The sequence below is a fragment of the Oceanobacillus timonensis genome (assembly GCF_900166635.1).
GTDB classification, from domain to species: Bacteria; Bacillota; Bacilli; order Bacillales; family Amphibacillaceae; genus Oceanobacillus; species Oceanobacillus timonensis.
Genome location: NZ_LT800497.1, coordinates 4,194,197 through 4,309,539, shown reverse-complemented (window position 1 = coordinate 4,309,539; position 115,343 = coordinate 4,194,197). Strand labels below are relative to the sequence as shown.

Below are 115,343 nucleotides of genomic sequence, written 5' to 3'. Positions count from 1 at the left end.
GTCTGGGCTGCCGGGCGTGTGAAACGGTTTGTCCGACGAATGTCCGTTATGGGGATATCCTGATGTCGGCAGTCGAAGTGTTAAAAGATAATAAGAAGATGGGTGTGTTTGAAAAGGGTGTAAGAACCGTGGCATTTAAAGTGGTGCTTAAAAATAAGCGAGTTCAAAGACTGGTAAACAAAGGATTGTATGCGTATCAAATCACCGGCGTGAAGCGTGTGGTCAACCGTGGTAATCTGTTGAAGCCGGTGGAGAAATATCGTGATTTAAATAAAGCGTTACCAGAAGTCGAGCCAAGCAAACGATTGAAGAATCCGTCCAATCCATTTAGAACAACCAACATGCAGATTGGTTTCTTTCAAGGCTGTATTATGGACGTGTTTTTCAGCCGAATCAATGATTTAGCTATCAATATCTTAAGTGAACATGGCATGGAAGTGACGAATATTCCAACGCAAACATGCTGTGGTGCTCTGCAGCATCATGCCGGAGAACATGATCAGACGGTAGAGTTGGCCAAGAAAAATATTGCAGCTTATGAGGAATACAACTTTGATTATATTGTCAACACCATCGGCGGCTGTGGAGCGACATTAAAAGAATATCCAAAGCTGTTTCAAGAGGGAACGGAATGGCATCAACGGGCTATGAAGTTTACAGCAAAGGTCAGAGATATTTCGGAGCTGATGGCAATGGTGGATTTGCAGTTTCAATATGAGGTTCCGGCGAACGCTATATTCCAGCCGTCATGCCATTTGGAAAATGTTCAGCAGGTATTTGAGGATCCACTAAAAATTATTAAAAGCATCCCAGGATTGAATTATATGGAGCTAAAAGATAAATCACTTTGCTGTGGATCAGCAGGAGTTTATAATATTCTTCATTTCGAGGAATCGATGCTCATTTTAGATATGAAGATGAACAATGTTAAAACAGCAAGGCCGGATTTAATAATTACTTCCAACCCCGGCTGTCATATGCAAATGCAGTTAGGCGTAGAAAGGGAAGGGCTATCGGAGGAAATTTCTGTGAAGCATATTGTCGAAGTCGTTGCGGAAGCCTGCGGTATAGAAACAACTTGATGAGAATGGGAGGAAGTCATTGTGAAAGTAGATATACTCATTGTCGGAGCAGGAATCATCGGATTGAGTACGGCATATCAGCTGTCAAACATGCATCAAGATAAAAAGATTGTTGTCGTAGATAAAGAAGCAGAGGCAGCGAAACATCAGACAGGGCATAATAGTGGTGTGATTCATTCGGGTATTTATTATAAGCCGGGATCTTATAAAGCGCGATTTGCCCGAAACGGCTCGAAGTCCATGATGGCGTTTTGCGAAAGACATCATATCGCATACAATCAATGCGGAAAGGTTATTGTGGCGACAGACACGTCGCAACTTGCGAATATGAATAAGTTATACGAGCGAGGAATAGAAAATGGTCTGGATGTTCAACTTCTCAGTAAGGATGAAGTGACAGAGATTGAACCATTTGTGAATACAGTTGGCGGAATCTATGTTAAAAATACAGGAATTGTTGATTTTAAAAAGGTAACTGAAAAGTATGCGGAGCTCTTCATAGAGAATGGCGGGATGCTGCGGTTAGAGAACGAAGTAAGCGATATACAAGTTGACAAAGAAAACATAACTGTCGTGACAAATGAAGATGCGTATGAAGCGGATTATCTTATTAATTGTGCCGGCTTATATAGTGATGAGCTGGCACGGATGTCCGGCGTGAAGACAGATGTACGAATTATCCCGTTCCGTGGTGAATACTTCAAATTGGATAAGAAGGTGGAACATTACGTAAAGACGCTTATTTATCCGGTGCCGAATCCGGATTTGCCATTTTTAGGGGTGCATTTCACCAATATGATTGGCGGCGGAGTAGATGTAGGTCCGAATGCTGTGCTCGGGTTTAAGAAAGAAGCTTACCAGAAAATTGGTTTTAATCTAAAAGAAACATCGCAAATCATGACTTTCCCCGGCCTGTATCGAATGGGGTTGAAAAATATGAAAGAAGCTGTTGGTGAATATTATCGCTCATTCAGTAAAAAAGCATTTGTGAAGGAAGCACAAAAATTAATCCCTTCATTAAGCGCAGCGGACATCAAACCGATGGAAGCCGGGGTACGTGCACAAGCAATGAAACCGGACGGAACCATGTTGGATGATTTTTATTTTGAAGAAAATGCGTGCAGCCTCCATGTGTTGAATGCCCCATCTCCTGCTGCGACATGCTCCATTGAAATTGGTAAGGAAATAGCAGAACGTTTTAATCAAAAAATAAAAGCGGTTATATAGACGTTTTGGCTAATAACTCTCCTTTTTCTGATTGGAAATAAAAAGTACTTAAAAAGCTGTCTCTTTTGGTCCGGTAGGGAGACAGCTCATTATTCCGTATAAATAACACTTCTCCTATCGTACAGACATCCTGAATGAAGCAGGCGAATGATACCTTTGTAATCATTTTTCACATTTCGAGTTATTGTGTCCTCACGATGTCAAAGTGTGTGTTTATCTTTTTGGACGTGTACGGGACCAGGAAATAGCTATCATCACAATAAGAACAATGACAGAGCTAATAAAAACAGCCAAGCTAATATAACCTATAAGGGATTCTTGTCTTCCCTCAAAGAAATAACTGATAAATATAGCAATAAGGCTGAGCGTGCTGACAACCATTGGCGGGACAATCCGCTTCTCTTTCACAAATATGCTTATTAAAAATAGAATAACAGCCACGCCAATCATTATCGGTAAGTATCCTGTTAGAAATCCCATTTTTATCACTCCAGTAACGAATTAAAATTTAAGCTTCTTTGTATAAGATTCCCGATTGTTCACGGAATTAATCTGACACTTTTATCCTAATGGTGCCTTCTTTATAAACGTATCCTAAAAGGGATAGTCCTTTTTAGGATACAGGTTTGTAGCATGAGAAATGATGGCATATGGTTAGCAGAATTTTCCTGATTGGTTAAAGAGAAGGAAGGCATAACAGATTTCCATTTCCTTTGGCCGGGAATGAGGAAGAGGTCAAAAACGGAGGAAATGATGTTTAAATGGGAAGGAAAATAATATAGATTAGTGTTTTGTAAATGTTTGTGCGGTTATGTTTATGTCTCTAAACATAACCGCACTGCAGATTATTTATCCCGGATTTGTTTTAAGGTTTCGTATATTTTGAACATCACGATTAATAATTCACAATAAACCCGTGATAAAAGCGTTCCGATAACAATAATAAAAAGTCCTGATAAAACAGGAAGAAATTCTCCCTCGGATAATCCTGAAAAAATAGTAATTAGACCGGTTAAAGCTGCTGCTGCGACTCCTACCACAAATAATACTTTGATGATTAATGGTGTTATCATTTCTTCAAAGCTAAAAAATTTCTTCATAGAAACGACCTCCTCCCCTTTATTCTTGTTTTACAGTATACGCTACAGGTAGATGACCTTACAAGAAGTATGGGAAGAAAGATGTTCTTTTTTTATCCGGCAGTTTGCGCAATGTTGGGAAGCTTCATGAAAGTAGCTAAGATTAGAATCCAAGAGAAATTCCTGAAAAATAGGTTCTTATATCAAACCGACCAGGAGGCGTACACATAGTCTATAGAGAAAGATTAAAGAAATGGAAAGGAGGTCCTTTACGGTGAGAGGTAGTAAACATCATCAAGGACAATTTAATCAAGGCTGGGGGAACCAACAGGTACAAGGAGCTTCTATGAATGGAAATGGCAATCATATGTCTCAACAACAAATGCCAATGCAACAAATGCCGCAGCAGCAAATGAAACCAGAATATTGCCCGCCACAAGTATCACCGACACAACAAGGTCCAACACAAGTGTCTCCAACGAAGCAATACGTAAAAACAAATGTTTCCAATACAGAAATGAAGCATATGCATCCTAGTCACACAACCAATGTTAACAAGCATATGACAACACACAAACACTATTTTCCCCATACAGAATCGGTTGTAAATGATATTCAGGAACAACATGTTATGTGCGGAAAACCGCATCACCCTTGCCCTCCGCAAGGCCCTTGTGGATGTTAAGGGATTCTGATATGTAATAAAAATCATCAATCTGCAGCTGGATATCCAGTTGTGGATTGGTGATTTTTAATATGTCTCGTCCATGCTGTTCCGATAAAAAAATATCCATTTTCGTCTGAGTTATCATATTATTAAGAAAAAAAGGCGTGTTACTTGGTTTCTATAGGGGAAATCCGTTATAATAAATAAAGGTTTACTTCAAATTTTTAGGCAGAGAGGATCGAGTATATATGAAGCAAGAGATTGGCGTTATCGGTTTAGCCGTAATGGGAAAAAATATCGCATTAAATATAGAAAGCAGAGGTTTTGCGGTATCCGTTTTTAACCGTACTTATAAAAAGACAGAAGAATTTATGGAAAATGAAGCAAAAGGGAAAAACTTCTATGGTGCAGAGACGATTGAAGAATTCGTGAATTCCCTGGAGAAACCGCGCAGAATTATGCTTATGGTAAAAGCCGGCCCTGCGACAGATGCGACAATCGCGTCATTGCAACCGTACTTAGCGGATGGCGATGTCTTGATTGATGGAGGAAATACACTTTATGAAGATACGATGCGCCGAAATGCGGAATTAGATAAGACAGGTATTCATTTCATCGGAACTGGTGTATCCGGCGGAGAAGAGGGAGCGTTAAAAGGACCTTCCATGATGCCGGGAGGACAGAAAGAAGCGTATGATTTGGTTGCCCCGATCTTTGAAGCTATTTCTGCCAACGTAGATGGTGATCCATGCGTGACATACATTGGACCAAATGGTGCAGGACATTTTGTGAAAATGGTTCATAATGGGATTGAGTATGGAGACATGCAGTTAATTGCGGAAGCGTATGATTTAATGAAAAATGTGGCCGGGTTAGATGCCAAGGAGCTTCATGAAGTATTTAAAGAATGGAATAAAGGCGAGCTGGACAGCTTCCTGATTGAAATAACAGCAGATATCTTCACAAAAACAGATGAAGAAACTGGCAAGCCACTAGTCGAAGTCATTCTTGATAAAGCCGGTCAAAAAGGAACCGGGAAATGGACAAGCAAGAATGCATTGGACTTGGGTGTTCCATTACCGTTAATTACGGAGTCTGTATTTGCACGCTTTATTTCATCTTTAAAAGACGAGCGCGTCAAAGCAAGCAACGTATTTTCCGGCCCTGCTAAAACAGATATCTCAGAAAGCAAAGAAGATTTGATTGAAGCAATTCGTCAAGCACTTTATATGAGTAAAATTGTTTCTTACGCACAAGGTTTTGCACAAATGCGTGCAGCATCGGAAGAGAATGGATGGGACTTGAAATATGGAGATATCGCTATGATTTGGCGCGGTGGCTGCATTATCCGTGCAAACTTCCTGCAAAAAATTAAAGATGCTTACGACCGGGAACCAGATTTGCCAAACCTTATGCTTGATCCTTATTTCAAAGAGATTGTAGAGGGATATCAAGCATCCCTTCGTAAGGTTGTCTCTTTAGCCGTTCAACATGGTGTTGCTGTGCCGACATTTGCTAGTGCAATTTCTTATTATGATAGCTATCGTGCCGAGAATTTGCCAGCCAACTTAATTCAGGCACAACGTGATTATTTTGGAGCACATACGTATCAGCGTAAAGACAAAGACGGCGTTTTCCATTCGCAGTGGTTTTAATCGTCGCATCATGAAATAAATATAAGAGTAAAAAAATCTCAGAGTCTGAACGAATGATTCTGGGATTTTTTTGGACGCCATAATCAGCAAGATGATTAATCGTCTTTTACTCGCAATAATAAGGAGGACAGTTATGATTAAACAAATTCCAATTACGAATGATGAAATTTATGAGCTCTCTGCTTTTGCCTTTCAATTTACACCTACATCAGAAGAGATAGAAAAGAAGAAAAAGGAGAAAGAGAAACAAAATGAAATAGTTTGGGGCTGGATGGAAGGAGAAGAACTGGCGGCCAAGGTCCATTTGCTTCCATTAGAAACCCGCATTCATGGAAAGGTTATTAAAACAGGAGGCATCACAAATGTTTCTACATGGCCAGAACATCGCAGGAAAGGTGCTGTTCGAGAGCTTCTGATTCATGCTATTGCCGAGATGAAGAAAGAAGGCTATCTCATTTCTTATTTAGCACCATTTAGTGTTCCATTCTACCGGAAATTTGGCTGGGAAATGACCATCAATGAAATGAAATTTACGATTCCAATGGAGTATGTTCCCAAGTTTAAGAGTGCGCCAGGCTATGTGCGTCGCATGAAAAAAGGTGACGAAGCAGTGGTAAAGGAAGTGTATCAGGCTTATACAGAACAATATACAGGGATGCTTGTACGTGATGAACTTTGGTGGGAATATCATGTTTTTGGGAAAGAAGGATTTACCACAGCAATTAGCTATGATCATGAAGGGCATGCAGATGGATACATGCGGTATAAAGTGAAAGAGAATAAGATGGATATTGATGAATGGATTACGGTTACTCCGGATAGCAAAAAGCGCCTGCTGCAATTTATGGCAAATCATGATTCCATGGTAAAGGAAGTACATATGACGCTTCCAGACGACGATGTCCTTCCGCTTTTCATGGATGAGCCAAGAGCAAAGCAGGAACAAAAACCGTATTTCATGACGCGAATTGTGGATGTTGAATCTTTCTTAAAGGTATACCCGTTTCAGGTGTCCGCAGAAAAAGAAGAAACGTATACCATCAAAGTAGAAGATGCTGCATTTGAAGAGAATAGCGGCGTGTACCGTCTTCATTTTCAAGATGGGTTCCATTATGCTGAAAAAATAGAGCCTAGCGCCGGTCAAGATGTCACAACAACTTTGACTGTACAACAATTAGCGATGATTTTATTAGGTAAAAATACATTGGAACAGCTTGATGAACAAGAATTGATTACTGGTGATTTCGAGGAAATGAAAAAGCTGGATGCTTATCTTCCTGTGAAACGGCATCCGTATTTGGCGGACTTTTTCTAAATCAGATAGAGAAGAAGCCAAAGTCTGGCCTTTGTATATGATAAGGCCGGACTTTGGCTTCTGACATTACTCTTCTCTGGTACTGGCGGTCTCTTTTTTAGCTTCTCCAGATTCATCTACTTTTTTCTGGTGATACATACTGTTTAACAAGGCTCCTACAAGAAGGATAATACCTGTTAAGAAGAACCAGATCATTAGAACGATAATTCCTCCCAGACTTCCATACGTAGCGGAGTAATTTCCGAAGTTAGATACATAAATGGAAAAGGCAAAAGAACTCACTAACCATAAAATACTGGCAGTTAATGTACCTGGTAAAATATGTCGGAATGGTAACCGTTTATTTGGCGCAAAACGATACAAGCCGAGCAGAATAAGCGTTACAATCACGATGACCATAATTACTCGTGATATTTGCAAGATAGCTCCTGTCCCTGTACTGATGCCGACAAAGGAAATCAAGAAATTGATAATCATATCGCCAAAAACCAGAAGGATAATCGACGAAATAGCAGCTAATAGTAATCCGATTGTCAACAGGATTGCTATTCCGCGTGCTTTAAGAAATGATCTTGTCTCCTCTACTTCAAACGCTTGATTGGAAACCTTAATAAAAGCATTAATGCCGTTTGATGCTGACCAGATTGTCCCTAAAATCCCGACGGTTAACAATCCGCCGCGGGTTGTATCAACCAAGTTGATAATATTATCTTCAAAGGTTGATGCGAGTTCTTGCGGCATGATGGAACCGAGAAAACTGACAGCATCATCGGGGCTTATATTAAAATAAGGAATAATTGCAAAACCAACGATTAGAAGCGGAAAGACGGCTAATAGAAAATAATAAGCCAGTGCAGCTGCGAGTAATGTTGTGTTATTTTCAGAAAAACGCTTCATGAAATCTTTCCCGAATTGTTTCATAGCACTGGTCACCTCCAATGTAAATTTTAATACCTTTCTATTCTAGGGGTATTCCTTAAAAAATGGAATAAATATATCTATAACGTTGGGAAAAGATAAGGTATATGGATTCTATACCCGAAAAGAGAAGAATATAATCTTGGCAACTGGGAATTTAACTGATCGCCTGGTTTTTAAAATAGTGATTCGCTTCGGAACGTAGGAAGTGCGACATTTTTTGATAGGGCGAGTAAACGCAGTTCAAGACCTAACGAAGAGCTTATGAAGGCATTATCTGGCGCTTGTAAGACCAAGAAAACAACAGATGCTTTCGAGATTCTCTTTAACGAATGTCAAGTTTTCTGATATTATAGGAGGAGACGTTTTATTTATTTTCGCAGGTGGTATAATATTGTCTATAGAGGCTGTTCAAAAAGTCCGGTTAAAAATGGAGAAAGACACGTTCATCATGGAAAGAGTCGGTAAGTCCATTTTATCCTTTTGAACAAGCAATGAAAAAGGAGGGATTTTTACATATGCCTATTATATCCGTAGGGATTTTACTTGTTGCTATTGCATTCGCTGCTGTATGCTGCTATATAGCATTTACGCTAAATCGACTAACCGATAACATTCGTTCACTCGGCAAGTCCGTCGTAAAAATGGAAGAAGAAATGAATCATATAACACCTGAAATTTCGACATCGTTGCAGGAAGTGAATCATTTAATTGATGATACGCATGAGAAGCTGCAGGCAACAGATAGTGTTTTTGGATCTTTAGAAGATATGGGAACCTCTGTTCAGAGCTTGAACGAAGCTTATAAAGTGAAGCGGCAAGCATTGGATGATGCGAATTTGGAGGATAAATTAAATAAGACAATGAAAGGTATCACTTGGAGCGAAGCAGCGATACAAATTTATAAAAGTTATCGAGCAAGCAAAACAAATCAAGGCAACCGGAAGAAGGAGGAAGTAAAATGACATTAATCGGAGTCGGCGTCATCATCATTGGAGTCGCAAGTATTATTTTAGCTATTTTTATTGGTCATTTATTAAATAACTTGGCAAGTGTATTACGCGGCGTTGACAAGACAGTGCAGCAATTGCCGGAACAAATGGATGGCATTTTAAAAGAAACAACAAGTATCATGCAAGAAAGTAATCAAGCGTTATCGGATATAAATAATAAAATGGAACAGTTAAGTCCGCTATTTTATATTGTTGGAGATGTAGGAAACGCAACAAGGAAGTTGTCTTCTTCCCTGGTTGATGCTACGGATTCTGTGAAAACAAAAACGGAAGCAGGTCAGGAAGTGTCTGGCAAAAATAATTTAGGCGGTGTATATGGCGGCGTTGCGCTCGGTTATTACTGGTTAAAGAAAAAACGGGACTTAAAACGGGAAAAGAAGGCATATACACATGAACAATAAAGTATATCAAGCAGGTATCGTGGTTAGTTCAGCTGTTGGCGCCACGTTAGGATGGGCGGCCGCTTCTTATCTGGAAAAGAAACGAAATTTGGAAGAAAACCCGCCATTGTTAACCCGGCTGCGTGATTTGGAACAGCGTCTTTATCATGACGGTTTTCAAAAAGCGACAGAGCTTCAGGAGATACGACAGGAAGTTGAAAATCGAATTGCAGAAGAAAAGTAAAAAATCCGCTTGGAATCAAACAATATTCCAAGCGGATTTTTTAGTGGTTATTTTTTATTCATTTGTACAAGGAAATAGCCGATTGTTGCCAGACCGTAGATGCCTTGCAGATTTTTATTAGCGATTGTCATATTTGCTTCTTCCGTCGTCTCCTGCAACTGGTTTGCAGTTTTCAATACAGATGATGACATGTTGTGTGTCGCTCGGCCAGCATCACCGATTAAGTAGAACAAAGGAGATAATTCTTTGATTTGTTGATTCGCCTGCTGTAATGTTTCATTCCCTGTTTGAAGAACATCTGTTATTTGCGAAGTGATGCCTTCCATTTGCTCCGGCAGCTGATCTGTTGTTTTTTGCGCACTTGCGATAAGCTTGCCTGCTCCTCCTAATTTTAGAAAAAGAAAAGCTGCTACCCCGAGTAAACCAACGCCAATCAGAACAGCTCCAATACCTAGTACAATTAATATCCAATCTGCCATAATAATACCTCCGAATCATTATTCCTATAAATACAATATCACATGTGGTACAGTTTCAAACATTTATTTTTATTTTAGCATACTACAAAAGATAAGTCATAAACCGGGGACTCTTCCCATAAATTTTTAATAAGGGCTTTTGCTGTTTATATCTTTTAGAGTTTGTACATGCTGTTAGAAACAGCTGTGCGGTAAGAACCATTCAAATTGAAAAATACACCCCTGAATATGGGAACGAAAGGAACGAAGCCATATGTCAAAAAAGAAGAAGCTGTCCTTTTGGTTTCTTGGTTTATTTATACTTATTTTCTTATTACAGTATCCCACGAAGGAAGCAATTAATTCTTCTAATTCTACGTGGTCACTGCCGCTAAATGGGAAAGTGATTGTTATTGATCCTGGACATGGCGGCCCGGATGGCGGTGCAGTTGGTTCAGATGGGACAGAGGAAAAAGATATTGCACTGGCCGTCTCCAAAAGCCTTCAAACGTATTTGATGCAGCATGGGGCTATCGTTCATTTGACCCGTGAGGAGGATGTTGATTTAGCAGCGGAAGGGACAAGCGGTCTGGCTAATCGTAAATCCGAAGATATACGCAATCGATTAGCATTTATTCAAGAGAAAGAGGCCGACTTTTTTATTTCTATCCATTTGAATGCATTACCTGATTCGCAATGGCATGGCGCTCAGACATTTTATTATCCAAAATTTGAAGAGGGAGAGCATCTGGCGACGATGATTCAGGAAGAAATAACCCGAAATTTAGAAAACACGGACAGGCAGCCTCTTGCTATTGATCAAATGTATTTGCTAAAGCATGCAGAGACGCCGGGAGCATTAGTGGAGATTGGCTTCTTATCGAACGAGAGAGAGCGGGAGCTATTGAAGAATGACACGTACCAAAGGCAAATGGCTGCCAGTATTTATGAAGGAATTCTACGGTATGTTACGGAAGAACCTCAAGACAACGAGGAGGAGTAAGGAACGCTGCAATTTTAATCTTTATGAATGAGAGGGGTTTGGCTGAGGCCAGCCCTTTTCGTGTTTAAGTGATGATTTGGAAGCATAAACAAACCAACTGAATGAAGTTTCGTTTTACCGCAGTGCAACTGGCTGTAAGATACCTGCTTCAAGAAAAGAGGGGATTTAGGAATACTACGCAGTATATCAAACAGCCAGTAGCGGCCCGATTCGTTCAACTAATATTAAGAGGAGGGATGAAAAGAATCCCTCCTCTTAATAAAGTTTCACTTTACCACAGCATGAGTGTCCGTAATTTTCCCGATGCTTATATAAGGGTAATTGTAAAGAGAATGGGAAAAAACGGTCACTACATCTCCTGATTAACTCAACTACCATTCAGTTGGTTACAAAACAAACCAACTGAATGAAGTTTCGTTTTATGTTATACTAATCATTGGACAGATTCATAAAGGATGGTGGAAATATGTTAACACAAGAAGAGATTATAGAGTTACTTGGCTCTGTAAAAGATCCTTTTTTACATAGAACCTTGCAGGAATTGGATGCGATTTCTTCCGTTACGATTAAGGAAGACAAAAAACATGTCAGCGTGAAAGTCGGCATTTCCAAGATGAATACCGGCGAACAGATGGAGTTGCAACAAGAGATTGTTGGTATTTTAAAACGTAACGGTGCGAATACAGTCGGATTGCGTTTTGAACAGCTTCCGGAAGAGACGGTACAAAAATATCAGGCGGAAGCGGAAAAAGCGAAAGAAGAAACATTAATCAGTGGTGCTACCAATACACAATTTATCGCTGTTGCCAGCGGGAAAGGCGGTGTTGGCAAGTCCACTGTAACCGTTAACTTAGCGGTTTCTTTAATGCGCTTAGGTAAGAAAGTAGGCATTGTCGATGCGGATATTTACGGTTTTAGTGTCCCTGATATGATGGGGGTAGAAGAAAGACCGGTTGTTCGCGGAGAGAAGATTATTCCAGTAGAGCGATTCGGGATTAAGGTTGTTTCCATGGGATTCTTCGTAGAGGATAATTCACCGATTATTTGGCGCGGACCAATGCTCGGTAAAATGTTAAACAGCTTTTTTACAGAAGTAGAGTGGGGAGAATTAGATTATCTATTGCTTGATTTACCACCTGGAACAGGCGATATTGCAATGGATGTACATGAACTCTTGCCATCTTGTAAAGAAGTTATTGTGACCACTCCTCATCCGTCAGCAGCTTTCGTAGCAGCTCGTGCAGGCCAAATGGCTCTGAAGACAGAACATGAAATTCTTGGCGTTGTGGAGAACATGGCCTACTATGAGAGCAGGAAAACTGGTGAGAAGGAATATGTTTTCGGAAAAGGCGGCGGTCAAAAGCTTGCAGATGTATTGAAAACAAAGGTAATCGGTCAATTGCCACTGCAGCAGCCATATGAGGAAGAAGATGAGTTTGCTCCATCTGTTTATCAGGAGGACCATCCAAACGGAAAAGAGTATCATAAAATTGCTGCAAAAATTGTAGCGAAATTAGAGGAATAGAATGGCAAGCAAATGGGGTGTCTGTTGAAATGAACAGCACCCTGTTTGTTTACGTATAAGGACTCTCTATTCGGATGAGTCTGCTCCGTCATTTTCATTATTGCTATCCTGCGACTCCTCGTTATTTCCTTCGTTGCTGCCGGATGAACTTTTTTTAGCAGCTTCATTTAACGCTTTATCTATCTTTTCTTTAAATAACGGAGATTGGAGTGTTTCCTGAATGGTTTTTTCCAAGTGGGCACGGTATGCTTGACTCGTCATAACAGAAAGCATTTGCTCCTCCACTTCCGGATTTTTCAATATTTCAATCATTTGCTCTTGGAACTGACTGTCATGCATCAGATCTTTCATCAGTTTCTGTTGCTCTGTGGAGATTGATTTTGCGTAAGTTTGTATGAACTCCGGGTCTTGGAACATTTTTTTCCAATTTTCTTTGCTTTTGTCGGAGGATAATGCATTCGTTACAGCCTCTTTCACTTCGTCTGATTCGATAACCACGCTCTCCTGTAATTCGTTATCATTTAATATATCCTTTAACGCTGCTTTCCCTTCCTCTGTCTGTAAGATATCAACAACCATTCTTTTTGTAGTTTCGTACTCAGCTTCACGCGATTCTTCATTATTTCCACAGGCAGAGATAAAACATATGAATAGGAGTAAAAATATAATGGGCATGTGACGTTTCATAATATACGCTCCTTTCGTAAGCGGGATTAGAAAGTATCATTTTACTAAGAAATGTTAGAAGGTTTTCAAAAAGCACGAGATTGTATTGTTTTTAATATTATTTATGATGATAAGAATATGATCTGTACCCTTAATATGTTTGATAATTTAACAAAATATACACAGGCAATGAAGAAAAAAAGGACACTTCATGATAAAATACGGATGGCGACTTCTTTAGGGGGTGAAGAATTGAACACAAGAATATTGGTAAATTTCTTTTGGAAAACATTCTGGCTTGGAGGGCTTGCTGGGTTGATTGCAAGTTTCTTTATACGACCGGAAGAATATCTTACATATATGTCTCCGTTTAATGTGATGGAGTTACTCGGGGTATTTGTTTTCTTTTTAGGTTTGGGTCTAACCTTTGCGGCAGTCAGTATGACAGGGTTCTTTGCGTATTTGTTTGTGAATCGAATGGGACTGAATGTATTCAAAGGATACTGGACAATCGTACAAGTTGGTTTGATTATTTTTGTTTTATTTGATCTTATTTATTTCCCTTATCGTGCAGCAGACGGAGATACAGCAATATATTGGTTTATACTGATTGCTGCTGCAATGCTTTTAATTGGATGGATGGTAGCAAAGATCAAAACAAAAGAAACGAATTCGACAGCTTTTGTTCCAGCACTTTTTTTCATGGTCGTTTTTACAACAGCCGAATGGGTTCCCGGATTAATGGTAGATGGCACGGATTATGCTTGGTTAATGGTTGTTCCGCTATTGGTATGTAACATGTATCAAATCTTGACATTGCATAAACTGCCTTTTGTGGAGAAAAAATCGGACAAAGAGCAGAAAACGCAGCAGAAATCAAATAAAGAACAAAGGAAAGCATAAATCAATGATTAGAGAGCTCCTCTTTGTCATGGAAGCGCTATACAAGCTGGTTTGATGATCGCTATATTTGATACATGACACGGCATGGTGTTTTCTTTCTTCTATTACTATAAGGGTAAACAGTAAACAGGCAGCACCTCTCCGCATTAAGTAGGTGCTGCCTGTTGCATGTTCCCATGCGAATCTATATTGAAAAGACAGACTCCATTGAGTCTATACTTGGTATGGTTTAAAGAAGGCTTCACGATGGCCGGAAAAATCAATCAATCAGTTCGGTGTCTGCCTTTGCTTGATTGACCATTTCTGATATCGTAATCAATCCATACCCTTTATTTTTTAATCCGGGAAGGACTGTCTCTAAAGCTTCAGCAGTTTGCTTGGCACTATCAGAAGCGTGCAACAGAATAATATCCCCATTTTCTGTTTGTTCCATAACTTCATCAATGATGGTTTCTACTCCGGGATTCTCCCAATCATCCGGATTCACATTCCAATGGACAACTTGAAATTGCATGCTCTCTGCTAATTCAATAATTTCTTCGTTTAAATGTCCGTGTGGTGTCCGTAAAAGCTGAATATCTTCATATCCCAATTTGTCCATAACCTCTTGCGCTTTTACCAAATCTTTTCTTATTTGTTCTGGTTCCTGATCTAAATAACTCTTATAGCGATAACCAAGCAGTCCAATTTCATGCGTTCCTTCAGAAATTTCTTCTAATAAATCAGGATGTCGTTCAGCCCATTCACCACTGACAAAAAATGTAGCTTGTACATCTTCTTTTTCTAATACGTCCAGAATACTTTCTACTTTCTCCTCTCCCCAGCTAATATTGAAGGTAACAGCAACGTCTTCTACGTCTTCATTTCCTTTTGAAAGGGCAGCAGGTTCATCCTTTGTAAACATTGCCATAATAGAAGGTGTTTGCGTCCAGATAAGAAGGGCTGCTGTTAAAACGATAGCAGCAGTTAAGATTATTTTCTTCCGGTTTAAACGAATTGTATAGAAATGATTCAATTTTCTTCCTCCTTTTTTAGGTAGTGACATGTATGGTGGGCATCTGCAGTAGTGCGAAGTAATTCGTTCTAGTTAATATATATGCTATGTTTGGATGGATATGTACAAGCTTTTATGATTTTATGGAGAAAATAACTATTTCAGAGGAATGACTAATATATAAATCGCTGTAAGATATATTATGATAAGCGGGCGAGAAATGATTTCTTAATAAAAAATACTTTTATGTTTATTCATCGAGAATAATCGCCAGCTTTTGGATGCGCAGTATATATTACTTGTATATTAAGATGTTAAATAGGACATCAAAATGGGTATACTAAAGATAGGGATGAGATTAAGTTTATCGCAGTGTAACGGGACGCAGGATTCCTATGTTAAGAGATAGAAGAAATCTTTCATTTCTAAGTAGGAAATAGGGCGTCTGTAATCCGTTGTCTAGTTGAGTAAAGTAGTTTTCTAAGTGGAATATAAAAAAAGTAATACGTTCAGTAAATTTTTTGTAAAAAAGTATTGCCCTTCTGTTTTTTCTATGGTATATTAATTTTTGTTGTCATAAAGAAACGAAATAAAGCGAAACTACTTCGACAAAATACTTTAAAAAAGTTGTTGACAACAAAAACGAAACATGATAAATTATATCTTGTCGCTAAAAACGATAGATTAAATAATTGCTCTTTGAAAACTGAACAAAACAACCAGTACGAAAGAAGAAAGACAACCTCGTTTTTCTTAAAAAATAAGTCAGAAGTTGACTTCTGAAAGCTAACGTTTCAAACACTTTTATGGAGAGTTTGATCTTGGCTCAGGACGAACGCTGGCGGCGTGCCTAATACATGCAAGTCGAGCGCGGGAAGCGAACGGAACTCTTCGGAGGGAAGTTCGTGGAACGAGCGGCGGACGGGTGAGTAACACGTAGGCAACCTGCCTGTAAGACTGGGATAACTCGCGGAAACGCGAGCTAATACCGGATAACACTTCCCATCACCTGATGAGGAGTTAAAAGACGGCTTTTGCTGTCACTTACAGATGGGCCTGCGGCGCATTAGCTAGTTGGTAAGGTAATGGCTCACCAAGGCGACGATGCGTAGCCGACCTGAGAGGGTGATCGGCCACACTGGGACTGAGACACGGCCCAGACTCCTACGGGAGGCAGCAGTAGGGAATCTTCCGCAATGGACGAAAGTCTGACGGAGCAACGCCGCGTGAGTGATGAAGGTTTTCGGATCGTAAAACTCTGTTGTCGGGGAAGAACAAGTACGATAGTAACTGATCGTACCTTGACGGTACCCGACCAGAAAGCCACGGCTAACTACGTGCCAGCAGCCGCGGTAATACGTAGGTGGCAAGCGTTGTCCGGAATTATTGGGCGTAAAGCGCTCGCAGGCGGTTTTTTAAGTCTGATGTGAAATCTTGCAGCTCAACTGCAAACGTGCATTGGAAACTGGAGGACTTGAGTGCAGAAGAGGAGAGTGGAATTCCACGTGTAGCGGTGAAATGCGTAGAGATGTGGAGGAACACCAGTGGCGAAGGCGACTCTCTGGTCTGTAACTGACGCTGAGGAGCGAAAGCGTGGGGAGCGAACAGGATTAGATACCCTGGTAGTCCACGCCGTAAACGATGAGTGCTAGGTGTTAGGGGGTTTCCGCCCCTTAGTGCTGAAGTTAACGCATTAAGCACTCCGCCTGGGGAGTACGGCCGCAAGGCTGAAACTCAAAAGAATTGACGGGGACCCGCACAAGCGGTGGAGCATGTGGTTTAATTCGAAGCAACGCGAAGAACCTTACCAGGTCTTGACATCCTTTGACCGCTCTAGAGATAGAGTTTTCCCTTCGGGGACAAAGTGACAGGTGGTGCATGGTTGTCGTCAGCTCGTGTCGTGAGATGTTGGGTTAAGTCCCGCAACGAGCGCAACCCTTAATCTTAGTTGCCAGCATTTAGTTGGGCACTCTAAGGTGACTGCCGGTGACAAACCGGAGGAAGGTGGGGATGACGTCAAATCATCATGCCCCTTATGACCTGGGCTACACACGTGCTACAATGGACGGAACAAAGGGAAGCGAAGCGGTGACGTTTTAGCAAATCCCAGAAAACCGTTCTCAGTTCGGATTGCAGGCTGCAACTCGCCTGCATGAAGCCGGAATCGCTAGTAATCGCGGATCAGCATGCCGCGGTGAATACGTTCCCGGGTCTTGTACACACCGCCCGTCACACCACGAGAGTTCGTAACACCCGAAGTCGGTGGGGTAACCTTTTTAGGAGCCAGCCGCCGAAGGTGGGACGAATGATTGGGGTGAAGTCGTAACAAGGTAGCCGTATCGGAAGGTGCGGCTGGATCACCTCCTTTCTAAGGATATATTACGGAATTCGTACTTGGTTGTTTGGTTCAGTTTTGAGAGAGCAATTCTCTTCCACATTTAGATGGGCCTGTAGCTCAGCTGGTTAGAGCGCACGCCTGATAAGCGTGAGGTCGGTGGTTCGAGTCCACTCAGGCCCACCATCTAAACATATTATGATTACGGGGCCTTAGCTCAGCTGGGAGAGCGCCTGCCTTGCACGCAGGAGGTCAGCGGTTCGATCCCGCTAGGCTCCATTTTTGTACCTTGAAAACTAAATAAGAGTAACAACGACATCAAACTTTAGAAATAAGGCAAAAAGCTATGGATATAGCAACACAAATGATTACATTCAGTAATCAGCCATCTTATTCAAAAACTTTAGTTAAGTGAATAAGGGCGCACGGTGGATGCCTTGGCACTAGGAGCCGATGAAGGACGGGACTAACACCGATATGCCTCGGGGAGTTGTAAGTAAATGTTATTATCCGAGGATTTCCGAATGGGGGAACCCACTGTTCGTAATGGAACAGGACATCTATCTGAATACATAGGGTAGGTGAGGCATACCCGGGGAACTGAAACATCTCAGTACCTGGAGGAATAGAAAGAAACATCGATTTCCTGAGTAGCGGCGAGCGAAACGGAAAGAGCCCAAACCAAGGAGCTTGCTTCTTGGGGTTGTAGGACATTCCATTGGAGTTACAAAGAAATGCTTTAGATGAATCGACCTGGAAAGGTCAGCCAAAGAAGGTAACAGCCCTGTAATCGAAAAAGCGTTTCCTCCGGAGTGTATCCTGAGTACGGCGGAACACGTGGAATTCCGTCGGAATCCGGGAGGACCATCTCCCAAGGCTAAATACTCCCTAGTGACCGATAGTGAACCAGTACCGTGAGGGAAAGGTGAAAAGCACCCCGGGAGGGGAGTGAAATAGAACCTGAAACCGTGTGCCTACAAGTAGTCGAAGCCCGTTTATGGGTGACGGCGTACCTTTTGTAGAATGGACCGGCGAGTTACGATCGTATGCAAGGTTAAGTGGAAGACACGGAGCCGCAGCGAAAGCGAGTCTGAACAGGGCGAGTGAGTATACGGTCGTAGACCCGAAACTGTGTGATCTACCCATGTCCAGGGTGAAGGTCAGGTAACACTGACTGGAGGCCCGAACCCACGTATGTTGAAAAATGCGGGGATGAGGTGTGGGTAGCGGTGAAATTCCAATCGAACACAGAGATAGCTGGTTCTCTCCGAAATAGCTTTAGGGCTAGCCTCAAGCAATAGAGTACTGGAGGTAGAGCACTGATTGGACTAGGGGCCCCTACCGGGTTACCGAATTCAGTCAAACTCCGAATGCCAGTTACTTCCGCTTGGGAGTCAGACTATGGGTGATAAGGTTCATAGTCGAAAGGGAAACAGCCCAGACCGCCAGCTAAGGTCCCTAAGTATACGTTAAGTGGAAAAGGATGTGGCGTTGCACAGACAACCAGGATGTTGGCTTAGAAGCAGCCATCATTGAAAGAGTGCGTAATAGCTCACTGGTCGAGTGACGCTGCGCCGAAAATATACCGGGGCTAAACGTATCACCGAAGCTGCGGATTGTTCTTACGAACAATGGTAGGAGAGCGTTCAAAGGGCAGAGAAGTCAGACCGTGAGGACTGGTGGAGCGCTTTGAAGTGAGAATGCCGGTATGAGTAGCGAAAAAAGAGTGAGAATCTCTTTCACCGAAAGCCTAAGGTTTCCTGAGGAAGGCTCGTCCTCTCAGGGTTAGTCGGGACCTAAGCCGAGGCCGACAGGCGTAGGCGATGGATAACAGGTTGATATTCCTGTACCACCTCATGATTGTTTGAGCAATGGGGGGACGCAGGAGGATAAGGAGTGCGCACCGATGGATGTGCGTCCAAGCATGCGAGGAAGTCAGATAGGCAAATCCGTCTGACATATTTCTGAGCTGTGACGGGGAGGGAAATGAAGTACCGAAGTTCCGGATTTCACACTGCCAAGAAAAGCCTCTAGTTAGATCATAGGTGCCCGTACCGCAAACCGACACAGGTAGGCGAGGAGAGAATCCTAAGGTGAGCGGGAGAACTCTCGTTAAGGAACTCGGCAAAATGACCCCGTAACTTCGGGAGAAGGGGTGCTCAGGCTGAGTCTGAGCCGCAGTGAATAGGCCCAAGCGACTGTTTAGCAAAAACACAGGTCTCTGCGAAGCCGAAAGGCGAAGTATAGGGGCTGACACCTGCCCGGTGCTGGAAGGTTAAGAGGAAGAGTTAGCTTTCGGGCGAAGCTCTGAATCGAAGCCCCAGTAAACGGCGGCCGTAACTATAACGGTCCTAAGGTAGCGAAATTCCTTGTCGGGTAAGTTCCGACCCGCACGAAAGGTGCAACGACTTGGGCACTGTCTCAACGAGAGACCCGGTGAAATTATACTATGCGTGAAGATGCGCATTACCCGCGACAGGACGGAAAGACCCCGTGGAGCTTTACTGTAGCCTGATATGGAATGTTTGTGCAGTTTGTACAGGATAGGTGGGAGCCTTTGAAACGTGAGCGCTAGCTTACGTGGAGGCATCCGTGGGATACCACCCTAACTGTATGACCATTCTAACCCAGGACCGTAATCCGGTTCGGAGACAGTGTCAGGCGGGCAGTTTGACTGGGGCGGTCGCCTCCTAAAAGGTAACGGAGGCGCCCAAAGGTTCCCTCAGAATGGTTGGAAATCATTCGAAGAGTGTAAAGGCAGAAGGGAGCTTGACTGCGAGACCTACAAGTCGAGCAGGGACGAAAGTCGGGCTTAGTGATCCGGTGGTTCCGCATGGAAGGGCCATCGCTCAACGGATAAAAGCTACCCCGGGGATAACAGGCTTATCTCCCCCAAGAGTTCACATCGACGGGGAGGTTTGGCACCTCGATGTCGGCTCATCGCATCCTGGGGCTGTAGTCGGTCCCAAGGGTTGGGCTGTTCGCCCATTAAAGCGGTACGCGAGCTGGGTTCAGAACGTCGTGAGACAGTTCGGTCCCTATCCGTCGTGGGCGTCGGAAGTTTGAGAGGAGCTGTCCTTAGTACGAGAGGACCGGGATGGACACACCGCTGGTGTACCAGTTGTTCCGCCAGGAGCATAGCTGGGTAGCTACGTGTGGTAAGGATAAGTGCTGAAAGCATCTAAGCATGAAGCCCCCCTCAAGATGAAACTTCCCATCACTTCAAGTGAGTAAAATCCCTCAAAGACGATGAGGTTGATAGGTCCGAGGTGGAAGCGTGGCGACACGTGCAGCTGACGGATACTAATCGATTGAGGACTTATCTAAGTTTTTGTTTGTCACGTTACTCTTATTTAGTTTTCAGGGTGCAAATCCTAATTGAAAATATTGAAGGATGTTCGATTAAAAACGTTCACGTCCTTGTGGACAACATCGAACGACCTACATCGTGTAGGTCTGGTAGCGATAGCGAAGAGGTCACACCTGTTCTCATGCCGAACACAGAAGTTAAGTTCTTCAGCGCCGATGGTAGTTGGGGGCTTCCCCCTGCGAGAGTAGGACGTTGCCAGGCTTATTTTTTTATTTGGATTAAATCTATATTCCACAGTAGCTCAGTGGTAGAGCTATCGGCTGTTAACCGATCGGTCGTAGGTTCGAATCCTACCTGTGGAGCCAATTGCTTCCATAGCTCAGTTGGTAGAGCACCACCATGGTAAGGTGGGGGTCAGCGGTTCGAGTCCGCTTGGAAGCTTCCTATATAAATGTTCATATAAACAAAAAGTTTCCTTTGAGAATGAAGGAAACTTTTTTGTTTATATGATTAATATCACTTATTCGACGTGTTGAAGAAATATAAGAAGTGTAGCATATGGTTTCTGAAAGCAAGTGCACACTTTTTTGTATTGTGAAATCAAATTCGTTATTACTCAATGAATAACCTGATTACAAACGGATTTAATTTATATGTTTTTTCTTCGTTGAATGACTAGAAATACCCCGCCTAAAAGAAGTAATACAAATCCGGTGACCAAATAAACATTCATGGAGGTAGCTGTCTCAGGAAGCTCATTACCGGACGCTCCATCAAATTCATATCTTTCAGTTCTTTCATCCTGGATAACGCCATCCCAATTTAGGCCAAATGCAAAATCATAAGTGTTTCGTTCTGAATCGACATAAGCTACCATGTCATGAGCTACATCTTCATATTGTTCTTCTACCGTTCTCATATTAGCTGGCATTTGGAATGGAAGTAATCCGGAAGGTTCTTCCTTACCTGATAATATTTCTAATACTGCTTGATCTTGGACACCGAAATCTACCAAAATGGCATCTACTTCTTCTTCAAATTCTGCTAAAACGGCGGGATTGGTCATAGAAACGGAAGCAATTACTGGTTTGTCCCCCATTTTTTCTTTTGTTTCAAGTACTAAGTCAAGGTCTTTTGTATTGGATGCAGTGACAGTTTTATCTTTATAAGACCTGTTAGCAGATTCTTCTGTTGGATGCCCTCCAGCAATACTTTCTTCTCTAGCATATTCAGCTGTATATTCCCCATATTGCAGCGTAATTGGGAAATAACCATTTCCTCCGTTTTCAACATCTTCAGATGAATAACCGAGTCCGCCATCTGGACCTTCTATTCCAACTAACGCAAAGTCTGCTTCATCTGGATTAGTAGTAATATTAAAATAATCTTCAACAATATCCAGGTTAAGAGGGGAAGCCCATTCTCCTTCTGGGGTTTCACCGTCTCCTCCAAAGCTGCTTTCTTCAGTAGGGAACCATCTTTCGGGCACATATGCTGTCAGTTGTTCATTATCCTCTGTTTGAAGAGGCAATACGTTATCTTTATTTTTTAACATGATAATCGATTGAAGTTGTGCTTCGAATCCTGCTTCCATATATTCAGAGTTGCCGACAGTTTCCGTTGTTTCTTCAACTTTTAAATAAGGATTTTCAAATAAGCCAGTTTGAAAAATATTTGTTAATAAACGAACAGCAGATTCCTCGAAACGATTACGCATAAATTCTTCTCCGTGCTCATCGACACCAAGTTGATATGCTTCTAAAATTCCGTCTGCTTCATCTACTCCACCAAATTGATCGACGCCATTAATCAGAACTTTATAGAACCTTTCCGGATCAGAAAGTTCTTCTACTCCCCAAGATTTTCCGCCTGCAAATTGTTCGATATCTTCATTTGGATCTCCGATAATTCCCCAATCAGTTGTGACAACACCATCATAATCATATTTATCTCTGAGAAGGTCTTGAATAATATATTTACTATAGGAGTTACCAACATTTTCGTTATACTGCTCATCTTGGTTCCAAGGAATGGTATAATATGGCATTATAGCAGAGACGGAATCTGTGCCTCCCTCTAGATCAAATGCGCCATTTAAAAAAGGGAGAAGATGCTCATCAAAGTTATCGCCTGGGTAAACAGCATATTTTCCAAAAGCGTAATGTGCATCACGTCCTGCTTCACCTGTTCCACCGCCAGGCCAGTGTTTTGCCATTGTATTGACACTTGTATGTCCCCATCCATCAGCTATTTCATCTTGCTGACTGGAGGTTTGAAAACCGTCTCCATAGGCTTTTGCCATATCAGCTGCTAAATCGGAGTTTTCCCCGAATGTACCCGGAAATCGATACCATCGTGGGTCTGTTGCAATATCAATTTGTGGAGATAGAGCAGTAGCAATGCCAAGTGCACGATACTCTTCCGCAGCAATATGCCCAAATTGTTCCACAATATCAGGATTGAATGTTGCAGCTAAACCGATTGTCTCTGGCCACATAGATATTTCTCCATCGGCACCAGCGTTAAATTCTGCACTGGCGTCAATACCATGTCTCGGATCAGAGCTATTATTTAATGGAATACCTAACCCTAAGCTCTCAGCCAAAATCTGGGCATGATTATTCCATTGTGCTGCTGTTTCCGGGCTTTCCACATTCGTTATCAATACATGACGAAGGTTATCATTTGTTATATAGCTACTCTGTTCGTCTGTCAATTCAGCAGAATCAATACTTTGATGAGAACTGTATAGCATAAGCCCTGCAATTTCTTCTATTGACATTTTTGATGCAAGGTCTTCTGCTCTTTCTTCTGTAGATAACCTCCAATCTTCGTAGTCATCTAATTCACCATTCTGATTCAGGTCTTTAAATTGGTTGGCTCCTTCTTGAATTATCTCTACACCAGATGTAGAAGAGTACCCAAGTACAGGTCCGTTTTCTTGTTCAATGAATTCTATTTCACTTGCGCCTTCTTCCGTTGTGTTATTATCTGCTAGAGCAGGGCTTTGTATAGACAGGAAAAGAATAAATATAGCGAAACAACTCAGCCACCGTTTACCACGTTTTTGCATTTCTTTCACTCCTCATTGTTAAATTTTCTTTCAACGTATAAAGCGTTTTGATCAATAAGATTTGTTAACGTAAAATGTTTGCGCTTTCATTTTGAGGTCCCCTCCTCTTGTATTGTTAAAATTAATATTGCAAATTTTGTGCCATTTATATTAAATATTGATATAGCAGCTTTCTTTTGATGGTCAATATATGTGTGCAAACGTCATACACAGATTAGACACATGTATTTTTGGTTATCTACTGTTATGATAGAGTTATAGAGAACGTAAATAATATTATACAAATGAGGTTCATACGTATGAGTCGAATAACGGATATTTATCAATATTTAAGCCAATTGAAAGGAGAAGCAGTAACTGCTGTGGAAGTAGGAGAACAATTGAATATTGACCGTTCTACTGCAAGTAGATATTTGAATGATTTAGTAAAAAGAAATAAAGCTAACAAAATATCTGGTAAACCAGTACGCTATGCTTTAGAAACATCTGAATCCTCAGAGAGTGAACAAATGGATTTAATCGGTTCGGAGGAAGCGCTTCGTCCTATATTAGAAACTGGAATGGCAGCGTTTTCTTATCCATCTCGTCCTTTGCCAATACTCTTTACAGGGGAAACCGGAACTGGTAAATCCTATCTAGCTGAAAAACTTTCGCAATTGGCGGTTGAACAAGCAAGTATGCTAGATAACAATGCTTTTGTATCATTTAACTGCGCGGATTATGCCCAGAATCCAGAACTGTTAATCGGTCAGATTTTTGGAATTAAAAAAGGCGCCTTTACAGGAGCGGATGAGGATAAAAGAGGACTGGTCGATATGGCGCATAAAGGTATTCTTTTCCTAGATGAGATACACCGTCTTCCTCCATCCGGCCAAGAAATGCTATTTTATCTTATGGATAAAGGAACGTATCATCGTTTAGGCGATGCGACACACGAACGGACTGCAGAGGTAGCAATTATTGGTGCAACAACAGAGAATCCGGATGATGTCCTTCTTCCAACATTGCTGCGGCGTTTTTCGATCAAATTAAATATTCCGCCGTTGCGGGAAAGAACTTATAAGGAAAGAGAAAAGCTGATTGATTCTTTTCTTCAAGAAGAAGCTGCCAAAATGAGTACAACACTCTCTATAGAAGCAGATTGCCGCGAAGCTTTCCTTACTTACGACTGTCCAGGCAATATAGGGCAGCTGAAGAGCGATATTCAAATTGCTTGTGCACATGCTTATTATCGTTATTTAAATAGCGATAGGAAACATGTAGTTATCAAACTGGAAGATTTTCTTGGTTATAGTGAAAATAATACAGAGAATAAAAAGAAAAAAGTTCCGCTGGATATTGAGCACGATACAGGGAAGGATTCCGCTAATGTTCCAAACATCTATCAGTATTTTGATTCTACCAGCAAAAACTCGAAAAAATCGACTCAAGTTTTAGAAAAGGTAGTGATAGATTATATATCGGAATTGAATCAAAAATACAGACATCTTCAAAACCAAAGAGAAAGCTGGAACCAGTTAATTGATAAGGATCTTTTTGATACACTTCATTATGCAGGGGAAGCATTAAAAGAAACATTTGGTTTTCCAATACCTAAAAGGCAGCTTTTTGTACTCGGGTTACACCTGCAGAATTTTCGAAATCACCTTCGAAACGATATAAAGAAAACCCCTATTCCAGTTGTGGTTCATCCGAATGCTTCATACCGGCAAGCTGCTAATCAGATTGCCTATTATCTAAAGGAACAAATTGGAATGACTTTACCTGCTGAAGAAATTGAATTAATGACGCATTTTATAACACCAGAGAATGACACGGTCGAGACTGTGATGAACGATCAAAAAATAGCTGTTTTACTTGTGATGCACGGAAAGTCCACAGCATCTTCCATGTCAGAAGTAGTCAATTATTTGCTAGGAAACCGCGTTATTCATGCGATTGATATGCCATTACATATTACTGCTGAAGAAACGTATGAACAAGTAAAAACGCATATTCAGCAATTTAAAACAACACTTGAAAATATAGAAGGTGTTTTGCTGTTGGTAGATATTGGGTCGCTTATTACTATGGGTGACACGATAAAAAATGATGTTGATGTACCTTTAAAAACCATCTCAAGTGTGAATTTGTCTATGGTGATGGAAGCTGGGAGACAATCATTGGTATCGGAACAGACTTTGTCGGGAATTTACGAAGATACAAAAGCAGCAATGCTGAAGTTTGTTAAAGAAGAAGAGGAAACGAAACATGTACAGAAAAAGCGTCTTATCGCTACAGTTTGTTTTACTGGAGAAGGCGCAGCGCAGTTACTGGAAGATTGGATAAAAAAACAAATTTCACAATCAGATCAAGATGTATTAATACGGTCTGTCCGTGTGGACCCTTCAACGAATGATACTTCTGTTTTGCATGAGTTGCAGAATTATTATGAAGTCATTGCCATTATAGGGACAGTTCCGGTAACGATAGACGGAGTTCCGTATATACCTGCATGGGAGTTGCTGCAAGAAGAAGGGGTATCCAGAATGCATCGACTGCTGGAAATCACAAGGAAATCAATGGTGGCTTCGATGGAAAGTAATGCAGTGGAAAGAGAGGAAATCTATCATTTAATTATTGATGGATTGCAGGAAATTACTACTTATGGAAATCCAAAATCCATCGCAAATATTTTACAGAATAGTATTCCGCCGGTTCGTGATTACTATCAGTGGGACTCCGGAAGAGAGTTAGGTATGTGGATGCACATTGGCGGACTAGTCGATCGATTAATTGCCAGTCGCGTTCAGAGCAATCCGGACAAGCTGATGTTTTCTTTTCCACTGGATGATCAAGAAATCATTCCAACAGAAAAGGAAAAATCAATTTGGGAAATTTTTCACCGAAAATTAGAACAGGAACTCCATCTTACGGTTCCCGAGCATATAAAAAAAGAGCTTGTGAAGTTATCTCGTTAAAAGTGTGCATAATTATTGCACACTTTTTTTATGAGAAATTCCTTTAAAATGAAATATCTATGATGGGGCTTTTGTGTTCTTTACAGGCTGTGTTGGCATATTTTTTGCATGTAATAAAGTGAAGGTTATAAAAGTGGTAAATGCGACCTGCAAGAGAGCGCTTTGAGCAGAAAAGGAGGGGGTTGCTTGAAAAAATTTCTTTTTACGTATGCAGCTGTTTTATCGACAATTTGGATTGGATATGGCGTTTATGCACTTATCACGAACCAACCTTCAGCAGGAGTGATTCTTGGATTCGGAATTGCTTTTTCATTATGTCTATTTGTTGCCAGCTGGTTCTCCAGTTGGATTATGCGTCATTATAAGAGAATAGACAGCATGGCAAAAACAATGTTTACAAAAAATAAAAAATTAAGAGGTGTTAAAGATGGAAAATAACAAGCTAAAAATAATTATTCTTTGCAGCTGGGGAGCTACTTCAAGTCAATTAGCCAAAAAAGTGGAACAGGCAGCAGAGAAACGAGAGTTAGATGTGGAAGTATATGCAGGTGGAACTGGAGAATTTAAACAAAAAGCAAGTGAATATGATGTTGCATTATTAGAACCACAAGTACGTCATTTGAAAAAAGAAGTTACCAAAATTGGGGAGCAGAATGATGTCCCTGTAGAATTAGTAGATCAACGGGCGTTTGCATTAATGGATGGAGACAAGGTGTTGGATCAGGCGCTGGCTATGAAAAAATAAGATGCCCGTAGCGAAATGATATACAAGTAAGGAGGAGTATGCAATGAAACTCGATCAATGGCTTGAAGATCATCTCATGGGACCATTGGGAAAAATAGCGCAGAATATTTATTTGCAATCTATCCGTGATGCATTTGTTATCTTTGCATTGCCTGTTATTATTACAGGCGCGATTTTTCTTATCATAGCCAACCCGCCTGATTCCATTGAATGGGGGGTTGTACAGGCATGGGTAAATGCAGTAGAACCCATTCAAGCAGAACTTCTTTTCCCATTTAATCTGACCTTTGGGTTAATGGCACTAACCGTTGCGTTTGGTATTGGTTATAGTCTTGCCAGTCGCAGGGATATGGATGCTGTGATGGCAGGGATGCTATCTATGCTGGCATTCTTCATGACGGCATTTCCTGTTACGGATATCGAACAGGTGGCATTTGGAGATATTCTGCAATATTTAGGCGGTCAAGGCTTGTTTGTTGCCATTATATTAGGGATTCTTACGACAGAAGCCATGCGATTTTTAATTAAAAAAGGGGTTACATTCGAAATGCCTGACGGGGTTCCACCGTATGTGATGCGAACCTTTCGTGTGATTATTCCGTTTATGATTATTTTACCGGTTGTATGGATTATTTCTTGGATTGTCTGGGCTAATTTCGGTATCACGATACCTCAAGCTGTATTAGACATATTTAGCCCGTTGGTAACCGTTTCTAACTCTTATGGGGCAACACTTGGCATGATTCTGTTAATGCTTATTTTATGGGCCATGGGAATTCACGGAATGAACGTCGTATCATCTGTTGTGTATCCATTTTGGATGACCAACCTGGCAGATAACGCCGAAGCGGTCAGACAAGGGACGGAAGCGACAGGGATTGTTACAGAGCCATTCTTCCATATGTTCACGCATCTTGGAGGATCGGGAGCAACGATTGGTTTAGCTGTTTTCCTTTTATTTGCGGCATCCAAACAATTGAAACAGGTTGGAAAAACAGTTATTATACCTTCGTTATTCAATATCAATGAACCCCTTATTTTCGGGGTGCCGATTGTGCTGAATCCTATATTAATTATTCCATTTGTACTGGGGCCAGTTGTTATTGTAACGATTAACTATATCCTTTTTGCAACAGGGATTTTACCCCCTGTTATTGTGCAGCCGCCATTCACGGTACCTATTTTCTTAGGAGGATTTATTGCAACAGGTGGTTCCTGGCTAGCAGGAGTAGTACAAATTGTTAATGCGATTATTGCGGCGTTGATTTACTATCCATTCTTCCGTAAATATGATAAACAGCTACTGAACGAAGAAAAGAATAGTAATGAAGCGGAAACGAATTAATAAGGAGAGAGAATATGAACTACGAAGAAATTATGTCACAACTCATCTTGCATGGAGGAAACGCCCGTGGTGCAGCATACGAAGCACTGGATGAAGCGCAGTCCTTCGATTTTACGGAAGCTGAAAAGCTATTAGAAGAAGCAGATCAAGAATTTGTAAAAGGACATCAGTATCAAACAAAACTTATCCAAAATCAAGATGACCAGGCGAAACCGAGTTTTTTAATGATTCATGCACAAGATCACCTCATGACTGCACAGGCAGAACTGCAGTTAATCAAACGTATGATTGAACAATTAAGAACAACGGAAAACCTGGAAAAAAGAATTGAACAACTGGAGCAGTCCTAGGATTCGTGCTATATCTCTAGGGAAACTACAAATGTTATGACACCCTGGTACCGGTTTATTTACTGGTGTCGGGGTGTTATTGGTGCACATGTTTATTGCACAAAAAGACTGCACATGAAATGTCACGGGCAGTCTTCTAACATATTAATTTGTTGGTAAATCATCAATACTATCTATCTCCATATATTCTGGGACAACAAATCCTTGTTGAGCACCTTCCAAATTTGGACCCAAGTCTACGATTTCACCTTTGTACTCTTCATAATAGGAAGCTGCTCCCACGGGAAGCCAAGCAATTAACATGCCATCAACATCACCATTGGAAAGCGCTTCAAATGCGATTCCCATATCTACAGCGGTCAATGTGACATCGTAGCCTAATTCTTCAAGTAGAATTGCAACGACATTGGTTGATGAGATCTCTGTATCCCAATTCACATAGGCTAGTTCGATTTCCTCATTATCAACGGGTTCCACGTTCTCCATCCACGTGTCAACTTCATCCCGATTGTTTTCGATCCATTCGGAAGCTGCTTCGCGAGGTTCTATATCATCATCTCTAAAATTTGCCATAACCTCATTCATGTCTTCTACTTCCCAGTAAAAGTTATCCAATAACTGGTAAGCAGAAGTCTGTTCATCCTCAAGACCCTCTCTGACCATTGTATGTATATTTTCGGATTCACCTAGTGTTTCTTGTGGATCCTCTAAAAATTTCAAGTCATATTCTCGAAACGACCAGTGTGGTTCCCAGAGCGTGACGACAATTGGTTCCTCATTTTCTATCGCCCCCTGCAATTCCGATAACATGGCTGCTTCTGAACTTTCAATCAGGTCGACATCCAAATCGTAGCCTTCAATTGCATTTTCGGCGATATCCATTGTTCCTGATCCTGGCTCGATTCCGACAATTTCCTCGATTTCAGCTGCATCATTGTTTTCTTCTGCGACATTACTACTCGATTCTTCTTGGCAACCCATTAAAAGTAGTACAATACCAATACTTACGAGGATAAACCATTTCTTTGATAGTAAAATCATCATCATCCTTCCTGAAAAAGTTCTCTAATTATATGTGGCGCCACGATTTGCCGACTAACAAGTAGGATAAACCAGAAAAAAGAATCGTTCAATCTCGATAAATAACGTTCTCCGTCGATTTCACGTATTAAGCTTGCTCAGAGAAGCTCAGTGACGTTCAGTGAAAGAAATACTAACCGATTTGATTTAGGAAATGAATCGAGAGCCAGCATTGTATGTAAAAATATTTTCTCATGCAATTTTGGAGATATTGGCTCACTGAACGTCACTGAGGCTCACTGAGCTTCACTGAAGCCACTCAGTTTATGAAATCGGGTTTGTCAGTAATCAGAAGCTTTTGTAGACTGTGTATTAATTCATGCGCATGGATATACCAAATTCATTTGATGATTACTTAGGAAGAAAATGAGGAGTGATTATATGCCTAAAAAGCGACAAAAGCGTCGTATTATCGATACAGATGTTCATGAAAGAGTTATGTATTCGGATCTTCTCCCGTACTTGGATAATCCATGGAGACGATATATAGAAGATAATCATTGGCTGCAGGAAAAACATATGCCGTATACACAGCCAACAGTAGCAGGTGTTGATCGCGCTGATGCGGTAACACCAGACGGAGGAGCGGCAGGAACGGACCTAAAGTTTATGCAAGAACAATTACTTGATGCGGAAGGGCATGAATACGCCATTTTAAGTGGAGCCTTAGATCCCTCCCCATCGTCCATGCACGGCTGGTATGAAATGGGGGCTGCTTTAGCGACCGCATACAATGATTGGCAAATTGAAAATTGGCTGGAAAAGGACAGCCGCTTATATGGTTCGGTTCATATTGCAGCACAGGATCCGCAACAAGCGGTTCGTGAGATAGAACGGGTAGGTTCGCATCCCAAAATGGTGCAAGTATTACTGCCGATTGATACACGCTCGTGGGGAGACCCTTATTATCATCCAATTTATGAAGCGGCTCAGCGCTATCAATTATCCATTGGTATGCATCATAATGAACCGCCTACGCATTTCGGAGGCTGGCCGCGCTATTTTATTGAGTGGCACACCATGTTGCCAACAGCGCATATGATTGAAGTTTCCAACATGGTGTTTAATGGTGTTTTTGATAAATTCCCAGATTTGCATCTTATCATGATTGAGGGTGGGTTTACGCATGTCCCGCATCTTATGAAAAAGATGGACCAGCAGTACAAGGAACTTCGTCATGAGATCCCATGGGTAAAACGAATGCCTAGCCGCATTATTCAGGAACATGTTCGTTTTACCACGCAACCCGTGGAAGAATTAAACCAGAAAGAATTTATGCAGTATGTCGATCAAATGGGGTCGGAGGATATGATTTGTTTTGCCACCGATTATCCACATTGGGATTATGATTCCCCCTTAGAGGCGCTCCCGAAACTAGATGAGACGTTGGAGGAGAAGATTTATTCCGAAAATGCGCGGGCTGCTCTGCCTAAATTACCAAGACGGACAGGAGGTCTGGAATGATGAGAGAAGTTGTGTGTCATAAAGAAGAAATTGATCCGGGTAAGATGAAAAGTGCTTCGTTAGGAAAAATCCCGATTGTTGTTTGCCGTACCAAAGACGGAGAATTTTACGCATTTGTCAATAGGTGTCTGCATCAGGGCGCACCACTTTCAGAAGGTGTTTTATGTGGTGACACCAAACGTACGGATATTCATGGCAACTATGAATACATTAAAGATGGTGAAATCCTCCGTTGCCCATGGCATGCGCTTGAATATGACATTAAAAATGATGGTGCTATGCTTGCTGAACCTGACAAAAAATTACGTAGTTTCCAAGTTTCCATTGAAGATGATCAAGTGGTCGTATATAAATAAGATTTGGAAAGATGCATGAGGTGAACGTATGAAAAAAATATTTATCAACGGCGAATGGACAGAGGCCAAATCCAAAGAAACAAGAGAAATTATAAATCCTTATAATCAAGAAGTTATTGAGCCGGTTACAGAAGGCAATGAGCAGGATGCAAAATTAGCGATTGCAGCTGCTCGAGATGCGTTTGACAATAAGGAGTGGGCTGCTCTGCCTGCCGCAAAACGTAGTAAGTTTGTTCATGACATTGCCAATTTAATCGAACGTGACCACGCGCAGTTGGCCGAATTGGAATCACTCGACACAGGGAAAACCGTAGAAGAAAGCCGCGGAGATATGGATGATATTGCAGGTGTTTTTCGTTACTTTGCTGAAATAGCGGACAAGGACGGCGGCGATATCATCGATTCCCCTATTCCGCATTCAACCAGCAGGGTGGTTCATGAACCTGTCGGTGTCTGCGGCCAGATAACACCATGGAACTATCCATTGTTACAGGCATCATGGAAATTGGCACCGGCACTCGCAGCAGGTAATACACTTGTCATGAAGCCAAGTGAAATGACGCCGCTGACGTCGGTAAAGATTTTCGAATTAATGGAAGAAGCCGGGATTCCGGCCGGTGTTGTCAACTTGGTACTCGGAGCTGGTAATACCGTTGGTGCTGAACTTGCGGCAAATGATAATGTCGATTTGATTTCATTTACGGGCGGCATTGAAACAGGCAAGAAGATTATGCAAGCAGCAAGTTCCAATGTGAAAAAATTGGCGTTGGAACTTGGCGGGAAAAATCCGAATATTATTTTTGCCGATGCGGATTTTGAAACAGCTGTTGATCAGGCAATGAACGCAGTATTTTTCCATGCCGGGCAAATTTGTTCGGCAGGGACGCGGCTCATGGTGGAACAAAGCATTCATGATGATTTTGTTCATGCACTTGTAGAGCGCGTCAGTAATATAAAACTTGGCAGTGGTTTTGACCCATCCACTCAAATGGGCCCGTTGATTTCAGCGGAACATGTCAATAAAGTGTCTCATTATGTGGAAACCGGTAAGCGGGAAGGTGCAACCATTGCAGTTGGCGGCGGCCGTCCCGAAGACCCGCACTTACAAAATGGATTTTTCTACTTGCCGACGGTATTGACCAATTGTACGACGGATATGCATGTCGTGCAGGAAGAAGGTTTTGGACCGGTGATTACGGTAGAAAAATTTAGAGATGAAGAAGAGGCTATTTTCCTTGCTAACGATTCCATTTATGGACTTTCCGGCGGTGTCTTTACAAATAACATCGCGAAAGCTGAACGTTGTGTGAGGAAAATGCGAATGGGCACGGTCTGGATTAACGATGTGAATTTGTATTTCCCACATGCACCATGGGGAGGATATAAGCAGTCTGGAATCGGGCGTGAACTTGGCAAAACAGGGCTGGAAGAATATCAGGAAACCAAACATGTTTTTCAAAATCTGAAACCGGAGCCAGTTCATTGGTTTTAATCAATGGAAAGCTGCTTTTTCATAACAATCTAAACCACATAAATACTTGTTCAAAAAGTTCGATAAATAGGATCAAGTCGGCTAAGTTCGCGACATCCTTGTCGCAAAGCCGACACTAGCACGTCGTGTGCGTCGAAAGTTTAAGGCGGCGCCGCTTCGAGGAACGGAGCGTATGCTTTATAATACGTGAGTACCGGAGAAGCAAGCCAACGCAGAAATTCGCCGTGTCATTTTTATTGGACTTTTTGAACATCCTCTATAAATGATATAGAAACGAAAGTCAGGAGTGATTACAATGCCGTATTCTAAAGGGGAGAGTCCTGTCTTAGATGATTCTTATATGTATGTGTGCTCTAGTACAGAGCTTGAAGACGATGATCTAATGGAATGTGAAACAGAATCAGATACGATTGTGATTGGTCGTGCAGAAGGAAAGGTATATGCTGTGGATGGGATATGTTCCCATGCATATGCGGAGCTGGTCGATGGAGAGTTGGAAGGAACTTGTCTGACGTGTCCGTTACACTTTGCTTGTTTTGATATCCGGGATGGTTCTGTATTGGAAGGGCCAGCAGAGGATTCATTGAATGTTTACGAAGCGGTTGAATATGATGGATCCGTGTGGGTTAGCCGTGAAAGGAGGTGATGAGGTGCCTCACGTCAATACAACCATTATTATTGGAGCTGGTATTGCTGGTGTGCATGCCGCGGAGAGCTTACGAAACGAAGGCTATCAGGGACAGATTATGCTGATGGATCGTGACAGTCAACTGCCTTATGATCGTCCGCCGCTATCCAAGGAGTGGATGAAGGAGGAGAGTGATAATACAAATATTTTATTACGGGATCCTGCTATTTATGAAAAGTTGGATATCGATTTGAAGTTAGGGCTCGAGGTAACGGCCATCGATCCCCGGTGTAAAACTCTCGATACGAAAGATGGTTCTTCTTATGAATGGGAGAAACTCATCCTTGCGACTGGAACAAACTTACGAACATTGGCGCTGGCGGGAGATGATTTGAAAGGCATCTTTTATTTACGAAAAATGGATGATGCTTTAGCTATTAAAGCGTACATGCAACATGTGAAGCAGGCTGTTATTATTGGAGCCGGTTTTATCGGTGCCGAACTTGCCTCCACTTTGAGTGAAATGGGGGTTGACGTTACGATTGTAGAAAGATCTTCTTATCCGATGGAGAATATTGTAGGCCGGCAAGCATCGGCGTATTTTCTTGATTTGCATAAACGTAATGGTGTTCAAGTGATTACAGAAGACGCTGTTACGCAGTTTCATGGCGAAGGAAAAGTGGAAGAAGCAATCACAGCAGAAGGGCGGCGGATTCCCTGCCAAGCTGTGATGATAGGCGTAGGAGTAACTCCCAATACAGAAGTGTCGGTTTCGCAATTAGAGGTAGATCAAGGCTATGTTGTTAATGCATATGGCGAGACATCCGTCTCTGATATCTATGCGGCTGGAGATTGTACCTCATGGCCATATCAGGGTGCGCCCATTCACATTGAACATTGGGATCATGCGGTCAATCATGCCAAGACAGTTGCAAAAAATGTAATGCATCCGCAATCGGCACCTTATACGTATACGCCCTATTTCTGGTCGGACCAATACCATATGCAGTTCCAATATTTTGGTCACGCACAAGCGTGGTCCAAAACCGTAGTACGAGGATCGGCAGAAACGGACGCATTCACTATTTTTTATCTGGATGATCAGGACGTCGTTCAGGCTGCATTTCTTGCCAACCAGCCGAAACATGCTTTACCCGCAAGGCGGTTGATCCAGCAACAGAAGGTGATAGATACGCAAGCTTTGGCAGATGAAAATATAGCTTTAAAAAAAGTGCCTCGTTTACAGGATGAATCAAATACAAGTATATGACTTATTTGAAGGTGACATGAAAATGGGACGTGTGCTTGCTTACTTTATACTTTCGTAATAGAAGCATCAAATCAATCTGTTCTAATATATGGAATGGAATGGTTTGATGCTTCTGTTTTTGTGATTGGAATTTCGATGGATACTATCATCCAAATTGAATAGGCAAGGGGAAATTTTTCATGCAAGAATTGGCGGATTTGTGTAGAATTTAGTTATAGTGAAGGAGGAACAAGTAGATAAATTATTTGCCGCAGATATGATGATAGCGCAACTTGGATTATATTTTGAATAAACATGCAGTACTTTTCTTTTTAGACGAAAATGGGACGGGTTTGACATTCCCGGCCCCCAACCGAAAGAGGTGAGAGTTTGAAAAAATACATTGCGGTTTTTGATATTGGTACGACGGCTGTGAAAGGTGTCTTAATTGATCAGCAAGCTAGAATTACAGGGGAATATGGTGTGAATGTGGATACCTATTATGGTGAAAATGGAGAGGTAGAGCAAAATCCTGCTGACTGGTGGGAAGGAATGAAAGAGATTACACAAAAGTGGTGGTCTGAATTAAACATGGAGGCTGAGCAAGTTGCTGCGATTACGTTTACGGGGCAAATGGAGGATGTTATATTGATTTCACCAGCATACCCCAGTCAAAGAGCCATGCTATATTCCGATAACCGTTTTGAGCAAGAAGCGGCGTACATTATGGAAAGATTCCCAAATATCCAAGCGGAAACAGGAAATATCATTCGTCCATCCACGCCATTGGCTAAGTTACTTTGGATGAAAAATAATAAGGAAAAAATGATGGAAAAAACACAGTGCTTTGTTTTTAGTTCCAAGGATTTTGGTATTTATAAATTGACGAATACATGTGTCACAGATCCAACAACTGCAGCAACGACTGGCATCATGAATCTACATACGCGTGCATGGATACCAGAAATGATGGAAACATTCGGATTTGATCCAAACAAGCTTCCGAAGCTGCGTGGTTCCGAGGAAATTGTTGGTTATGTATCAGCATCAGCTATGGAGGAAACTGGGTTCTTGCAAAATACACCTGTTTTGTGCGGGAGTGGTGATGCAGGAGCAACAGCGATGGGAGCAGCCGCAGTTCATCAAGGAGATACCTATTTTTATCTTGGAACAACTGGGTGGACAGCAATGGTGCAAGAAAACGTTAACTCAAATATACAAGGCATGTTTCACTTAGCCCATATCGTTCCTCATTTAACAATTAGCATCGCTCCACTACTTAATGCGGGAAATGTACATAAATGGGCTGTGGATACATTCGCAAGTGAGGACACAGATGATAAGAACAGTGCGTTTGAAGAATTAGTAAAAAACGCATCAGTAGGAAGCAATGGGATATTTTTTCTCCCCTATATACACGGGGAGCGGTTTCCGGTTCAGGATGCGGATGCAAAAGGTGCTTTTTGGGGCATTGGTCCGAAAACGTCAAAGAAAGATATGGCTAGAGCGGTGATGGAAGGGATATGTTTCTCCTATAAACAATTAATGGAACTTATCATCGATGCGGGGGACAAAGATTTTCTAACGTTAATGGGAGGAGGTTCCAAAAGCGCTACTTGGTGCCAAATCTTAGCGGACATCATTGGTGTTCAGGTGAGAGTACCGGCAGACAGTGAGTATATGCCTGCATTGGGTATCTCTGTACCTGCTTTTATACAACTTGGTTGGGCTGATCATTATCAGGCTGTTTTAGAACGTTTTTTCATAACTGCTGAGGCTAAAACGTATGAACCAAATATGCTTCATCATGAGCTTTATGAGGAAATCTATGAAACGTATTTGAAAATGTATCCTAGTTTGAAGAGGATATATGAAAGAAGGTAAAAATAGGAATTGTTGTTCCTAAATCATGATTTATAAGGAGAAGTGGACTGATAGTTGAGCGTACTGTAAAACTGAAGAAAATTATTTATGTAAGCTTAGTGCAGAAGCTTACATATTTTTTTGAAAAAAATAAAAAAAGGGGTTGCTTTTTTGAATGCGTTTACAATATAATAACTTTAAAGGTAATGATGTTTTTGTAAAGGTAACTATCTTATGCTGATGTAAATTAAAAATTAGAATAGATTATAAAGTGTATTCAGACATTCATTGATAACTTTAAAAAGAGATATTTTTCTAGTTAGATAGTTTACTGACAGGATCAAAAATATGGGTATGTCTGTTGAGTTGATTATTCTAATGGGGATGAAGTAGATAAATCAACTCCATCATAAGTGATGTTCTTTTATAGATTCTTATCATAAAATTTATTTAATTTTGGAGGTGTAACTATCATTTCTTTTGTACAATTAGAATCGATTAAGCAATTTAAAGTTAGACAGAAAGAAATACCTATACCGTCTATTGATGAAGTATTAGTAGAAATAAAGTATGTAGGTATCTGTGGTTCAGATTTACATGTCTATCATGGCTCTCATCCTAAAGTAAAACCTCCGGCAGTGCTCGGACATGAATGTACAGGTATTATTTATGATGGCAATGAACACTTTTTAGAAAATACACCAGTAGCTATTAATCCATTAATAGGATGTGGAGTTTGTAAACATTGTCAGGCTGGCGAACCAAATATCTGTGTATCCCGAACAGTGATAGGGTTTCAAAAAGAAGGAGGTTTATCTCAGGTAATCGCAGTTCCTAAAAATAATATTTTACCTTTAAGTGAAGAATTCCCATTAAGGACTGGTGTTTTATATGAGCCGCTCGCAGTTGTTATTCATGCTGCTAAGCAAGCTAATTTAAAGAAACAACAGGATGTAATAATTACTGGTGCAGGTACAATAGGATTATTATCAGGAATTTATATTCAAGATAACTTCGATGTAACTGTTTCATTTATAGAAAGAGATAGTAAAAGAATAGAGTTTGCTGAATCATTGGGTTTTCACGTTTATAAACAAATAGACGACGTTCCTATGAAAACAATTCAACGCCCTATATTTTTTGAATGTACAGGAAACCTTCCGTTATTTAAAAAGATTCTTGATTATAAGCCAGCAGCTGCAGAAATAATCATTGTTAGTACATTTGAAAAAGAGTTGGAGATTCCTATATTTGCTTTGCTTCCTAATGAAACGGTGATACAGGGAAGCCAAATGTATACAGAAAAAGACTTGAAACAAGCTTTAGAAATCCTAAGTACTTCGAAAAGATATTTATATGAAGAAATTGTCATCAAAAAAGATTACAGTTATCACGAAGTAAATACTGCTTATGAAACAGTAACAAATAACAATGAAAAAAGGGTAAAAGCTATTATTAACATGGAAAAAGGAGGAAGAATTATATGAGCAGTCAACAAACAGTTTCAATGAGAAAAGTTTCTATAGCAAGTTTTGTTGGGGCTTTAATGGAATGGTATGATTTCTTTTTATATGGTACTGCTGCCGCTGTAGTATTTAATGTTTTATTTTTTCCTAATAGTGATCCATTAGTCGGCACTATTGCATCGTTCGCTTCGTTTGCAATTGGATTTTTAGCCAGGCCAATAGGAGGCTTAGTTTTTGGTCATTATGGCGATAAAATTGGACGAAAAAAAATCCTTGTGATAACTATGATGATAATGGGAGGAGCAACATTTTTAATTGGTCTTATCCCCACATATGAAAGTATTGGTATTTGGGCTCCTATTCTATTAGTAGTTTTAAGACTATTACAAGGGTTTGGACTAGGGGGAGAGTACGGAGGAGCTGCACTTCTAGTTATTGAACACGCCCCTAGAGCAAAACGTGGTTTCTGGGGAGGTTTACTTCAATCTTCAACTTCTGCTGGGTTGTTACTTGCAACTGGTGTATTTTCTTTAGTGAGCATGTTGCCAGACGAGGCTTTTTATTCTTGGGGATGGAGAGTACCTTTTTTAATTAGTATTATTTTATTATTGGTTGGTACATTTATTCGATTCAATATTCAAGAGACTCCTGCATTTGAAGAAGTAAAAAGTAAAGGAAAACAAGCAAAATTACCAATAATTGATTTACTTAAAACTTATCCAAAAGCAATTTTTATTGCGTTAGGTGCTCGTTTAGGAGAAACGGTATCTTCGAATTTACTGAATGCTTTTGCAATTGCATATGTTACAACACAATTAGGGTTGCCGGAAAGTGTTGCACTAAATGCTATTTTTGTAGCTTCAGCCGTGGGAATATTTGCTTGTCCAATCTTTGGAGCCCTTTCTGATAAAATAGGGCGTAAACCTGTATATTTGATAAGTACCATTTTCCTAATAGTCTTTTCTGTACCGTACTTCTTAATGTTAAATACCGAAATCACTTTTGTTATCTGGTTAGCGGTAGTTTTAGGTTATGTGGTAGGACCAACAATGATGTTTGCTGTACAGTCTGTTTTCTTTACGGAAATGTTTGGAACCAATGTTCGGTATAGCGGACTATCAATGGCTTATCAGGTATCTGCTGCATTAGGAGGTTTTACACCTCTGATCGCAACAACTTTATTAGCTTGGAATAATGGTAACCCTTGGTATGTAGCAGCATTTTTAATTATTATTTGTATCATTTCAACAGTTGCTACGTTAATGGCCAGAGAAACATATAAGAAAGATATTTCAGAAATTGAGGCAGAAAAAAATGACGTCTTTACTTCAAATGAAATTTATAAAAAATCGTGATTTAAAATTAATGAAGCTTTAGAAGATAAATGATACTCTTTTTGTATTCGGATTAATAAACACAATTTCAAGAATAAATTTTCGAATTTTAAAATTAATTGATAGGAGAATGAATTTCATAATTCTTATCCCTTGTGCCCCAATGAGTTCAGGACATGAAAAAAGAAGTACCTCCCCAAATCTTGTATAATGGTAGTTGACAAGAAAACCATAAAAAGACTGGAGGAGTACTTCTTATGACCATTATACGACAACCGAGCCTATTTGGCATCCAAGAATTATATGACATGGAACCTACCCAAAAATATGAAGCGATTATTTCAGCGATTGATCTGGATCTTATTTATCATGCGATTAATAAGAAATCCCGGCTGGGAGCGCCTGTTGAGCTAAATTATGCAGGGATGATTATTTCCTTTTTTATTCGCTACATCGAACGCATCCCAACGATCAAAGACTTAATCAAGCGTCTCAATGATGACTTTATCTTTAAAATGAACTGCGGATTTCTGGTTTCCGACGCTATTCCATCAGAAGCTGCGTATTCTCGTCTCGTAACGAAACTGAGTGAATCAGATATTTTAGAAAAATCCTTCGAAAGCGTAACGCTGGCAGCTGTCACAGAAGGGTTTATTGCCGATGAAGTCATTGCCATTGATGCCACCCATTTTGAAGCACGAGATAAGGCACCCGTTCAAAAAGAAGAAAAACCGGAAGCTGCGCCCAAAAAGCGTGGGCGTAAATCCAAAGAAGAACGCGAACAGTACCTTCAAGAACAAGCAGAAAAGGAAGCAAACCAGTATATTCTACAATCCTTGTTTTCATCTGGCAGCTTAAATGATGGAAAAGCCGCTATCGCCTTATTAAAGGGAACGGACCAGCGCCTTCCTCTTACCACTGTTCATTATAATACGCTAGATGCTGGTTACGATTTCGAGCCGATTTATGAACAGATTCATCGCATGGGACAACAGTCTGTCATTGCCTATAATAAGCGCAATGAAGGCGAAATGATTGGGTTTGATAAGAATTTTGCCCCAACCTGTTTTCGAGAACATTCCTATAAATATGATAGCTTTGATCCAAAATACGAAACATTGAAATATACCAGACCAAAGGAATGCAGCGACTGCCCACTTGCGAACGAAGGTATCTGTCAAAAAGTGTATAAAGTCAAGATAACTACGGATTTAAGACGTTATACTGCGCCTGCACGCGGATCAAGAGCTTGGAAAAAGATTTTTAAACAACGGACAGCAGTAGAACGTGTCAATGCTTATCTGAAAGAGTTCTATCAGCTAAACAATGTTCGTTATCGTACTGGAAAGCGTGCGAAAGTCCATTTTGATATGGTCGCTTTGATTTATAATGCTTCCAAATTAGCTGCGGATCGCATCCAAGCTGAGCTTATTCAACAACAACAAACTGCATAATTTTGTTTTTAAAAATACACTTTCGAAAATTCGGTTCGTCTTTGTATTTTTAAAAAGAGCAATTATGAAATTCATTCAGGAAATATATTTTATTAAAGCTAATTACATTCGAAAGATAATAATATTACTGATTTTTTAATTGTAATGTTTTATGCTTGAAAGGTGTTTATTAAACTGAAAGTATGTAATCATTCTTTCATTCATCAGTATTACACTGGTTTATCAAAAAGGGAAATATTATTCCAATTATTTTCTTTTCCAGTAAGGTTTCACAAACACAACTAGAGAATTAGGTGATACGAAAGAATTAAAAAAAGTCAGCGTCATCTAAAAGTTTTGGAAAGAAAGCAGGGTAGTAAATGGTAAATAAAATATTATACACATCCGAAGTAGAACTGAAAACCAACGTTACCGATACACTGTATGATCTAATGGACGAAGGTTTTGAACCGCATTACGCACTCGTTTATGCAGATGTTACGGAAGAATTAATAGAGTTAGGGAAACAGTTGCACATAGAAACCGTGGTATATAACAACAATTTGGAAGAAGTCAGCTTATGAAGAGGGTTGTGATAGCACAGGCTGGGGGTCCAACTTCTGTTATCAATGCAACGTTGGCAGCTTTTGTAGAAGAAGTGATGGATGAAAATAAACTTATTTTTTCAAAAAACGGCTATGAAGGCCTGACTTACGGTGATTTTTTGGATGGAACAGAAGAAATGAACAAATGGGTTATAGAAAATAAGCATGTACCTGGAGCATGTTTGGGATCTGGGCGTTTTCCTTTAGAGGATGACTCGATCATACAATGTGTAGACCAATTAAAAAAAATAGAGGCAGATGCACTGGTTGTCATTGGTGGCAATGGCACGATGGAAGCTTTGTGTAAAATAGAAGAAGAAGCCACGAATAGAGGATATGGTTTACAAGTCATCGGATTACCAAAAACAGTAGATAATGATTTGGGAGCCACAGACCATGCGCCCGGTTTTGGCAGTGCTGCCAGATATGTTGCGCAGACAACACTGGATATCAGCAGAGACCTTTACTCTATGAGAAATTTTGAGCAAGTCCGGATTTTAGAGACGATGGGAAGGAATGCAGGATGGCTCGCATTAGCATCCGGATTCCTTCGTCAATACGAGGAAGATGGTCCACATTTTATTTTAATTCCAGAACGGCCTGTCAAAAAAGAAGTCCTTCTACAAGAAGTAGACAATACGATTCAAAAATATGGGTATGCAGTCATTGTTGTCAGCGAGGGGGTGCAATGGGAAGAAAAAGGCACTTGGCAAATTGAAAAAGACATTGTTAATGGGAGAACGGTCCTTGGCGGCATTTCATCTGAAATGGAACTTTTTATAAAAGAAGAATTAAAAGTTATGGCCAGAGCAGAATTGTTGGGAATGAACCAGCGCAGTTCCTCCATGTTTATTTCACCGTCTGATTTTCAAGAAGCATTGCAAACAGGTGCTTGTGGAGGTAAATGGTTAAAAGAAGGAAAAAATAAAATCATGGTTTCCCTACAAAGAACGAATCAATTCGACTATAATATAAGTAAAATACCAGTCGATTTGAAGGATGTAGTTCAGGAAGGGGAACGAAAACTGCCGGATAATTTCATCCATGATCATAAGGCCTATTACCGGTGGTTGGCTCCATTAGTTGGGGAAGGCCTTCTAACTTATCCTTCACCGATTCCTAGGAGAGATAGTCATGTCAAGGAGCCGTATTGAACCTAATAAAGGTGAGGCATTATATTTACAAGTAAAAAATGAATTGTATAAACGCATTCAAAGTGGGCTATGGAAAGCGGATACGCTTATTCCAACCGAGCAGGATTTAATTTCTGAATTTGATGTCAGCCGTACGACCATCAGGCAAGCGATAAATCTGCTTGTTCAGGATAATTTGCTTGAAAAAAAACAAGGGAAGGGAACAGTAGTCCGTCCGCAAAACTTGGTAGGACATTTAGGCAAATTAAAAGGGTTTACAGAAGAAGCAAGAGAAAGAGGACAGATTCCGAAAGCAAAAGTATTGCGAAGTGAATTTAAATCAACGTTTTTTTTCGAAAAGGATATGTTGGATATTCCGGAAGAAGAACCTATTCTATTGGTCGAAAGAATCAGGTTGGCAGATGATGTTCCAATAGCGATAGAAAGGTCTTGCTGGCCTAAAGATATCGGGGAATTGCTACAGACACATAATTTGAATGAAGCGCATTATTATGAAATTTTAGAGCAGCATCATGTTTATTTGAAACGTGCAAAAGAAACTATCCGAGCAATTAACGCAACGATGGATGAAGCGGATTATTTAGGAATTCGCCCGGGGGAAGCACTATTGGAAATGACAAAAGTAAGTTACGGAATGGACGATCGTCCTATTGAGTATACGAAAACAAGATATCGCAGTGATAAATATCAATATAGTATTGAATTAAAAAGATAGGGAGTGGACAGTTAATGCCATTTATAAACGGAAAAGAAATGCTTCAGCATGCTTATGAGAACGGATATGGTGTAGGAGCTTTCAGTGCACATAATGCAGAAACGATTGTAGGGATTTTAGAAGCGGCAGAAGAAGAACAGGCACCAATCATGATTCAAGTTGGGCAAAAGGTGATTCAAACGTTGGGGATGGAATCGATGAAAGCATTAATCGATATCTATGCCAAACAGTTTACGATTCCGGTAGCGATCCATTTGGACCACAGCAGAAGTTTTGACCAGACGATGCAGGCGGTACAGTTGGGATTTCAGTCCGTTATGTTTGATGGTTCTGCAAGATCCTTTGAAGAAAACAGTCAAATAACGCGTGATGTGGTTCAGGTAGCCAGAGCGCTGAATATTGGATCTGAAGGAGAAATTGGTAAAATCGGTGGAACAGAAGATGATATTTCGGTAGATGAAAAAGATGCCCTTATTACAACAACAGAAGAGGCAGTTGCCTTTACCGAAGCAACCGATGTGGATTATTTAGCTGTTTCGATTGGCACGGCGCATGGTTTGTATAAACAAACGCCTAACTTACGATTTGAAAGATTAAATGCTATCTCTAAAGCAGTTCAACGTCCAGTAGTTCTGCACGGCGGGTCAGATGTACCGGATGAACAAGTTCAAAAGGCGATTCAATTAGGTGTTGCCAAAATTAATGTAGATACCGAATTACGTCAGGCGTTTACGAATGGGGTGAAAGACACATTCAAACAGGATCCGGATGAAATTGTTTTAGCAAATTCTTTAGGGAACGGAAAGGAATATTTAAAGAAAAAGGTACAGGAAAAGATTCGGGTGTTTGGCAGCAATGGAAAAGCACAGGAATTATTAAAAGACAAAAGGTAGTAACATCATATAATAAGGAGATGACGTTATGATGAATAATGTTTTAATAAAGAATACGTATGGCCTTTTTATTGGTGGGAAATGGACGGAAAAGAAGGAAAAACTGCCGGTATTAAATAAATATTCACAAGAAGTTATTGCGGACATTTCTGTCGCAGATGAGAATGACGTGAATAACAGTGTAGCAGCGGCTAAGAAGGCTTTAAATACACCGTTTTCACCATATGATCGTTTTACAGTTTTAAAGAAAGCTTCCGAAATGTTGCTGGAACAAAAAGAAACGATTGCTGATGTTCTTGTTCAAGAAGTAGGGAAACCTATTGCAGAGTCCATTGGAGAAGTAGAAAGGGCCGCTTTGACATTAGAGGTTTCGGCTGAAGAAGCCAAACGAATTCAGGGAGATGGTGTACCAATTGAGTCCGCGCCAGGATCGGAAAACAGAAAAGCAGTGACAATGAAAACACCTGTGGGAGTGGTAGCTGCTATTACACCATTTAATGTTCCTTTAAATTTGGTTTGTCATAAAATTGGTCCTGGCCTTGCCGCAGGAAATAGTGTGATATTGAAGCCGGCTGAAGAAACATCTCTATCCGCAATATTACTGGTAGAAATCTTTGCAGCGGCAGGTCTTCCTTCTGGGCGTTTAAATGTATTAACCGGAGAAGGAGCCGAAATTGGCGGCTATCTGATGGCAAACCAGGAAATAAACATGTACACTTTTACAGGTAGTCCGAGAGTGGGTCAAATTATCCGTGAGAATACAGGAATTCGAAAAGTAGCTTTAGAGCTTGGAAATAATTCTGCGACCATTATTCATCGAGATGCGGATATTGAAGGAAGCGCCGTGGCCGCAGCACAAAAAAGCTTTAATAATGCCGGGCAGGTCTGTATTTCTGTGCAGCGTGTCTTTGTCCATGAAGACATTTACGAAGTATTTTTGGAGAACATGATTGAAGCAACCAACGCGCTTAAAGTTGGTGATCCGGCAGATGCTTCGACCAATATCGGACCGATGATTGCTGAAAAAGAAGCGATTCGTGTGGAAGATTGGGTGAATGAAGCGGTACGCCAAGGTGCGAAATTACAAGCAGGCGGCAAACGAGAAGGTGTTTTCTATCAGCCAACCATCTTGACGAATGTCGACCGGGATATGAAAGTATGCAGAAATGAAGTCTTTGGACCGGTAGTTGCTGTAGATACGTATCAAGAAGAAGATGAAGTGATTGCCAAAGTTAATGATTCAGAGTATGGGCTGCAGGCGGGCCTTTTTACCAACGATTTGCGGTTTGCGATGAAAGCAGCGGAGAAGATTGAAGTGGGCGGATTGATTATTAATGATACTTCCGGTTATCGAGTGGATCATATGCCTTACGGTGGTGTGAAGAAGAGCGGAACTGGCAAAGAAGGTCCGAAGTACGCGATGGAAGAAATGACCGAAGAAAAATTAATTGTCTTTCAGTCATAACTATTCGATTGATGGTTGTGTAACAGGGTTATCCGCAGCAGGATAACCCTGTTATCAGTCCATAAAAAATGAAGTAAATAAGGTGATGACGTGTTTATTCTGTCCATTATGCTGCCCATTTTCTTTGTATTTGCAGTCGGCTATATTGGCCAATCTGTTTTAAAATTAAACACAGCAATGATATCCAAGCTGACGATTTACATCCTTGTTCCTTTTTTGGTTTTCCGAACATTTTATTCTCAGACAATAGATTGTTCTTTTGTGTATTTTATTATGTTTATACTGGGTCTTTGTTTTTTGAGTATCTGTATCATAACGTTATTTACAAAAATATTGAGGTATTCAGAATCAGAGCGTTGCGGATTAATATTATCCAGTGCTTTTATGAATAATGGTAATTATGGTACGCCACTGGTTCTTTTTTTATTTGGTGAAGAGGGGATGAAAGTAGCCATTGTATTAATGGTTTTACAACAATTGCTAATGAGTACGGTCGGGGTCTATTATGCTGCCAAAGGAAGTCCATTTAATGTAGGAAGTATAGACGCTGCAGGACAAGTGCTGCGGATGCCAATGATTTATGGAGCGGTACTTGGCATTTCCTTCAACTGGTTACATATTCCCTTGGGAAGTTTGAGGCATGGAATCGATTTTATAGCAGATGCTGCTATTCCGGTGATTATGATTGCTTTGGGGATGCAATTAGCGAATATGGCTATTAAAAAAGTGAATTGGACAGCTCTCTCTTTCAGCATTATTATGCGATTAGCACTGTCTCCTTTATTAGCATTTCTTCTTGTATGGCAATTGCCGCTGGATGATTTAACGAAACAGATAATGATTATCATTGCGGCCACACCAACCGCTGCCAATACAACCATGTATGCGATTCAATTTCGGGTGCAAGAAAACAATGTCTCCGCAGCTACTTTCCTATCAACTATGCTGAGTTTGATTACTGTTCCTGTTGTTATTTTTTTAACTGTTTAGACAAAGTTGGAGTCCTTGTAGAAGAAAGGTGTTAACCGGTCAGTCAATTATTTCTTATCTATAAAAAAGCAGACCTTAATATCAAGATTTGCTTTTTTTTATGGATTATTCATGTTAAAAAGGAAAAATCATAGTAGAGTTATTAAATAGAAAAATTAAGGTGCAACCAATTCTACTTTTATTCTATCTGGATCTTCAAAATAAACGGCATAATGAGTCTCGCCGCCGGCATATGGATATAAATCGGGGTAAAGCATGGTAGTCCCTCTCTGCTGTAACTTTTGAGTCATTTCATCTACAAACTCCCTAGATTCTGCATGAAAGGCTAAGTGGTTTAGACCAACTCTGCATCGATGATAAGGGATATCTAAAAAACGATCTTCCGCTTGCACAAATACGAGATAAGTTTCTTCTAATCTCCAGCTTTGTCCATTTTCCCAATTTTGATAAGAGGTATATCCGAGCTCATTTAAGAACCAGCCCCAGAAATGGGTGGTTTTATTTAAATCAGAAACATAGATTTCAATATGATGAATTAAACCTTGTGTCATAAAATTCCTCCTCGTATGATGTATTATTTCATTGTTCTTTTTGAATAAGTATCCCAAGGTTATATAATCCATTATGTAAAGTCAAAAAAGATAGTAAGAAATATGTATTTAAAAAATCATGGCATAAACACCCAAAGCTTTGAAAAGTTTACAAAGTACCAGATGAATGAGAAAATAAAGATAATTAGCACCAAGCTATGATAGAATGGTAGAAACATCCTGACAAAAGGATAAACATACACTATAGCAGTTGTCTTCAGAATGATTATAGAAGGAAATGCAACCAGATATATAAAGGAGGAGTTTGATGGTTGAGCGTTATGTGAGTTTAGAAAAGATTAATGATGTAAAGGATTTTGTGGAAATCGTATCTCGCTTTGATTATAAGGCGGAGATTGTATCAGACACGTATATTTTGAGTGCGAAATCCATTATGGGGATATATAGCCTGGATTTGACAGAACCGCTGAAGCTGCGTGTTCATGCAGACAATTGTGATGATTTATTAGCAGATATTGCCACGTATCTTCGTGATGAAAAAGTAAAATAGCAGCATGAATGGTAATCAACTATTTATCAGAATAATGGAAATGAGAAAACACACGTATATTCTTGAAAAAACGAATTGAAATAAAAACAAATAACAATATATGTGCAGATTTCGAAATAAAATGATATGATATAATTATCAAATAACTGTTCAAACAAGTGCATGTTAAGTTATGTTTAAGATGTGTTGAACAGAAAAAGTAAAAAGATAAACAGCACTTTGATAAAGGAGAATTATGATGGCAAACAACGTTCAATCATCCGTTGGTATTATTTTGGTATCACACAGTCAAAAAATTACAGAGGGTTTGAAGGATCTTATCCTTGAAATGAATGGTGATCAGGTAAACGTTCACGCTGCCGGAGGAACAGATGACGGACGCCTGGGAACAAGTGCTACCATCATCATGAATGAAATAGAAGAGCTCGGAAATTGTGAAAATATATTGATTTTTTATGATATGGGAAGTGCATTAATGAGTGCTGAGACGGCAATTGATTTGCTGGATGAGGATGTACAGACAAAATGTAAAATTGTAGAAGGCCCTCTTGTAGAAGGTGCTTTTGTTGCTTCTGTGCAGTCGACCATTACAAATGACGTGGATGTGATTCTTAAAGAAGTGTCCAAGCTGTAATAGCTGGACTTTTCAACCTCTATTTGAAAGGGCTTTCAAAATGGGGGAGCATATAAAATAAACCGATAATTGGAATAGGAGGAAGTAAAATGAAACGTTTAGTCAATGATGGTTATGATGTTGTTGAAGAACTCTTGGAAGGTTTTGCTGAAGCAAACAGTGATTATGTAGAGTTATTAGAACATGATCCCCGTGTTATTGTCAGCAAGAAACGTGGGGATAAGAGCAAAGTAGGGATTATCATTGGCGGTGGATCAGGTCATGAGCCGCTTTTCATTAACTATGTAGGTGAAAACTTTGCAGATGCATCCGTTGTCGGAAATGTTAATACATCCCCTTCTCCGGAGCCTTGTTATAATGCTGTAAAAGCAGTAGATACCGGGAAAGGCTGCCTTTATATGTATGGAAACTATGAGGGTGATGTGATGAACTTTGATATGGGTGCAGAAATGGCTGCGGATGATGGTATTCAAGTAGAAACGGTCATCGTAACAGATGATGTGTACTCTGCAAAAAATATAGAAAATCGTCGTGGTGTAGCTGGAGATATCTTTGTGTTTAAAGCGGCTGCTGCAGCGGCTGCAAAAGGATTCGAACTTCCAGAGGTAAAAGCGGCTGCTGAAAAAGCGAATCTTGCTACCAGATCCATGGGGGTCGCATTATCTTCCAGTACTTTACCTGCAACGGGGAAAAACATCTTTGCGATGGATGATGGTGATATGGAAATCGGTATGGGGATCCATGGGGAACCAGGGATAAGAAGAGATAAGATTCGATCCGCAGATGAAGTGGTAGATGAAATTTTAGGTTATATACTAGATGACCACAATTTAGAAAGCGGCGATGAAGCGTACGTCCTTGTCAATGGTCTTGGCGGTTTGCCATTGATGGATCAGTATATTGTATATCGTCGAGTGGAGCAGGTGTTAAGTGAAAAAGGAATTACCATTTATAAAAACTTAGTCGGAAACTATGCAACATCCATGGACATGATTGGGATGTCTATCACACTGGTGAAATTGGATGATGAATTAAAAGAATTCTTGGATTATCCAACTGATATTCCAAATATTAAATTCTAACAAAATATCAATTGGTATACGTTTGTATATGCAGGAATATAATGGAGGGGAAATCAATGGCAACACTTGTACTGGACAGAGAATATTTTGTAAATGTATTTCAGGAGATGCTCCCGTTTGTAGATGAACAATCGGAGCATCTGCAAAAGCTAGATTCCGAAATTGGGGATGGCGATCATGGGATTAATTTAACGATTGGATTTCGTGAAGTCACCAAGCAGTTGGATACGATTAATGAAGAGGCAGCAGATATTTCAAGCCTCTTTAAAAAAGTTGGAATGATTCTTTTAGGAAAAGTTGGAGGTTCGTCCGGTCCACTTTACGGCAGCTTTTTTATGAAGGCTGGGAAGGATGTAACTGGAAAAGAGGAAGTTACTTTTGATGAATTCTGCGGCATGATTATTCATGGTGTCGAAGCTATTCAGCATAGAGGAAAAGCGGAAATTGGTGATAAAACAATGATTGATGCTTTTCTGCCAGGGGTTGAGGTTCTAAAACAGGATACACCAGAAGATCCTGTTGTGAAATTCACTGCTTTTGTGGAAGCAATGCAAGAAGGTGCTGAATCAACTGTACCGCTTGTCGCCAACAAAGGACGTGCTATGCGTTTAGGTGAACGTGCGATAGGCCACAAGGATCCTGGTGCAGAATCAGCATGGATGATGATGGAAGTGTTTTTAAAACAATTGAAAAAGGTGGCATCTGCATGAGACAGCCAGTTGTTGGAATAAGCTATAAAACGTATGTCAATACAGTAGATAAAGCTACGGAATTAGTAAAGGCACTTGCAGAGGTCACAACCAATGAAAAAGAAGTAGAAAAATTTGTCTTCCCGTCTTTAGGTGTGGTGTATCCTGTAGCGCAGGCGCTAAAAGGGTCTGCCATTGCTTTTGGCGCACAAAATATTTCGCCATACGAAAATGGCGCTTATACAGGCGAAGTTTCTATTGAGTCTATTATTGATATGGGCGGAACCCATGTGGAAATCGGACATGCAGAGCGACAACATATTTTCCATGAAACATTGGATATGATTCATTTAAAAACAAAACTAACCCTGGAAAAAGGACTGACGCCTGTTTTATGTGTTGGTGAAGGGGAGCGTCTGGATAATGAAGAAGAACGGAAAAACGTATTAAAGGAACAAATTCTTACATCTTTTGGAGATGTAGATGAAGCACTGATTAAAAAAGTTATCTTAGCTTACGAACCGGTTTGGGCAATCGGGAAAGCAGAAGCAGCCGACGCGGCCTATGTGCACGGGACGCATGCAATGATCCGGGAAATTGTCAAAGAGGCATGCAGCACAGAATCAGCGGAAGCAGTCCGTATTATCTATGGCGGATCGGTAAGCAAGGATAATGTTTATAAAATTATTTCCCATAATGATGTAGATGGGGTGTTTATTGGACGGTTTGGCCATGATCCTGCCAATTATAAGCAAATTCTTAATACAGTAAAGCAAGTAAAGCTGAAGGAGTAATTACTCCATACCTTTATCTTCTAAGTGTATATGGAGAAAACATATAAGGAGTTGGTTCATAATGAGCAAGAAGTATATTCTATCCATTGATCAGGGTACAACCAGTTCGCGCGCAATTTTATTTGATCATGACGGTACGATTGTAGACGTTGCCCAAAAAGAATTTGAACAATTCTTCCCACACCCGGGTTGGGTCGAGCACGATGCGAATGAAATATGGACATCTGTATTAGCCTGTATAGCGGAAGTATTACGAAAAGCAGATATCGAACCAGACCAAGTAGAGGGTATTGGTATTACCAACCAAAGAGAAACAGCCGTTGTTTGGGATAAAAACACTGGTAGACCGGTTTATAAAGCGATTGTTTGGCAATCTCGTCAAACAGAAGGAATTTGTAAAGAATTAAGAGAAGCAGGACATAATGATTTATTCAGAGAAAAAACAGGTTTATTACTGGATCCTTATTTCTCTGGAACAAAAGTGAAATGGATTCTTGATAACGTAGAAGGCGCCAGGGAAAAAGCGGATAATGGAGACTTGTTATTTGGAACAATCGATACGTGGTTAGTGTATAGGCTGTCAGGCGGTAAAACGCATATTACAGATTACTCTAATGCATCCCGTACCCTTATGTTCAATATCTATGATTTAAAATGGGACGATGAACTGTTAAATATTTTAGGCGTTCCAAAAAGCATGCTTCCAGAAGTGAAGCAATCCTCTGAAGTATATGCACATACCGTAGACTACCATTTCTTTGGACAGGAAGTGCCGATTGCAGGAATTGCGGGTGACCAGCAGGCAGCGTTATTTGGTCAGGCATGCTTTGAAAGAGGAATGGCGAAAAATACGTATGGCACAGGCTGTTTCATGTTAATGAATACAGGCGAAAAAGGCGTTGCGTCGAAAAACGGTCTGTTAACCACACTGGCCTGGGGCATTGATGGCAAAGTAGAATATGCGCTGGAGGGAAGTATTTTCGTTGCCGGTTCTGCTATTCAATGGCTGCGAGATGGTTTGAAAATCATTGAAAGTGCTCCGGCAAGTGAGGATTTTGCTAAGAAAGTGGATTCTACAGATGGTGTGTATATGGTTCCTGCTTTTGTCGGACTAGGTACACCTTATTGGGATAGTGACGCACGAGGTGCCGTGTTTGGATTGACACGCGGCACCAGTAAAGAGCATTTCATCCGTGCGACATTAGAGTCCCTGGCTTATCAGTCCAAAGATGTACTGGACGCAATGATTTCAGATTCGGAAATCAATTTGAAAGCATTACGAGTGGACGGGGGAGCCGTAAAAAATGACTTCTTAATGCAATTTCAGAGTGATATTCTAAATGTTCCGGTTGAACGCCCTGTTGTACAAGAAACAACAGCACTTGGATCTGCTTATCTCGCAGGTTTGGCAGTAGGATACTGGAAGGATCGAGATGAAATTGCTAAACAATGGCAAAATGAAAAAACATTTGAAGCGGAAATGGATAAAGCAGAAAGCGATAAGCTGTATAGTGGCTGGCAAAAAGCTGTAGAAGCTGCCCGCGTGTTTAAATAATGCCGACATAACGAAAGAACCTTTCCTCCTGTAAATAAAAAGGGAAAGGTTTTTCGTTTATTATTGTTTCGATTGAAAATGAAAATAAAAGTTGATAAAAGAAAAAATAAGCGTTATAATAGAAATAGATAAAATAAAGGAGAGGAGTTTGCATTATGAAAATAGGTATTGGCGGAGACCATCATGGATATGGACTGAAAGAAACGTTAAAGAAATTTATTGATGAATCCACAGATCATGAGACAGTAGATTTTGGGGCTCATTCCAGCGATGCTGTTGATTATCCTGGTGTAGCTTTTGAAGTAGCGGAAGCAGTCAGTGAGAATAAGGTAGACCGTGGTGTTCTTATTTGCGGTACAGGACTCGGTGTAGCTATTGCAGCTAATAAATATCCGGGAATCCGGGCAGCAACCACACATGACACGTACTCTGCAGAGCGTGCTCAATTAAGTAATAATGCACAAATTATTACACTTGGCGCACAGATTATTGGACCGGAAGCAGCTAAAAAAGTAGTGGAAGCATACTTGAATGTAGAATGGTCCGGCGGTTCTCAGCGTAAAGTAGACCAAATTGTAGAGAAAGAAAGCCAATTCCTTGACCAAAACTTTAAAGACGCAGCGAAAAGCTCCTGTTAAGGCCTTTACGTGACTTAAAAAAGCACTGCATGGTTATTCATGCAGTGCTTTTTTATAAGTCTGGAAAAGTATCCTGACCCTAAAGAGAGGGTCAGGAAGTGGAAACTACTTGGACATGGTGTCCGTTGAGTATTTGCTCTGTATCAGAATCAATCGTACTATTCGTAATAAGCACATCGACTTGATCGGTTGTTGCAAATGGAGCGCTGGATGTCACTGCAAGCTTAGAGTGGTCAATAACAGCAATGATTTTCTGTGCTTTATGAACCATCCGTTTTTTTAATTCTACTTCATACAAATTAAAATCCGTCAGGCCGTTTTCTACAGAGAATCCACTTGCCGATGTGAAAAGAATATCAATATGAAGCTTTTCTAATAACTCAATTCCAAGCGTCCCTTCAATCGTCGATGAACCTTTTGTCACCACACCGCCAATCAAGATAACGGTGATATTCGGATTGTCTTTTAATTCCAAAGCTGTTTGGATGCCGCTTGTTACGACTGTTAACCGAATCATTTTTTCATTGAGGTAACGCGCTAATTCTAAAGCAGTGGAGCTGGCATCGAGTAAAATGCACTGTTTTTCCTCAATAAAATGAAATGCTTCTTTGGCAATCAGCGATTTTTCTGCGCGGTTTTGTTTTTCACGTACAGAGAAACTCGTATCATGGTCAGTAGGACTTTGCTGATTTAACATCGCTCCCCCATGGGTACGCGTCAAAAGACCATTTTGCTCCATCTTATTTAAATCCGTACGCAAAGTTGCTTCAGAGACACCGATTTGTGTTGACAATTCTTTTACAGTCAAACGTTGTTTCTCATGCAGCAGTTCCATTATTTTGTTTCTTCTTTCCGTTACAAACATTTTCATTATCCGTCATCCTCGTAAAATAAGCTTCTTCTATCCCTAATTTACCATAGTTATATATTGTATTGTACCATAAAGTGAATAAATAAAATAATAAATGAAAATGTTTGCCGCTTTATGGAGAGGGTATACTTAGAATAGAAGCATTTTAAATATATTTTCTAAATATAAATGATAAAGGAGTCGGTGTAAATGGATTTCCAAGGCTATGATAAGAATTTCAAAATTACAGACAAAGTAGCCATTATCACAGGTGGAGCAAGCGGAATTGGACGGGCAATTGCAGAGTTCTACATTGAAAAAGAAGCAAAAGTGGCGCTTTTTGATGTGAAGGATGATGTTACGGATGCAGCAAAAGAAATGAGCGCAGAGAATGCTATTGGTGTCAGAGTAGATATCACAGATGGCGACAGTATTCAGGGAGCCATTGATGAAACGGTGGCGCATTTTGGAAAAGTAGATATCCTGGTAAACTGTGCAGGCGTGGCTTTATTGGATGATGCAGAGAATCTTTCCGATGACTACTGGCAAAAAACAATTGATTTAAACTTAACAGGTACATTTAAGATGTCACAGCTTGTCGGCAGAAAGTTGATTGAACAAGGTCACGGTGGAAAAATTATTAATATGGCTTCTCAAGGAGCGATTATTGCACTGGATAATCACGTGGCGTATGGTGCAAGTAAAGCAGCTGTTGTGAATATGACGAAAGTGATGGCTGTAGAGTGGGCACAATTTGATATCACGGTCAATGCCATTTCACCAACTGTTGTTTTAACAGAACTCGGTAAGAAAGCTTGGGCTGGTGAAGTGGGAGAAAAAGCAAAACGCGAAATTCCGCTTGGCCGCTTCGGGTATCCGGAAGAAGTTGCAGGAATCGCCTTATTCTTGGCAAGTGATGCTGCAAACTTGATTACCGGTGAGAATATTGTGATGGACGGCGGAAATACCGTGAAATAATAATGAAAATAAGCCTGACCTTCCTTTTAGCAGAGAGGCCGGGCTTATTTTATATAAAAAAAGAACAATCCTCTTAGTTTGGAGGTTGTTCCTTTTCTGTCTTATTAAACAATGGTATATCCACCGTCAATGATAAAGTCAGAACCAGTAACATACGTGCTGGCTTCGCTAGCCAGGTACAATGCAAGACCTTGCAATTCTTCTGCTTTTCCTAAGCGTTTTTGCGGTGTTGCAGCTTCCCACTCTGCGATTAATGGTTTCAGTTTATCGTTTTTGTATAGTAAGTCCGTACCGATGTATCCCGGGCTGATTGTATTGACGCGAATGTTATGATCTGCCCATTCCATTGCCAATGATTTTGTTAAATGAATCACGCCTGCTTTAGAAGCGTTATAAGAGCTTTGCGGCTGTGGTGTATTTACAATGCTTCCTGACATCGACCCAGTGTTCACAATGACTCCGCCGTCACCTTGTTTAATCATTTGTTTTCCGGCTGCCTGGTCTGTGAGGAAGACACCGTTTAAATTGAGATTAATGACTTTGTTCCATTCGTCAAAGGTCATTTCTTCTGCTGGAATATTCATTGTAATCCCTGCATTGGCGAAAGCGATGTCGATACGGCCAAGTTCGTCCACGATAGAGTTTACCATCTTATTCACATCTTCTTCGCTTGTTACATCTGCTTGTACAGCTGTAACTTTTGGTCCGATAGATGAAAGTTCTTCCGCTGCTGCCTGTGCTGTTTCTAAATTAATATCAACAATGGCTACATCCGCACCAGCTTCCAATAACCCTGTCGTAATTGCTTTCCCAATTCCGCCGGCTCCGCCTGTAACAAAGGCTTTCTTACCATCTAACCGGAATTTATCAAGAATTCCCATGAATGCCATCTCCTTTTTAATGTGTTGAAATTATTTGACATATACTATTTTACTACTTTCCATGATACTGTCCAATTAAATTGCATTATTACCATTCCCAAAATGTATAACTTTATGTCTGATGATTTTTAGATTTTAGATAAATGGAGCAATAACCCCAAGTATAATAAAGCTCCAGAACGCGATTGTAATCGCTGGCATATCAACGTGTGTATCAACATGGGTATTGAATAGACGTTGTACATATTCTCCTGTAATAACAGCGAACAGGCCAAATAATGCTGCTAACCACGGACTGGCAAGCGCAATTGCTGCATGACCTGCCACCATGGATACGTGGTGAGATACAGGAAATTTCAAACCAAAATATAAGAAGATAAGAGATGTTGCGCTAATAGAGAATCCGATGTTGTCTACGCCTAATGTAATTGCCGTATAACCAACCAGTCCCGATAATGCAAATCCCCAAATAGCATTGAAAAGCAGCATTTTACCAGTAAACGGGAAACGTTTTTCGTTTTTAGGGAATATGCCGGTCAAACCAGAAGTACCAAATACATAACGTGTAATGATAGCGAAAACGACAACTGTTAAAGCAACCGTGTCAATTGGTATCTCCCAAATGGAACTGAATAAATATTCAACGAGTACACCGAGAATACCAAACACTCCGCCAACGATAAGTACCATTGGGTCTGTTGTTTTGAAAAGGGGAACAGTGGCATCGGCGCCGTCAATGTGTCTGTCATCTTCCGCAAATATTTTATCTTTATCCGAATGGTCTCCAAGAACCGTTTTCGCATTGACAGGGTTGGTTAGAAAGTCTGCGTTTTCTAAACGTTTTTTGCTGATTCTCCCTGCATATGCTGCCGCTGCTACTCCTCCGACAAAGGCTACATGCGGACCGAAGAAAGGACCGAAAGCGACGGAGTCCAGAATTAATGTGCTTCCTGAGGCAACTGCTGTAGCTGCTCCAGCTAACCCTAAAAATCCGGTAAATACAAAGGCAGTTGTTCCTCCGATGAGAGCTCCGAATACACCGCCGCCAAAAGCAGCTAAAATCATAACGAAAGACATTCTAATTCCTCCCAAAAATTCAAATTTTATCTTTCTTGATAAAAATAGACTGGTACTGGTTTTATATTGGATGAGATAAGTACCAGTAACTTTCTTTCAGGTACATGATGGGGACAATTATGGTAACGCTTACAATATGGTGAGTTAATTATAATATTTCATCCAAAATTTGTCTATGTTTCCTGCAAGGATTGCCTATTAGGATCCATCAAGATGGTTTTTTAATGCGTGATTTGTTTCAGAAAGTAATGGCTGCTTGGTATATATGATTAATAAAGGTCCTCTAAACAGTAGAATAACCAGCGCTTGTTTTTCGTATGCTTTTCCTTTTTCGATTCTTTTATTTTGCTTACTTGAAGTTTTAAAAAAGACTGCTTTAAAAAAGTTGTATTGTTTATATGATATTCGAAATTGGTATATTAATGATAAAAAATGATATTTACAATAATAATCGACAATAAAAAACATTAATAGGATGTAATTGACGTTATTTTTCACGAAAAAACAAAAATATTATTGACAAATCGAAAATAAATGATAATATTGATTTATAAAATTTGAAACCGATTGCAAATTTTATTCTTCATAAGAAAAGGAGGTTGCAAATGCGTATTAAATTTGGTTGTCATACATCGACTTGGGAATTAGATTACGATAAAGAGACAGATTATTTAGATAATGTGATGGATACAGTAAGCAATGCGGGGTTTAAAGGATTAGATGTTCAAGTTGCCATGCTGGGAAGGTATCAAAACAATCCAGAAAAATTAAAACAAGCATTAGATGAAAGAGGTATTTCTTTAGCAGCATTAACAGTTCCTTTTACTTGGGCTAATGATGAAGAAACGCAAGAGGAAAGAGAACGAGCCGATTATTATATTGATTATCTGACAAACTTTCCTGGGGCAGTGATGAATCTGCCATCGCGTGTCGGACCGAATAGAGATCATTTATTGGAACGTCAAAAGCAAATTATCGCTTGTGCAAATGCTGTCGGAAAAAGAGCATATGAAAAAGGCGTACAAGCATCTTTCCATCCGGCTTCTCCAAAAACATCCTATTTTAGAACAAAAGCCGATTACGATGTGTTGTTTGAACTGCTGGATACATCTTATATGAGTTATACACCGGATGCCGGACATATCAAGGCTGGCGGAATGCGTCCAGAAGATATTGTGAAAGATAATCTTTCTATTATCAAACATGTTCATTTTAAAGATCGTTCCAACAATAAAGAGTGGAAGGAAATGGGGACAGGAGATATTGATTTTCCTTATATCGTACAAACACTGAAAGATAGTGGTTATCAAGGGTGGATAATGATTGAAGAGGAAACCGAAGAAGCTGCGGAAGATCCGAATAAGGTTATTTTAAATGTTGGAAAATATGTTGAGGAAAAATTGAAACCGATTGCAAAATTAAAACATTAAAGTAAACGCTTTATTTAAAAATAAAAATGTAAGGAGTTAAAAGTTATGTCTAATAAAGAAAAACTATCAATAGCTGGATCAGGAATCATGGGACACTCTATCGCTTTAACTGCTGCTTGGGCAGGAATTGATGTAAAAGTATGGGGAACAGATGAAGAAGATATCAAGCGAGCTAAATCTGGAGTGGAAACTAAATTGAATGGTTTAGTAAGTTATGATGTTTTTGATGAGAAAGAAAAAGAGAGAATTACAAATGCTATTACATATACTGATTCATTAGAAGAATGTGTTTATAATGCTACATTTGTAATTGAAGCAGTACCAGAAGATTTAGAGCTCAAACAAAACTTCTTTAAACAATTAGATGAAATGTGCCCTGAAGATACAATATTAGCTAGTAATACTTCAGGTCTAAGTGCAACTGAAATTGCTACGTTGACGAGTAAACCTGAGCGTACTGTTATAACTCATTTTTGGCTCCCAGCTCATTTAATGCCATTAGTTGAAGTTGTACGCGGTAACTATACATCTGACGAAACAATTGACCGGGCTTTGACGTTACTTGAATCAATGAACAAAAAACCAGTTTTCGTTAAAAAAGATGTGTTAGGTCAAGTTGGCAACCGACTACAATATGCTATTTTTAGAGAAGCCCAATATCTTTTAGAGAATGACATTGCTTCAATGGAGGATATCGATGCTGCAATCCAATATAGCCTTGGTAGACGATTTGGAGTAACTGGGCCATTTATGACAATGGATATGGGAGGGTTAAATACTAATGCTTCTATTACATCCTATCTTTTTGAAGATTTAAGTGATAGAAAAGAAATTTTCCCTGCTATGAAAGAATTAGTGGATAACGGTCATTATGGACCGAAAACTGGTAAAGGCTACTATGAATGGACTACTGAATATATAAATCAAAAGGAATATGAACGTGAAGAAGAATTAATTAAATGGCTAAAGAAAGATATGAATGAAGCAAATGCGGTGAAAAAATAGTCAAATGATTAGAGTGAGTGAAGAAGTGACAGATAAAGAGTTAAGTATAGTCCCTCTTTATCACTTCTCACTCTTTTGAAATGTAAGCGTTGTTTTAAAGGAGATAGTTAAAAATTAAGGAGTGAATTATATGGGGGAGGCAACATGGCTAATTGTAGTTGCCGTTCTAGGGGTTATCGCATTATTATTTCTCGTAATGAGGACAAAGCTTCAAGCATTTTTGGCGCTTATATTGATAAGTTTTATTGTTGGTTTAGCTGTAGGGATGACACCAAATGAAATTATAGAAACTTTTGAGACAGGTATGGGTGAAACGGTGGCCTTTATTGCTATTGTGATTGGACTAGGCGCTATGTTTGGTGAAATCTTAAGAGTGTCAGGTGGTGCTGAACGCTTAGCATTAACAATGATAAATAAGTTCGGTGAAAAAAGATCATCATGGGCACTTGGTATAGCTGGTTTGATTATTTCCATCCCAATATTTCTAGATGTCGCATTAGTTATTCTTATGCCAATATTGTATACATTAGCGAACAAAACTAAAAAATCGTTGTTATACTTTGGAGTTCCCTTGTTGGCTGGGCTTCTTGTTGCACATGGTATGATTCCGCCAACACCAGGGCCAATTGCTGCATCATCTATTATAGGAGCTGACTTAGGTTGGGTTATCTTGTTTGGTGTTCTGGTTGGTGTTCCAGCAATGATTTTAGCTGGTCCGATGTTCGGTAGCTTTATCTCGAAAAAAATTCATGTACCTGTACCAGAAGCAATGAATGAACAGGCAGCGGCACTTGCAGATTTAGAAGAAAAGGCTGATGCGAAAGAAAACCAAAAGGAGCTACCTAGTTTTATCAGTGTTCTTTCTATTATACTATTACCTTTAATTTTAATGTTATTAAATACATTGGCACCGTTTATTTTAGAAGAGGGATCCGTTTTAAGAGGTATTTTAGTATTTATCGGTCATCCTTATGCTGCACTTACAATAACTACTTTATTAACATTTTATATTTTTGGTACAAAACGGGGATACTCAAAAGACGAAATTCAACAAATTACTACAAAATCACTTGAACCTGCAGGGATTATCATTCTAATTACAGGGGCTGGCGGAATATTCGGAGAAATGCTCGTTGCTTCCGGAGTGGGAGATGTGTTAGCAAGTGCGATGGAACAAGTACAGCTGCCATTAGTTGTATTTGCATTCCTAACGGCAGCCTTGTTAAGAATAGCAGTCGGATCAGTTACTGTTGCTATGGTTACCTCTTCTAGTATAGTTGCTCCAGTAATAAGTACAATGAGTATTAGTGACCCGATGATGGCGGTACTTGTTATTACTATTGCTTCAGGTGCTGTTATTGCACCGCATGTTAGTGATTCGGGGTTCTGGATGGTAAATCGTTATTTTGGTATGAGTGTAGGAGACACACTGAAATCTTGGACGGTTTTAGCCACTATTATTTCGTTAGTAGGTTTTGGATTAACTTTGATTCTTAGTCTATTTCTAATGTGACAATTACGAAAAATTGAAAATAAGAACTCTATATTTTTTATAGGGTTCTTTCAATAAAATATTATATAACAAGGGGGATTTTAAATGGTAATGGAATTTGGGTGCCAAGGATCAACTTGGGTATTGGATTATGATAAAGAGGCTGACATCATGGATCAGATTATGGATGATATTAAAAATAGCGGACTTACAGGGTTAGACATGCAGATTTCATTATTAGGCAAATATAAAAATGCTCCTGAAAAGTTTAAGGAAGAACTTGATAAAAGAGGACTAAAGTTGGCTGCTTTAACTATTCCACATGCTTTTGAAGGAGGGAAAGCCTCTCCAGAAGAAAGAGAATTGGAAGACTATTATTTCGAATACTTAAAACATTTTCCTGGTGCAATTATGAATGTTCCATCTAGAGTTGGAAAAAACCGTGATAATTTACTACAAAGACAAAAAGAAATTATTAAGGGGGCAAATGAGTTAGGAAAACGTGCAATTGAAGATCATGGCATTATTACTTCTCTTCACCCGATTTCATATGTAACTTCTTATTGGAGATTTAAAGAAGATTACGATGTTCTTTTTGATGGATTAGATCCTAGATACATGGGTTACACGCCAGATGCTGGCCATATTGAATTTGGTGGAATGGAAGCTGCTGATATTATAAAACAAGCATTACCTTTAATTAAGCATGTTCATTTTAAAGATGCTTCTAAAGATAATAAATGGAAAAAAATGGGTGAAGGAGATATAGATTTTGTAAAATGTATAAATGTACTTAAAAAAGGTGGCTATAATGGATGGGTCATTCTGGAGGAAGAAACAGGTTCGGAACAAGTAGATACAAGTAAGGTTATTGTAGAGCTTGGTGATTATGTAAAAAGAAATATTTATCCGATTGTTAAAGGAGAAAAATAACCATGAGTGTAAAATTTATCCCTTCTTTATTAATACCAGAAGTCTTTCATCCGTTTAAAAGGGAGAAAGGTTTTACTGCTGATGTAATTGAAAATATGGTAATGGATAACTTTTATAAATCTATTGAGTTAGGAGATGGATTTGATAAAACGGAGCGAAAACGTATTTTAGAGTTAACAGAAAAAAATAATCTAATAGTAACTCAATGGCTTACGTTTTTGATTGAAGAAAATAAACTTGATATTTCATCACTAGATTCAAATTTAAGATTAAAAACAGTAAATAAAATTAAAGATAGTTTATATACATCTGCAGAAATCGGTACAAAAAATATAGCGATTGTAACAGGAGAAGACCCCGGTGTTGAACATTGGGCTGATGGTATTGAAGGACTTTATGAAAGCTTATGTGAAATTGCTGAAACAGCAAAAGAGTATGAAATAAATCTCTTAATTGAACCGCTTGACCGTTTTGCACATAAAAAGCGAATTATTGGCACAACAGATGAAACAATTACACTACTAAATAGGGTGCGGGAAAAACATGATAATGTTGGTATTGCGTTTGACACCGCTCATGCAGCACTTAATGGTGAGGATATTTTAGAGTCTTTGGAAAAAGGGAGATCGCTTATCCATCAGATTCATTTTTCCAATGCTATTCTTGATTCAAATAGTAACTTATATGGTGATTTTCATATGGAAATAGGTACTCCTGGTTTTTTAACAATTGAAAAAATCAGTTCGATTTTGCGTAAAGTGGAAGAATTAAGGATACAAGAAAATGGTTTGCGTGTAGCTGTTGAAGTAAGGGGGAAAGGTGGTAAAGAAGCTTGCTATCTAAACGAAAAACAATTAAGAACAGTACTAAAAGAGGCGTTAGATACAGCGATGATTTAAAATTATAAAGGGTGGTAATACAGTGAAAGTGGTAATAACAGATCATGAATATAGAGATTTACGATATGAAGAAAAAATACTCAATAATAAAAATATCGAACTTGTGAAAACGCAATGTACAACAGAAGATGAGGTGATTGAAGCCTGTCACGATGCAGATGGGATTATTAACCTTTATGCACCAATTTCTAGCAGGGTTATTGGAGAATTAACAAATTGTAAAGTAATTACACGGTATGGCGTTGGCGTAGATACAATCGATTTAGGAGCAGCAACAGAAAAAGGGATTTGTATAGGTAATGTGCCAGACTATGGAATTGATGAAGTATCTGATCATTCCCTCGCTTTAATTATGAGTCTTTTACGAAAAATAAATTCTTCCAACCAAATTGTAAAGAACGGTACTTGGGACGTAAATCTTTCCAAACCAGTTTATAGGTTAAAAACGTTAACTATTGGATTAGTTGGATTTGGTAATATTCCTAGGAGACTAGCGATGAAATTACAAGCATTAGGAGTGAATGTTGTTGTATCAGATCCTTTTGTATCAGTAGAAATTGCTGAAGAGAGTAATGTAACTCTTGTATCATTAGAAGAATTATGTGAGAAGTCTGATGTAATTTCAGTACATGCGCCACTCAATGCAGGTACAAGAGGAATGATTGGAACAAAAGAATTTAAATTGATGAAAAAGGGTGTCTATCTTGTAAATACAGCGAGAGGACCTGTTATTGATGAAAATTCACTTATTGAAGCTTTAAAAAATGGAATCGTGGCTGGTGTTGGTCTTGATGTTTTGGAATCAGAACCAATTGAGTCTAACCATCCATTCTTAACAATGGATAATGTAATACTTACTCCTCATATGGCAGGTTATTCAGAAGAATCTGCTGAAGAAATGCGTTCAAAAACCGCTTTAGGAATAACCGATGTTTTATTGTATGGACAATACCCAAAGTACCTTGTAAATAAAGGTGTTAAAGAAAAGGTAGAACTAAAACCGTTCATTATGGATGAACGTTACCAATTTTAAATAACTTATTTATTATGTATAGGACAGTTTTATGATCGATTTAAATTATGTTTTGCTACTAATACACATGAATAGATTAGGAAAGACGAAAAATTTTACAAATTAGATATAATAAGGAGAAATTTATTTTAGTTTTAAAGAATTTCGTTAATTTTTTTCGAAAAAAAGATTTTTTAAATTCTATATAATCAATAGTATTGTAAGCATTTATATAAAGGGGGGACACACATGAGAGTTGGATTTATCGGATTAGGTATCATGGGAAAACCGATGGCAAAAAATATAATTAAGGACGGATTTGAAACCTATCTTTTTGATTTAAGCTCTGATGCTATTAATGAATTAGCAGAAATAGGCGGACATGCCTGCAACTCGACGAAAGAAGTTGCGGAAAATAGTGAGATTATTTTTACTATGTTGCCTACAGGTGAGCATGTATTTCAAGTAATATTCTCGAAGAACGGGCTTGCCGAAAACAGTAAACCTAAAACGATTATTATTGATATGAGTTCAGTAACATCTGAGGAATCAAAAGAATTAGCTAGTAAACTAAAATCTTATGATATTCACTTCATTGATGCTCCTGTTAGTGGTGGAGAACCAATGGCGATAGAAGGCAATCTATCAATAATGGCTGGTGGAGATGAAAAACAATTTAATAAAGCATTACCTGTACTAAAAACAATGGGAGAAAATATTGTACTATTTGGGGAGAATGGAACTGGATCTGCTGCAAAACTGGCTAACCAAATTATTGTAAGTACCAACCTTGTTGCATTGTCAGAGGCCTGTGTATATGCAAGTAAAGCTGGAATTGATTTAAATAAACTTTTTGAAGCAATTCGTGGAGGGTTGGCAGGTAGTGCTGTGATGGATGCTAAAATGCCATTTATTATTGAGAGAAATTTTGAGCCAGGGGGTCGATTAGAAACCAACTATAAGGATTTAAAAAATATACAATCATCTGCAACGGCAATTGGTGCACCACTTCCTGTTACAAACTTAGTAAAAGAAATATTCAGTTCTGAAATTGTACATGGAAATAGTGAAAAGGACCATTCTTATGTTATTAACTTCTTTGAAAGAATGGCAAACTATCAAACATCAAAAGGTAGTAAATAATAAAGTAGGCTGCTATAGGCAAGGATTAGTTATTACAAATTATTTCGTATCTTATTTATACCTCTAACTACAAATAAATATGCAAATAGAGATAGTATAAACGAATTATTGCTGTTTTGAAAAAATAAAAATTTAAGAGGTTTTTTGAATTTATTCTAATAGGGTTGATTGCACGTTTTTGAATATCTTCCAGATAGAAGTCTGGTATACAAAATTGGAAAATAAGTCGAAATAAAAAGTATCAACTTCACTAATTTAACAGCTATGTTAAATCTACATGTTTTATTTTATTCAGAATCATCTAAGTTGGATGTGAAGAGAAAGACAGCCCTAAATATTGCAGATGCATTAGAAGAGTTTTTCCCAAAATAGGTAGCCAATAAAGATTTGAAAACAGAGCTGATTTTTCAAGAAAGATAATGGAGGTTTACTATGACAACTAAATTCAAAGGAATCATCCCCCCAGTTTCAATAATCCTAAATAATCAAGGCGAGCTAGACACAAAAGGAATGGCGTTGGTAATAGATTATTTAATAGATTCTGGTGTTAACGGTCTATTCTTTTTAGGTAGTGGTGGAGAATTCACACAAATGTCTGTAGAAGAAAGAAAAGAAGTTGCGGAATTTACCACAAACTATGTGAATAAAAGAGTGCCAGTTCTTATAGGAACTGGAAGCTCGAATACAAGAGAAGCCATTTTATTGAGTGAACATGCAGAAGAAATTGGAGCAGATGGTATCGTTGTTATTAACCCATATTATTGGCAGTTAACGGAAGAAAATTTAATAAAACATTTTGGAGATATTGCTGAAGCTGTTGAGTTACCAATTCTTTTATATAATTTTCCGAATTTAACTGGGCAAGACCTGAGTCCAGAACTTGTTCTGGAATTGGCTAATCAATATGACAATATCATAGGGATTAAAGAAACGGTCGAATCCGTTTCACATATCCGCGACATTATCTTTACGGTAAAAGCAAAGCATAAAGATTTCTGTGTATTTTCAGGTTTTGATGACCATTTATTAAATACCCTTACTTTAGGCGGTGATGGAGCGATATGTGCAAGTGCGAATTTTGCTCCAGAGGTGTCAGTAGGAACATATAATGCATATATTGCAAAAGATTTTGAGAGAGCTATCGAACTACACCGAACCTTAGCATTACTTCCGACTATATATAAGTTGGACTCGCCATTTATAAATGTAGTTAAAGAAGCAATGAAATTAAGAGGATTAGATATTTCGACACATGTGCTTCCACCAACTAGAAAATTGAGTGAAGAAAAGGTGATAGAATTAGTGTCAATATTGAAATCTGTAAAGTTATTATAATTTGTGGATCTCTTTCTTTTAAAAAGCTAAAGAAAAGAGATTTACAACACAGTACATAAAAGATTACAAAGGAGGTTTTTCACTTGAAAAAAGTTATCAACAATCCAAGCGATGTTGTAGAAGAAATGTTAGAAGGAATCATGCGTGCACATCAAGATGATTTCCAAAAACTGGACGGAGTAAACGGACTTGTTAAGAAAGAATTAAAAGATAAAGTAGCTGTGGTTACTGGCGGTGGTAGTGGCCATGAGCCTCTTTTCTTCGGCGTCGTTGGCGATGGTCTCGCAGATGCAGTAGCGATAGGTAATGTTTTTGCTGCACCAACTCCAAATACTATTCAAGAAGTGGTGAAAGCAGCAGATGCTGGAAAAGGAGCTTTATTTATATACGGGAACTATGAGGGAGATGTTCTAAACTTTGATATGGCAGCAGAGTTGCTCGAATTTGAAGATGTGCAGACGACGACTGTTCGAGTAACAGACGATGTTGTCTCCGCTCCGATTGAAAGACAACAAGATCGCCGCGGGATTGCAGGAGATATTTTTGTTATTAAAGTAGCTGGGGCAGCAGCTGATAAAGGTCTTTCTTTGGAAGAAGTAACCGCTGCAGCACAAAAAGCAAATGAACATACTTACTCTATTGGGGTTGCCTTATCGCCAGGGACTATTCCTGATTCTGGAGAGCCTACGTTTACATTAGCAGATGACGAAATAGAGCTGGGTATGGGAATCCATGGCGAGCCGGGAATGGAACGGACAAAACTTATGCCAGCGGATGAGCTTACAAATCAATTAATGGAAAAGTTACTAGATGAAAGCAAATTGACAACAGGTGATGAAGTGAGTGTTTTAATCAATGGACTTGGTTCAACAACATTGATGGAATTATTTATTGTTAATCGTAAAGTAGCACAAATTTTGGATGAAAAAGGAATCCGCATGCATGATATGGATGTTAATAATTATTGTACAACGCAAGAAATGGGAGGTTTTTCAATTTCCTTATTAAAATTGGATGATGAATTAAAAACATATTATGATGCTCCGGCAAATGCACCTTATTATAAAAAATAATGAAGGCAGGAGGAAGTTAAAATGACAACAACAGGCATCAATAAATTAGACATTTCGCAAACAAAAGAGATGATTCTTTATGCAGGAGAAAAAATCAGAGAAAACAAGCCACTGTTAACAAAGGTGGATAGTGCGATTGGTGATGGAGACCATGGCATTGGCATGTCAGTGGGATTTGAAAAAGTAGAAGAGAATTTAAAAGATCAAGAGTTTACAACTATTAATGATATTTTTAAAACAACAGGCATGTCTATGGTGCAATCAATGGGAGGAGCCTCTGGTGTCATTTTCGGTTCCATGTTTCTTGGAGGAGTAAAAGGGCTGGAACCTAAGAGTGAGTTGGATGTACCTACAATTTCGGATATTTTCAGTGCATCTTTAGAAGCGATTAAACAACGGGGCAAAGCGAGTTTAGGAGATAAAACGATGATTGATGCTTTGGAGCCGGCTGTTGATGGTCTAAAAGAAAGTGTATCTGATTCTGCTACACTTTTAGAAGCTTTGAAAAAAGCAGAAGAAAAGGCTGCTGAAGGGGTGGAAAATTCTAAGAACTATATCGCAAAATTCGGAAGAGCGAAATCTTTAGGAGATAGAGCGCTGGGGAATCGGGATGCTGGTGCTACAAGTGTATGGATTATCTTTAAATCCATGAGAGAATGGGTAGAGCAATTAAATAAATAGGATCGTTTTCACATAGAGGCATTTTTAGTAAGTGCCTCTTATTATTAATGAAGTGACAAACATCAACTTATATAAAAAATGGAAAAGGTGATTTTAAATGACAAGTACAACAGCCGTATCAACAGAACAATTATCTATTGATGCTATCCGTACATTATCCATTGACGCGATTGAAAAAGCGAATTCCGGACATCCTGGTTTGCCTATGGGAGCAGCTCCGATGGCATACACACTATGGACGGAATTTATGACACACAACCCGAATAATTCCCAATGGTTTAACCGGGACCGGTTTGTACTTTCTGCAGGCCATGGCTCCATGTTGCTTTACAGTTTACTTCATTTATCCGGGTATGATCTTTCGATAGATGAGTTGAAAAATTTTCGTCAATGGGGATCTAAAACGCCAGGACATCCGGAAGTGCACCATACCGATGGTGTAGAAACAACAACAGGTCCGCTTGGACAAGGAGTTGCGACTGCTGTTGGAATGGCAATCGCTGAAACGCACTTGGCTGCTACGTATAATAAGGATGATTTTAATGTGGTTGACCATCATACATTTGCTCTTGTAGGTGATGGAGACTTAATGGAAGGGATTTCTCATGAAACCGCTTCTTTGGCCGGGCATCTTGGGCTGGGGAAACTGGTAGTCTTGTATGATTCGAATGATATTTCCCTGGATGGGGATTTGGACAGATCTTTTTCGGAGAATGTGCAGGAACGTTTTCAAAGCTACGGCTGGGAAGTTATTCGTGTGGAAGATGGCAATGATATACATACATTGAGAAAAGCAATGGAAGCTGCCAAACAAAATAGGGAACAGCCGACACTAATTGAAGTGAAAACAGTGATTGGATATGGATCGCCAAATAAATCAGGGTCTTCTTCTGCGCATGGGGCACCTCTGGGTGAAGAGGAAACAAAACGTACAAAAGAGAATTATAAATGGGAATATGATGCTTTTAACGTTCCGCAACAAGTATATGAAGATTTTAAAAATAAAGTAGCTGAACAAGGCGCTAAAGCAGAGAGTGATTGGAAAGCATTATTTCAAACTTATATAGAGAAGTATCCGGAAGAAGGGAAGCAATTTCAAGCAGCGATGGATGGAGCGTTACCAGATAATTGGACTGATTATCTTCCTGTCTATGAAACAGGCTCTTCTCTTGCGACACGAGCATCATCCGGTGAAGTTTTAAATGCGATTGCAAAGCATGTTCCTAATCTTATTGGAGGCAGTGCGGATTTAGCCGGATCGAATAAAACAACGATAAAGGATGTATCTGATTTTTCAAAGGTTGATTATGCGGGGAAAAATATTTGGTTTGGAGTGCGTGAATTTGCAATGGCAGCAGCACTGAATGGAATAGCGCTTCACGGTGGATTAAAAGTCTTTGGCGGCACCTTCTTTGTATTTAGTGATTATTTGCGTCCAGCAGTAAGACTGTCGTCTTTAATGAAACTGCCAGTGACATATGTTTGGACACATGATTCCATTGCGGTTGGAGAAGATGGGCCGACTCATGAACCGGTGGAGCATTTAGCTTCTTTCCGGGCAATGCCAGGGTTATCTCTTATCAGACCTGCAGATGGCAATGAAACGCAAGCAGCATGGAGACTTGCGCTGGAGTCAACGGAACAGCCGACAGCTCTAGTATTATCGAGACAAAACCTGCCGACTTTACCAGGAACACAAGAAAAAGCTTATGAAGGTGTAAAAAAGGGTGCTTATGTCGTTAGTGATTCTTCTAAGGAGACTCCTGATGCCATCATGATTGCTACTGGTTCTGAAGTTCAGTTAGCCGTAGAGGCACAAAACGTTTTGCGTGAGAAAAATATAGATGTTTCGGTGGTAAGTATGCCATCTTGGGATCGTTTTGAAGCTCAAACATCATCTTATAAGGAAAGTATTTTATTGCCTAATGTAAAAAAACGAGTTGCTATTGAAATGGCATCTTCATTCGGTTGGGACCGTTATGTGGGTGATAATGGAGTCATTGTTGGTATAGATACATTTGGAGCTTCTGGTAATGGTGATAAATTAATAGAAGCATATGGATTCAGTATTGAAAATATTGTGGCAAAGGTAGAGAACTTATTTGCTTAGGAACGAATCAGAAATAGATATTTTTTGCGAGGATGACAGAGGATGAAAATGTTTGTTATGGAAAGAAGAAACGAGATAATGAAGCTCTTACATGATAAATACCGGCTGACTGTAAGAGAATTATCGGAACAAGTCGGTGTGTCTGAAGCAACCTTGCGCGCGGATTTAAATAAAATGGAGAGGGAAGGTCTTTTAACTCGTACTCATGGCGGGGCGATGTTAAATCAACAGAGCGATGCCGATTATGATACCAGTTTTTACGTGCGTGAAAGGCAAAATCGTGAAGAAAAGTCTCTAATCGCTAAGGAAGCTTTCCAGCTCATTGAAGAAAAACAATGCATTTTGCTGGATGCCAGCTCAACGGCTCTCGAATTAGCACGTTACCTCAATGAAAAAATGATCCGGCTGACAGTCGTAACGAGCGGAATACAAACAGCAATAGAATTAAAAGATAACCCGAATGTTACTGTTATTTTAATTGGCGGTGTGGTAACAAAGGGATCTACGACAATGGAAGGTACACTTAGTGTGGAGATATTGGATAAATTGAATATTGATATTTTATTCACCTCTGCCAATGGTTTTTCAGTGGAGAACGGCCTGACTGATTTTAATTTGTATGAAGTGGAGTTAAAAAAGCATATGGTTCACAAAGCTCAGAAAATTGTAGCTGTTATTGATCATTCAAAGATTGGAGCTACATCCAGCGCGCCATTTGCTTGTACTGATCAAATAGATGTGCTTATCACGAATAATTTGATTGGTTCGGATACAGAGCAGATGCTTATTGACCATAATATTCAAGTGATTTCGGCTCTCTAAAGTTATTCATTTCATACATGTTTTAAAGTGAGCACTGTACAAAGCGTTTTTTATTGTACAGTGCTTTTATTCGCGATTATAGTAGTATTTTCAGCAGTTGTAACTTTTGGTAGAAAGGGGTTTTGGGAGACGTCTTCACTTATTTTAGCGTGTTTGTCCCGCGTTGTTCCTTCTGCTTTTTTTAAAAAGCAAGTAATCATAAACATCTTGAATATGTTCTGGAGGAAGGTTTGCCAAATCCCGAAACATGGCATCTGCTTCCGGAACTTTTTCCTGAATACGTTTGATAAATTCATTTTCCTGTTCTTGCATCGAATTTTTGGAAGTAGAGGATTCTCTGCCTAACAAGTAGTCCGTTGTAACCTCTAATGTATCTGCAATAGCAGTTAATTCATCCCCTTTGATTGGACGTTCGCCAGACTCAATCCGATTCATCACACTAACATTTATATTGACATGTTGCGCCAGCTCTTTCTGTGTCCAATTCCTTTGCGATCGTAATTGTATGATTCGTTGACCGGTATCCATTGCGCACCTCGTCATTTCTATTTTAGAAATTCATTATAACATAGTCGTTTAGTGAAAATAATTAATGGTAATAATAGAAAGTTCTATTTGTATGTTATTTGGCAAGAGAACAATTTGCCAAGCTAAAGATTATATGGGTAAATACCTCAATCTGCTTAGAAACAAGGAGGTTTCGTTCATAGTATATGACTTTTATCAAACAAGCGTATGTTGTGAACATGGATTATGAAATAAAATTAAGTATTTATTAAAAATAAAGCATTATAATTGTTTTTTTGAAATAGATGAATTATAGAAAAATAATAAAATATATCAATATTTATTAAAACCAATTTTTATTAAGGGGACATTTGGATTATTAAAAACCGATATCTCATTCATTATAGGGTCTAATTATGTGTTTTTGCTGGAAGGGAAGTCGATAGCTTTATTTTTTCTAGGAATAAAGTCTACTAATAAGCTTTAGAAATGGATGTGAAGTGCTCAATTTGGAGCAAGTAAAAAAATATCAGAAAAAATCCGCCATTATATTGGGATATAATGGAAATTAAGAGGTGGAAAAGTCCTCGGGTTTACAGGGGTAAATGACTTAGTTAGAATTGCCTTAACTGGTGAAAAGTTCAGTATACTTTTACTGGTAACAGATTTCCATTTGATAGTTCCGAAATTTATTTCATTTATTATTATTTTTATATTGAGAGTTAAAAGATTCTATTTTCTGTCTATCCATTAAAAATTTAATGTATTTGTAGATGATTGTTTCTGTGTTAATTGTTTTATATCTACTATCAATGGAATTTATCTGAAATTTTCTTTTTTAGCTAATATACTTAATATTTAGAGTTTAATTCAGTCACCTTAGAATTTAGCTAAATAATAAGGAGGCGTTTATGAAGAAGTAATACATATCATACTTTTGCTATTGTAAATTTTTGTCGTCGCATTAATATTTTGTAGATAAATCAATGGAAGGGTGAGTATTTGAGTAAAAAGAATTTTGATTATAAACGTAAAATGCAGGCTAAAAATGTGAGTCGATCGAAAAAAATGCGGAAAGTCTTCGCTTCTTCAGCAGCTGCTTCATTATTAGTATTTAATACATTGCCTGCAGCTGCAAGTGCATCAACACCTGGTGAAGCATTAACGAATCCCAAAATTGCTAGTACAGCAGCTAGTTCAAATGTTGCTCCGCTTGCTAGTTTGGCGGAAGTGCGCTTGCTGGAGAATGTAGATGTTACAGCGGATTTATCAGAACCAACATCTGGTGAAGATTATAATCTAAATCTTAATTTAGATGGTACAGGTGTCGCTAATGCGGAAGCGCTTAATCCGGACAGAGTTGTTGCATTTAGCATTCCGGAACTAGCTGGTCAAATGTATCAACAAGGTTCAGCTGATGTAAGTGTTGATCTTACAGCAATCACAATGGATGATCTTCCTGCAGTCGGCGGAGCTGTAGATACATTATCAGGAACATTAACAGGTGCTGTATCAGATGTGTTGGATGTTGTCGATGACTTGCAAACTAGTATTATTCCGGAAGATTTACTTACTATTAATGGGGTAGATGAATTAAGTAGTGCAGTAGATGCGCTAAATAATTTGGATGATGCTTTAGCGGATTTACTACAATACAATGATCAAGTTGACTATACAATTAATCCAGATGGTACGATCGTTGTCGAATTTACAGATGGCGTTGGCCAGCATCTTGAAACAGCTGTACAAGATGTAATTGTTGAAACGCTTCAAAACGTTGTTGATGCTGCTAATGGTTTAGAAATTGAAATTTTATCTGGAGCTGAAGATGTTCCAGGCGTTGGTCTGATAATCGATGGTTTGAATAATTCTATTAATGGAGCCCTAGGAGCAGTTACAGATGCAGCAGATGAAGCCAATGGACTTATCGATCAAATTACTGATGGAACAATTGATTTATCCAGTGATCTTGCAAGTGTACAAGCAATTGGTTCTATGACAGTGAACTTAGATGTAGGTGTGGAAAATCCTGCTGGTGTATCCGGTGAAGTTCCCGTAAATGGCGCCGGTGTTGCGACTACTGCTATTGATGTAGACTTGTTGAATGACTCAGAAGGTGAAGATACGATCGTCTTTGATGAAGAAGATGACTCTGACGCAGACAGTGATTCCGATGCGGACAGCGACTCTGACGCAGATAGTGACTCTGATGCGGACAGCGATTCTGATGCAGATAGTGATTCCGATGCGGACAGCGACTCTGACGCAGACAGTGATTCCGATGCGGACAGCGATTCTGACGCAGATAGTGATTCCGATGCGGACAGCGACTCTGACGCAGACAGTGATTCCGATGCGGACAGCGACTCTGACGCAGATAGTGATTCCGATGCGGACAGCGACTCTGACGCAGACAGTGATTCCGATGCGGACAGCGATTCTGACGCAGATAGTGACTCTGACGCAGACAGTGATTCCGATGCGGACAGCGACTCTGACGCAGATAGTGACTCTGACGCAGATAGTGACTCTGATGCAGACAGTGATTCCGATGCGGACAGCGATTCTGACGCAGATAGTGACTCTGATGCAGATAGTGATTCCGATGCAGACAGCGATTCTGACGCAGATAGTGATTCCGATGCAGACAGCGATTCTGACGCAGATAGTGACTCTGATGAAGAAGATGACTCTGATGCAGATAGTGATTCCGATGCGGATAGCGATTCTGACGCAGACAGTGATTCCGATGCGGACAGCGATTCTGACGCAGATAGTGACTCTGATGCAGATAGTGATTCCGATGCAGACAGCGATTCTGACGCAGATAGTGATTCCGATGCGGATAGCGATTCTGACGCAGACAGTGATTCCGATGCGGACAGCGATTCTGACGCAGATAGTGACTCTGACGCAGATAGTGATTCCGATGCGGATAGTGACGCTGATACGGAAGCCCCTAATTTAAGTGATGTAAATATTTCCGGGGATAGTTCATACGGCTATATCGTTTCCTTTGCATCAAATGAAAGCCTTGATGCGGTTAATCTAATCAACAATAGAACTGGTGAACTAGTCGATATTCAAGAAACTGTATCTAATCCATTCACTGATGAGTATCTCATTACAATTGATGGAGACTCTGTTGAACCAGGAGATATCCTGACGATTGAAGCAATAGACGAAGCAGGAAATGCGAATGATGAAAATCAGGTAACTGTGCCAGATGATGCAACAGATGAAGATAATGGTGCTATCATACCTGGTGAAAATACAGGTACTGGTTCAGACGAAGGGCAAGTAACAAGTACAGAAAGTAGCCAGAGTGATGAAACACTCCCGGATACCGCAACTTCCGTTTGGACAATTGGTCTTGTTGGTCTAGCCGCAGTAGCTATTGGGGCAGGAGTAACGTTATTTTCCAGAAGAAAAAATGCTGGTCAATAAAAATAAAAACGCAAAAGCAAATGTTGAAGGACATTTGCTTTTGTGTACATATGTACTATTTTATATTGGGAGGATCCTATGTTAGCAGTGGAAAAAATATCTTACCAAGATTTTGAAGAAAGTTTAGAACAGTTAAAGCGTTATATAATAGAAGATAAAGATATGGTCCAACAAATAAATAATCAATCCTCTGTAACTATATTTCTGTCTATAGGATTTGAAGATAAACGCGCAACCGTTTTTAGTTCAAAAAGTAAAAATTTCTCTCAAGCTTGGGCAAACCTACACAATCAAGGTCAATCTTATTTACGAGCAATAAAAGAGCAGTTCACATCATTAAAAATAGATATTGTAACAGATATCATACCTGTATCTATATATGAATTCATACAGCGGATTACAAAAACAAGGAAAAATTATTTTCGTCAAGGAGTCAGTTTTGATAAGAATTTTGAACACGCTTTTTTGGAACAGGAATTAAACGGAAATGCAGCCATTCAAATTGATTCAGAAACAAAAAGAGGTTTTATCAAAGAAAGAAATCTACAAAATTATATAAAAAAACATCGTCCTAAATTAAGCCCGGTAAATTTTAAGCAAGTAGAAAAAGTGTATCTTTTCGAGACAAAAGGGTATTTCTATGAAAATGAACAATGTTTTTCTTTGAAGCAAGGGGATTATGATAATGGAAGAAGAGATACGCCGTTGAATGCTGATGAAGTTCAGATGATGGTGGACGGGGCACAGCAATATTTAGCCAGTTTAAGTAAACCCAACGGAGAATTTGTTTATGGTTATTTTTCTTATTTTGATAAAGAAATAAAATTTTATAATATGTTACGTCATTGTAGTACGCTTTATGCCATGGTAGAGTCATATGAATTTATTCCGAATGAGAAAGTCTCTCAATCTATTACACAAGGGATAGTTCATTTAATAAAACGCAAAATATATTTTGATGAGGCCAATAATACTGCTTATGTGATTGATGGCGTTGAAGAAGATAAACAGGAAATAAAATTAGGCGCCAATGCTGCAGCTATTCTGGCATTAACAAAATATGCAGAAGTCTTTCATGATGATCAATATATTCCTGTTGCTCAAAAATTAGCGAGAGGCATTTTAAAACTTCAAAAAAAGAATGGCAGCTTTGTGCATGTCTTACACTATCCTTCGTTAGAAGTTCAACAGGATTTTCGAATTGTTTATTATGATGGAGAAGCAGCTTTTGCGCTCATGCGTTTATATAAAATAGACCAAGATAACCAATGGTTGCAAGCTGTAGAACATGCATTTGAATACTTTATTGAAAATAACCATTGGCAGCACCATGATCACTGGTTGAGCTATTGTACGAATGAGCTGACGTTATACAAGCCACTTCGTAAATACTACCAATTTGGCTTGCAAAATGTGCAAAATAAATTGGACTATATTTATAAAAGAATCACGACTTATCCTACTTTCTTGGAACTAACGATGGCTGCATATCACATGATTAATCGTATGAAAAAAGATGGCCAGGAAGACTTATTAACGGAATTGGATTTCGATGAATCGAAATTAGAAGCAACGATTCATAAACGAGCAGAGTACCAGCGTAATGGTTTTTTCTATCCAGAGCTTGCTATGTATTTTGAAAATCCGAAAAGGATAGCCGGCAGCTTTTTTATCAGGCATCATTCCTTCCGGACACGCATTGATGATGTGGAACATTATTTGTCTGGATACTGTGCGTATTATGATTTATTTTTGAAGGGAAACGAACAGTGAAATTTAACAATTTAAGTAAAGTTTTGCTCCATGAATAAGTCAACAGCGTTTTGCAGTTATTATTTTAGATAAGGAAAGGTACTTAACATTGGAGAAGAAAAAAGTTTATTTTTTACATTCAAATATTGGACAACATCTTACGGGTATTGAGAAATCAGCAATGAAACGCGGAAATATATTTGTGAAATACTTGAATATTGAACCAGTGTTTGTGACATTCAGTAAAAACGTGAATGTACATACAAATTGGGAACGTTATGTTGAAAACGGCGTTGTAGATGAAAATATATCAATGATTAATTTATTCGAGTATTTTCAACGCAGTGAAGAAGGGAAAAATCTCTCCTCTTATCAAGTAAAAAAGGAAAAAACATATAGCTATGAGGAAGAAGAGTCAGAAGGTGCAACGTATTGCCGTATGTATGATTCGAATGATAATCTTGTGAAATATATGATACGGAGTCCGAATAACCTTTTAAGCTATATTAACTATTTTCATGACGGGAAGAAAATTGTTCGTGATCGGTTTAACCGGTTCGGCCAATTATCTCATACAGAATATTTACGTGAGGATAACTCCGTATTCATGACAGAATATTTTGACGTCTGCGGTAAGCGCGTTATAATAAAATATGAGGATGGTCCTTATCTTATAAGTGAGAAAAATGCTGTATTTGATACAGTGCTGCCGGATGAACAAGCACTTATTCTTTATTTTTTGAAAAAAATCATCGGAGAAGAGGAGCCTGTTATCATTATTGACCGCAATAAAAGGTATAGCCCGCTTTTTACAGAGAGAAAGCAATTAAATGCAAAAGCAATCTCGGTATTCCATTCTACGTATTTTGCAAATACGAAATTTCGTTCGAAGTTAAATAAGAATTATAAAGATGTTCTAAATAGTCCGTACAGCTTTGATAATATTGTTGTGTTAACACATAACCAAAAAAGAGATATCGAAGCACAATTTGGTATTAATAATTTAGTTACGATTCCACATCCTTGTCAGACAGTTAAAAATCTGGATGAAATGGCACCTCGGACAAATAAATTAGTTTCAGTCGGCCGCTTATCTTCTGAAAAAAATGTAGATCATTTATTGGAAATCGTGTCTTTGGTAAAAAAACGCATTCCAGATGTGTTATTAGAGATTTATGGCACCGGGAAGGAAAAGAAGAATTTAACAAAATTAGTTCATAAGTTAAATTTAAAGGATAATGTGAAGTTCAAAGGGTATGTAGATAACGTGGATAGTATCTATGCTTCCAGTGAATTATTTTTATTTGCGGGTCAAGGAGAGGGCTTTACGATGAGTGTTTTAGAAAGCTTATCATGTGGCTGCCCGGTTGGAAGCTATCATGTTCGTTACGGTGTTGATGAGATGATTTAGGAAGAGGCAAATGGCTTTCTTGTTGCATTTGATGACAAAGAAAAATTTGCGGAGAACATTATTGGTTACTTAAATAAAACAGATGAAGAAAAGCTTCAGTACCGGCAGGAAGCAGTGAACACTGCTGCAAAGTATGCAGAGGATAAAGTAGCAGATAAATGGAAACAATTGATTAATAATCTGAGCTAGTTTGTTAAAATGCTTAAATCAGTCATATATTGTGGTATAGTTAATATAAAGATAGGATAATGCTTTATATTAGAAAACTTTTACATATTTTATTGTGATAGAAAAAATGAGTGGCAGAAGGGGGCGACTTCCATGAAACGTATAGGTATCCTTCTTATAATTATAGGAGTTGTTTGTTTAGGTGTTTTCGGATATCAAATTATAGGGCAAGAACAATCGCAACAGCAGTCTTTAATCCAGGCCGAAGAAAGAATAAAGCAAGGAATGGATGAACAAGATGAATCCGAATTAGATAATGCATCCAGCCAGGATACAGAACAGGCCGTAGAATCATTCGACACCGAGCAGGATGAAGCATTCGCTACACTGGAAATCCCCAAGCTGGAAAAAACATTGCCTATCGTAGAAGGAACGGATCCAGATTCATTAGATAAAGGGGTCGGCCATTTATCCAATTCGGTATTTCCCGGACAAGGGGAACAAATTCTTTTATCAGGACACCGTGATACCGTTTTCCGTGATTTCGGTGAACTGGAGATAGGAGATACGTTTGTTGTACAGATGCCGTACGGAGAGTATACGTATGAAATTAGAGAAACGGAAATTGTGCCGGAGGATGATACTTCTGTTATCCGGGAAATGGGGGAAGAGGTCTTGGTCGTAACAACCTGTTATCCATTTCACTTTGTAGGTAGTGCGCCGGATCGATTTGTTGCCTATGCTTATCCAGTTTCTGAGTAAATGATTACTTTCGTCCATCTGTGTAACAATAAAAAACAGCTTTCTTCCATAATACGTCTATGGAAGAAAGCTGTTTTTTAATCGTTTAGTACGGTTTTCAGCGTATCGATATTTTTTTCCATTAGGCTGAAGTAATCTTCGTCATTTTCGATGTCTTCATCGGTAATGGTTTCCATATTGCTGAGATAGGCACTGTCTGCACCAATGTCTTCTTGAATAATTTCACTGATTCTGCTGCTGATATTTCTTTCAAAGACAACATAATTCAAATCATATTCGTCGGCCGTTTCAACAATGTCTACTAAGGCAGATTGGGAAGGTTCCTGAGTGGAGGATAAACCCTGAATACTTATTTGCTCTAACCCGTATCGATCTTCCCAATAACCATAGGCAGCGTGGGAAACGATCATTTGCGGGTGGTCTGCATTCTCAATCGTTTGTGCTAATTCTTGATCTACTTCTTCTAGTTGTCCTTGTAATTCCTCGAAATTCTCCATGAAGTAATCTTCGTGTTCCGGCATTTCTTCAATCAGAAGGTTTGTAATATTCTCAGCTAATTGCACGCTTCTGACAGGATCCAGAAACACATGCGGGTCGCCAATACCGCTTTCGCCATCGTGATTATCAATAAGTAATTCCACAATACCTGATTCGGCAATGACTTCTCCGTCAGCGTCTTCTAGTTCCAGTTTGACTTCTAACGTATCATTGATTTGTGTTTCAAAAGAAGAACTGTCTGCATCTTCATTTTGTTCCCATTCCTCGGAACCTTTTGTCCGGGAATACCAATTCCATTCTGCGATGTCTTCATCGATGTTTGCTTCTGCTTCTAAGTTCGCTGTATCGCCACTGTGATAATGGTCGTTAATGCCATCAATGATAATATCTCCATTATCTTCTGCATCTTCTTCCTGATAGTGTTCTTCCTCTTCTTCGCCGCTATTTGCTTCTCCCCGAAGCGGAATATCCTCACCGATTGCGGAGACTTCGACATCTTCACTTTCCAGGATATCTTCTGCTTTGGAGGCGAAAGGTTCCATACCGACCCCTGAATAAATAAATAAATCTTTCTTAGCTAAATCGACCATCTCACGGGAGCTTGGTTCATAGGTATGTGCGTCTGCATTTGGCGGGTAAATACTTTCCACATCAACATAATCACCGCCAATTTTAGAAATAAAATCTTCTAAAGCAAAAATAGTTGTTGAAATTTCAAGCTGTTCCTGATCTCCATCCTGACTGTCATCCGCAGATTGACAACCAGCGAGAAAAAGCAGGAGAAGGCCGGAAAAAATAATCATTCGTTTTATCATCATATGTACCTCCGTTATTAAATAATGCGTTTAAATTCTTTCTAACAAGTTTCCCTTTATTGTGGTTATCTTCATGAAAATTAAACCAAAGTAGTAGTAATTGATAGATTTCGTAATCGTTACGATTTAAAATGTACAGGTTTTTAGAATGGATGTCAAGCTATTTTTTCAAAAAAACAGCAGCTGGGATAGCTGCTGTTTTTAAAAGCCTTATTTACATGTTTTTATATTCTTCTATTTTGATTCTTTAAGAAGGCAATCCGACAATCGTTTTTGGTTCTAAGAATTCTTCAATTCCGTAATCTCCCCATTCACGTCCAATACCAGATTGGTTAAAGCCGCCGAATGGAGCGGTGAAGTCGGCTTTTTCATTATTGACTACAATTCTGCCTGAACGGAGGCTTCTTGCTGCTTTGGTCAGCGCTTCTGGGTTACTGCCGACAACATAGCCGGCTAATCCATAAATGGTGCCATTGGCAATATCGATTGCTTCATCTAAATCTTTATACGTGATAACGGAAAGAACAGGTCCGAAAATTTCTTCCTGAGCAATGGTATCTTCTGGTTTTACATTTGTGAATACAGTCAGTTGAGAATAATATCCCGTTTCTAAGCCTTCTGGTTTACCGGTGCCCCCGGTAACAAGAGTGGCTTCACTGTCGATGCCTTTTTGGATATAATCTTGAACGGTTTTCCACTGATCCTTAGATACTTGTGGCCCTGTAAAAGTAGACTCGTCTTTTGGATCGCCGACAGGGTATTCGGGAATGTGTTTTTTAATCGCTTGGATAAAATCATCGTGCATAGATTCTGGAACGAGTGCCCGTGTTCCGGCAGTACATACTTGCCCTGTATTGCCAGCGATATTGGAAATGGCTGTTTTGGCGGCATAATCGACATCTGCATCATCTAATACGACAATTGGCGATTTACCTCCGAGTTCTAAGGAAACCTTTTTAATATCTTGAGCGGCATTTTCCATAATTTTCGTACCAACACCGCCGGAACCAGTAAAGGAAACAAAATCGATATCCGGGTGAGAGCTGATGCCATTACCGATGGTAGAGCCTGTTCCGTTTACCAGGTTGAATACGCCTTTAGGAACACCGGCAGCCTCAAATACTTCAGCTAGTAAAACAGCCGCAAAAGGTGTTTCCGTAGATGGTTTTAATACCACTGTGCTGCCTGCTGCGAATGCACTAGCTAATTTTGTGGATGCTTGGTTAGTCGGGAAGTTCCATGGTGTAATCAAACCAGCAACACCAATGGCATCTTTTTGGACAAAGGAATTTTCCCGTTGTTCAGTAAACGCAAAATCACGTACCAGTTTTGCAGCTGTGCGGAAATGATTTAATCCCATTTGGTACTGCACATTGGTTGTAAAAGTGATTGGAGAACCGAGTTCTTTCATAATGACTTCAATAAATTGATCTTTTCGTTTTTCATATTCATCTGCAATGCGGTCTAACAATGCAGCGCGCTCTTCTTGGGTTGTTTGTGAAAACGCCGGAAAAGCATCTCGTGCAGCTTGAACTGCTTTATCAAGATCTGCTTTGGTACCAGAGCTGATCTCACCAATTTTTTCTTCTGTTGCAGGGTTAATCACATCAATTGTTTCGTCTCCAGTGGAGTCAACCCACTGACCATTAATATAATGCTGTATATAGTTATACATTTTATTCCACCCCTTTGCATGTTTTTCAAAAAAGGACATTCAACAACACATTATTGCCCTTTTTGAATATCCATTAATACCTATTCCCACAATAAAAAATGATTAAACATAGAAGAGAACGTGGATTTAGCCAATAAAAAAACTGTCCCTTCTTTATAGGAAGAGACAGTTTTTAAATGGTTAACCGCCAATAATATTGAATCCGGCATCCACATGCAATACTTCACCAGTAATTCCGCGTGCTAAATCACTCAGGAAGAATAATGTTGCATCTCCGACATCATCTTGATCAATGTTACGGCGTAATGGAGCTCTTTCCTCAACAACTTGTGCTTTTTCATTGAAGTTAGCTACTCCTTTTGCAGAGAGTGTACGGATAGGACCGGCTGACACAGCGTTCACGCGAATGCCATCTTTACCCACATCTTCAGCCAAATAACGGACACTTGCTTCCAGAGATGCTTTAGCCACACCCATAACGTTATAGCCAGGAACGACTTGTTCTGCTCCGATATACGTTTGTGTGACAACCGAACCTCCTTCTGTCATCAGTTCTTTCGCAGCATTTGTCACGGTTACTAAGGAATAAGCACTGATTTCTTGGGCGAGCAGGAAGCCGTCACGAGAAGTAGTGACAAATTCACCTTGCAGGTCCTCACGTTTTGCAAAGGCAACAGAGTGAACCAAGCCGTGAATCACACCGATTTTTTCTTTTATCTCCTGAAACGCTTCCTGAACACTTTCATCGGATGCAACATCGCAAGAGATAATTGCTTTTGGTTCGATTTCATGTTTCTCTAAAAGTTTTACTAACTTATTATAGGATCTTTCCTGCCGGTTCGTAAAAATAAGATTAGCTCCGGCATTATGTAGTGATTTGGTAATGCCCCATGCAATACTTCTTTCGTTTGCGACGCCCATTACTACAATATTTTTACCTTCTAAAAGCTTTGTCATACTTTTCCTCCATTCCACATTTTACTTAGCATCTATTATAACTGATTAGTACCAGGTGATAAAGGTAAAACCTGTTTTTCTTTATTTCTATAGAAGAAACGGGTTAAAATAACGAAATCTTATACAAAATATGATTCTGTAACATCGTATTAAAATAGGCATTGACCGTGTTTGAACATCTTTGGAAAAATAAAATAAAGTTTTTTTCATTTTTCTCTTTACAAACGGTTGGTTCCTCGATATAATAAAATTCGTCAGTTTGCGGGAGATACTTTCAAAAACTTCTCAGACAGCAATCATGGCCCGTTGGTCAAGTGGTTAAGACACCGCCCTTTCACGGCGGTAACACGGGTTCGAATCCCGTACGGGTCACCAACTTATTTCAATGAAAAACATATAGGAAACACGCAATGTTATTTTATAACATTTTCAGGCATACATAATATGCTCTGGAGGATTAGCTCAGCTGGGAGAGCACCTGCCTTACAAGCAGGGGGTCGCAGGTTCGAGCCCTGCATCCTCCACCATCATGCCGGCCTAGCTCAACTGGTAGAGCAACTGACTTGTAATCAGTAGGTTGGGGGTTCAAGTCCTCTGGCCGGCACCATTTTTTTATGTATATTATTTACCATATGGTTAACAATACTACGGAGGGGTAGCGAAGTGGCTAAACGCGGCGGACTGTAAATCCGCTCCCTCAGGGTTCGGGAGTTCGAATCTCTCCCCCTCCACCATGTTTTTATTGGGCCATAGCCAAGCGGTAAGGCATCGGGTTTTGATCCCGTGCACCCCAGGTTCGAATCCTGGTGGCCCAGCCTTTTTTTTATGTCTTTTTTATACTCGATAGAGATATTACAGGAGCCATTAGCTCAGTTGGCAGAGCATCTGACTTTTAATCAGAGGGTCGAAGGTTCGAATCCTTCATGGCTCATTACAAGAATGACAAGTACAGAACACACAGAAAACGGGATAAGCTTATCTCGTTTTTTTCTTTATCATGGAGAATTGCCCGTAAACGCTCCCGTTGCAGTAACGTTTCTTTGTATAGATAAGGTTTCGTGAACACCAAGTTAGAAAATGTATAAAACTAAAAAAATACAGTACCTGACCATAATATCAAGTACTTAGTTCTAGTAACGAAATAAGTATCTTCAAAATGAAAAAACGGTAGAATTCATGTTATAATCAAAATAGTTTCTTTTAGTACTTCGTAATAAAAAGCATATTTTTAGATATGATAAATAAAAAGGATGAGCTAGGCATGACCTCTTCAAGGATACCCGGTTTTTATAATATGACAGTAGAAGAAAGGCGAGCATTGTTACGTGAAGCCTTTTCTTTAACAGAAGCAGAAACGCAAAATTTGTCTAACGCAGATGCACTTACAATAGGAAAAGCTGATAATATGATTGAAAATGTCATTGGTACCTATCCATTACCATTTGGATTAGGATTAAATTTTTTAGTAAATGGGAAAGAATATGTGGTGCCGATGGCTATTGAAGAAGCATCTGTTGTTGCTTCTGCCAGCCATATTGCAAAGATAGTCAGAGAGGCTGGCGGGTTTCAAACTGAGTCGAAAGAGAGACTGATGATTGGACAGATTCAGGTTGTCGGCTGTCCGGATTTTCAAGAAGCAAAGCAACAAATCCTTCAACATAAAGAACTTCTAATGAAAGCTGCCGATGAAGCTTATCCGAGCATCGTCAGACGTGGCGGCGGTGTGAGAGATTTAGATGTCCGTATACTCAATGAAGAGGATGCTTCATCCTATAGCAAAATGCTGGTTATGCATATCTATGTAGATACCCGTGACGCAATGGGAGCGAATATGATTAATACAATGGTAGAATCTATCGCGCCAATTGTAGAAGAAATAACAAAAGGAAAAGTATACCTGCGTATTTTATCGAATTATGCAGATCGCAGCCTTGTCACAGCGAAATGCGTGATACCTCCGCATATGTTAAAAACAGGTTCATTTACTGGAGAAGAGGTAAGAGACGGTGTGATTCATGCGTATGAATTTGCTGCTTCGGACCCGTATCGTGCGGTAACGCATAATAAAGGAATTATGAACGGTATTGACCCTGTGGTGATAGCAACAGGCAATGATTGGCGGGCGGTAGAGGCCGGAGCGCATGCTTACGCCGCTAGAAATGGACATTATGGTTCAATGACGACATGGTCAAAAGACGAAGAAGGTAACTTGGTTGGTGAAATCGAACTTCCAATGTCTGTAGGAACAGTCGGAGGGGCAACTCGTGTTCATCCGTTAGCTGATTTCTCTTTATCCATTATGCATATTGAATCAGCAGAGGAACTTGCGCAGGTTATTGTGGCAGTTGGTCTTGCCCAAAATCTTGGAGCGCTCAAGGCATTGGCAACAGACGGTATTCAAAAAGGGCATATGGCCCTTCACTCACGTTCTGTTGCAATAGCTGGAGGAGCAACTGGGGAGATGATTGATGTGATAGCAAAACAATTAGTAGAACAACAAGAAATCCGTGTGGGAAAAGCTGAAGAATTGGTGGAACAGTATAAAAAATGAGTGCAGAAAAAGTAACAGCGTCGGAGAAAACAGCTATCGGTGTAGCTCATAGTAAGGTCATTTTAATTGGAGAGCATGCGGTTGTACACGGACAGCCGGCAATTGCTATTCCATTTCCTTTGATCGGTGTAGAGACGGTGATTGAGTACGTTCCGGGAACGGTGAAAATGGACAGTACTTTTTATCATGGTCCATTGCAGCACGCCCCGAAAGAGCTGGAAGGTATTATTCAATGTGTTTCCAGTTCGTGTGAATATCTCGGCATTCCTTATAAAGACTTGCTGATACGGATTAATTCCTCTGTGCCGCCGGGGAAAGGGCTCGGATCCAGTGCATCCGTAGCTATTTCTGTTATTCGGTCTTTATTCCATTATTGTGAGAAGGAATGTTCACCAGAAGAATTATTGAAATTAGCAAATGTAGCAGAAACTTACGCCCATGGAGCTCCAAGTGGATTAGACACATTAACGATTACTTCTGATAAACCGGTATGGTATAAAAAAGGGACTCCTGTAGACCGTATCGAATTAGGGGAAGACCTTCATTTTATTGTTGCGGATTCTGGAAGAGTTGGCGATACGCGTACATCTGTTGAATCTGTAGCAAATTTGTTAAAAACAGCTCCACATCGTATTCATTCTAAAATAGAGCGTATTGGTGAGCTGACACATCATGCAAAAGAAGCATTGGAAAAAGCGAGCAAACAGTTTTTAGGTCAATTGTTGAATGAAGCGCAAAAAGAGTTGGAAGTATTAGGTGTAAGTGATGCGGGATTAAATAAATTAATTCGTTTTGCACGGGAGGAAGGCGCCCTTGGTGCAAAATTAACAGGCGGCGGAAATGGCGGCTGTATCATTGCGCTTGCGCAAAATGAAGTCCATTCCAAACAACTGGCTGAAAAGTTACGCCGGTTTGGTGCGGCAGCAGTCTGGCCATTTGTTTTAAAGAAATAAAAGGGCACTTCATCCGGTGTGCGTTTTTCATTTCTTGCAGTGGAAGTCTTCCAGCCGGGTTACACTACGGTAAAAGAATGTTTGGACAGGATTGTAGAAAAGGGGATTCAAGTTATGAAAGCAACAGCAAGAGCACATACAAATATCGCTTTAATTAAGTACTGGGGAAAGCGGAATGAGTCATTGATTCTACCCGCGAATAGCAATCTTTCTGTTACGTTAGATGGTTTTTCCACAGAAACAACCGTGCATTTTCAGGAAGGGTTAAAGGAAGACTCCTTTCTCTTAAATGAACAGAACGTAGAAGGAGATGCACGCACAAAGGTAGCGGTATTTTTAGATAAGGTACGGGCTCTTTCTGGAAAGGAAATCTACGCCCAGGTTCAATCTGTGAATCATGTTCCTACTGCTGCTGGATTTGCTTCCTCTGCTTCCGGCCTTGCAGCATTGGCTGCGGCGAGTACGAAAGCAATCGGGCTTTCCTTGGAAGATAGGGAGTTATCAAGGCTGGCCCGCCAAGGTTCCGGATCTGCTTCCCGTTCCATTTTTGGCGGTTTTGTAGAATGGCAAATGGGAGAGCGGGAAGACGGCTTGGATTCGTATGCTGTTCAAGTTGCTGATGAATCTCATTGGGATATTCGCATTGCTGCTGTGGTTTTGTCAAAAACGGTGAAAAAAGTTTCAAGCAGAGAGGGGATGCGTCGTACCATAGATACCTCTCCTTTTTATGCCGGTTGGCTGGAACAGACGGCAAAGGATCTGCAAGAAATCAAACAAGCCATTGCTGATAAAGATTTTGAGAAAATGGGAAGCGTTGCGGAGGCCAATTGTTTGCGAATGCATGCGACGACATTAGGTGCGAACCCGCCTTTTACTTATTGGCAAGATAATACGATGCGTGTGATGCAAACAGTTCAGGACTTAAGAGAACATGGGATTCCTGCTTTCTTTACGATTGATGCTGGACCCAATGTAAAAGTACTGTATCTTCCGGAAGATGAAGATAAAATAAAAAAACGTCTGCAAACAGTGGAAGGCGTTGAAGATATTATTATTAGCAAACCAGGAAGTGGAATTCGTTATCTATAAGGGAGGGAGAAAATGGTGGCCAAATCAATTACAGTCAAAGTACCGGGAAAATTAATGATTGCGGGAGAATTTGCCGTATTAGAGCCTTATCAGAATCTGGCAGTCATGGCTGTTAACCGCTTTGTCTATGCAACCGTCTCCGAAGCGGATAGCCACCAGCTGACTTTATCGGATTTTTCCCTTCATAATGTTCCCTGGTCATGGCAAGAAACAGATATACATATTGAATCAGATGATTCCCGGTTGTCTTTTGTAAAGGATGCTCTCCGGGTTACTTATCGTTATTTGGAAGAACAAGGGTTGCCTGTTCGCCCGATGCATGTTTCTACACGCAGTGAATTAGACGATGCTTCCGGTGTGAAGTATGGTTTGGGTTCAAGTGCGGCAATTGTTACGTCTATTGTAGCGGGAGTCTTGCGTTTTCAAGCCCCTCGTTTGGCTGAGAAAGACACGATTTTCCGCTTATCTGCATTATCTCATGTGATCACGCAAGGCAATGGTTCAGGTGCGGATATAGCTGCTTCTACCTATGGCGGACTGCTGCAATTTTCTTCTTTTCAGGCTGATTGGCTGCTGGAAGCATATCACGAAGCAGATTCTATCTCTGAAGTGGTGAAGAAAGATTGGAAGTATTATAAAGCTGAACCCATTGCCTTACCAGCGGATGTTTCTTTTTGTGTAGGATGGACGGGCAGTGCCGCATCAACAAAAGATTTAGTGAATCAGGTCCGTTTATTAAAGATTCATAATGCTACAGCTTATGAGACCTTTCTAAAAGATAGTAAAAATGCTGTAACTCAATTTTTAACAGGAGCAAAAAATAATGATATAAACCAATTGTTTGAAGGGATAAAGGCAAACCGAAAAGCTTTGAATCAAGTAGGACAAGCAGCTGATACAAATATAGAAACAGCGGATTTAACCGTTTTATGTCATCTGGCAGAAGATTTGGGAGGAGCTGGGAAGCCTTCTGGAGCTGGAGGTGGCGATTGCGGCATTGCTTTTATGCCCACAGAGGAGACCTCAGAACAATTAGCACGTTCCTGGGAAACAGAAGGTATTAAAGCTTTGACATTGTCTCCATTTATAGGCGGAGAGACAGTCATTGAAACGCAGTAGGCACAATAAAAGATAATTTCACACAATATACATGAGACCGTTTTGCAATACGCTGCATTGTAAATCGGTTTTTTTATTTGTGTATTTCCATGAGAGGAAAATTGCTGCTATCTTTCAAATTGTTTTAAGTTTCTTATAAAAAATGAAAATGATTAATGAAGTGAAGAGAAAAATAAGATATTATTATTCATAGATATATATTTGATTGGAGAAAAGGTACCTATCGATGATTGTGGAGAGGTTATGTCATAAAAAAAGACATACAAAACATGTCTTTAAAATAGGCAAATGGATTTATCTAAGAGGATTTTTTTAAATAAGCATAGATTAATGCATCTAGTTTTTCGCTTGTCGTTAAGACGGGTTCGGAGTCTAACCCATGTTCCTCGGATAATGTCAGCATTTCTTGTCTGCACGCTTCAATTTCAAGGAATAATGTATTTTTGTCCACAACTTTCACTCCTTTTTTAGTATACTTATCATTAGATATACCCGGTCGAAGAAAAAATAAACATTCTTTTTTAAAAGTGAAACCTTACAAGCGGTTGTTTCGTATAGAGAGTACCGCATCATGCGGAGGTAATGAAATGGAGCAATTTATAAAGAAACAGATTATACAAGTTAAAAAAGGAGATCAGTCTGCTTTTTCAGATGTAGTAACCTTTTATCAGGATAAAATATACCGGCATTGCTATCGTATGCTTGGTAATAAGCACGAAGCGGAAGATATTGCGCAAGAAGCATTTATACGTGCATATGTGAATATTGATTCATTTGATGAGAATAGAAAATTCTCTACATGGTTATATCGTATAGCAACCAATTTAACGATTGACCGTATGCGCAAGCGTAAACCGGATTTCCACCTTGATGCGGAAGTTAAGGGGACGGAAGGTTTAGATATGTATTCGCAGCTTGCTAGTACGGAACGGCTTCCCGGAGAAGAAGTGGAAAGCAGAGAGCTGAAACGGTATATTCACCATGAAATTTCGCAGCTTCCATCTAAATATCGAAGTATAATCATGCTCCGATATTTAGAAGAGTTTTCACTAAAAGAAATTAGTGAAATTCTTGATGTTCCTCTCGGTACTGTAAAAACACGGATTCATCGTGGGAGAGAGGCTTTAAGAAAGAGGCTTCGACATGTGTAAAGGAGCGTGCTTGATGTGAGTTGTAATGAAAAATATATAAGAAAAATGCATGATTATTTAGATGGAGATATCTCCGCAGAAGACGAAAGCTTACTAAAAAAACATCTGGAGGATTGTGAAGAATGTCAAAAGCATTTTCATGAACTGAATCGAACGATTACTTTCATTCAAAGTGCAGAACGGATTGAAGCACCCAACGGTTTTACCGAAAATGTCATGAATCATTTGCCTACAGAGAAGAAATCGGTGAAGTACAAGCGCTGGTTTAAACACCATCCAATCCTGGTCGCAGCAGCGATTTTTTTCTTGTTGATGGTAGGCAGCCTTTCTTCTACTTTTAATCAGGGAACAGATCAACTTGTTGTCTCTGCACAAGAGGAACTGGTTGTGGATGGAGATACAGTGATTGTTCCGGAAGGTGTTACTGTTTCAGGGGACGTTTACGTGAAAAACGGTGATTTATTAGTGCTTGGAACGGTTGATGGAAATGTTACCCTGTTTAATGGTGAATTGGTAGACGGCGATTCCGAACTTGAAGGCGGCGGTCTCATGGCATCAGCAGGGGGTGTCAACGGTGAATTGGAAACCGTTGACCAATCGTTTGAATGGGTTTGGTATCATGTGAAGCATTTTTTTAAAGGATTAATTTCATTTTAAGTGCATATCCTCTGGAATGTGATATAGATAGGAAGTTGAAAAAGGGAGCTGTACAGTGCTCTCTTTTTCCTGTTAGGAGAAGAATGGATTGCTTCAAAAGTTACGATAGATAACATCAGAAAAAACGAAAAAGAATAAACAACAGACAGGTCTGTTTTTACAAATTTATGATATAATAAATACCGACTGTAAATTTGTTAATGATAATACAATCTATTGTTTTAAAAATAAACAGGTTATACTATTGGGTAAAGGATGTGTGCGCATGCTTGATGGGGGATTTGACATTTTAAATCTGCTGCGAATTGGCGTTGATATCGCTCTCGTCTGGTATGTATTATATAAATTAATCATGCTGATCAGAGGAACAAAAGCTATTCAGCTGTTAAAGGGAATAGCAGTTGTATTGGTTGTATGGGGCGTAAGTATGCTGTTAAGCTTGCAAACTGTACAATTTATCACCGGCCAAGTTATTTCTTGGGGAGTTATTGTAATAGTTATTTTATTCCAGCCGGAATTGCGGAGAGCGCTGGAGCAGTTAGGAAGAGGAAACATATTTGCCAGGTCTGGCAGCTCCGCAGAAGAAATTATACAAAATGAAATAGAAGCAATTGTTACATCATGTAATTATATGGGAAAAAGAAGAATTGGTGCCCTCATCTCTATTGAACGGGAAACAGGGATAGGTGATTATGCGGAAACAGGGATTCCCATCAACGGAAAGCTTACACACCAGCTTTTAACAAACATATTCACACCGAACACACCGCTGCATGATGGCGCAGTTATTATAAAAAATGAAGAGATTACTGCTGCAGCCTGTTACCTTCCTTTATCTGAGAGTCCATTTATTTCAAAGGAGCTGGGAACGAGACACCGTGCTGCGATGGGAATAAGTGAAGTAACCGATGCATTGACGATTGTTGTCTCGGAGGAAACAGGTTCTATCTCTTGTACAAAGAATGGTGAATTACATCGTGATATTCGTGAAGAAAAATTGAGAGAAATGCTGTTAACACACCTATCAATCGTACCAAAAACCTCTGATAAAAAATTATGGAAATGGGGGAATGGTAAACGTGGATAATTGGTTTAAGAGTAAATGGTTTGTCCGTATTCTTTCTTTAGCCTTTGCCGTCACCCTTTATGCTTTCGTCAGTGTGTCAGAAACACCAAATTCCGATGCAACTTTCTCCAGTTCCACAAACTCAACAGAAGTTTTGGATCAAGTTCCGGTGGATATTGATATTGATCGTGAAAAATACGTTGTCAGCGGCGTCCCGGAAAATGTACAGGTAAGTTTACAAGGAACACCTGCCAATGTGACGCCGGTATTACTGCAACGGAATTTTGATGTATTTGTTGATTTAGAAGGATTAGATGAAGGGACACATGTTGTAGAATTACAGCATAATATCACAGGTGATGTAGAAGCATTTATTGAGCCGAAGACGGTAGAAGTGACAATTGAAGAGCGTGCATCACAAGAGTTCTCGGTAACACCTGATTTTATTAATCAGGATAGGATGGCAGATGGTTATGAGGTAGCTGATTACAGTATTGATCCGGAAACAGTGACCATTACAAGTTCCAGAGAAGTGATTGAAGCCATTGGCGCAGTAAAAGTCTATGTGAATATGGAGGATGTGGATTCTTCCATTGATAACCGTGAGCTTCCAGTGAATGTATACGATGTACAGGGAAATGAATTAGATGTTGGACTGGAACCGGAAAGTATTCAAGTTTCTGTGGATGTAAATAATCCAAGTAAGTCTGTTCCGCTTTCCGTAGAGACCACTGGTGAACTGGAAGAAGATCTGGAAATTGACTCCATTACGCCAAACGAAGAAGAAGTAGAGATTTTCTCTCAAAGTGACGTGTTAGAGGATATTTCGGAAGTAAGTACCGAACCATTAGACTTATCGGACATTGAAGAATCCGGAACGGTAGAAGTACCGCTGGATTTACCAGAAGATGTACAAGCGCCGGATACGGAAGAAGTGGAAGTAGAGGTTGAAGTGGAAGGAACGAATGTACTTGAAAATGTTTCTTTAGAAGAAGAAGGTTTAGGAAATGGACTGGAAACTTCCTATACAGACCCTGAATTGGATGTGGAAATAACAGGAGATGCTTCGGAGGTAAATGATGTAACGGCAGATGATATTGATGCCATAGTAGATTTATCGGATTTGGAAGCGGGAGAGCATGAGGTGCCTATTGACATTGAAGCTCCAGATAATGTAACAGCGACAAGTGATGTAGAAGAAGTGACGGTTGATATCACAGAACCAGCTCAAACCGAAGAATAGTTGTATATTGGATGGTCAAAGGAGAGAGATAAAAAATGGGTAAATTTTTTGGAACAGATGGGGTCAGAGGAGTAGCGAATGAAGGGCTGACTCCGGAAATGGCATTTAAGCTTGGCCGTTTTGGCGGTTATGTTTTAACAAAAGACAGTGACAAACCACGAGTTCTGATTGGCAGGGACACCCGTATTTCCGGATATATGCTGGAAGGCGCATTAATCGCAGGCTTATTATCAACAGGGGTTGAAGCGATGCGGCTTGGTGTTATCTCCACACCGGGTGTTGCCTATTTAACAAAGGCAATGAGCGCGCAGGCAGGTGTGATGATATCTGCATCCCATAATCCTGTAGAAGATAACGGCATTAAATTCTTTGGATCGGACGGTTTTAAACTGACGGATGACCAAGAAGCAGAAATCGAAGCTTTACTAGAAAAAGAAGAGGATGAATTACCTCGGCCGACTGGTGCTGCTATTGGTTCCGTGAGTGATTATTTTGAAGGCGGACAAAAATATCTGTCCTTCTTAAAAGATACCATTGATAATGATTTTGATGGTTTACGTATTGCAGTGGACTGTGCGCACGGCTCAACCTCCAGCCTTGCTACCCATCTATTTGCAGATTTAGAAGCAGATATACACTCGATGGGCTCGTCTCCAAATGGGCTGAATATTAATGATGGCGTCGGCTCTACGCATCCGGAACGTCTGCAGGAATTTGTACTGGAAAAAGAAGCAGATGTCGGTCTGGCTTTCGATGGAGACGGGGATCGTTTAATCGCTGTGGATGAAAAAGGAAGAATTGTAGATGGTGATAAAATCATGTTCATCTGCGCAAAATACTTGAAAGAAATTGGTATGCTGCGTGAGGACACAGTGGTATCTACAGTGATGAGTAATTTAGGTTTTTATAAAGCTTTGGAAGAAGCAGGTTTAAAAAGCGAAAAGACGGCAGTTGGTGACCGCTATGTCATGGAAGAAATGCGCAAAAACGGTTATAATTTAGGCGGAGAACAATCCGGTCATATTATCTTCCTGAATTATATTACAACGGGGGATGGCCTCCTTTCTGCATTGCAACTTGTGAATGTTATTCGAGAGTCAGGGAAACCTTTATCTGAGTTGGCAGATGAAATGACCATTTTTCCACAGACATTGGTAAATGTTCGTGTCATTGATAAAAATGAGGCATTGACCAGCCCTATTGTTTTAGATGAGGTACAAGCTGTTGAGGAAGAATTAGGTGAGAATGGCCGCGTTTTAGTCCGCCCATCCGGAACAGAACCGCTTGTTCGTGTTATGGTGGAAGCAAAAACAAAAGAAGATTGTGAAGCATATGCAGAGCGTATTGTGAAAGTTATTGAAACGCATTTAGGAGCATAATAAGTAACATGTAACGTTGAAAAATCGCATGAGTGGATTCCACTCATGCGATTTTTATGTGTGCCAAGTACATCATAACGGACTAGCGGTGGTGTGTTTTTAGCGTTTTCCTTTTGAACGACGACGAAACATCGATACATATAGGGCAGCTCCAGCGAGAAGCATTAAACCAAGACCACTTACAATCATGAAATGGTGGTTGGTAGCTGTATTAGGCAGGTTTCCGCCATCATTTTGAGATAGTTCGTTTATCTCCGCACTCGCTGTTATCATTCGTTCCAGGATAACGATCTGCATACGGAATGCTGCTATAATCAACCGGACCTTTCCAACTGGAAGTCTCAATTGGGCCTTCCGTATTTAATATAGCAACAACTGGTTTTCCCTCAGCCTGGAATGCTCCGATACAGTAGTAACCATGTCTTTTTGGGAATCATTTAAAACTTTTCTTCGTATTAGTTTTACCATCCCATGCTTTATTTCTGCTGAGATAGGCGTTCTTTTAATATTCTCGCGCCAATGATTTTGGTAATTTGTATAGATGCAAGATAATCGCAGAGAATTGACTTTGAATCATTTCACTTTAGAACCCAAACGAATCTTCTTTCTTATTCCGGATGATTTCACTTGCTTCGTACGTATCTATTGTATCCTCTACTAGACGCTCTAAACGAAGGAAAACATCATCATCAATTATTTTCTTTTGCTGAAAGCTCTTTTCTTCAATATAGACATAGGTTTGTACGATATTTGCTTTCATATAGGCCAGGGTTGGTTTTAACTGATAATCAGCAACTAAATAATGTTTGGAGGAGCCTGCCGTTATCAAAAAGCTTACCGTTTTATTCCGAAACGCACTTTCCGGGAGCAAATCAAAAATATTCTTTAAGCTGGCCGGAATCGAAGCTTGGAATACAGGCGTGCCAATCATGATTACATCTGCTTCCATGATCTGTTTGGTTACCCAGGCAGTGTCTCCTGCATAATCAAGATAGTTTCGCCCATCGCTGAACTGCAAATCATAGTCCTTTAAATCAATCAGCTGAAAATCTGCTTCTGGATAGTTTGCTGTGATTTCCTCGGCGACAGCATCCATAGCTGTCCGTGTTTTCGAACCAACAATAGATCCGGATAAACCAATGACTTTCATATGCTAGTCCTCCTTCTTCTTACCTGTATACTTACGGATCGCTGGCAAAATCTCTGTACCGATGATTTCTATATTTCTTACCAGTTGTTCGAATGGGACACCGCCAAAGTCCATTTGGGCTAAGTAGCGCTGATGTCCAAAAAGTTCATGCTGATAGAGAATTTTTTCAATAATTTCCTGTGGGCTTCCAACATTGATAACACTCCGTTTGTCTCTGGCTTGGGCAAATGCCTGTTTGGGAAAGCCTTGTCCATTTGTCCGTTTCATCCCTTCATTAATATAAGGGTACATTTGCTGTAATGCCTCCTGGGTTGTTTCGGCAGCATGGAAAAAGCCGGTGACACCGACAGGGAGTTCTGCAATGTTATGCCCGCTTCTTGTCGCCGTATCCCGATAGGCATCGATGACATTTTTAAAAGCACTGGCCGGACCGCCGAGCGTAGCCAGCATCATCGGCACTCCTGCGTAACCTGCTTTCATCGCACTGGCAGGAGTCCCGCCGACAGCACGCCAGATGGGCAGCTTATTATCTTTCGGACGGGGCAGAATCTGTGCATCTTTTAAGGCTGCACGATATTGTCCTTGCCAGTTAAGCTTTTCATTTTCATTAATCTGAAGCAGTAAATCAAATTTTTCTTCATATAGTGCTTCATAATCCTGCACGTTATACCCTAACAATTCAAAGAGACCGATCCGGGAAGCTCTGCCTGCGATAATCTCTGCACGACCATTAGAAATTAAATCAATCGTCGCAAAATCTTCATAAACACGAACTGGATCAGAAGTGCTGATAATGGTTGATGAGCTTCCAATTTTGATTGTTTTTGTTGCCTGCGCAATCGCAGCTAACACCACGCTATGTGCCTGCGTCGTAAAGTAATCTTGGTGGCTTTCCCCGACACTGAAAAAATCCAGTCCTGCCTGATCAGCCAGTTTTGCCAATTCAATGATTTCCTGAAGACGCTGTTGTGCAGAAATCCGTTTTCCTGTAGAAGGGTTAGCCAGGTGGTCTCCTAAGGTATAAAGACCAAATTCCATGCCTTTGTTTTGATCGATACGATATTGTTCCATATCTGTGCTCCTTTATTTAAATAGTTGAGTTGCTTTTGTAAAGATATTGAATGGAATATGTGCTCTTCTGTACATAGGTTTGTCATGTTCTTCTCTATTTATCACTTTACTATTCAATTGACAAAAAGACAATAAAAAAGATTGAATTAAAGATATTTTATCTATTCATGTTAATATAGCATCAGAAGAACCTAAATTTCTGCCTAACTTTAGGAATAATGATATAATGTAGAAAATACAGAAAAAGGGGAGAGTGAATAGATGATTAAATTTCCGAAACCGGAAGTGGAGCAATTTTTTCATACGTATAGTATCGATCATTTTCAAGTACGCAAAGATGAGAAAAAACTTATTTTTTCAACCAATTTAAGCGGAAAACGTAATTTATGGGCATTGGATTTGAGTAAAGGGCATCCTTACCCCTATCCATTCGCTCACAAGGATGAATCTTCCTTATTTATTCAGTTTGACCCGAACGGAACATATGTCTTAACAAGTTTTGATTCAGATGGGGATGAAAATTATCAGATTTACGCATTGCCTCCAGCGGGAGGAATACCGCAGCCGCTGATTACAGGTGCAGAGAACGAAAAATATTTATTTGCACACCTGAGTAAGGACGGGAAACGCGTATATTATAATACGTCTGAAAACAATCCGAACTTTCTAAACACGCGTGTACGCCACCTTGATACGGATAAGGATGAGCTTTTAGTAGAAGGAGAAGGCGCTCCGACTACGCTGCTAGCTGTATCCGAAGATGAAGGAACGTTCGTATATGAAAGTATGTTCGCGAACACATACAATAATATTTTTATTCAAAAGGAAGATAAAAAAGTTTATCTGACTCCAGATCCGAAAAAAGTGCATGTATCCTATGAACCAGTTTTCACGGATAATAACAGCATTTATTTCCCGACGGATTTTGACAGTGAATATATGTATCTTGCTAAGTATGACATCGAGCAAGAGACGTTTTCAAAAGTGCTTGAATTGGCAGAAGAGTCCATTGAAATCGTCAAATACGATAAATCGTCCAATTCCTTATATGTAGTAACGGCAAAAGGGGTGGAAGATAAGCTTTATCAGTATAAACTGATATCTGGAGAGCTAAAAGAAATCAAAAAGCCTTTTGATTTGGTTGATCAGATAACCATAACAGAGTCAGGGGCAGTTTATATCCTGGGAGGATCAGCGGTGAAGCCAGATAATATTTACCGACTGACAGATAATGAAAAGTGGGAGCAGCTTACAGATAACCGTGTCTTAGGCGTCTCTGAAGAAGAACTTGTCGATCCTGAAATGGTAACGTATTCTTCTTTTGACGGAATGGAAATCGAATCGCTGCTGTTCAGGGCAAAACCGGAAAATGCTAATGGATATACCGTGTTTTGGCCACATGGTGGTCCGCAGGCCGCAGAACGGAAATTTTTCCGTGCTATGTTTCAAAGTATTCTTAACCGCGGTTATCATATTTTTGCACCAAACTTCCGCGGCAGTACGGGGTATGGTTCTTCTTTTGTGAAACTTGTGGAACAAGATTGGGGACATGGACCGCGTCTCGATAATGTGGAGGGTGTTAAATGGCTGTTTGATCAAAATATCTCCGACCCGGACCATCTATTCTTAGTAGGGGGAAGCTATGGCGGCTATATGGCACTGCTCTTGCACGGACGTCATCCGGCGTATTTTAAAGCAGTGATTGATATCTTTGGGCCGTCTGATTTATTTACGTTTGTCAATTCGGTACCACCACACTGGAAACCGATTATGGAAAGATGGCTCGGTGATCCGGAGCGGGATAAAGAGCGGTTCGTAGAAGACTCTCCGGTAACCTATCTGGAAACGATGACCAAACCGATGCTGGTTATTCAAGGAGCAAAAGATCCCCGCGTCGTAAAGGAAGAATCGGATCAAATTGTGCAAAAGCTGCAGGATAAAGGACGGGATGTTCAGTATCTGGTGCTGGAAGATGAGGGCCATGGATTCTCGAAAAAGGAAAATGAAATGAAAGTATATAAGCGGATGTTAGATTTTATGGAAGAGCATAAGTAAGAAAGCACCGGCAGATCTTTAGAGGGGGCGTGAAATGCTCGTTCTGGAGATTTGCTGGTGATTTTTAGTTTAGGACGTAATCTATTCCCTGTCTTGTCTTTCATTGCCATTCAGCTATATTCGCCTCCCATTTTTCGGGTATCTATCTGTTGCTTCCATGCCGTCATTTGTGTATATTTTGCAACATTTTTACGGTGATTTCATAAGCTGTCTTATCGGAGTGCAAGAAAAAGGTTGACCTTGCATAGAACTTTCCGATAAAATATAGAAAGTTCTTGTTTTCCAAATGAAAACGTCCGTTTGACAAGAACAAATAAAAAGAGAGAGGAGCAGAAGGGACAAAAAAGGAACTATAATCAAAAGCGCCAGGACTATTCTGCGGACGGATGGGAAGAATAGTTGACGAGGTCGGAGGTTATCGAATTATTCGGCGGGTGCCTCCCAGCTGTACATCGCAGTTGCCGCTTTACCTTTAAAACAATAGGGTGACTTATTGTACAAAGAGGTAAAGAACGATGTCTTTAAAAGGAAGTTCAAAAAGTCACCAAATAATAAGCGGCGAATCTCTGCGTTGACGTGTTTTTTCCGATACTCACGTATATAGAAACATACGCTTCGTTCGAAAAAAACACGTCGCCTTGATCTTCTTGCTTCTAATTTGGCAACTTTTTGAACATATATTTATTGTAAATACAAACACGAGAAAGGGGCAGTACAAAGGCCCCTTCGCTTCGAATCGGTCTTTTGTCTCTGCCCCTTCAAACAAGGAGGACATCGACATGTGCGGAATCGTCGGTTATATTGGACAAAATGATACGAAAGAAATTTTATTAACAGGCTTGGAAAAATTAGAATATCGCGGATATGACTCTGCAGGTATTGCTACTTTAGGCGATAATGGGGTACACGTAACCAAAGTAAAAGGACGGATTGCAGCGTTACGTAAAGAAGTAGATAACAAAAATGATGCTGCTATTGGTATTGGTCATACTCGCTGGGCTACTCATGGGGTGCCAAGTGTGCAAAACGCACATCCACATCAGAGTGTAACAGGACGTTTTACTATTGTGCATAATGGGGTTATTGAAAACTATATCGCTCTAAAGAAAGAGTACTTGCAAGATGTTGACTTTGTGAGTGAAACAGACACAGAAGTTATTGTGCAGCTGATTGAAAAACTTTATGAAAAACATAAAAACACCAAAAAAGCATTTGGAGAAGCAATGAGCCTGTTGAAAGGTTCTTATGCTATCGGTTTGATTGACGCAGAAGATCAGGACACTTTATATGTATCCAAAAATAAAAGTCCACTGCTGGTTGGGTTAGGAGAAGGATTTAATCTAATTGCCAGCGATGCGATGGCTACGTTGAAAGAAACAAACGAATACTTGGAAATCTATGATAAAGAAATTGTACTTGTGAACCGCAGCTTTGTGGAAGTACAGACATTAGATGGAGAAGTTCTTGAACGGAAGCCATTCATAACGGAAATTGATGCGAACGATACAGAAAAAGGAACATATCCGCACTTTATGCTGAAGGAAATTGATGAGCAGCCAATCGTGATGCGCAATATTATTCGTGAATACCAAAATGAAAAAGGCGAATTAAAGTTAGACAAAGATATTCGAAAAGCTATGCAAAAAACGGATCGCATTTATATCATTGCAGCAGGAACCAGCTACCATGCCGGTTTAGTTGGAAAAGAATTTTTAGAAAAGCTTTCGAACATTCCTGTAGAAGTGCATGTAGCAAGTGAATTTTCCTATAACATGCCGCTGCTGTCTGAAAAACCTTTATTTATCTTTATTTCCCAAAGTGGGGAAACAGCAGACAGCCGTGCCGTATTAGTTAAAATTAAAGAATTAGGACATCCAGCACTAACATTAACAAATGTACCTGGATCAACCCTTTCTCGTGAAGCAAATTATACATTACCTTTACACGCTGGACCAGAAATTGCTGTAGCTTCCACAAAAGCTTATACAGCACAAATTGCTGTTTTAGCAGTGCTTGCAGTGGATTCAGCGAAAGCAAAAGGTATCAAATTAGAGTTTGATCCATTACAGGAGCTTGCGATTGCAGCGAATGCAATGGAAGTAATTACAAACCAAAAAGAAGAGTTGGAGCAGTTAGCAAGAGACTATTTTGCTACCACACGTAATGCTTTCTATATTGGCCGCAGTACCGATTATCATGTGGCACAGGAAGCAGCATTGAAGCTGAAGGAAATCTCTTATATCCAAGCAGAAGGTTTTGCTGGAGGAGAGCTAAAGCATGGAACCATTGCCTTAATTGAAGAAGGTACACCGGTTATTGCTTTAACGACACAAGAGAACGTAAACTACTCTATTCGCGGCAACGTACAAGAAGTTGTTGCACGCGGGGCGAATGCACTTATCGTCAGCTCCAAAGGTTTAGAGCAGGATGAGGATGCGTTTGTATTGCCGCCAGTTCATGAGTTGTTAACGCCGTTGGTAAGTGTTATTCCAATGCAGCTTCTGGCTTATTATGCAGCGCTGCACCGTGATTGTGATGTGGATAAACCGCGGAATTTGGCGAAGAGTGTTACGGTTGAGTAATAAAAAGAAAAGGATTCAATGATGTTTTGTGGCTTTGAAATAAAGTCGTACCGTTTATAAAAAAGTTGCACCGTTTTGCCCCTTTGGACATGATTATCTAAAGGGGCGTTTTTGTGTTAAAAAGAACTTCTAAAGTTGATAAGTGGGTTAAAGAAGGCCGAGGAGCTGGAAACGATGTAAACTATCAGCCATGGTTAAAGATTCAAGATGTTTCCTCATTAGGCAGATCTACAAGACTAAAAGGTATAAAAACTGGAAGACAACATGAATTCTTGTCGGACTTGGAACGAAACTGCTTTTATGTGGCTGAATTTTCTGATGTAACATTAGACGTTCACGAGCAATTTCCATTATTACCCCATGAGGAAACAATTCTTATCGCAGATGAGTTAGGTGTTAAACATCCTACGGATCCTAAAACTGGTGAGTCAATTGTAATGACGCCAAAGTGAATATACAGGAAATCAGTGATTTTTACCGAAAGGAAAGCGCTGAACGATAATCCAAACCTTCGGATTATCGCTCAGCGCATGCCATAGATACGAATGATTTCCTAATCACTCAAAGCGCAATCGGTAATTAGAATGGCAAGCCAGTCGCTTTTTAATTCTGACTGCTTACGAATACTATTTTTAAAGGAACACCATTGGCCTACTTGGTGCGGATGGAGCGCAGAATGCCTTTCTGAAATCACTCAACAGTCAATTCGCCATATATATTTATCGCGCAATAGTACCTCCGTCAACAATAACTTCTGTGCCCGTCATAAATCGAGCTTCATCTGAAGCTACAAATAGAACAGGATATGCAATATCATCCGGATCGCCGATAAACCCTAATGGTATAGTAGATTCTTTTAATCTTTTTGTTTCTTCGTCTATCGCTGCTTCAACCATTGGTGTCATAACAATACCGGGATGTACAGAGTTTACCCGGATTCCGTCTTTTGCCAACTCCAAAGAGACTGCTTTTGTTAATGAATGTGTTGCACCTTTAGAAGCGTGGTAGGACAATCCGCCTTGATCTCCAACGAATGCTGCAATAGATGAAATATTCACAATAGAGCCAGACTTATTTTTTCTCATATTTGGAGTGACTGCTTTAATACCTAAGAAGTTTCCTTTTAGGTTAATATTTAAAACTTTATCTACTTCGTCCATTTCAAAATCTTCTGGCTTTAAACTTTGCAACCCTGCAATGCCTGCATTATTTATCAAGACATCTATTTTCTCAAAGCGCTTTATTGTTTCATCTACAATAGAAACCCAATCATCTTCATTGGACACGTCATGTTTCAAACCGACTACTTTATCACCATATTCTTTATTAATTTCTTCAACTGTTTTTGATAGCAATTCTTCCTGCATATCTGTTGCAACAACATATGCCCCTTCTTTAGCAAATAACCTCGTTGCTGCTGCACCCTGTCCACCAGCAGCTCCAGTAATAATCGCTACTTTGTTATCTAACCTTCCCAAAATAAAAACCCCCTACTTTGATTCACTAAATATGCCTCAAAATTTGATTACATATTCTATTTTAATTTTAAAAACTGCTAATGTAAAATTAATAATATTTATATTAGTATAAGTATTATTAATGTAAAAAGGATGAAATCATGAATTTCGAAAGCTGGAGTATATAAAAGAAGTGATAGAAACTCTATCCATGTCAATTGCTACGAATATATGGATTATTTCAACATATATTAATGATTTAATTGATACTGGTTTTATTATAAGAGCAGTCAAGGAATTGCCTCCCTTCAGACGAATTGTTAAAAATAATTCTCAAATGAAAGGTGAAAATCGGGAGCCAATGGTCTTCATCATTTCGGCAAGTAAAGAAAGTAGAGCAGGCTAATAGAAGAATATCGTGGGTCCATTTTCAATTATTGCATGCGATTCACTAATGAAATCGCGCATAAGGGTCATTTACTTGAATAAACTCTAACCGTTTCTGGAAAAAACGGTTAGAGTTTGATGATGTTTATTTACTCGTATTTATTTAAGGCAATAGTTGCATTATGGCCTCCGAAACCAAATGAGTTAGATAGAGCCGTATTTATTTTCATTTGGCGAGCAATAGATGGCACATAATCTAAATCACATAATGGATCAGGATTTTCTAAATTAATAGTTGGAGGAACTATTCCTTCCTTTAAGCTCATTGCTAAAGCAATTGCTTCAACACTACCAGCTGCCCCTAACATATGACCAAGCATAGATTTATTAGCTGTTACTGGAATCTGATAAGCTTGTTTTCCAAACAGTTGCTTAATAGCCCTAGTTTCAGAGATGTCCCCCACTTTTGTACTTGTTGCATGAGCACTAATAATATCAATTTCCTCAGGTGATATATTAGCATTTTTTAATGCCGATCTCATTGCAAGATAGGCGCCTTTACCTTCCGGGTGGGTAGCTACGATATGGTGTGCGTCTGAACTTGCACCATATCCAATGACTTCTGCATAAATCTTTGCTTCTCTACGTAAAGCATGAGATAAAGATTCTAAGATTAGAATTCCAGCACCTTCTGACATGACAAATCCGTCTCGATTTTCATCAAATGGACGACTAGCTTTAGTGGGATCATTGTTTCTTGTTGATAATGCTGTAGCATTACTAAAGCTTGCTATTGATAATTCTGTTATAGCTGCTTCGGTTCCACCCGCAAACACAACGTCAACTTCTCCAGAACGAATTAGTCGAAAGGCTTCTCCAATAGCTGTATTTCCGATTGCACAAGCAGAAACTGGCGACATAGAAGGCCCCATCGCATTCCACTTGATACTAATTTGGGCAGCGGCAGCATTAGAAATCATGGCAGGTACTAGAGTTGGGCTAACTCTTCTTGGCCCCTTCTGTCTAAGCGCATCAACGTTTCCAATTAAGGTTTCAATTCCTCCTATACCCGAACCTACGTATACTCCTAGCCTTTCAACATCTATACGATCGAGGTCTAATTTAGAATCCTCCCAAGCCTGTTCAGCCGCAGCCAAAGCAAATTGAGAAAAACGATCTAAACGTTTTGCTTCTTTCTTTCCTAAAACTTTATCTGCATCAAAATCTCGGGTAATACCTGCAATTTTTGTCTTATGATTCGTAACATCAAATGTATCAATGGTAGATATTCCTGATTCACCGTTAATCAAATTGTTCCAAAATGTATTGATGTTGCTTCCTGTAGGGGAAACTACACCCATACCTGATATCACAACTCTTTCCACTTTTCACCCCTCCAAATCAATAGTATAATTATACTCTACATCCTTTTTATCCTATTACAAGTAATTATTTATCCTGGTATAATTACTACTAGGTAACATTGATACAATGAGGTGTTTTAAAAATGAATGATAAAATCAGACTAGAGGCTTTATCGGCATTCTTAAAGGCTAAGCGTGCTCGAATTAAGCCGGAGTCTATTGGTTTCCCTACTGGAACCCGGAGAAGGACACCCGGCTTACGAAGAGAAGAAGTTGCACAATTAGCAGGTATAAGTACCACCTGGTATACATGGCTAGAGCAAGGAAGAGATATAAAAGTTTCTTCAATTGTTCTTGATTGTATTTCTACAGCATTGCAATTGAATAATGATGAAACTGACCATTTATATGATCTTGCTTTGGAGGCAAAATCGGGAATAGTAAATCCAATAAAGAACCAACCTGAGCTTACCCCTTCTTTAAAACGAATTCTAACTGAATTAAAACATTGTCCGACTATCATTACGGATCGACATTGCCATATTGTAGGCTGGAACTCTGCAGCTGCTCATGTTTTTTTGGACTTTGAACAAATACCGAATGATCAAAGAAACTTGATTCGTCTAGTATTTACCAGAAAGGAATTAAAAGCATTAGCTGTTAATTGGGAGGATTTTGCGAAAGGTTTTCTTGCAATTTTCCGCACATACTATGGTCAGTATTTGGGAGATGAATGGTATGATCAATTTATTAAAGAAATGAGTGATTCTCATCCCGAATTTCAGGATTTATGGCAGGAAAGCCAAGTAAGTAAAGCCCCAGAATTGACGGTTGAATTCAGACATGCTAGGGTCGGCAAAATGCTCTTTAATTTAACTTCTTTTCAAGTTCAGGGTGATATGGATTTACGGTGCAGTATTTATACACCAGTAGATGAAACTGATACAGAAAATAAATTAAAGCGATTAATGAAGAGTGTTCCTACAGAAAATTATCTAAAGTAATCTCACTGCGAATAGAGTCGACGGAAATCATTTATAGGTCGTAAAATGGTGAAATTGAAGGATATTCTTATTAAACATCAATCATCTTCCGTTAACGGAGCGCGATTGTTGAAGTTTGCAGCTATAAAATGATCAAATTTTTTTATAAAAAATGTATATTAATTCACAAGGGAAGAATCCATTTTGATCAATCTTTTTTCAAAGCGGATTCTTTCTAATTGTCCTAAAATGAGGATCTGCGGAATATTTTTGATCGAACTTTATTTTAAAGCCACATAGGTTGTAGATTAAAAATAAAGTTGCCATGTTTAAAACAAAGTCGCGAAATTTTACCCCCTTTGGATAGGATTGTCTAAAGGGGTGTTTTTGTGGGGAAAAGAATATCTAAAGTTGATAAGTGGATTAAAATGATTATTTTGATATTCGGAGCTATGATGTATACCGGGAAATGGCAAACCAACAAATTGATGATGTATCAATGTCTCTTATGAATCGTCTATAGAATAATTCGCGAAGTATGCGAGAAAAATATCTTCTGAGCATTCTTTCATAAAATTCCCATGATATGTTTGGTTTTTCTGTTTATGTGGAAAGTATACCTCATATATTAACATCAGGAGGAACAGCTATGGTTACGATAGAATCCATTATAATTGGTATTATATTTATTATTATTCAACTCTATGCCCTGCCGATTGTTGAACGTTCGCCGATTGGACAAAGAAAGCTGCTCTCCTTATCAGGCGGTGTAGCTATTGCTTATGTGTTTGTCTATATTTTACCAACGCTTCATGAGGAGCAGGATAAACTCGGGGGATCGTTCGCATTAGATACGGAACTTTACTTTCTCGGTCTCATCGGTTTATTGATTTACTTTGCAGTATATGCATTTGCTGAGACAAAAACAGCTGCACGGCTGAAGGCAAACACCATTTATTTCGTTCAGATCAGCTTTTTTATGGTGTATTCCTTCATTGTTACCTATATCGTTTTTTCATCCGATGTTCAGCGCGTCGAATCCTTATTTTACGGTCTAGCCATTAGTCTTCATTTTATCGGTTTGTCGTATCATCTGGGAAAAGAGAGTGAGCGGCTGCATAAAAGGGCAGGACGCTACATGCTTGCGGGGGCAACCTTGATTGGGGCGTTTGCAGGAATTTTCGGGCCATCATCCGGTCTGTTTGTAGATTCCATTATTGCTTTTAGTTCAGGTGCCATGATATTTAATGTCATCAGCAAGGAGATCCCTTTTGAAAAGAATGCTCACTTGCCAACATTTTTAATCTCTTCCCTTGTCTATTCCATTATGTTGCTTGTGTTAAAAGGCTTCTTCAATTGGTAGCTACGGGAATCCTGGGAATCCTTAGAAGTAGTGGCTTCCGGAGCTCTGATGGCCGAAAATATTTTAGCGTAGGAATTTTTTAAAATGTTGACGAGGCAGCCATAAGGCGAAAACTCGGATAATAGTATTGGTTTAGGAGTATTTGCTTTTAATGAACCAGCTATAAGGAGTTATGAAAAAGTTGGGTCTGCAAAAGGATTTGGATTGGAGCCTAATCAATATTAAACTTTTACAACGATGCCTGGCTCACACCGGCTTCTCAGTATCTACATTTGGTCATAGCGAAGGGGTGAATGAGAAAGGGTTATATATATCTTTTCCTCATGAGGAATGCTAAGAGGAAATTATCCAGGGATGAGAGAACCAGCATCATCTGGCTTGCTATGGATTTAAAATAAAATTTAACCGTTTGTAAAAAATTAACTGTTTATAGAAATTGGATAGCTTGAAACACGGTGATAAAGTAAAAAAATGGGGGCCGTCATTGGGAATATTTGAATTTCAAAAGCGTATCCCCATATGGAAAGAGATTATAGGTACCCCGGTACCCTAGGCGGGGATCAAAGAAGTGATTTTGTATATTAGTGATGATGGCGGTGAAAGTTGGAACGGTAAAGCGCGTTTTGTTATTAAATCGGATGAAGAAATATCATTTAAGGAGTTTTAAGGGGATGTAGCACCTTGTCTTATATGGAAATATTAAAATTGGCAGTCGCCTTTGTAATCCTTTATATTATTTTTGAGGAAAAAGAAAAGAGTTGGCCAAAAAGGATAAGTGACTTTATCTTTATATGTATTGTTTTTTTCGTGGCAAAAATATTGCCCGGTTACTGGTTTTTTGTAGGATTAATATTTGTACCAACTATTTTATTAGGAATTGATTACATACTTTTTTCAAAGAAAAAGGACAGTTTAAAAGAGTATGCAGGCGCTTTTGTGATTTTAGTATTTTTTATGTCATTTATAAAAATCTTATAATCAATCGGAGAGGTTTCTCTGCCCTCCTAATAGAAAAAATGTAAATAATATTGGCTCAATAACAATTGGGCCAATAGAAAATTAATGTTCCTTAAATAATAAAAATGTTCCTTATAAAAAATAACGTTCCCAAACCCGAAGAACACTCCGGTATATTCCCACCGGACCTTCGGGTTTTTTTACGTTCAAATTCGGTAGAAAACACAAAATTAATCTCCGCTTTAAATCATCCGTTTTTTCGATGCTGCTGTTTCAAATAATCACTCAATATCTCTTCAATAGGATCTGTGCAATGTGAACCCAATAAAAGTCCAATACTTTTGAAAGAACAATACCTTTTCTTTGTTCATTTTTGATGGAAAAGCGAGTACAATGGAGGAACGTAATTTTCTATTGAAGAATTTGGAAATAAGATGTGAGGTTACGAGGAAGAAACGGATGATTGGGAATTGAGAAGAGAACGTTAAGTGAAACATTCGTTTTATATGGGCACATCTTCAAAATTGAGTAAAATCTATCCAAAAAGTAATATAAATAAAAGAGAGAAGGTCTACTTTATGAAAAAAGAAATAGAGATCCATGATTTCGAACAATATGGTGAGGAGCTGTTGGAAAAATACAAGGTACCTGGTTTTGCAATTGGATTAGCTAAAGATGAGGAATGGAATTATGAGAAAGAATTCGGATTCCGTGATACGGAAGCAGAACTTCCTTTATCACCAGATACCATTTTTGGAGTCGGTTCATTAACAAAAGCTTTTACAGCTGTTGCTATTCTTCAGTTACAAGAAAAGAAAAAGCTAAATCTAAATGATCCTGTCATCAATTATTTGCCGGAATTTAAGACACCGAATGAAGCACAAACAAAACAAATAACGATTCATCATTTTTTGACACATACATCAGGTATTCCGCCGTTACCCACTTTAATGGGTGCGGTGAAGAAAAGTATGGAAAAGGATTTAAACTTAGAAGAAAACCAACAGCAAGAGAACCCATTGGATGCAATCCAGGCGATTGATACGCATGCTGAGTTAATGGATGCCATTGCAAAAGCAGCATTCACACCAATTGGGGAGCCGGGAACCGAATTCAGTTATTCAAATGATGCTTACGCCCTTTTAGGTGCCATCATTGAACGCGTTAGCGGTAAACCATATGAATTATATGTGCAAGAAAATATTTTAGAGCTTGCCGGTATGCATCACAGTGGTTTCCAATTGGAGGACCTGGAATATGAAGATATAGCCGTTTTGTATGATACGCAACAGAAAGAGGATAAAGAAATGATAGTTAGGTCCAATAATCCTTTAGATGCTCCAGCAATGCGTGCGGCAGGGTTCTTAAAGTCAACAGTGAATGATATGCTTCAATTTGCAGAAATGATTCGGAATGACGGGATGGTTGACAATGTGCGCATTCTATCCCCGGAAAGTGTGGCATCTATGACAACGCCGTACATCCAATGTGAAAAAGGAACCTACTATGGTTACGGCTTAATGATCATTCCGGATTTCTTTGGGTATAAGCTGATTCAACACGGCGGAGATATTAAAGGGGTAGCGGCTCAGATGAATATTCTTCCGGAAATCGGACTAACGGGAATAGCTCTTGCCAATGTAGCGGGGGCTCCGTCTTCCAAACTGCTTTTTAGTGCATTTTCCAGTTATTTGGGCAAGCCCGTCGATGCTACGCACTTAAACGTTGAGTTTGTTGACTTAGCACCTGGAAGTTTAAAGGAATTGGAGGGAACGTTCCTATCGGGTGATGGTTTGAAAATTGAATTTTATGTGGAAGATGACAGTCTGCATTTGGCAGCTGCTGGTCTAGCTGATGCGGTGCTTCAGCCAATTGGGGATGACCAGTTTTTATTTCCCATGAAGGAAATGGATTCTATCATTCGATTTGTGAGAGATGAAGATAAGCAAATTGATCGGATTGAATTTGCATTTAGACAAATTCCAAAGGTAGAGGAAGGGAATTAATTTTATTTTTGGAAACTAGTATGGCAGCAAAAGTTGCACCAACTCATTTTTAAACGGAATAATACCTTTCAGATGGCAGGATACAATGGTATACTATCTATATCATTTAAACGAAAGGTGTGATGGCTTATGGCATATAAATTAAATTTTCTTCATGTAGATATGGACGTGTTGGTCATTGGAAAAATTATGCTAAGGAGGCATCACATTGGAAATAGAGAAAACCAAACTTCAATTAGAAACGGAAAGATTGGTATTAAGACCGTTGCAGAATGGGGATTATCATCGTTGGCTGGAAGGTTGTCGTAACAGATTACCTTCTCAGTATAAGTACGATGACAATAAAATGGATTTGAGCGGATGGACACAACAAACATTCAATGATAAGGTCGTTTCAAAATTTGAAGAGTATGCTGATCAGGATAAAGTGTATGTATTTGGTATCTTTCGAAAGTCGGATCAAAAACAACTTGGTAAGGTTGAACTCGAAACGCTTATCAGAGATGAATTTCAGTGGGGACTTTTAGGATACACGATTCACAACCAATTTTGGCGGAACGGTTATGGGAAAGAAGCAGTAAAAGCGGCTCTTGATATCGCTTTTAACATACTTGCATTCCATCGCATTGAGGCTCACATCAATGTTGACAATGAACCTTCCTTAAAGCTTGCAGAAAGCGTAGGCATGGAATTTGAATGTATTAGAAAAGGTTTTATATTTGAGTTTGGTGCTTGGACCGATAATATGGTGTATTATATGAACTCCAAATAAGAGGTAGTTATCTTGGGCGCAACTTCGTTTATTTGAATTGCGCCCATTTCCGTTAATGGGCATTTTCCAGGAAAAATGAATGAGCTTATTATAGCTTTGGAATATATGCCGAGTTCAACGAAAAAGATGAGAGATATGATGTTCCTGATAATAAATATAAAATGAATACCATACAGCAGCTGGCAAGAGGTTAATTTGTAATACGCGTTGGTAAGGGGTAACCTTCAGAACGGTTACCCCGTTTTATTATGTGAATGCATTTTATCACAGAGAATCACCCGTAAAACTCCCGCCTCCAAATAAAGAGTAAGAATGAATTTATTGAGGAAGGAGATAACGGACGCTAACTCCCTGAATTACTCAACTAATCATTCAGTGGGAGACTGAATGAAGTTTCGTTTTATAATGGTTCTTGTAGATATATAGAGACGAACCGAATTTAAAAAAAGGATTTATTACGAAGTTATCCTCATTCCATCAATCCATTCCGATTGGTGTAAGATTTTTTAAACTTGGGTATAGTAATGATGGACATCTTAATAAGAGATGGAAATATGAAATACTGATAATGTGATTGATTTTGACAATTGCTCGGCGGTTATTTTAATCGGATGCCCTATTGAGTGAAGACAGCCTGTTGGTTTTTATATCAGCAGACAGGAGGGAAATATTTTTCGGTCATTCTCAACTCACATGACAAAAAGTTTAAAGGAGAGGCGATTTTGATGACTCTTAATAATAATGGTTTTACTCTAAATGATGGTTCCGTGCTTCCTTTTGTGGGACTAGGCACAATCGGTATTGACGGTGATCAGGGTACATTTGAAATTTTAAACGCCTTAAACTTAGGTTACCGTTTAATCGATACGTCCACAAACTATAACAATGAAGGTATTGTCGGTGAAGCGGTGCGTCGCTCTGCACTGCCTAGAGAAGAAATTTTAGTCAGTGCGAAATTGCCTGGCTCTCACCATGAATACGACAAGGCGTTTATCTTTATTCAAGAATCGTTACGTCGCATGGGACTAGAATATTTTGACAAGTATTTAATTCATTGGCCGAATCCGAAAGACGGCAAATATGTCGAAGCTTGGAAGGCCTTAGTGGATGCTCAAAAACAAGGATTAATCCGAACCATCGGTGTTTCAAACTTTGAACCGGAACATCTGGATGATATTATTGAAGCAACAGGTGTGACGCCTGCGACAAATCAAGTAGAGCGTCAACCTTATTTTAATAATAAGCGTATGGTTGAAGAAAATAAAAAACGGGGTATTCTTACGGAAGCTTGGAGTCCTTTTGGACGGGGGCACCTGAATGATGTGCTGGAAAATGCCACAATAAAAGAAATTGCTGATAAATATGGTAAAACTCCGGCGCAGATTATTCTAAACTGGAATTATCAGGCTGGTGTATTTACTATTCCAAAATCAAGCAATCCAACGCATCAAAAAGATAATATCCACAGTACCAGCTTTGAATTAGCTCCTGAGGATATGGAAAAAATGGATTCATTGGATAAAGGGGAAGCTGGCCGTGTAGAAGGGCAGGATCCTAACGAATATCATGAATATGTATAAGTAGGAAACGATAGGAACATCAGAATTTGTACAGTCTCTTTGCAATGGTTTGCAACATGGTTCAATTCCGAGAAGAGAACGTATAATAATGGTAAGTGCTCTGCCAGAAAAGAGTTATTTTAAAACGGACGCTTTTCTTGTGTAAGAAAAGCGTCCGTTTTCTATTTTTTGATGCAATTGAAAGGCTTATCTACGATCTGTTCTTGGCAGTGGATATAAACCTTTATTAAATTGTTCCCATAACTTAGGTGGTAAATCATGTTTATCATCTCTATCAGGGTCAAATTCTGACAGGATATTGTCTGCTTTATCATTCTGTATTTTATGAATGAAATGATGATCTAATAAAATCTCTCTGCCTAATGCGATCAAGTCAACATTTCCTGATTCGATAGCTTCTAATGCATCTTCAGCAGTAAATATGGAACCAATACCAATCAATGGCATGCGGCCATCTATCCATTGGTGAAGTAATTTAATTCTTTCTTCGCCTTGATACTTGCCTTCACGGGTTTTAGAGTGTACCTTCATTAAGGAAACATGCAAGAAATCTAAAGGTTTTTCAATTAAATTTTTCACCAATTCTTCTGTGATTTCCATCGTTATACCTGGTGATTCTGCTTCCTCTGGTGAAAATCTATAACCAACGATGAAATGCTCATCTGCATGAGCTTTCACCGTGTTGATAACCTCATCCACAACTTTCATTGGAAATTTTAATCTGTTTTCTCCCCACGCATCATCACGACGATTATAATATGGTGAAACAAATTGTTGGATGAGATAATGGTTTGCCCCGTGTATTTCTACACCATCGAATCCTGCTTCGATCACTCTGCGTGTTGCCTCGCCAAATGCTTTAATGGTGTGTTCAATTTCTTCTTGTGTCATTTCTCTGGCATGATGTTCTTCTTTTTCATAGGACGGGCTATGCGCCCTATCACCGTGTAAGGTGATAGGGCTTGGAGCCACTACATCTTCATTCGGTGTTAAATAGGGCATTGACTGTGCCCCGCCATGATGTATTTGTACAATCGCTGTTGCCCCATTTTGCTTCATCGCTTCAGCCAACCGTTTCAAACCATCCAGATTAGAATCATGTGCAACGGAAGGTTGACCAGGAAAGGCCTTTCCTATATCAGCCACATTACTAGCTGCAGAAATAGCCAATCCGACATCTTTAGAACGTTTTTTGATATAATCAATTTCCGCATCAGATATTGTCCCATCATCGTTTGAAGACGCATGCGTGAGTGGGGCTAAGACTAATTTATTTCTTAACTCTACTTTGTTGGGTAATGTCACTTTTTCAAATAGTGGTTCAAACTTCTTATCCATTACGATAATACCTCCAATAAATTTTCATTTAAAACAATTCGATTGTTTTTCATTTTGAGTTATTACTCAAACTTTAATCCGTGCAATTTTATAATTTGCCACAAAAAGTATAAAACAGGTATCGAGCTAAATTGGACCTATTTTTATTTAATTCACCATAAATTGATTTTTCAAAACGAAGGCTACTTCTGTGAATACAGTTAAAATATATGCAATGTAACGCATTATTTAAATCCGTTTAATAACTACATATTTGTATATCTAGGATTATCGATATAGTAGTTAAAAAGAAAAGAGAATCTATTTCGATCTCTGTCCTAAAATATTCAGCTAACTGACTTCGGCAAGTGAGCGTTTTGTTTAGAAAAATACTTGTCGGATTCTTTTCATTCCTTTAAGATGTTAAGTTGAATTTTATTAGATAATGCTTTAAATACATCAATAGGTTCCATACGATTCATTATATCTATTTTTCTAGATATGTCAAATTATAAGTGCAATCGATTCGTGGTAAATATAAGTAGAATAAGCATGGAAGTTCGTAAAGAAATAAAGGTTATTTCAGCACAAATAAGAGTTAAAAAGTAAGTTCGCCACGCTTCCGGTTGCATTCAAGATTACTTGAATGTTTATAATGATAATATATTTAAAGAAATGAATGGTGGGTATTCATTCTGAATCATTCTAAAAGTTATTACGATGGAATAGAAGGCTTCATTGAATTGGGCTTTCAACAATGCCTTCTTTTATCTTTTGCCAAAACGAAGCACAGGTGGTGTAAAATATGCTGACAATAAAAGAGGCTTCCGAAAAAACAGAAGTTCCGGCATCAACCATTCGTTATTATGATAATGAAGGGCTTTTACCTTTTATTGAGCGCAGTGAAAATGGTTATAGGATGTTTAAGGAAGAAGATTTATTTTGGCTGGAGCTAATAGGGTGTATGCGTGCAACAGGGATGTCTATTGAAATATTAAGGCATGTGGCACACTTACACATGAAAGGAGATAGCACGTTAGAAGAAAGAACACAAATTTTTCGAGACCATCAGGAAAAATTGCAGAAACAGAAACTGGATATTGATATAGCGTTGGACAAGCTGACAAAGAAAATGGAGATACTCGACGAAGAGAAGTCACCTAAAAAAACCTCTCAGATTTAGATTTCTGAGAGGGTCTTAATGTGTTTTATTTGGCATTTTGCAGCAGCTTTTTCCGGACAAATTTTTCATCTGGATCAACAACAGATGTAAAACGAAATGAAGATACTAATTCTTTTTGGAGCTGTTCCGACTCCCGTTCAAGCATTTCTTTCGCATCCACTACTACACCGATTGCAAAGATATCATGGTGGTAAAGACCTTGTTCATGCGACAGCTCAATCATTTCTTTCGTTAAATCATTAACAAAAGATGCTTTAGAGATAGAAAC

The 115,343-nt window shown here is 39.4% G+C and carries 97 protein-coding genes, 10 tRNA genes, 3 rRNA genes and 1 pseudogene (2 of these 111 running past the window's edge); 87 read left to right on the top strand and 24 right to left on the bottom strand.

The features are described 5' to 3' along the window. Together B7E05_RS21160 and lhgO are read left to right on the top strand one after the other, a co-directional pair. Positions 1–1,082 carry the 3' portion of a (Fe-S)-binding protein gene (locus B7E05_RS21160; RefSeq protein ID WP_080876049.1) on the top strand. It extends 199 nt beyond the left edge of the window, so 1,082 of the gene's 1,281 nt are visible here — the last part of the coding sequence; its start codon lies off the left edge, out of view; the stop codon is at positions 1,080–1,082. Positions 1,083–1,103: 21 nt separating this feature from the next. Next, a complete protein-coding gene (gene lhgO / locus B7E05_RS21155) occupies positions 1,104–2,309 on the top strand; it encodes an L-2-hydroxyglutarate oxidase (protein WP_080876048.1) in 1,206 nt (401 codons plus the stop codon). Between the two features lie 213 nt (positions 2,310–2,522). Here lhgO and B7E05_RS21150 read toward each other — a convergent pair whose 3' ends face one another. Both B7E05_RS21150 and B7E05_RS21145 read right to left on the bottom strand, forming a co-directional pair. After that, positions 2,523–2,789 carry a hypothetical protein gene (locus B7E05_RS21150; protein ID WP_080876047.1) on the bottom strand — a complete coding sequence of 89 codons (267 nt, stop codon included), beginning with the start codon at positions 2,787–2,789 and terminating at the stop codon, positions 2,523–2,525. A 365-nt stretch (positions 2,790–3,154) separates the two neighbouring features. Further along, a complete protein-coding gene (locus B7E05_RS21145) occupies positions 3,155–3,409 on the bottom strand; it encodes a DUF4282 domain-containing protein (protein WP_080876046.1) in 255 nt (84 codons plus the stop codon). Positions 3,410–3,662: 253 nt separating this feature from the next. Here B7E05_RS21145 and B7E05_RS21140 point away from each other — a divergent pair, with 253 nt between their 5' ends. The 3 genes from B7E05_RS21140 (at position 3,663) to B7E05_RS21130 (ending at position 7,025) form a co-directional block, all read left to right on the top strand. Beyond that, on the top strand, positions 3,663–4,073 hold the full coding sequence (locus tag B7E05_RS21140) for a CotD family spore coat protein (RefSeq protein ID WP_245833207.1): 411 nt from the start codon (positions 3,663–3,665) through the stop codon (positions 4,071–4,073). A 230-nt stretch (positions 4,074–4,303) separates the two neighbouring features. After that, a complete protein-coding gene (gndA, locus tag B7E05_RS21135; RefSeq protein WP_080876045.1) occupies positions 4,304–5,710 on the top strand; it encodes an NADP-dependent phosphogluconate dehydrogenase in 1,407 nt (468 codons plus the stop codon). 133 nt (positions 5,711–5,843) lie between these two features. Continuing rightward, on the top strand, positions 5,844–7,025 hold the full coding sequence (locus tag B7E05_RS21130; protein WP_179134607.1) for a GNAT family N-acetyltransferase: 1,182 nt from the start codon (positions 5,844–5,846) through the stop codon (positions 7,023–7,025). Between the two features lie 66 nt (positions 7,026–7,091). On the opposite strand, the gene B7E05_RS21125 is transcribed toward B7E05_RS21130, so the two are convergent. Next, complete coding sequence (locus B7E05_RS21125; protein ID WP_080876043.1) at positions 7,092–7,946, bottom strand: YihY/virulence factor BrkB family protein; 855 nt, start codon at positions 7,944–7,946, stop codon at positions 7,092–7,094. Between the two features lie 515 nt (positions 7,947–8,461). On the opposite strand from B7E05_RS21125, the gene B7E05_RS21120 reads away from it, so the two are divergent. Genes B7E05_RS21120 through B7E05_RS21110 form a run of 3 tightly spaced genes read left to right on the top strand, consistent with a single transcriptional unit; the run spans position 8,462 to position 9,580 of the window. After that, positions 8,462–8,908 (top strand): DUF948 domain-containing protein, encoded by a 447-nt coding sequence (locus B7E05_RS21120; protein WP_080876042.1) that lies wholly within the window; start codon positions 8,462–8,464, stop codon positions 8,906–8,908. Further along, positions 8,905–9,357 carry a DUF948 domain-containing protein gene (locus B7E05_RS21115; RefSeq protein ID WP_080876041.1) on the top strand — a complete coding sequence of 151 codons (453 nt, stop codon included), beginning with the start codon at positions 8,905–8,907 and terminating at the stop codon, positions 9,355–9,357. The genes B7E05_RS21120 and B7E05_RS21115 overlap by 4 nt, the downstream gene beginning before the upstream one ends. After that, a complete protein-coding gene (locus B7E05_RS21110) occupies positions 9,347–9,580 on the top strand; it encodes a hypothetical protein (RefSeq protein WP_080876040.1) in 234 nt (77 codons plus the stop codon). The genes B7E05_RS21115 and B7E05_RS21110 overlap by 11 nt, the downstream gene beginning before the upstream one ends. Before the next feature lie 47 nt (positions 9,581–9,627). Here B7E05_RS21110 and B7E05_RS21105 read toward each other — a convergent pair whose 3' ends face one another. Next, a complete protein-coding gene (locus B7E05_RS21105; RefSeq protein ID WP_080876039.1) occupies positions 9,628–10,059 on the bottom strand; it encodes a DUF948 domain-containing protein in 432 nt (143 codons plus the stop codon). A 253-nt stretch (positions 10,060–10,312) separates the two neighbouring features. On the opposite strand from B7E05_RS21105, the gene cwlD reads away from it, so the two are divergent. Both cwlD and B7E05_RS21090 read left to right on the top strand, forming a co-directional pair. Further along, a complete protein-coding gene (gene cwlD / locus B7E05_RS21100; protein WP_080876038.1) occupies positions 10,313–11,041 on the top strand; it encodes an N-acetylmuramoyl-L-alanine amidase CwlD in 729 nt (242 codons plus the stop codon). A gap of 466 nt (positions 11,042–11,507) precedes the next feature. Continuing rightward, positions 11,508–12,566 (top strand): Mrp/NBP35 family ATP-binding protein, encoded by a 1,059-nt coding sequence (locus B7E05_RS21090; protein ID WP_080876036.1) that lies wholly within the window; start codon positions 11,508–11,510, stop codon positions 12,564–12,566. A gap of 66 nt (positions 12,567–12,632) precedes the next feature. Here the strand turns inward: B7E05_RS21090 and gerD are convergent, their stop codons facing one another. Further along, positions 12,633–13,253 (bottom strand): spore germination lipoprotein GerD, encoded by a 621-nt coding sequence (gerD, locus tag B7E05_RS21085; RefSeq protein ID WP_245833205.1) that lies wholly within the window; start codon positions 13,251–13,253, stop codon positions 12,633–12,635. A 231-nt stretch (positions 13,254–13,484) separates the two neighbouring features. Between gerD and B7E05_RS21080 the strand changes: the two genes are divergently transcribed. After that, positions 13,485–14,135: a KinB-signaling pathway activation protein gene (locus B7E05_RS21080; RefSeq protein WP_080876395.1), complete on the top strand. Its 651-nt coding sequence runs from the start codon at positions 13,485–13,487 to the stop codon at positions 14,133–14,135. Between the two features lie 259 nt (positions 14,136–14,394). On the opposite strand, the gene pdaB is transcribed toward B7E05_RS21080, so the two are convergent. Then, entirely contained in the window at positions 14,395–15,150 is a 756-nt protein-coding gene (gene pdaB / locus B7E05_RS21075) for a polysaccharide deacetylase family sporulation protein PdaB (protein ID WP_080876034.1), read from the bottom strand. Positions 15,151–15,932: 782 nt separating this feature from the next. On the opposite strand from pdaB, the gene B7E05_RS21070 reads away from it, so the two are divergent. The 7 genes from B7E05_RS21070 (at position 15,933) to B7E05_RS21040 (ending at position 21,215) form a co-directional block, all read left to right on the top strand. Next, positions 15,933–17,497 (top strand): 16S ribosomal RNA (locus tag B7E05_RS21070). A gap of 76 nt (positions 17,498–17,573) precedes the next feature. Beyond that, positions 17,574–17,650 (top strand) — tRNA-Ile (locus B7E05_RS21065). Positions 17,651–17,670: 20 nt separating this feature from the next. Continuing rightward, a tRNA-Ala gene (locus B7E05_RS21060) sits at positions 17,671–17,743 on the top strand. A gap of 126 nt (positions 17,744–17,869) precedes the next feature. Next, positions 17,870–20,791 (top strand): 23S ribosomal RNA (locus B7E05_RS21055). A gap of 128 nt (positions 20,792–20,919) precedes the next feature. Continuing rightward, positions 20,920–21,035: ribosomal RNA gene (rrf, locus tag B7E05_RS21050) — 5S ribosomal RNA — on the top strand. The 16S, 23S and 5S rRNA genes sit together here with 4 tRNA genes alongside, the layout of an rRNA operon. A gap of 29 nt (positions 21,036–21,064) precedes the next feature. Then, positions 21,065–21,139: transfer RNA gene (locus B7E05_RS21045), tRNA-Asn, on the top strand. A gap of 3 nt (positions 21,140–21,142) precedes the next feature. Further along, positions 21,143–21,215 (top strand) — tRNA-Thr (locus tag B7E05_RS21040). Between the two features lie 208 nt (positions 21,216–21,423). Here B7E05_RS21040 and B7E05_RS21035 read toward each other — a convergent pair. Next, positions 21,424–23,847 (bottom strand): glycoside hydrolase family 3 protein, encoded by a 2,424-nt coding sequence (locus B7E05_RS21035; RefSeq protein WP_080876033.1) that lies wholly within the window; start codon positions 23,845–23,847, stop codon positions 21,424–21,426. A gap of 299 nt (positions 23,848–24,146) precedes the next feature. Here B7E05_RS21035 and B7E05_RS21030 point away from each other — a divergent pair, with 299 nt between their 5' ends. From B7E05_RS21030 to B7E05_RS21010, 5 genes are all read left to right on the top strand, one after another. Continuing rightward, positions 24,147–26,807 (top strand): sigma 54-interacting transcriptional regulator, encoded by a 2,661-nt coding sequence (locus tag B7E05_RS21030; protein WP_179134606.1) that lies wholly within the window; start codon positions 24,147–24,149, stop codon positions 26,805–26,807. 186 nt (positions 26,808–26,993) lie between these two features. Beyond that, entirely contained in the window at positions 26,994–27,245 is a 252-nt protein-coding gene (locus B7E05_RS21025) for a hypothetical protein (RefSeq protein WP_080876031.1), read from the top strand. Beyond that, positions 27,235–27,552 (top strand): PTS sugar transporter subunit IIB, encoded by a 318-nt coding sequence (locus tag B7E05_RS21020; RefSeq protein ID WP_080876030.1) that lies wholly within the window; start codon positions 27,235–27,237, stop codon positions 27,550–27,552. Before B7E05_RS21025 ends, B7E05_RS21020 begins: the two co-directional genes overlap by 11 nt. Positions 27,553–27,595: 43 nt before the next feature. Beyond that, positions 27,596–28,897 carry a PTS sugar transporter subunit IIC gene (locus B7E05_RS21015; protein ID WP_080876029.1) on the top strand — a complete coding sequence of 434 codons (1,302 nt, stop codon included), beginning with the start codon at positions 27,596–27,598 and terminating at the stop codon, positions 28,895–28,897. Between the two features lie 14 nt (positions 28,898–28,911). Then, the gene (locus tag B7E05_RS21010) at positions 28,912–29,247 is read left to right on the top strand and encodes a PTS sugar transporter subunit IIA (RefSeq protein ID WP_080876028.1); all 336 of its coding nucleotides are present in this window, start codon (positions 28,912–28,914) and stop codon (positions 29,245–29,247) included. Between the two features lie 144 nt (positions 29,248–29,391). Here the strand turns inward: B7E05_RS21010 and B7E05_RS21005 are convergent, their stop codons facing one another. Continuing rightward, complete coding sequence (locus B7E05_RS21005; protein ID WP_080876027.1) at positions 29,392–30,288, bottom strand: glycine betaine ABC transporter substrate-binding protein; 897 nt, start codon at positions 30,286–30,288, stop codon at positions 29,392–29,394. Positions 30,289–30,708: 420 nt separating this feature from the next. On the opposite strand from B7E05_RS21005, the gene B7E05_RS21000 reads away from it, so the two are divergent. The 15 genes from B7E05_RS21000 to B7E05_RS20930 all read left to right on the top strand — a co-directional run bounded on the left by B7E05_RS21000 (position 30,709) and on the right by B7E05_RS20930 (position 47,434). Next, positions 30,709–31,791 carry an amidohydrolase family protein gene (locus B7E05_RS21000; RefSeq protein ID WP_080876026.1) on the top strand — a complete coding sequence of 361 codons (1,083 nt, stop codon included), beginning with the start codon at positions 30,709–30,711 and terminating at the stop codon, positions 31,789–31,791. Continuing rightward, positions 31,791–32,147, top strand: a complete 357-nt coding sequence (locus tag B7E05_RS20995; RefSeq protein ID WP_080876394.1) for a Rieske (2Fe-2S) protein — start codon at positions 31,791–31,793, stop codon at positions 32,145–32,147. The genes B7E05_RS21000 and B7E05_RS20995 overlap by 1 nt, the downstream gene beginning before the upstream one ends. A 28-nt stretch (positions 32,148–32,175) precedes the next feature. Further along, positions 32,176–33,639 carry a betaine-aldehyde dehydrogenase gene (gene betB, locus B7E05_RS20990; protein ID WP_080876025.1) on the top strand — a complete coding sequence of 488 codons (1,464 nt, stop codon included), beginning with the start codon at positions 32,176–32,178 and terminating at the stop codon, positions 33,637–33,639. Between the two features lie 295 nt (positions 33,640–33,934). Beyond that, positions 33,935–34,285 carry a Rieske (2Fe-2S) protein gene (locus B7E05_RS20985; RefSeq protein ID WP_080876024.1) on the top strand — a complete coding sequence of 117 codons (351 nt, stop codon included), beginning with the start codon at positions 33,935–33,937 and terminating at the stop codon, positions 34,283–34,285. A gap of 4 nt (positions 34,286–34,289) precedes the next feature. Continuing rightward, positions 34,290–35,537, top strand: coding sequence for an NAD(P)/FAD-dependent oxidoreductase (locus B7E05_RS20980; RefSeq protein ID WP_143833276.1), 1,248 nt, complete (start codon positions 34,290–34,292; stop codon positions 35,535–35,537). Between the two features lie 369 nt (positions 35,538–35,906). Beyond that, positions 35,907–37,400, top strand: a complete 1,494-nt coding sequence (locus tag B7E05_RS20975) for a xylulokinase (RefSeq protein ID WP_080876023.1) — start codon at positions 35,907–35,909, stop codon at positions 37,398–37,400. A gap of 449 nt (positions 37,401–37,849) precedes the next feature. Beyond that, positions 37,850–38,866: a zinc-dependent alcohol dehydrogenase gene (locus tag B7E05_RS20970; RefSeq protein ID WP_342745032.1), complete on the top strand. Its 1,017-nt coding sequence runs from the start codon at positions 37,850–37,852 to the stop codon at positions 38,864–38,866. Then, on the top strand, positions 38,863–40,200 hold the full coding sequence (locus tag B7E05_RS20965) for an MFS transporter (RefSeq protein ID WP_080876021.1): 1,338 nt from the start codon (positions 38,863–38,865) through the stop codon (positions 40,198–40,200). The genes B7E05_RS20970 and B7E05_RS20965 overlap by 4 nt, the downstream gene beginning before the upstream one ends. A gap of 236 nt (positions 40,201–40,436) precedes the next feature. Continuing rightward, on the top strand, positions 40,437–41,633 hold the full coding sequence (locus B7E05_RS20960) for a transposase (protein ID WP_080876020.1): 1,197 nt from the start codon (positions 40,437–40,439) through the stop codon (positions 41,631–41,633). A gap of 359 nt (positions 41,634–41,992) precedes the next feature. Continuing rightward, the gene (locus B7E05_RS20955) at positions 41,993–42,196 is read left to right on the top strand and encodes a hypothetical protein (RefSeq protein ID WP_080876019.1); all 204 of its coding nucleotides are present in this window, start codon (positions 41,993–41,995) and stop codon (positions 42,194–42,196) included. Beyond that, entirely contained in the window at positions 42,193–43,371 is a 1,179-nt protein-coding gene (locus B7E05_RS20950; RefSeq protein WP_080876018.1) for a diphosphate--fructose-6-phosphate 1-phosphotransferase, read from the top strand. Before B7E05_RS20955 ends, B7E05_RS20950 begins: the two co-directional genes overlap by 4 nt. Then, a complete protein-coding gene (locus tag B7E05_RS20945) occupies positions 43,352–44,086 on the top strand; it encodes a GntR family transcriptional regulator (RefSeq protein ID WP_080876017.1) in 735 nt (244 codons plus the stop codon). The genes B7E05_RS20950 and B7E05_RS20945 overlap by 20 nt, the downstream gene beginning before the upstream one ends. 14 nt (positions 44,087–44,100) lie before the next feature. Then, positions 44,101–44,979: a class II fructose-bisphosphate aldolase gene (locus tag B7E05_RS20940; RefSeq protein WP_080876016.1), complete on the top strand. Its 879-nt coding sequence runs from the start codon at positions 44,101–44,103 to the stop codon at positions 44,977–44,979. 31 nt (positions 44,980–45,010) lie between these two features. Continuing rightward, positions 45,011–46,444, top strand: a complete 1,434-nt coding sequence (locus tag B7E05_RS20935) for an aldehyde dehydrogenase family protein (RefSeq protein WP_080876392.1) — start codon at positions 45,011–45,013, stop codon at positions 46,442–46,444. Between the two features lie 90 nt (positions 46,445–46,534). After that, a complete protein-coding gene (locus tag B7E05_RS20930) occupies positions 46,535–47,434 on the top strand; it encodes an AEC family transporter (RefSeq protein WP_143833275.1) in 900 nt (299 codons plus the stop codon). Between the two features lie 155 nt (positions 47,435–47,589). Here the strand turns inward: B7E05_RS20930 and B7E05_RS20925 are convergent, their stop codons facing one another. Continuing rightward, a complete protein-coding gene (locus B7E05_RS20925; protein ID WP_080876015.1) occupies positions 47,590–47,985 on the bottom strand; it encodes a VOC family protein in 396 nt (131 codons plus the stop codon). Between the two features lie 307 nt (positions 47,986–48,292). On the opposite strand from B7E05_RS20925, the gene B7E05_RS20920 reads away from it, so the two are divergent. The 7 genes from B7E05_RS20920 to B7E05_RS20890 all read left to right on the top strand — a co-directional run bounded on the left by B7E05_RS20920 (position 48,293) and on the right by B7E05_RS20890 (position 53,927). After that, positions 48,293–48,535: an HPr family phosphocarrier protein gene (locus tag B7E05_RS20920; RefSeq protein WP_080876014.1), complete on the top strand. Its 243-nt coding sequence runs from the start codon at positions 48,293–48,295 to the stop codon at positions 48,533–48,535. A 238-nt stretch (positions 48,536–48,773) separates the two neighbouring features. Continuing rightward, complete coding sequence (gene dhaM / locus B7E05_RS20915; protein ID WP_080876013.1) at positions 48,774–49,169, top strand: dihydroxyacetone kinase phosphoryl donor subunit DhaM; 396 nt, start codon at positions 48,774–48,776, stop codon at positions 49,167–49,169. 89 nt (positions 49,170–49,258) lie between these two features. Then, the gene (locus tag B7E05_RS20910; RefSeq protein ID WP_080876012.1) at positions 49,259–50,251 is read left to right on the top strand and encodes a dihydroxyacetone kinase subunit DhaK; all 993 of its coding nucleotides are present in this window, start codon (positions 49,259–49,261) and stop codon (positions 50,249–50,251) included. Between the two features lie 56 nt (positions 50,252–50,307). Next, positions 50,308–50,961, top strand: a complete 654-nt coding sequence (dhaL, locus tag B7E05_RS20905; protein WP_080876011.1) for a dihydroxyacetone kinase subunit DhaL — start codon at positions 50,308–50,310, stop codon at positions 50,959–50,961. Further along, positions 50,958–51,734 (top strand): triose-phosphate isomerase, encoded by a 777-nt coding sequence (tpiA, locus tag B7E05_RS20900; RefSeq protein ID WP_179134605.1) that lies wholly within the window; start codon positions 50,958–50,960, stop codon positions 51,732–51,734. Before dhaL (B7E05_RS20905) ends, tpiA begins: the two co-directional genes overlap by 4 nt. Before the next feature lie 61 nt (positions 51,735–51,795). Further along, positions 51,796–53,289 (top strand): glycerol kinase GlpK, encoded by a 1,494-nt coding sequence (gene glpK / locus B7E05_RS20895; protein WP_080876009.1) that lies wholly within the window; start codon positions 51,796–51,798, stop codon positions 53,287–53,289. A gap of 155 nt (positions 53,290–53,444) precedes the next feature. Beyond that, positions 53,445–53,927 (top strand): RpiB/LacA/LacB family sugar-phosphate isomerase, encoded by a 483-nt coding sequence (locus B7E05_RS20890; RefSeq protein WP_080876008.1) that lies wholly within the window; start codon positions 53,445–53,447, stop codon positions 53,925–53,927. A 91-nt stretch (positions 53,928–54,018) separates the two neighbouring features. Here B7E05_RS20890 and B7E05_RS20885 read toward each other — a convergent pair whose 3' ends face one another. After that, positions 54,019–54,798, bottom strand: coding sequence for a DeoR/GlpR family DNA-binding transcription regulator (locus B7E05_RS20885; RefSeq protein ID WP_080876007.1), 780 nt, complete (start codon positions 54,796–54,798; stop codon positions 54,019–54,021). A 189-nt stretch (positions 54,799–54,987) separates the two neighbouring features. Here B7E05_RS20885 and B7E05_RS20880 point away from each other — a divergent pair, with 189 nt between their 5' ends. Beyond that, positions 54,988–55,755: a GolD/DthD family dehydrogenase gene (locus B7E05_RS20880; protein WP_080876006.1), complete on the top strand. Its 768-nt coding sequence runs from the start codon at positions 54,988–54,990 to the stop codon at positions 55,753–55,755. A gap of 104 nt (positions 55,756–55,859) precedes the next feature. Here B7E05_RS20880 and B7E05_RS20875 read toward each other — a convergent pair whose 3' ends face one another. Then, positions 55,860–56,636, bottom strand: a complete 777-nt coding sequence (locus tag B7E05_RS20875; protein ID WP_080876005.1) for an SDR family oxidoreductase — start codon at positions 56,634–56,636, stop codon at positions 55,860–55,862. 135 nt (positions 56,637–56,771) lie between these two features. Further along, entirely contained in the window at positions 56,772–57,713 is a 942-nt protein-coding gene (locus tag B7E05_RS20870) for a DUF7973 family transport facilitator (RefSeq protein ID WP_080876004.1), read from the bottom strand. A gap of 605 nt (positions 57,714–58,318) precedes the next feature. On the opposite strand from B7E05_RS20870, the gene B7E05_RS20865 reads away from it, so the two are divergent. From B7E05_RS20865 to B7E05_RS20815, 12 genes are all read left to right on the top strand, one after another. Beyond that, complete coding sequence (locus B7E05_RS20865; protein WP_080876003.1) at positions 58,319–59,143, top strand: sugar phosphate isomerase/epimerase family protein; 825 nt, start codon at positions 58,319–58,321, stop codon at positions 59,141–59,143. 45 nt (positions 59,144–59,188) lie between these two features. Continuing rightward, positions 59,189–60,148: a 3-hydroxyacyl-CoA dehydrogenase family protein gene (locus B7E05_RS20860; RefSeq protein ID WP_080876002.1), complete on the top strand. Its 960-nt coding sequence runs from the start codon at positions 59,189–59,191 to the stop codon at positions 60,146–60,148. Between the two features lie 130 nt (positions 60,149–60,278). Further along, positions 60,279–61,661, top strand: a complete 1,383-nt coding sequence (locus B7E05_RS20855) for a GntP family permease (RefSeq protein ID WP_080876001.1) — start codon at positions 60,279–60,281, stop codon at positions 61,659–61,661. Positions 61,662–61,745: 84 nt separating this feature from the next. Next, positions 61,746–62,573, top strand: coding sequence for a sugar phosphate isomerase/epimerase family protein (locus B7E05_RS20850; protein ID WP_080876000.1), 828 nt, complete (start codon positions 61,746–61,748; stop codon positions 62,571–62,573). Positions 62,574–62,575: 2 nt separating this feature from the next. After that, positions 62,576–63,472, top strand: a complete 897-nt coding sequence (locus B7E05_RS20845; protein ID WP_080875999.1) for a sugar phosphate isomerase/epimerase family protein — start codon at positions 62,576–62,578, stop codon at positions 63,470–63,472. A gap of 22 nt (positions 63,473–63,494) precedes the next feature. Continuing rightward, on the top strand, positions 63,495–64,505 hold the full coding sequence (locus B7E05_RS20840; protein WP_218672714.1) for a C-terminal binding protein: 1,011 nt from the start codon (positions 63,495–63,497) through the stop codon (positions 64,503–64,505). 228 nt (positions 64,506–64,733) lie between these two features. Then, positions 64,734–65,627, top strand: a complete 894-nt coding sequence (locus B7E05_RS20835; protein ID WP_080875997.1) for an NAD(P)-binding domain-containing protein — start codon at positions 64,734–64,736, stop codon at positions 65,625–65,627. A gap of 432 nt (positions 65,628–66,059) precedes the next feature. Next, entirely contained in the window at positions 66,060–66,962 is a 903-nt protein-coding gene (locus B7E05_RS20830; protein ID WP_080875996.1) for a dihydrodipicolinate synthase family protein, read from the top strand. Positions 66,963–67,045: 83 nt separating this feature from the next. After that, positions 67,046–68,035 (top strand): dihydroxyacetone kinase subunit DhaK, encoded by a 990-nt coding sequence (locus B7E05_RS22310; protein ID WP_218672713.1) that lies wholly within the window; start codon positions 67,046–67,048, stop codon positions 68,033–68,035. A 21-nt stretch (positions 68,036–68,056) separates the two neighbouring features. Continuing rightward, a complete protein-coding gene (dhaL, locus tag B7E05_RS22305; RefSeq protein WP_218672712.1) occupies positions 68,057–68,716 on the top strand; it encodes a dihydroxyacetone kinase subunit DhaL in 660 nt (219 codons plus the stop codon). A gap of 97 nt (positions 68,717–68,813) precedes the next feature. Beyond that, complete coding sequence (tkt, locus tag B7E05_RS20820) at positions 68,814–70,826, top strand: transketolase (protein WP_080875995.1); 2,013 nt, start codon at positions 68,814–68,816, stop codon at positions 70,824–70,826. A gap of 42 nt (positions 70,827–70,868) precedes the next feature. Beyond that, positions 70,869–71,648 carry a DeoR/GlpR family DNA-binding transcription regulator gene (locus B7E05_RS20815; RefSeq protein WP_080875994.1) on the top strand — a complete coding sequence of 260 codons (780 nt, stop codon included), beginning with the start codon at positions 70,869–70,871 and terminating at the stop codon, positions 71,646–71,648. A gap of 144 nt (positions 71,649–71,792) precedes the next feature. On the opposite strand, the gene B7E05_RS20810 is transcribed toward B7E05_RS20815, so the two are convergent. Continuing rightward, positions 71,793–72,176 (bottom strand): helix-turn-helix domain-containing protein, encoded by a 384-nt coding sequence (locus tag B7E05_RS20810; RefSeq protein WP_080875993.1) that lies wholly within the window; start codon positions 72,174–72,176, stop codon positions 71,793–71,795. 981 nt (positions 72,177–73,157) lie between these two features. On the opposite strand from B7E05_RS20810, the gene B7E05_RS22620 reads away from it, so the two are divergent. The 4 genes from B7E05_RS22620 (at position 73,158) to B7E05_RS20790 (ending at position 79,695) form a co-directional block, all read left to right on the top strand. Further along, on the top strand, positions 73,158–75,602 hold the full coding sequence (locus tag B7E05_RS22620; protein ID WP_143833274.1) for an adhesive domain-containing protein: 2,445 nt from the start codon (positions 73,158–73,160) through the stop codon (positions 75,600–75,602). Between the two features lie 78 nt (positions 75,603–75,680). After that, positions 75,681–77,375: a hypothetical protein gene (locus B7E05_RS20800; RefSeq protein WP_080875992.1), complete on the top strand. Its 1,695-nt coding sequence runs from the start codon at positions 75,681–75,683 to the stop codon at positions 77,373–77,375. A gap of 88 nt (positions 77,376–77,463) precedes the next feature. Then, positions 77,464–78,765: a glycosyltransferase gene (locus B7E05_RS20795; RefSeq protein ID WP_080875991.1), complete on the top strand. Its 1,302-nt coding sequence runs from the start codon at positions 77,464–77,466 to the stop codon at positions 78,763–78,765. 321 nt (positions 78,766–79,086) lie between these two features. Further along, complete coding sequence (locus tag B7E05_RS20790) at positions 79,087–79,695, top strand: class D sortase (protein ID WP_080875990.1); 609 nt, start codon at positions 79,087–79,089, stop codon at positions 79,693–79,695. Between the two features lie 77 nt (positions 79,696–79,772). On the opposite strand, the gene B7E05_RS20785 is transcribed toward B7E05_RS20790, so the two are convergent. The 3 genes from B7E05_RS20785 to fabI form a co-directional block, all read right to left on the bottom strand. Then, positions 79,773–81,008 (bottom strand): metal ABC transporter solute-binding protein, Zn/Mn family, encoded by a 1,236-nt coding sequence (locus B7E05_RS20785; RefSeq protein WP_245833204.1) that lies wholly within the window; start codon positions 81,006–81,008, stop codon positions 79,773–79,775. Between the two features lie 247 nt (positions 81,009–81,255). Continuing rightward, positions 81,256–82,683: an aldehyde dehydrogenase family protein gene (locus B7E05_RS20780; RefSeq protein ID WP_080875989.1), complete on the bottom strand. Its 1,428-nt coding sequence runs from the start codon at positions 82,681–82,683 to the stop codon at positions 81,256–81,258. A gap of 180 nt (positions 82,684–82,863) precedes the next feature. Further along, positions 82,864–83,640, bottom strand: a complete 777-nt coding sequence (gene fabI, locus B7E05_RS20775; RefSeq protein ID WP_080875988.1) for an enoyl-ACP reductase FabI — start codon at positions 83,638–83,640, stop codon at positions 82,864–82,866. A gap of 300 nt (positions 83,641–83,940) precedes the next feature. Between fabI and B7E05_RS20770 the strand changes: the two genes are divergently transcribed. From B7E05_RS20770 to B7E05_RS20725, 10 genes are all read left to right on the top strand, one after another. Continuing rightward, positions 83,941–84,015 (top strand) — tRNA-Glu (locus B7E05_RS20770). A 76-nt stretch (positions 84,016–84,091) separates the two neighbouring features. Then, positions 84,092–84,167, top strand: a tRNA-Val gene (locus tag B7E05_RS20765). Between the two features lie 4 nt (positions 84,168–84,171). Further along, a tRNA-Thr gene (locus tag B7E05_RS20760) sits at positions 84,172–84,247 on the top strand. Positions 84,248–84,289: 42 nt separating this feature from the next. Further along, positions 84,290–84,374, top strand: a tRNA-Tyr gene (locus B7E05_RS20755). A 9-nt stretch (positions 84,375–84,383) separates the two neighbouring features. Further along, positions 84,384–84,455: transfer RNA gene (locus B7E05_RS20750), tRNA-Gln, on the top strand. Between the two features lie 43 nt (positions 84,456–84,498). Continuing rightward, positions 84,499–84,571, top strand: a tRNA-Lys gene (locus tag B7E05_RS20745). A gap of 330 nt (positions 84,572–84,901) precedes the next feature. Then, complete coding sequence (locus B7E05_RS20740) at positions 84,902–86,191, top strand: hydroxymethylglutaryl-CoA reductase, degradative (protein WP_080875987.1); 1,290 nt, start codon at positions 84,902–84,904, stop codon at positions 86,189–86,191. Next, complete coding sequence (mvk, locus tag B7E05_RS20735; RefSeq protein WP_080875986.1) at positions 86,188–87,144, top strand: mevalonate kinase; 957 nt, start codon at positions 86,188–86,190, stop codon at positions 87,142–87,144. The genes B7E05_RS20740 and mvk overlap by 4 nt, the downstream gene beginning before the upstream one ends. Positions 87,145–87,258: 114 nt before the next feature. Then, positions 87,259–88,233, top strand: a complete 975-nt coding sequence (gene mvaD, locus B7E05_RS20730) for a diphosphomevalonate decarboxylase (RefSeq protein ID WP_080875985.1) — start codon at positions 87,259–87,261, stop codon at positions 88,231–88,233. Between the two features lie 12 nt (positions 88,234–88,245). After that, positions 88,246–89,352 (top strand): phosphomevalonate kinase, encoded by a 1,107-nt coding sequence (locus tag B7E05_RS20725; RefSeq protein WP_080875984.1) that lies wholly within the window; start codon positions 88,246–88,248, stop codon positions 89,350–89,352. Positions 89,353–89,650: 298 nt separating this feature from the next. Here the strand turns inward: B7E05_RS20725 and B7E05_RS20720 are convergent, their stop codons facing one another. Beyond that, positions 89,651–89,803 (bottom strand): aspartyl-phosphate phosphatase Spo0E family protein, encoded by a 153-nt coding sequence (locus B7E05_RS20720; protein WP_080875983.1) that lies wholly within the window; start codon positions 89,801–89,803, stop codon positions 89,651–89,653. Positions 89,804–89,939: 136 nt separating this feature from the next. On the opposite strand from B7E05_RS20720, the gene sigW reads away from it, so the two are divergent. The 5 genes from sigW to glmM all read left to right on the top strand — a co-directional run bounded on the left by sigW (position 89,940) and on the right by glmM (position 94,848). Next, positions 89,940–90,503 (top strand): RNA polymerase sigma factor SigW, encoded by a 564-nt coding sequence (sigW, locus tag B7E05_RS20715; RefSeq protein ID WP_080875982.1) that lies wholly within the window; start codon positions 89,940–89,942, stop codon positions 90,501–90,503. Between the two features lie 15 nt (positions 90,504–90,518). Further along, positions 90,519–91,160: an anti-sigma-W factor RsiW gene (gene rsiW, locus B7E05_RS20710; RefSeq protein WP_080875981.1), complete on the top strand. Its 642-nt coding sequence runs from the start codon at positions 90,519–90,521 to the stop codon at positions 91,158–91,160. A 265-nt stretch (positions 91,161–91,425) separates the two neighbouring features. Beyond that, positions 91,426–92,247: a diadenylate cyclase CdaA gene (gene cdaA / locus B7E05_RS20705; protein WP_080875980.1), complete on the top strand. Its 822-nt coding sequence runs from the start codon at positions 91,426–91,428 to the stop codon at positions 92,245–92,247. After that, entirely contained in the window at positions 92,231–93,469 is a 1,239-nt protein-coding gene (locus B7E05_RS20700) for a CdaR family protein (RefSeq protein WP_425435101.1), read from the top strand. Before cdaA ends, B7E05_RS20700 begins: the two co-directional genes overlap by 17 nt. A 35-nt stretch (positions 93,470–93,504) precedes the next feature. Beyond that, positions 93,505–94,848, top strand: a complete 1,344-nt coding sequence (glmM, locus tag B7E05_RS20695; RefSeq protein ID WP_080875978.1) for a phosphoglucosamine mutase — start codon at positions 93,505–93,507, stop codon at positions 94,846–94,848. A 99-nt stretch (positions 94,849–94,947) separates the two neighbouring features. Here glmM and B7E05_RS20690 read toward each other — a convergent pair whose 3' ends face one another. The 3 genes from B7E05_RS20690 to B7E05_RS20680 form a co-directional block, all read right to left on the bottom strand. After that, positions 94,948–95,145 (bottom strand): LPXTG cell wall anchor domain-containing protein, encoded by a 198-nt coding sequence (locus B7E05_RS20690; protein ID WP_143833273.1) that lies wholly within the window; start codon positions 95,143–95,145, stop codon positions 94,948–94,950. Positions 95,146–95,431: 286 nt separating this feature from the next. Beyond that, positions 95,432–95,998 (bottom strand): NADPH-dependent FMN reductase, encoded by a 567-nt coding sequence (locus B7E05_RS20685; protein ID WP_080875976.1) that lies wholly within the window; start codon positions 95,996–95,998, stop codon positions 95,432–95,434. Positions 95,999–96,001: 3 nt separating this feature from the next. Then, positions 96,002–97,069 carry an LLM class flavin-dependent oxidoreductase gene (locus tag B7E05_RS20680; RefSeq protein ID WP_080875975.1) on the bottom strand — a complete coding sequence of 356 codons (1,068 nt, stop codon included), beginning with the start codon at positions 97,067–97,069 and terminating at the stop codon, positions 96,002–96,004. Between the two features lie 261 nt (positions 97,070–97,330). Between B7E05_RS20680 and B7E05_RS20675 the strand changes: the two genes are divergently transcribed. The 3 genes and pseudogenes from B7E05_RS20675 to B7E05_RS20665 all read left to right on the top strand — a co-directional run. Then, entirely contained in the window at positions 97,331–99,124 is a 1,794-nt protein-coding gene (locus B7E05_RS20675; protein WP_080875974.1) for a S9 family peptidase, read from the top strand. Positions 99,125–99,903: 779 nt separating this feature from the next. After that, positions 99,904–101,706, top strand: coding sequence for a glutamine--fructose-6-phosphate transaminase (isomerizing) (glmS, locus tag B7E05_RS20670; RefSeq protein WP_080875973.1), 1,803 nt, complete (start codon positions 99,904–99,906; stop codon positions 101,704–101,706). A gap of 113 nt (positions 101,707–101,819) precedes the next feature. Beyond that, positions 101,820–102,149 (top strand): annotated as a pseudogene (locus tag B7E05_RS20665) (PDDEXK family nuclease); the annotation flags it as partial. A 276-nt stretch (positions 102,150–102,425) separates the two neighbouring features. On the opposite strand, the gene B7E05_RS20660 reads toward B7E05_RS20665, so the two are convergent. Beyond that, on the bottom strand, positions 102,426–103,184 hold the full coding sequence (locus tag B7E05_RS20660) for an SDR family NAD(P)-dependent oxidoreductase (RefSeq protein ID WP_080875972.1): 759 nt from the start codon (positions 103,182–103,184) through the stop codon (positions 102,426–102,428). A gap of 515 nt (positions 103,185–103,699) precedes the next feature. Then, entirely contained in the window at positions 103,700–104,935 is a 1,236-nt protein-coding gene (fabF, locus tag B7E05_RS20650) for a beta-ketoacyl-ACP synthase II (RefSeq protein WP_080875970.1), read from the bottom strand. Between the two features lie 122 nt (positions 104,936–105,057). On the opposite strand from fabF, the gene B7E05_RS20645 reads away from it, so the two are divergent. The 6 genes from B7E05_RS20645 to B7E05_RS20620 all read left to right on the top strand — a co-directional run bounded on the left by B7E05_RS20645 (position 105,058) and on the right by B7E05_RS20620 (position 112,575). Then, a complete protein-coding gene (locus tag B7E05_RS20645) occupies positions 105,058–105,918 on the top strand; it encodes a helix-turn-helix transcriptional regulator (protein ID WP_080875969.1) in 861 nt (286 codons plus the stop codon). Between the two features lie 628 nt (positions 105,919–106,546). After that, on the top strand, positions 106,547–107,260 hold the full coding sequence (locus B7E05_RS20640; RefSeq protein WP_080875968.1) for a hypothetical protein: 714 nt from the start codon (positions 106,547–106,549) through the stop codon (positions 107,258–107,260). Positions 107,261–107,941: 681 nt separating this feature from the next. Next, positions 107,942–108,238: a hypothetical protein gene (locus B7E05_RS20635; RefSeq protein WP_080875967.1), complete on the top strand. Its 297-nt coding sequence runs from the start codon at positions 107,942–107,944 to the stop codon at positions 108,236–108,238. A 557-nt stretch (positions 108,239–108,795) separates the two neighbouring features. Next, positions 108,796–110,223, top strand: coding sequence for a serine hydrolase (locus B7E05_RS20630; protein WP_179134604.1), 1,428 nt, complete (start codon positions 108,796–108,798; stop codon positions 110,221–110,223). 208 nt (positions 110,224–110,431) lie between these two features. Continuing rightward, the gene (locus B7E05_RS20625; protein WP_080875965.1) at positions 110,432–110,995 is read left to right on the top strand and encodes a GNAT family N-acetyltransferase; all 564 of its coding nucleotides are present in this window, start codon (positions 110,432–110,434) and stop codon (positions 110,993–110,995) included. A 725-nt stretch (positions 110,996–111,720) separates the two neighbouring features. Next, the gene (locus B7E05_RS20620; protein WP_080875964.1) at positions 111,721–112,575 is read left to right on the top strand and encodes an aldo/keto reductase; all 855 of its coding nucleotides are present in this window, start codon (positions 111,721–111,723) and stop codon (positions 112,573–112,575) included. Positions 112,576–112,761: 186 nt separating this feature from the next. On the opposite strand, the gene B7E05_RS20615 is transcribed toward B7E05_RS20620, so the two are convergent. Next, positions 112,762–113,913 (bottom strand): NADH-dependent flavin oxidoreductase, encoded by a 1,152-nt coding sequence (locus tag B7E05_RS20615; RefSeq protein ID WP_080875963.1) that lies wholly within the window; start codon positions 113,911–113,913, stop codon positions 112,762–112,764. 784 nt (positions 113,914–114,697) lie between these two features. Here B7E05_RS20615 and B7E05_RS20610 point away from each other — a divergent pair. After that, on the top strand, positions 114,698–115,075 hold the full coding sequence (locus tag B7E05_RS20610) for a MerR family transcriptional regulator (RefSeq protein ID WP_143833272.1): 378 nt from the start codon (positions 114,698–114,700) through the stop codon (positions 115,073–115,075). Positions 115,076–115,100: 25 nt separating this feature from the next. Here the strand turns inward: B7E05_RS20610 and B7E05_RS20605 are convergent, their stop codons facing one another. Beyond that, positions 115,101–115,343 carry the 3' portion of a hypothetical protein gene (locus tag B7E05_RS20605; RefSeq protein WP_080875962.1) on the bottom strand. The gene runs 87 nt beyond the window's last position, so the window shows 243 of its 330 coding nt (coding positions 88–330); its start codon lies off the right edge, out of view; the stop codon is at positions 115,101–115,103.

Bases quoted from the DNA above. Each gene is read 5' to 3' on its own strand.
- B7E05_RS21150 (WP_080876047.1), bottom strand. From the start codon at position 2,789: ATGGGATTTCTAACAGGATACTTACCGATAATGATTGGCGTGGCTGTT.
- B7E05_RS21145 (WP_080876046.1), bottom strand. From the start codon at position 3,409: ATGAAGAAATTTTTTAGCTTTGAAGAAATGATAACACCATTAATCATC.
- gndA (WP_080876045.1), top strand. From the start codon at position 4,304: ATGAAGCAAGAGATTGGCGTTATCGGTTTAGCCGTAATGGGAAAAAAT.
- B7E05_RS21130 (WP_179134607.1), top strand. From the start codon at position 5,844: ATGATTAAACAAATTCCAATTACGAATGATGAAATTTATGAGCTCTCT.
- B7E05_RS21125 (WP_080876043.1), bottom strand. From the start codon at position 7,946: ATGAAACAATTCGGGAAAGATTTCATGAAGCGTTTTTCTGAAAATAAC.
- B7E05_RS21120 (WP_080876042.1), top strand. From the start codon at position 8,462: ATGCCTATTATATCCGTAGGGATTTTACTTGTTGCTATTGCATTCGCT.
- B7E05_RS21115 (WP_080876041.1), top strand. From the start codon at position 8,905: ATGACATTAATCGGAGTCGGCGTCATCATCATTGGAGTCGCAAGTATT.
- B7E05_RS21110 (WP_080876040.1), top strand. From the start codon at position 9,347: ATGAACAATAAAGTATATCAAGCAGGTATCGTGGTTAGTTCAGCTGTT.
- B7E05_RS21105 (WP_080876039.1), bottom strand. From the start codon at position 10,059: ATGGCAGATTGGATATTAATTGTACTAGGTATTGGAGCTGTTCTGATT.
- cwlD (WP_080876038.1), top strand. From the start codon at position 10,313: ATGTCAAAAAAGAAGAAGCTGTCCTTTTGGTTTCTTGGTTTATTTATA.
- B7E05_RS21090 (WP_080876036.1), top strand. From the start codon at position 11,508: ATGTTAACACAAGAAGAGATTATAGAGTTACTTGGCTCTGTAAAAGAT.
- gerD (WP_245833205.1), bottom strand. From the start codon at position 13,253: ATGAAACGTCACATGCCCATTATATTTTTACTCCTATTCATATGTTTT.
- B7E05_RS21035 (WP_080876033.1), bottom strand. From the start codon at position 23,847: ATGCAAAAACGTGGTAAACGGTGGCTGAGTTGTTTCGCTATATTTATT.
- B7E05_RS21030 (WP_179134606.1), top strand. From the start codon at position 24,147: ATGAGTCGAATAACGGATATTTATCAATATTTAAGCCAATTGAAAGGA.
- B7E05_RS21020 (WP_080876030.1), top strand. From the start codon at position 27,235: ATGGAAAATAACAAGCTAAAAATAATTATTCTTTGCAGCTGGGGAGCT.
- B7E05_RS21015 (WP_080876029.1), top strand. From the start codon at position 27,596: ATGAAACTCGATCAATGGCTTGAAGATCATCTCATGGGACCATTGGGA.
- B7E05_RS21010 (WP_080876028.1), top strand. From the start codon at position 28,912: ATGAACTACGAAGAAATTATGTCACAACTCATCTTGCATGGAGGAAAC.
- B7E05_RS21005 (WP_080876027.1), bottom strand. From the start codon at position 30,288: ATGATTTTACTATCAAAGAAATGGTTTATCCTCGTAAGTATTGGTATT.
- B7E05_RS21000 (WP_080876026.1), top strand. From the start codon at position 30,709: ATGCCTAAAAAGCGACAAAAGCGTCGTATTATCGATACAGATGTTCAT.
- B7E05_RS20995 (WP_080876394.1), top strand. From the start codon at position 31,791: ATGAGAGAAGTTGTGTGTCATAAAGAAGAAATTGATCCGGGTAAGATG.
- betB (WP_080876025.1), top strand. From the start codon at position 32,176: ATGAAAAAAATATTTATCAACGGCGAATGGACAGAGGCCAAATCCAAA.
- B7E05_RS20985 (WP_080876024.1), top strand. From the start codon at position 33,935: ATGCCGTATTCTAAAGGGGAGAGTCCTGTCTTAGATGATTCTTATATG.
- B7E05_RS20965 (WP_080876021.1), top strand. From the start codon at position 38,863: ATGAGCAGTCAACAAACAGTTTCAATGAGAAAAGTTTCTATAGCAAGT.
- B7E05_RS20960 (WP_080876020.1), top strand. From the start codon at position 40,437: ATGACCATTATACGACAACCGAGCCTATTTGGCATCCAAGAATTATAT.
- B7E05_RS20955 (WP_080876019.1), top strand. From the start codon at position 41,993: ATGGTAAATAAAATATTATACACATCCGAAGTAGAACTGAAAACCAAC.
- B7E05_RS20950 (WP_080876018.1), top strand. From the start codon at position 42,193: ATGAAGAGGGTTGTGATAGCACAGGCTGGGGGTCCAACTTCTGTTATC.
- B7E05_RS20945 (WP_080876017.1), top strand. From the start codon at position 43,352: ATGTCAAGGAGCCGTATTGAACCTAATAAAGGTGAGGCATTATATTTA.
- B7E05_RS20940 (WP_080876016.1), top strand. From the start codon at position 44,101: ATGCCATTTATAAACGGAAAAGAAATGCTTCAGCATGCTTATGAGAAC.
- B7E05_RS20935 (WP_080876392.1), top strand. From the start codon at position 45,011: ATGAATAATGTTTTAATAAAGAATACGTATGGCCTTTTTATTGGTGGG.
- B7E05_RS20925 (WP_080876015.1), bottom strand. From the start codon at position 47,985: ATGACACAAGGTTTAATTCATCATATTGAAATCTATGTTTCTGATTTA.
- B7E05_RS20920 (WP_080876014.1), top strand. From the start codon at position 48,293: ATGGTTGAGCGTTATGTGAGTTTAGAAAAGATTAATGATGTAAAGGAT.
- dhaM (WP_080876013.1), top strand. From the start codon at position 48,774: ATGGCAAACAACGTTCAATCATCCGTTGGTATTATTTTGGTATCACAC.
- B7E05_RS20910 (WP_080876012.1), top strand. From the start codon at position 49,259: ATGAAACGTTTAGTCAATGATGGTTATGATGTTGTTGAAGAACTCTTG.
- dhaL (WP_080876011.1), top strand. From the start codon at position 50,308: ATGGCAACACTTGTACTGGACAGAGAATATTTTGTAAATGTATTTCAG.
- tpiA (WP_179134605.1), top strand. From the start codon at position 50,958: ATGAGACAGCCAGTTGTTGGAATAAGCTATAAAACGTATGTCAATACA.
- glpK (WP_080876009.1), top strand. From the start codon at position 51,796: ATGAGCAAGAAGTATATTCTATCCATTGATCAGGGTACAACCAGTTCG.
- B7E05_RS20890 (WP_080876008.1), top strand. From the start codon at position 53,445: ATGAAAATAGGTATTGGCGGAGACCATCATGGATATGGACTGAAAGAA.
- B7E05_RS20885 (WP_080876007.1), bottom strand. From the start codon at position 54,798: ATGAAAATGTTTGTAACGGAAAGAAGAAACAAAATAATGGAACTGCTG.
- B7E05_RS20880 (WP_080876006.1), top strand. From the start codon at position 54,988: ATGGATTTCCAAGGCTATGATAAGAATTTCAAAATTACAGACAAAGTA.
- B7E05_RS20875 (WP_080876005.1), bottom strand. From the start codon at position 56,636: ATGGGAATTCTTGATAAATTCCGGTTAGATGGTAAGAAAGCCTTTGTT.
- B7E05_RS20870 (WP_080876004.1), bottom strand. From the start codon at position 57,713: ATGTCTTTCGTTATGATTTTAGCTGCTTTTGGCGGCGGTGTATTCGGA.
- B7E05_RS20865 (WP_080876003.1), top strand. From the start codon at position 58,319: ATGCGTATTAAATTTGGTTGTCATACATCGACTTGGGAATTAGATTAC.
- B7E05_RS20860 (WP_080876002.1), top strand. From the start codon at position 59,189: ATGTCTAATAAAGAAAAACTATCAATAGCTGGATCAGGAATCATGGGA.
- B7E05_RS20855 (WP_080876001.1), top strand. From the start codon at position 60,279: ATGGGGGAGGCAACATGGCTAATTGTAGTTGCCGTTCTAGGGGTTATC.
- B7E05_RS20850 (WP_080876000.1), top strand. From the start codon at position 61,746: ATGGTAATGGAATTTGGGTGCCAAGGATCAACTTGGGTATTGGATTAT.
- B7E05_RS20845 (WP_080875999.1), top strand. From the start codon at position 62,576: ATGAGTGTAAAATTTATCCCTTCTTTATTAATACCAGAAGTCTTTCAT.
- B7E05_RS20835 (WP_080875997.1), top strand. From the start codon at position 64,734: ATGAGAGTTGGATTTATCGGATTAGGTATCATGGGAAAACCGATGGCA.
- B7E05_RS20830 (WP_080875996.1), top strand. From the start codon at position 66,060: ATGACAACTAAATTCAAAGGAATCATCCCCCCAGTTTCAATAATCCTA.
- dhaL (WP_218672712.1), top strand. From the start codon at position 68,057: ATGACAACAACAGGCATCAATAAATTAGACATTTCGCAAACAAAAGAG.
- tkt (WP_080875995.1), top strand. From the start codon at position 68,814: ATGACAAGTACAACAGCCGTATCAACAGAACAATTATCTATTGATGCT.
- B7E05_RS20815 (WP_080875994.1), top strand. From the start codon at position 70,869: ATGAAAATGTTTGTTATGGAAAGAAGAAACGAGATAATGAAGCTCTTA.
- B7E05_RS20810 (WP_080875993.1), bottom strand. From the start codon at position 72,176: ATGGATACCGGTCAACGAATCATACAATTACGATCGCAAAGGAATTGG.
- B7E05_RS20800 (WP_080875992.1), top strand. From the start codon at position 75,681: ATGTTAGCAGTGGAAAAAATATCTTACCAAGATTTTGAAGAAAGTTTA.
- B7E05_RS20790 (WP_080875990.1), top strand. From the start codon at position 79,087: ATGAAACGTATAGGTATCCTTCTTATAATTATAGGAGTTGTTTGTTTA.
- B7E05_RS20785 (WP_245833204.1), bottom strand. From the start codon at position 81,008: ATGATAAAACGAATGATTATTTTTTCCGGCCTTCTCCTGCTTTTTCTC.
- B7E05_RS20780 (WP_080875989.1), bottom strand. From the start codon at position 82,683: ATGTATAACTATATACAGCATTATATTAATGGTCAGTGGGTTGACTCC.
- fabI (WP_080875988.1), bottom strand. From the start codon at position 83,640: ATGACAAAGCTTTTAGAAGGTAAAAATATTGTAGTAATGGGCGTCGCA.
- B7E05_RS20740 (WP_080875987.1), top strand. From the start codon at position 84,902: ATGACCTCTTCAAGGATACCCGGTTTTTATAATATGACAGTAGAAGAA.
- mvk (WP_080875986.1), top strand. From the start codon at position 86,188: ATGAGTGCAGAAAAAGTAACAGCGTCGGAGAAAACAGCTATCGGTGTA.
- mvaD (WP_080875985.1), top strand. From the start codon at position 87,259: ATGAAAGCAACAGCAAGAGCACATACAAATATCGCTTTAATTAAGTAC.
- B7E05_RS20725 (WP_080875984.1), top strand. From the start codon at position 88,246: ATGGTGGCCAAATCAATTACAGTCAAAGTACCGGGAAAATTAATGATT.
- sigW (WP_080875982.1), top strand. From the start codon at position 89,940: ATGGAGCAATTTATAAAGAAACAGATTATACAAGTTAAAAAAGGAGAT.
- cdaA (WP_080875980.1), top strand. From the start codon at position 91,426: ATGCTTGATGGGGGATTTGACATTTTAAATCTGCTGCGAATTGGCGTT.
- B7E05_RS20700 (WP_425435101.1), top strand. From the start codon at position 92,231: ATGGTAAACGTGGATAATTGGTTTAAGAGTAAATGGTTTGTCCGTATT.
- glmM (WP_080875978.1), top strand. From the start codon at position 93,505: ATGGGTAAATTTTTTGGAACAGATGGGGTCAGAGGAGTAGCGAATGAA.
- B7E05_RS20690 (WP_143833273.1), bottom strand. From the start codon at position 95,145: ATGCAGATCGTTATCCTGGAACGAATGATAACAGCGAGTGCGGAGATA.
- B7E05_RS20685 (WP_080875976.1), bottom strand. From the start codon at position 95,998: ATGAAAGTCATTGGTTTATCCGGATCTATTGTTGGTTCGAAAACACGG.
- B7E05_RS20680 (WP_080875975.1), bottom strand. From the start codon at position 97,069: ATGGAACAATATCGTATCGATCAAAACAAAGGCATGGAATTTGGTCTT.
- B7E05_RS20675 (WP_080875974.1), top strand. From the start codon at position 97,331: ATGATTAAATTTCCGAAACCGGAAGTGGAGCAATTTTTTCATACGTAT.
- glmS (WP_080875973.1), top strand. From the start codon at position 99,904: ATGTGCGGAATCGTCGGTTATATTGGACAAAATGATACGAAAGAAATT.
- B7E05_RS20645 (WP_080875969.1), top strand. From the start codon at position 105,058: ATGAATGATAAAATCAGACTAGAGGCTTTATCGGCATTCTTAAAGGCT.
- B7E05_RS20640 (WP_080875968.1), top strand. From the start codon at position 106,547: ATGGTTACGATAGAATCCATTATAATTGGTATTATATTTATTATTATT.
- B7E05_RS20630 (WP_179134604.1), top strand. From the start codon at position 108,796: ATGAAAAAAGAAATAGAGATCCATGATTTCGAACAATATGGTGAGGAG.
- B7E05_RS20620 (WP_080875964.1), top strand. From the start codon at position 111,721: ATGACTCTTAATAATAATGGTTTTACTCTAAATGATGGTTCCGTGCTT.
- B7E05_RS20615 (WP_080875963.1), bottom strand. From the start codon at position 113,913: ATGGATAAGAAGTTTGAACCACTATTTGAAAAAGTGACATTACCCAAC.
- B7E05_RS20610 (WP_143833272.1), top strand. From the start codon at position 114,698: ATGCTGACAATAAAAGAGGCTTCCGAAAAAACAGAAGTTCCGGCATCA.